This window comes from Actinomadura sp. NPDC048394 (assembly GCF_040651755.1).
In the GTDB taxonomy this organism is placed as follows: domain Bacteria; phylum Actinomycetota; class Actinomycetes; order Streptosporangiales; family Streptosporangiaceae; genus Spirillospora; species Spirillospora montaniterrae.
The window spans coordinates 1-90,686 of record NZ_JBEZJL010000040.1 but is presented as its reverse complement, the minus strand read 5'-3'; the positions used below and the strand labels follow the sequence as shown (position 1 = coordinate 90,686).

Sequence of the window (90,686 nt, the reverse complement as noted above, 5' to 3'; positions counted from 1 at the left end):
CCCACACCACACCCCCCCCCCCAAAAACCCAGGGGTCGTGGGGGCCCCCCCCCCCCCCACCCGACCTCACGAAAGATCGAGGTTAACTCCCTTGCAGGGGTGAAGGACGATGACGAGGTCGTTGAGCGCCGTGGTGAAGATGGCGCTGAGGATGGTCATGCAGAAGCGGATTGTCGGTGGATTGACGCCTTCGCTCTGCAGATGTGTGACCCATTCGCGGACATCGATCGGGAGGACATCGATCATGCGCATGCCGCCGAACCAGGGCATGATGTATCGCTGGATCTCGTAGTCGTAGTTCTCCCTCGTCCGGAGTTCGATGACGTGGTTGGGGAACCAGACGTCTTCGACGTAGCGTCTGAAGCGTTGTCTGCCCTTCCCCGGATCGGGAAGGCGTTCTAAAGACAGCTTCGCCAGGGCTTTTTGCCATGCTTTGTCGGCCTGTGCCTCTGTTGCGAAGGTTCCGGCGTGCCTGATGTTCCCGCGGATATCGCGGTACACGGCCGCGTAGCGGACCTGGCCGTCCTTGCCGACTCGCGGGCGGGAGAATCCCATGCTGGCTCCTCAGGTGATCGTTCTTGCCACCGAAATGCCACCAAGGACCACGTGAGCGATCTTGATACGCGGTGGCACGAGGCGGCATTGATACCACCTCTCACCTGGGAATTTACCCTTAAGTTGTTGAACCGCCGAACACATTGTGTTCGATTTATCCGGTTCGCATCGAGGGGGTCAGGGGTTCAAATCCCCTCAGCTCCACCGAGAACTTGAAGGTCAAGGGCCTGATCGGAGTTTGCTCCGGTCAGGCCCTTGGTCGTTTGTCATTGAGGTGTCACCGGGCCCGTCCGCTACCGGCGGTGGGGCGGCTGGTCAGTTCAGGAGGAACTTGGTGAGGGCGTCTCGGCCGGTGTGGCCGGGTTCGCGGTTCTGGATGGAGTGGGCGGCGCCCTTGACGACGACGAAGCGGGTGCCGGCGGGGCTGACGGCGCGTTCCTGCTCGGCCCACTCCAGCGGGGTGCTGAGGTCGCGGTCGCCGGTGAGGATCATCGTGGGCAGGTCTGGCAGGCGGGCGGCGGGGTTGGAGCTCGGGGGCTCGGCCGGCCAGCGCAGGCAGGTCTGGACGCTGCTCTGCGCGAGCGCGACCGCCGAGGTGTACGGCCAGGTGGCCGATGCGGGCAGGGTGCGCGCGGTGCGGTCGAGGAACGGGCCGCGGAGCGCGGTCGGGGTCGCCGAGGTGCCCCACGGGAAGCGCAGGTCCTGGCAGAGGGTGGCCGCGTGCAGGCCCGCGCTCAGCTGGCTCGCGGGCGTGCCGTCGGCCGGCGTGAACACGGCCTCGATGGTGTCCAGCCGGCGGGTGTCGCCGGCGACGGCCTCGTGCATCGCGCCGATGATGTCGCCCGGCAGGCCGCTGCCGGGGATCGGGTCCGGGTCGCGGTAGGTCGGGTCGATGAACTCGTAGCCGACGACGTCGCCGAACAAGGCGAGCCCGCCGGCCGGGGTGCGCCGCCGGACGAGCGTGGCGAGGTCCTGCGCCGGGTCGAAACCGCAGGCGGGCGCGGTCTTGCAGGCGTCCCGGAGCACCCTCGGCTGGGCGGTGAGCCCGACCAGGTTCAGGTCTCCGGCGACCGTCCAGTGGTGCGGGACGACCGAGTCCATCACCAGCCGGGACACGTGCCGGGGATGGGCGATGGCGTACCGGGCGGCGGTGAGGGAGCCGTACGACACGCCGTCCACGACCATGGTGTCCACGCCGAGCGCGCGCCGGACGTCCTCGAAGTCGCCGACGCTCTGGTCGGTGCCGTAGAAGCGCGCCCGGTCGCCGAGGAGGCGGCTGCACTCGTCCACCGCGTCGGGGGTGGCCGGGGCGCTGTCGGAGCCGCTGACCTGGGCCTGCATCTTCGGGCAGTCGACGGCGCCGAGCGGGCCGGTGCCGCGCTGGTCGAGCATGACGAGGCGGTACTGCGCGAACACCTCGGGCATGCGCCCGGCGATGCGCCGGAGGAGGGCGACGCCCTCCTGGCCGGGGCCGCCGGTGAGGAACAGCAGCGTGCCCTTGGGCTTGGCCGGGCCGTCGGCGGCGCCGACCTGGAGGTCGAGCGTGCCGGGCGTCCGGCCGGAATGGTCGAGCGGGACGGTCAGCGTCCAGCAGGTGAAGCCCGGTTGCACGGCGCCGTCGTCGTCGCGGCACGGGTGCGGGGCGTGGAGCCCTGGGGCGGTGGCACGCGGGGTGGCGTGCGCGGCGGGCGCCACGGCCGCGACGGCGAGGCCGCAGCCGAGGACGGCGAGGGTACGGCGGACATTTCTCATCGCGAACTCCCGCGCGGTGGGGAAGGACCGGCACCCATGCCCCCGAGGACGGATGCCGGCCACGGCTCTGCCGGGTGACGGAACGCGCCCACCGTAGGAGCGGTCCGGGGGCGGCGGCCGGGTCCGTGCGGCGAACGGGAGCGGGGAAGGGGTGAACGGGAGCGGCGGTCAGGTCGGCAGGCCGAGCGCGGCCCGCACCTCGTCCCGGTAGGCGCGTCCGGAGATGAGGGCGGCGCCGGAGCACAGGGTCAGCCGCATCTCCCCGTGGCCGAGGACCTCCAGTTCGCGGATCCGGTCGAGCCGGACGATGACCGAGCGGTGGATCCGCAGGAACTCCGCGGAGCCGAGCCGCTCGTGGAGCTTGGCCAGCGTGCCGCGGACCAGGTGCGAGCGGGCGCCGGCGTGGATGCGCAGGTAGCCGTCCTCGGCCCGGACGTAGTCGATCGCGTCCAGGTCCAGCAGCCGGATCCGGCCGCCCATCTCGACGGGCAGCCGGTTCAGCGCCGGGGCGGCGGTCCGCCGGGCCAGCCGGTCGCGGACGCGGTCGAGCGCGAGGTCGAGCCGGTCCCGGCCGTACGGCTTGAGCAGGTAGTCGACCGCGTCGACCTCGAAGGCGCGGACGGCGTGGTCGCTGAAGGCCGTCACGAACACGACGGCCGGGTCGTGCCGGCCCCAGATCGCGTCGAGGATGCCGAACCCGTCGCCCTCGGGGAGCTGGATGTCGAGGAAGACCAGGTCGGGCCGGTGCCGCTGGAGGGCGGCGAGCGCGGTGGCGGGCGAGCCGCACCCGGCGAGCAGGTGGACGTCCTCGTGGGCGGCCAGCATGCGCTGGAGCCGCCGCCGGGCCGGGGGCTCGTCGTCGACGATCAGGGTCTTGATCATGTCCGCGCCGTCCGCAGCGGCAGCCGGACGGTCGCGGCGACCCCGCCGCCCGGCTGCGGCTCGACGCTGAACCGGTGCTCCGCGCCGTACATCTGGGCGAGCCGGGCGCGGGCGTTGGCCAGCCCGATCCCCGTGCGCGGCCGGCCGGGCGGCAGCCCGACGCCGTCGTCCGCGACGACCAGCCGCAGCCAGGACCCCTCCGGCCGGGCCGTGATGGTCACCGTGCCCGGCGCGTCGCGGGGGGAGATCCCGTGCCGGACCGCGTTCTCCACCAGCGGCTGGAGGAGCAGCGGCGGGACGAGCGCGTCCAGCGCTCCGGGGTGGAGCCGCCAGTCCACCGCGAGCCGGTCCTCGAACCGGGCCTGCTCGATGTCCACGTAGGCCGACAGGACCTCCAGGTCCTCGCGCAGCGTCACCTCCAGCGAGCCGTCATGCTCCAGCGACCGCCGCAGCAGGGCGCTCAGCCGCACGACCATCTCCTCCGCGCGCGACGGGTCGTCATGGACGAACGAGGCGATGGTGTTCATCGCGTTGAACAGGAAATGCGGCCGCACCTGCGCCCGCAGCGCCTGCAGCTCGGATCGGGTCAGCTGCTCGCGGGCCCGCGCCAGCTGCTCGCGCCGCCGCCGGTGCTGGACGAAGTAGTAGACCCCGTGGGCCACTCCGACCCATTCGAAGTACATCGCCAGATAGGCCCCGAGGTTGCGGAGGTACTCATCGCCGAACCCCCGCCCGGGAGGCAGCCAGTGCAGCACCGGATCGAACAGGAACATCCGTCCGCTGAGCCAGCAGAGCGCGACCAGGTAGCCCGCCAGGTGGATCAGGACCGCGCGCACCATGTGCGGACGCCTGACCGGGAACCACATGGTGAGCAGGTACACGCTGATGTTCACCGGGAGCCACGTCAGCGAGGACGCCATGGTCTGCGCGAGGCCCAGCCCGACGCTGTTCGCCCCGTCCGCGTAGTCCTTCCACCAGCCCAGCGCGTCCACCAGCGCGAGCAGCGACACGATCGCGGTCCAGATGCCGAACACGCGTCGATCCACGCCCGTACCGTAACGATCCCGACCCGCCGCCGCCAGGCCACTATCGGCCGCGCCTCCGGCGTCCGGGACATCACCGCGCGCCGCCGGAATCCCGCAGTTCAAGCGTGAGGTGGGGGGGGCGGCTTTAGGTGTCCCTTTTGTTGAGGAGGGTGGTGGCTGTGGCCAGGCTTACGGCGGTGTAGACGGCTAGGACGGTTAATCCCGCCCATGGGGGCAGCGGGTAGTAGCCGTTGTAGGGGGTGTAGTGGCTTGTCACCTGGTCGTATTCCACGAGCGTTTGCTGGACGGCGAAGGCCGCTTCCGGTGTCAGCCGGGCCAGCCAGTTCGCTGCGCTCGCGGGCATGAACGGGAGGGTGGTCAGGACGTAGGGGAGCACGACGGCCACGATGACGGTGGCGACTGCGCCGGCGCTGTGGCGGAGGACGGCGCCGACGGAGAGGGCCAGGACCGCGGCGGTCGCGAGCAGGGTCGCGGTGCCGAGCGCCACTCGCATTTCGGTCGAGGACGGCACCGGGAAGACGTAGACCTCGTTGTCCCGGGCGAGACGCTCGCCGAGCGGCGCCGCGATGACCGTTCCCAGCAGTCCGGCGACGAAGGTGGCGGCCCACAACACGATCGCCTTGGCGAGCAGCACGTGGCTCCGTCTCGGGGTGGCGGCGACGGTGAGGCGGATCATCTTGGTCCGGTATTCGGCGGTGATGAACAGCGCCCCGACGACGATCACCGCGGCCAGCGCGGCGAACGTGCCGGTGAGGATGTCGTGCAGGGTGCCGCCGGTCGGCAGGGTCTCGCGGACGGCGGGCGCTATGTCGCCGGCGCCGGTCACCGTGAAGCGGCCGCCGGTTTCCGTGAACGAACCCCGCGTGTTGTCCGGGTAGCCGGCGAAAGTGGGTGAGGCGGGTCCGAGTTGCTCACCCGTCCATTCGCCAGGGGGCCGGCGCATATGGAGGTCGCGGAAGACGGCCGTCGACACGCTGCCGGCCGTTCCCATGCCGTCCAGGACGGGCGGTGACGCGACGAACAGTCCGACCTGCGCGGTCGGTCCGAGACCGCTCAGCCGCGCGGTGCCCACCTTGGTCCAATGGGCGCCGTCGGTGGAGGCGTAGCCGGTGATGAGGTCGCCTGAGCGGTCCAGCCGCAGCCGGCCGGAGGCCGGGCCGGGCGTGTCGTGGACGTACGTGTCCTGCATCCGCACGCCGTGCGCGCCGGTGAGCATGATCGCCGCGTAGGGCGATCCCCGGCGGGTGCCCTGCTTGATGATGAGACCGGCCTTCGCCCAGGGTACGGTGCCGGGACGCAGGTCTCCGGGTCCCTTGGGAATGCTGCTCTTGAGTTCGGACACCGAGACGGTGATGCTGCCGTTTCCGGCCAGCGGCTGGTGGACGAAATAGAAGCTGTCGGTGACCGGCTCACCGCCCGGGCCGATCGGAACGGGCGGCGCGCCTTTCTGGCTGCTGCTGAGCCCGGCGAGCACCGCGAACAGCACCAGCAGCAGCGCGGCGGCCATCATGCCGATCAGCCAGCCGCGGACGGTCCTGAATTTGGTCCATTCCGCGTGCAGCACTTGGAGAAAGCCGTTCCGCGCGACCGATTGTTGAGACGTCACGGCGGGAGTCACCGTGAAATCTCCGCAAGCAAAGCCGACGCGAGTGCGGTGAGTAATGCAGTCATGCCGACGGTTGTACGCAGTACCGGGTTCCGGCCCGGTCGCGGCGGCTGCGACCGGGCTGCGACCGGGGATCTGGCATCGTCGGAGCATGGCCCCTCGACCCGGCAGCCGCCCAGCACGCACGACGACCGGCGGTACGCGGCGGTGAGGATTCTCGTCGTCGAGGACTTCGAGGTCCTCGCCCGCTCGATCGGAACCGGTCTGCGTCACGAGGGGATGGCCGTCGACGTCGTCCTGGACGGGACGGCCGCGCTCGACCGCCTGGCCGTCACCCGCTACGACGTGGTGGTCCTCGACCGCGACCTGCCCGGCGTCCACGGCGACGACATCTGCCGGCGGCTCGCCCACGGCCGCTGCGAGACCCGCGTCCTGATGCTCACCGCCTCCGGCACGATCGAGGACCGCGTCGACGGGCTCGGTCTCGGCGCCGACGACTACCTGCCCAAACCGTTCGCGTTCGCCGAACTGGTCGCCCGCGTCCGCGCGCTGGCCCGCCGCGCCGCGCCGCCGCTGCCGCCCGTCCTGGAATGCGGGGACATCACCCTCGATCCGGCCCGCCGCACCGCGTTCCGGGCGGGGCTGCGCCTCGAGCTGAGCCCCAAGGAGTTCGCCCTGCTCGAATGCCTGCTCGGCGCGCCCGGCGTGGTCCTCTCCGCCGAGGAGCTGCTCGAACGCGTCTGGGACGAGGCCGCCGACCCCTTCACCACCGCCGTCAAGCACACCATGCACCGGCTGCGGGCGAAGCTCGGCGAGCCGCCCGTGATCGAGACCGTCCGCGAAGGCGGCTACCGCATCGGACCGCCATGACCTCCCGGCAGCCGGCCATGACCTCCCGGCAGCCCGCCAGGAGGTCCTTGCAGACGCGGCTCGCGCTCGCCTACGCGGCGGGGATCTACACCGCCGGGGTCTTCGTGCTGGTGCTCGTCGTCGTGCCGCTCGCCAGCGTCGACGCGGGCACGCCCGTAGACCGCCCCTCGTCGAGCGTGACCACCGGAGCCGGGCGCGGGATCAGCCTGGCCCAGGTCCTCACCGGATCCGCCGCCGCCTTGATCGTTCTGGTTCCGGTCGCCCTGGCCGGCGGCTGGTTCGTCGCCGGCCGGTTCCTGCGCCCGCTGCGCACGATCACCGCCACGGCCAGGAGCATCTCCGCCGGTGACCTCGGCCGGCGCCTCGGCCTCGGCGAGCCCGCGGACGAGCTGACCGAGCTCGGCCAGACCCTCGACGACCTCTTCGCCCGCCTGCAGGCCTCCTTCGACGCCCAGCGCCACTTCGTCGCGAACGCCTCCCACGAGCTGCGGACTCCCCTCGCCGGTCTGCGCACCCTCCTCGAAGTCGCCCTCGCCGACCCCGGCGCCGACGCCGACAGCCTGCGCGCGGCCTGCCGGGAGGCCCTCGCCCTCGGCGAGCACCAAGAGCGGCTCGTCCGGGCCCTGCTCGCCCTCGCCACCAGCGAGCGCGGCGTCACCCGCCGGGAGCCCCTCGACCTCGCCCGGGTCGTCGAAGGGACGCTCGCCTCCCGCCGCGACCAAGCCGCGGAAAGCCGCATCGACCTCGCCGAAAATCTGACGCCCGCGATGATGGAAGGGGACCCGAAATTGGTCGAGAGCCTCGTCGCCAACCTCGTCGACAACGCCATCCGCCACAACCACGCGGGCGGGCATGTGAACGTCACGACCCGGACCGCCGGGACGCGGGCGGTCCTCGAAGTCACCAATAGCGGGCCGGTCATCCCCGGCGACCAGATCCAGCGCCTCTTCCAGCCTTTCCAGAAGCTGGCGGCGGATCGTCATGGCCGTGACGGCTACGGTCTCGGCCTCGCCATCGTCAATGCCGTCGCCCGAGCCCACCACGCCGCCCTCATCGCGGACGCACGCGCCGATGGCGGCCTGAACGTCGCCGTTCAATTCCCGGCACCGGAGGACGCATTCGGGGCATCGACGGGGTTCGAACAGCTGCGCTGAGGGCCCTTCGCAGGTTTCGGCGATCTTGAAGTCGCGCGTCCGGCGCACGGCGGGGCGCGACTTTCGGCAGGATGGCCGGATGGCCGGAGAATCGTCCTTCGTGGAGCGGGCGCCCGCGCCGGCGCTCGCGGCGGTGGCGTCGCTGGTGTGGATCCAGCAGGTCGGTGACCGGCCGCTCGCGCAGCGGCTCGTGCCGCACGGCGGCGGCGAGCTGCGGTGCGTGCTCGGCGAGGCGCCGCGGCTGCTCGGGCCCCTCACCACGGCCACGTACCACGACATCCCGGCGGGAGGCACGGTCATCGGGGTGCGGCTGCGGCCCGGCGTGCTCGGCGGCCTCGCCGGAATGCCGGCCGACGAGCTCACCGACCAGGACGTCGCGGGCACCGACCTCTGGCGCGACCTGAACCGCCTGACGGACCTGCTCGGCGACGCCGCGACGCCTCAGGCCGCGCTCGGTCACCTCCAGGCGTTCGCCGCGCGGTCCGCCCGCGTCCGGGACCCGCTGGTGGACGAGGCCGTCCGGCACCTCATGCCGTGGCGCGGCGGGGGGCCGGCGGCCCTGCCCGCGCTGCTGTCCATCTCCGAGCGCCAGCTGCGGCGGCGGTGCCGGGCGGCGGCCGGCGTCGGTGTGAAGGAGCTGCACCGCATCCTGCGCCTGCAGGGCTTCATCGCCCGCGTGCAGGCGTCGGTCGACCGGCAGGACGAAGCGGACGTCGACCTCGCGCGGTGGGCGATCGAGACGGGCTACACCGACCAGGCGCACCTCGGCCGCGAATGCCGCCGGCTCGTCGGCGTGACGCCCGGCGTGCTGCTCGCGCAGACGGGTGCGGCCTGCGCGTGCGGGCATGATCACGCCGCGTCGTACCGGCCGATGCTCCGGCAGGGGGATGGCCGTTTTGTACTAGAGCGGCGGCCGGTGCCCGCCTAGCGTCGAGCCCGTGAAACGCGCCGTTCGCGTGCCTGGTCAACGGATGCTCCGAGGAGCCGGGGGTACGTGCGCGTCCCGACGTTCGGACGAGTGAAGGAGCTGGTGAGATGGCCAGGGTCATCATGCAGGCCGTGGTTTCGGTGGACGGCTACATCGCCTATCCCGACGACACGGTCGGGCCGTTGTTCGACTGGTACGGCAATGGCGACGTGACGGTCCGGGCGAACGACGAGTGGCAGTTCCGCGTCAGCCGCGCCTCCGCCGATTACGTCCAGCCGTTCTGGGACGAAGTCAAGGTCACGGTGATCGGCCGCCACCTGTTCGACACCACGGACGGCTGGTCGGGCGTGCCCGCCGCGGGCGAGCAGCTCGTCGTCGTCACCCACCGGCCGCTGCCCGAGGAGTGGCGCGCCAGGTTCCCCGACGCGCCTTTCCACACGGCCGGTTCGGTCGAGGAGGCCATCGAGCGCGCCAAGGATCTCGCCGGTGACGGCCTGGTCTGTGTGTGCGCGGGCGACGTCGGCGGGCAGGCGTTCTCGGCAGGGCTCGTCGACGAGGTGGCGATGGACGTCGCCCCCGTGGTCCTGGGCGAGGGGGTGCGGTTCTTCGGTGACCACACCGGGACCGTCCTGCTCGGGGACCCCGACGCGGTGGTCCAGGGCGACCGCGTGCTGCACCTGCACTACACCGTCAAGCACTGACCGCCCCCGACCAGGAAGAACACGCTAATGATCCTCGTTACCGGCGGCCTCGGATCCATCGGGTCGCACACCGCGCGGGCCCTGCTCGACCTGGGCGAGTCCGTCGTGCTCACCGCCCACCGGTCCACGCGGCCGCCCGAGCACCTCGCCGGCGAGCCCGCCGGCCGGGTCGCCGTCGAGCCGCTGGACGCCACGGACGAGACCGCGTTCCTCGACATCGGGAAGCGGCACGAGATCACCGGCATCGTGCACCTCGCGGCGGGCCGGTTCGACCTGCCCGATCCCGTCGAGTACCTGCGCGCCGAGTCCGCCGCCCTGCTCAACGCGCTCAAGGCGGCGCGCGAGTGGGGCGTGCGGCGGTTCTCCGTCGCCAGCTCCATCGGCGTGTACGTGGGCGTGGACGAGACCCCGTGGCGCGAGGACGCCCCGCTGCCGGCAGTGGCGCCGCACCAGATCCACGCGTTCAAGAAGACCGCCGAGCTGTTCACCGCGCTGGCGGGCGACAGCGCCGGGTTCGAGACCGTGAGCCTGCGGATCGGCACGATCTGGGGACCGCTCGGCCTGCCCGACTCGCCGTTCTTCGCGCTTCCCCGCCTGCTCAGCGCGGCGGTCCGGGGCGAGGACCCCGACCTCACCCCGCCCCGCCCGCCCGCGTACGCCGACGACGTCACGGACCTCTGCTACGTGAAGGACTGCGGCCGGGCCATCGCGCTGCTCATGGTCGCCGAGCGGCTGAACCACCGCGTCTACAACGTCTCGTCCGGACGGCCGGTGCGCTACGGCGACGCGGTCGCCGCGATCAACGCCGCCATCCCGGGCGCGGACATCACCCTCCCGGAGGGCCGCAACCCCGACCAACCCCAGGGCAACTACCTCGACATCACCCGGCTCACGGAGGACACCGGCTTCCAGCCGGAGTACGACGTCGAGCGCGCCGTGTCGGACTACGCCGGCTGGCTGCGGAGGCACGACAGCTGAACGGGCCGCCTCCGGATCGGCCGACGGGCGGTGTCGCCGCAGGTCAGCGAGCAACTCCGGGGCGACCGATGAGTTCTCGCGGCCTGGCCGGTCTGCCCCTACGACACTTCGCCCCCACGAAGACGAAAGGGCATGCCATGAGCATCTCCGGCTACACCACCACCGCGCCCGTCACCACCGCGCCCGCCACCGCCGCGACCTCGCCCCGCACCGTTCCGCTGTGGCGCACCGGCGGGTTCGCCGCCATCGCCGCCGCCCTGGCCACCACCGGCATCGCCGCCGTCGCGAGGAGCGCGGGGGTGTCCCTGGACATCGACGGCGAGCCGATCCCGCTGCTCGGCTTCGCCCAGATGACGCTCCTGTGCAGCGCGATCGGCCTGGCGCTGGCCGTGGCGCTGCGGCGCTGGGCCGCGAAGCCCAAGCGCACATTCGTGGCGGTCACCGCCGTGCTCACGGTGCTGTCGGTCGTCCCCGACGTCCTCGTTCCGATGGCGCCGTCGACCAGGGCCCTCCTCATGCTGACGCACCTGGTGGCCGCGGCGATCGTCGTCCCGCTCGTCGCCGGCCGCCTGCCCGCCCGCACCCGCTGACCCGCGGTGGGCCGGCGGAGCCGCCGGCGGCGGACCGCGCCCGGAGCCGGTCAGGCTTCGATCGTGATGCCGGCGTCGGCGGCCAGGGCGTCCAGCAGGCCCATCGCGTCCTGCGCCGCGACGATCGCCCCGTCGAACGACCTGATGCCCGCGACCCCCGACAGCTCGCAGTCCCGGAACCGGGTGCCGCTCATGGTCGCCCCCGAGAACTGGGTGCCGCTGAGCCGGCAGCCCTCGAACCGGACGTCGTGCAGCTCCGCCGACTGGAAGCTCGCCTCGCTGAGATTGCAGTCGACGAACGCCACCGTCCGGAGGCGCGCGAACCGGAAGCCCGCCATGTCCGCCCGGCAGCCGTCGAACCGCACGTCGCGCAGGCCCCCCTCGGTGACCTGCAGGCCGGTCATCCGGCAGTTGCGGACCTCCGCGTTGAACATCCGCGAGTTGAACATCCGCAGGTTGGCCAGGTCGCAGCCCTCGAAGACGACGTCGGCGAACCCGGCGCGCTGCAGCCGCACCCCGGCCAGGCTGCTGCGCGCGAACCGGCACCGCTCGAACTCCACGTCCTCGACGTCCTCGGCGTCCCCGACGGTGAGCCGGTTCTCGCCGTAGGCCAGCGACAGGTACGTCCCGTCGTCGCGCAGCTCCAGGTCGGCGGCGCCGGCCGCGGTCAGGCTCTCGGGGAGTACCGGGGGCCGCGGTTCGCGCGGCGGTCGGACGCGCTGAGCGGCGTGCGGGGTCGCGGACATGACGGCGACCCTACTGCCCCCGCGTCGAGCGCGGGCATCTACGGAACCCCCCACCGCGGCTCAGCCCGGGTCGCCGGGGTCGCCGGATTCGAGGGCCGCGGCGACGAAGGACGCCACCAGCGGCCGGCGGTCGTGCTCGTTCCAGGCGAGGACGAGGCGGCTCGGCGGCGCGTCGGTCACCGGGACGCAGGCCACCCCGGGCGGGACGGGTTCGACCAGGGAGCGGGGCAGGACCCCGACCATCCGCCCCAGCGTGATCATGTGGAGCAGCTGGACCGCGTCGGCGACCTCGGGGCCGGTGCCGTCGCCGCCGGGGACCCCCTTCCAGCGCGGCAGCGTCTCGCCGTCCAGGTCCGCCATGCGCGCCGAGGCGCGTCCGGCCAGGCGGTGCCCGGACGGGACGATGGCGACGCGGTCCTCGATGTGCAGCGTCTCGTGGGCCAGGCCGCCGAGGTCGTCGAACGGCGCGTAGAGCAGCCCGACGTCGGCGCGGCCGCCGCGCAGGAAGTCGGTGCGGTCGGCGGGGCCGCTGAACAGGATGTCGACGCGGCGGGCGTCGGGCCGGCGCGCGTACGCCGCGAGGATCCCCGACAGCAGGCCGGCGTCCCCGCCGGGCTTGAGCACGAGCCGCAGGTGGGCGTGCGGGTCGGCGGCGCGGCGCGCGCTGCGGGCGGCGGCGCCGACCGCGTTGAGCGCGTGCCGGCCGTGCTCCTGCAGCGCCCGCCCGGACGGGGTGAGCGCGACGTGCCGGCTGGAGCGGGCGAACAGCGGGACGCCGAGCCGGGCCTCCATCCGGCGGATCGCCTTCGACAGCGCCGGCTGGGCGATCGACAGGCGGGCGGCGGCGCGGCCGAAGTGGAGTTCGTCGGCGACCGCCAGGAAGTACTCGAGCTCGCGGGTCTCCAGTTCGGCCATGCCTCCAGGTTATCGCCGGAGATCGAACCGGTCTTGGACTTGACCCGCGTGCGCGGCCGAGAATGGCCGCATGATCCAGCACACGATGATCGTTTCCTTTGACCGTCCGCTGCCCGACGCCGAGCTCGATCAATATCTCTCGGACATCGAAAGGGCGATGCTCGACACCGGCCTCGTCGCGTCCTTCGCGGCCCGGCGGCACCTGCCCGTCCCGGGCGAGGAGGCCATTCCGGCGCTGATCGCGACCGCGGTCGTGCAGGTCGGCGTCGCCGACACGGAGGCGCTGGCGAAGGCGTTCAGCGCGCCGGGCATCCACGAGGTCATCGAGCACTGGCAGTCGCGGCACCCGTACAAGGTCGCCTGGGCGAACCACGAGCCCCTGGCCTGAGCCGCGGGGCCGCCGGTCCGAGCGTGGCCGCCCGGCTGCTGTAGCTTCGGCTGGTGACGATCGGTCTGATATCCGCCCCCACCAATCTGGGCTTGCGCCCGCCCGCGCCGACCAGCGTGCCCGGTACGGCGAAGGCGCCGGAGGCGCTGCGTGAAGCCGGGCTGTACCGGCGCCTCGCCGAGCGCGGCGCGCGGGAGCGGGGCGTGGTGCTGCCCGGACGGTACGCCGACGACGCCGAGCCGGGCGTGCTCCGCAACCAGGCGGCGATCGTGGAGCACGCCCGGCGGCTCGCCGGGCGCATCGAGGCGGTCCGCGCCGGCGGCCTCGCCCCGCTGGTGATCGGCGGGGACTGCAGCCTGCTGGTCGGGGCGGGGGTCGCGCTGCGGCGGGCGCCGGGACGGTACGGGCTGGTGCATCTCGACGGGCACACCGACTTCCGGCATCCCGGCAACTCCGACCAGTGCGCCAGCCTGGCCGGGGAGGACCTCGCCGCCGCGGTGGGCCTGCACTGGCCCGCCGTCGCCGACATCGACGGCCTGAGCCCCTACTTCGACCCGGCCGACACCGCCCATGCCGGCTGCCGCGACGACGACGCGGCGCTCGCGGAGACCACCGCGCTCCTCGGGACGGTCGTCACCGCGGCGCGGATCCGGCGGCAGGGCGTCGCGGAGGCCGCGCGCCGGATCCTCGACGTCGTCGACCGCGACGGCCTCGACGGCTACTGGCTCCACCTCGACGTCGACATCCTCGACCCGAGCGTGATGCCCGCCGTCGACTCCCCGGACCCCGGCGGGCTCGACGCCGCCGAGCTCGCCGGCCTCCTCGCGGCCCTCGCGCCGCGGGCGATCGGGGCGCAGGTGACCGTCTTCGACCCCGATCTCGACCCGGACGGGAGCCGCGCCCGGCTGCTGGCGGACGTCCTCGTCCCCGGTCTCGAAGCGCTGGGCGAGCGGCGCTGAACCCGTCCGTCCCGCCGGTCATTTGGGCGCGCTGAGCAGCTCCTTCGAGTTGGGACGGGACGGGTGGCCGCGGCCGAGCGGCCCGGCGGCCATGGCCCGCACGAGCGTCCCGGTGACCTGGGTGGTGAACGCGCGGCCCGCGTCGTCGACGCCGTGCCCGCAGGCGCGCCCGCGCATCGCGCAGACCCAGCGCATGGTGCCGGTGGCGAACACGCCCGCGCCGCTGCGGACGGTGTAGTAGGACGCGTTCGCGACCGCTGGGCTGTTCCCGCAGGTGATGGGGGAGTGCGCGACGATCTCCAGGGTCGGCGGCGTCGGTCCGGCGCGGTTCAGCGCGTCCGCCTCGGGGCCGACCACGCCGGGGAAGCGGGTGCCGGCGCGGACGCCGGTGCCGCGGAACAGCCAGAATCCGGGCTCGGAGACGGTGAACGCGCCCTCGGCCGGAAAGCACATGTACTGGATGCCGATGATGTCGCTCTCCGGGCGCGGCTTCGGGGGCAGCCGCCAGTCCTGCGTCGTCTCGGCCGGGTCCGTCCTGGACATGGGGTCGGCCGTGGCGTCCTTGTAGCAGATGACGAGCCGGTCGGCGCCGAGGGGCGTGCCGCCGAACCGGATGTGCCGGTTGACCGCGTTGGCGCCGAGGAAGGCGATGTTCACGCCGCGGTCGCGGGCCTGCGTCGCGCGCTGCCGCATGGTCGACGACCAGTACTCGTCATGCCCGAGGCTGAGCAGCCCGCGCGCCCCCTCCAGCAGGCGAGGGTCGGCGTGCAGGTCGTTGTCCGTCGCGTACGCCAGCGGGACGCCGACCTTCTCGGCGAGCGCGATGGCGGGCTGCTCGTAGAGCATGAACTTGTCGGCGCCGTCCTTGTCGTAAGGACGGTCGAAGCTGACCGCGTAGGCCCGGTCGGAGTCGCCGCCGGACGGACCCTTGTACAGGTCGTAGCCGCCCCACATGTTGTACGCCTGCCAGGTGGTGGTCGCGTTGAGCACCACGACGCGTCCGGCGCCGTTCGGCGACCGGACGGTCACCGGCACGTACCGCTGCGCGCCCGACGCGGCGGTCAGCCTGATCAGGTAGCTGCCCGCGGGCCACCCGGAGGTGGGGACGGTCAGGGACGGCCGCCACGGCGCCGACACGGTGCGGGTCGTCCGGTCGATCCGCGGCGCGGCCTGCCGGGTCCCGGCGACCTGCCCGGACCGCCAAACGCGGCGTGCCTGCGCGCCGCCGTACCAGCCCATCCGGAACGCCTCGGCGGTGAACCCGGACGTCGTGGTCGAGACGAACAGCCGGAACGATCCGCCGGGCTGCACGCTCACATGATCGGCGTAGCCCTCGATCTCGTGCTCGGCTCCCTGGCGGCGGATCCGCCAGTCGGGCGTGCCGGGCTTGGCGTTCTCGGCGGCCTGCGCGGCGGCTGCTCCGGACCGTCCGGTGGCTGAATGGCGGGACGCCGTGCAAGCGCCGGCCAGGACGACCACCGGGAGCACCACCAGCACGACCGTCGCCCAGAGCGCGCGCGGGAACGACCCTCCGCGCGGAGGACGCCCCTTTTTCGCATCGGACACGCCGCACCCACCCCTCCCATGCCTTCCTCGCGGGTGTCCCGTCCGCCGCCACGCACCAACGATCGCTTCCCCCGCTCAGCGGTCTTGTAACCGGCGGTGGCATCCTGGTCGACGGATTGCCGGGAACGACCCGAAAGGTGCCGAACATGCTGGTGGAGGGCGGTGCCGTCGCGCTCGACGACCCGGTCGGCGAGTCGCTGCGCGGCCACCACGCGCACCTCGCCCGCCGGCGGGGCCGGGCCGTCTCCTACCTGCCCGAAGTCGCGACCTTCTCCGCGGTGTCCGCCGATCCGGACGCGGCGGAATGGGCCGACCTCGCCCGGCTGCTGGGCCGCGGCGAATTCGCCGACCTGTTCAGCAGCCCGGCGACCCCGCCGCCGGACTGGGAGCCGGTCTTCACCCTCGACGGCCTCCAGATGCTCTGGCCCGCAGGCGGCGACGCTGGCCGTCCCGACGGCGGCGTGGTCGAGCTGGGTGCGGACAGCGTGCCCGAGATGCTCGACCTCGTCGGACGCGCCCGGCCGGGACCGTTCTGGTCTCGCACGCGCGAAATGGGGACCTATGTCGGCATCCGTGAGAACGGCCGGCTGGTGGCGATGGCCGGCGAACGGCTCCGCCCGCCCGGCTGGACGGAGATCAGCGCCGTCTGCACCGCGCCGGAGGCCCGCGGCCGCGGCCACGCCGCCCGCCTGGTGCGGGCACTCGCGGCGCGCATCGAGGCGCGCGGCGAGCGCCCGTTCCTGCACGTCGCCGAGGAGAACACCGGGGCCGTCGCGCTCTACGAGCGGCTCGGCTTCGAGGTCCGCAAGCGGGTGACGTTCCGCGGGTTCCGCACCCCGTGACGCCCGCGTCCCGGGGGCCGGCGAACAGGTGCCGCCACCGGTGATGCCTATACGGCGCTGATCCGGATAAGTATCGGCTCATGGGCGACCCGGAGAAGGCGACCGGCACGGCGCCGTCCGAGGCCGGCGCCTCCTCGTCCGAAGCGCGGGGGCGCGCGGCGCTGATGCTGGGCGCGCTGGGCGTCGTCTACGGGGACATCGGCACCAGCCCGCTGTACTCCCTGCAGACCGTGTTCTCGATCGACCACGGGACCGTCCACCCCACCCACGGCGACGTCCACGGCGTCATCTCCCTGGTGTTCTGGACGATCACGGTGATCGTGTCGGTGAAGTACGTGACGCTCATCCTGCGGGCCGACAACGACGGCGAGGGCGGCGTGATGGCGCTGGCCGCGCTGGTCCGGCGGGTGCTCGGCGACGTGCGGGGCAGGGCCGCCGTCGCGATGGCGCTCGGGGTGCTCGGGGCCTCGCTGTTCTACGGCGACAGCGTGATCACCCCGGCGATCTCGGTGCTGTCCGCCGTCGAGGGCCTGAAGGTGAGCACGCCGGGCCTGTCTCACGTGGTCGTGCCCGTCGCCGCGACGATCCTGGCGCTGCTGTTCCTGGTGCAGCGCTGGGGCACGCACCGGGTCGGCAGCCTGTTTGGGCCCGTCATGCTGGTCTGGTTCGCGGCCTTGGCGGCGGCGGGCCTGGTCGAGGTCGTCGAACGGCCGGCCATCGTGCGGTCGCTCTCGCCCACCTATGCCGTCGAGTTCATCGCGGACCGCCCCTACACCGCGTTCATCGCGATGGGCGCGATCGTCCTGGTGATCACCGGCGCGGAGGCGCTGTACGCCGACATGGGCCACTTCGGGAAGGGACCCATCCGGCGGGTCTGGTTCGCGGTCGTGTTCCCCGCGCTGACGCTGAACTACCTCGGCCAGGGCGCGCTGATCCTCGACGACCCGCGCAACATCCGGAGCCCCTTCTTCCTGCTGTTCCCGCACTGGGCGCGGCTGCCGATGGTCGTGCTCGCGACCGCCGCGACCGTCATCGCCTCACAGGCGGTGATCTCCGGCGCGTTCTCGGTGTCGCGGCAGGCCGTCCGGCTCGGCTACCTGCCGCCGCTGCGCATCCAGCACACCTCGTCACGCGAGATCGGCCAGGTCTACCTGCCGGCCATCAACGGGGTCCTGTTCGTCGGCGTGCTGGTCCTGATGCTCGGGTTCCGCTCGTCCGGCCGCCTCGCGACCGCCTACGGCATGGCCGTCACCGGCACCTTCCTGATCACCACCGCGCTGTTCCTCGTCATCGCGCGGGTGGCCTGGCGGTGGGCGGCCTGGAAGCTCGTGCTGACCGGGGTCGTCGTCGGCGGCGCGGAGATCACCTACTTCTCCGCGAACCTCACCAAGGTCACGCACGGCGGCTGGCTGCCGCTGCTCATCGCGCTCGCGGTGTTCACGCTGATGACGACCTGGGAGCGCGGGCGCGAGATCGTCACCGAGAACCGGACGGCCAAGGAGGGCCCGCTGCCGGACTTCATCGAGATGCTGCACCGCGACGGCTTCCGGCGGGTGCCGGGCACCGCGGTGTTCCCGCATCCGACCAAGATGACGACGCCGATCGCGCTGCGCGCCAACTTCGAGCACAACCACGTCGTCCACGAGCACGTCGTGATCGTCTCGATGGTGTCGGAGAACGTCCCGTACGTCCCGGCGGCGCAGCGGCTCAGCATCGACGACCTCGGATACAGCGACGACGGGATCGTCCACGTCACCGTCCGGCACGGCTTCCAGGACCACCAGGACCTCCCGGCGGAGCTGCGCCGCGCGGCCCGGCTCCCGCACGCCGAGATGCGCTTCGACCCCGACCACGCCTCCTACTTCCTGTCCCGCGGGGTGCTGCGGCTGACCCGCGCGCCCGGCATGCGCCGGTGGCGCAAGCGGCTGTTCCTGGCGCTGGCCCGCAACGCCGCGAACCCCGCCGAGTACTTCGCCCTGCCCGAGACGCGCACCGTCCACATGGGGTCGCAGATCGACGTGTGAAGAGGGGCCTGGCCGTACCCCGTACCGCGAGGGGTCATCGCGCTGGAGCCGGTCGGCCGCATGGGCAGGCCCGAGGAGATCGCCTCCGCGGTGCTGTGGCTGTGCTCGGACGCGGGCGCCTTCACCGTCGGGCACGCCCTGGTCGTCGACGGCGGCCGGACCGCCTGACCGGGGTCCGTGGCGTGGCGCCGGGGCCGGCCGGCCTCACCCGGTTACCTTGTCCGCACATGTCCTGGCATATGAGGCGGGGGGCCGGATGTACCCACGACGGTTCGGGCGCTACGAGCTGCTGGCCGAGCTCGGCGCGGGCGGGATGGGCACCGTCCACCTCGGACGGGCGCCGGACGGGCGGATCGTCGCGCTGAAGACGATGAACGGGTTCACGATCGGCAGCGAGAGCGGCCGCCACCGGTTCGAGCGGGAGGCGGCCGCGCTGCGGAAGGTCGACGACCCGCACGTCGCCGCGTTCGTCGACGCCGACCTGGCGGGCCCGGAGCCGTACCTGGTCACCGAGTACGTCCAGGGGCTCCCCCTGGAGGCGATCCTGGCGGAGGGCCCGCTGGCACCGGACGGCCTCGTCCGCCTCGGGCTCGGCCTCGCGCGCGCTCTGGACGCCCTCCACGGGGCGGGCCTCGTCCACCGGGACGTCAAGCCGGCCAACATCATCATGCCGGACGGGGAACCGGTCCTCATCGACCTCGGTATCGCCCACCACATCGACCGGACCCGGATCACGACGATGCCGATCGGCACGCTCCGCTACATGGCGCCGGAGCTCCTGGCCGAGCGGCGCCCGACCGGGAAGGCGGACGTGTTCGGGTGGGGCGCGGTGATGGCCCACGCGGCGACCGGCCGGCCCTGCTTCCCGGCGGACTCGATCCCGGCGCTCGTCAACCAGATCCTCACCATGGAACCGGACTTGTCCGGCCTGCCCGGCTGGCTGCGGGACGTCGTCGGGCGGGCGCTCGCCAAGGAGCCGGAGGACCGCCCGTCCGTCCGGTCGCTGCAGGAGGCGATGACCCGGCGCCCGCAGGTGGAGCTGCTGCAGGCCGCGTACGCCGGGGCGCGCGCGGGGCACGAACACGCCCGCGCCGAGGGCATCGCGTTCGGCCTGCATGCCATCGCCGCCGCGGCGGGGGACCGGGTGCTGGTGGCGAGCAGCCTGCTCGACCAGGCGGACGCCGCCCGGTATTCGGGCGCCATGGACCGCGCGGAGACGCTGTTCGAGCAGGCCCGGGCCGCGTCCGCCGCCGCCGGGTCCCGACGCGACGAGGGCTGGGCGTGGGACGGCCTCGGCGTCTGCCGCCGCCACCGCAAGGACGACGACTTGGCGGGGAAGGCGTTCAAGGAGGCGCTCGCCATCGGCGAGGAGGTCGGGGACGCCGCGCTGCGCGGCTGGAACCTGTGCAACCTCGCCGACCTCGACCTGCGCCGCGGGGACTTCGCCGCCGCGACGGCCGGCTATGACGCCGCGCTCGCCGTGTCCGCAGAGCATCCGGCCATCGAGCTCGACGCTCTGAAGGGCACGGCGCGGTGCGCGCGCGAACAGGGCGATCTCGAGTTCGCGGCGTCGCTCCTCGAACGCGCGGCCCGGCGTGCCGAGGAGGTCGAGGACCTGCCGACGGCGGGCTGGGCCTGGTACGACGCGGCCGAGGACGCGCGCGGGGCGCGCGACAACGAGCGGGCGAAGAGCGATCTGGAGAACGCGCTGCGGATCGCCGGCCGGCTCGGCGACCGCCTCATGGAGGGCTGGACGCTGTGCAAGCTCGGCAGCCGCCTCCGCGACGCCGGCGCCACCCGGGAGGCAGCCGCCGCGTACGAGGCGGCGCGCGATGTCGCCGACGCGCTGCACGACAAGAAGATGAGGGAGTACGCCACCGTGCGGCTGGACGCTCTGTCCCTTTCCTGACGTGACGCCCGTACGATCGGCGGCGTGGCGGACGGCGACGGCAGCGGCGACGGCGACGGCGGCAGCGGCAGCGGCGGCGGTGAGCAGGCCTTCCTGGAGCACCGGGACCTGCTCATGGGCGTGGCCTACCGCGTCCTCGGACGGGTCGCGGACGCCGAGGACGTCGTGCAGGAGGCCTGGCTGCGGTGGTCGAAGGCCGACGCCGCCGCCGTGGCCGACCCCAAGGGCTACCTGATCACCGTCACGACCCGGCTCGCCATCGACCGGCTCCGGCGCGCGCAGGCGCGGCGCGAGTCGTACGTGGGGGAATGGCTGCCCGACCCGGTGCTGACCGTCCCGGACGCCGCCGCCCCCGTGCTGCGCGCCGAGTCGGTGTCGCTGGGGCTGCTGGTCGTCCTGGAGAGCCTGTCGCCGCTGGAACGGGCCGTGTTCGTGCTGCGGGAGGTCTTCGAGTTCTCCTACGCCGAGGTCGCCGCCGTCCTGGACCGGAACGAACCGGCCGTGCGGCAGCTCGCGGCGCGGGCGCGCGCGCACGTGCGGGAGCGGCGGCCCCGGTTCGAGGTGGACCCGGTCGTCTGGCGGGAGGTGACCGACCGGTTCATCGGCGCCTGCCTGAACGGCAGCGTCGAGGAGCTGATGGGGGTGCTCGCGCCCGGTGTCCGGCTGATCGCCGACAGCGGCGGCAACGCGGTGGCCCCGCGCCGCGCGATCACCGGCCCGGAGCAGGTCGCGCGGTTCGTGCTGAGCATCATGCAGCTGAAACGCTCCTTCACCGACTCGGCCGGCGTCGACCCGGACGCGCGGATCGAGTACCGCATCGTCGACGCCAACGGCGGGCCCGCGCTCCAGGTCACGGCGGACGGCCGCCCGTTCGTCCACTTCCAGCTGCAGGTCGAGGACGGCCGGGTCGGCGCGTGCCATCTCATCGTCAACCCGGAGAAGTTCGGGGCCGTGATGTCACAGGACGGGTCCGCGCTGCGTCCTTGACGGCATGAGGTCCCACACCGGCACGATCACGATCATCGGGGGCGGCCTGGCCGGGCTGACCGCCGCCATCGCCTGCGCGGAGGCCGGCGCCTCCGCCGTCCTGTACGAGGCGCACCGCACGCTCGGCGGGCGCGGCCGGGCGACGCCCGCACCGCACGTGGCCCATGAGGGCGCGCACGTGTTCTACGCCGACGGCCCCCACTACCGGTGGCTGGCGGAGCGCGGCTTCGTCAAGGGCCTGGGCTGGCCGTCGCCGTCCGCGCTCACGGGGGTGCGGTTCCGCGCCGGCGGGCGCCTGCGCCGGACGCCGCCGCTGCCGATGCTGCGCGCCCAGGCCCGCTTCCGGCTGGACGCCCCGGTCGACGAGGACTTCCGCACGTGGGCGTCCCGCCGCTGGGGCGAGAACACCGCGCGGCACATGGCCAACGCGATCAGCGTCGTGACCTACGACGCCGACACCGGACGGCTGTCCGCCTCGTTCGTCTGGGAGCTGTTCCAGCGGGTCCTCGGCCCGCGCCCGCCCGCCGTGCGGTGGGTGCGCGGCGGCTGGCAGGCGGTGCTGGACCGGATGGCCGCCCGCGCCGCCGCCCTCGGCGTGCGGATCGAGACCGGCGCCCGCGTCGACGCCCTCCCCGAGGACCGTCCGGTCATCATCGCCACCGACCTGGCGTCCGCGGGCCGGCTGCTCGGCGAGGACGGCCTGTCGTGGACGAGCGGCCACTGCGCCCTGCTCGACATCGCCGTCCGGTCGGACCGCGCCGACCGCACCCTCGCGTTCGACCTCGACGAGGGCGGCTTCCACGAGAGCTACACGATGCAGGACGACTCGATCGCGCCGCCCGGCGAATCTCTGTACCAGCTCCAGATGCCCGTCCGGGACGGCGAACCGCATCGGCTCGCGCATGAGCGGCTCCGCGCGTTCGCCGACCAACTCCTGCCCGACTGGCCGGACCGCGTCACCTTCCAGCGCCGCGCCATCGCCCGCGGACGCACCGGCGCCCTCGACCTGCCCGGCGAGACGTGGCGGGACCGGCCCGCCATCGACCGCGGCGACGGCGTCTACCTGGCCGGAGACATGGTCGCCGCGCCGGGGATGCGCGGCGAGATCGCGATCAACAGCGCCGTCGCCGCGGCCCGCCTCGCCACGGCCACGGCGGCCCCTCATGCGGCGCGGGTGCGGTAGACGTGGGGCATGAGGCTGCGCGACGAGACCGAACGCGTCCTGCGGGCGTGGAACGCCCACGAGGTGAACCGCGGCGGGTCCCCGATCATCGACTTCGACTGCCGTCCGGGAGGGCCCGAGCCCGAACCGGCCCCCGACCGGCTGGCCGTCCACCGGCGGCTCGCGGACCTGCGCGCGGACGCCGCCGGGCCGGTCGCGGCGCGCCTGGACGCCGACCTCGCCCACCTCGGCGCGCTGCTCGGCGAGCGCCCGCCGCTCGGCGACTACGTCCGCAGGACGCAGGGCTGCGGCACCGCCGGGTGGCCGGAGGAGTACGTGGCGGAGCGCCGCGACCGGGCCCGCGCGGCGCTGTCCGGCCTCGGGATCGGGTGGGGGCCCGGCGCCAACGCCGAGCTGCGGGAGGTGGAGGGGCGCCTCGACGTCCGGGACGCCCCGGACGCGATCCGGCAGGCCGCCGCCGAGCTGGAGCCCGCCGTCCGGGAGGCGACCGGCAGCACCGCCCGATACACCCTCACCATCGAGACCGCCGAGGTGGACGCCTACTGGGCCTACTGGCTGGACGGCGCGGGCCACGACGTCCGGCTCCGCCTCAACCTCCCCAACGTCGAGTTCACCGAGTCCGGCGCACGGCAGTTCGCGCTGCACGAGGTGCTCGGGCACGGCCTGCAGAGCGCGAGCTTCACCGAGCGGGCGGCGGCCGAGGACGTCCCGTGGGTGCGGCTGCTCAGCGTCCACGCGCCGCATCAGGTGCTGCTCGAAGGGCTCGCCCAGGCGTGGCCGCTGTTCCTCCTGCCCGACGACCCGGTGCTGACGGCGCGGGTCCGGCTCGGCCACTATGTGCAGCTCGTCCTCGCCCAGGTCCATCGCGCGATCAACGACGGGACGCCCGCGGCCGAGTGCGCCGCCCATCTGCGCGCCGCGGTTCCGTGGATGGCGGACAAGACCATCGCGGGCTATCTCGCCGACCGGGGGACGAGCCCTGTGCACCGCTCCTACATGTGGACGTATCCGGCCGGGATGGACTGGTTCGCGGCCCTCGCCGAGGCCGGCGGCGAGACGGCCCGGGAGGTGCTCCGGGCCGCGTACCGGGCCCCGCTCACCCCGTCCGACCTCGCCGCGCTCTGGCCGGACGGGCCTGCCATCGGTGGTCCGGGCGCCCCGGCCGCCCTGCCGAGGTGAGCGCGGCCCGCGGCTAGCCGCCGTGCGGGTCGCGGGACGCGGCGCGGTGGAAGCGGTCCGCCCAGTCGCGGAGCCGGTCGACCAGCTCGGGCGGGTGCAGGACGCGGAAGTCGGCGCCGAGCGCCCCGAGCGCGATCGTCGGCCAGTCCAGCGAGTCGGACGTGAGGTGCACGCGGCAGTGGTCCGCGTCGACCTCGTCGATGGCGGCCCAGCGCCCGATCCGCTCGCGGATCGTCGCGGCCGGCGCGTCCGCCAGCACCTCGACGCGGTAGGGGCGGGGCGCGGTGTCCAGCCGGGTGCGGACGAACTCGGCGGCGTCGGCGGCGGGCAGCTCGCGGGGGCGGAAGCGGGCGCCGGTGCCGTCCGGGCCGGAGATCCGGTCGACGCGGAGGTTGCGCCAGTCGGCGCGGTCGAGGTCGTAGGCGACGAGGTACCAGCGGCGGCCCAGCGAGACGAGCCGGTGCGGTTCGACGTGCCGGTCGGTGCGGCGCCCGTCGGCCGCGGTGTAGGCGAACCGGAGCCGCTCGCCGTCGCGGCAGGCCAGCGCGACGGTCGTGAGGACGTCCGGGTCGACGTCGCTGCGCGCGGGCCCGCCCCAGCCGCCGGTGACGGTCATGGCGCGCAGCGCCTCGACGCGGCGCCGCAGCCGGCCCGGCATCACCTGGACGATCTTGGCGAGGACGCGCAGCGACGGCTCGGCGATCCCGTCCACCGGGCCCTGCGCGGCGGCCTGCAGGCCGACGGCCAGCGCGACGGCCTCCTCGTCGTCGATGACGAGCGGCGGCAGGGCGGCGCCCGCGGCGAGCTGGTAGCCGCCGTCGACGCCGCGCCGGGCCTCGACCGGGTAGCCGAGCTCGCGGAGCCGGTCGACGTCGCGGCGCAGGGTGCGGGGCGAGACGTCGAGGCGCTCGGCCAGCTCGGCGCCCGGCCAGTAGCGGTGGCTCTGCAGCAGCGAGAGGAGCCGCAGGGTCCGGGTGCTGGTGTTCGCCATGCTTCCGAGTCTCCCGCAATTCAGGTCAGGAAGTGGCCGCTATCGCCCGTAGCGTGGGTCTTGTCCAGGGGAAAGACCAGACCAGGAGGTACGGACCATGAACGAGCACGCGATCGCCGGCGGGACCCGCGAGGACGTCGCCGAGGCGACCGGCGAGCGCGCCGACCTGCTGGCGCTGCTGGCCAAGGCCCGCCATTTCCTGCGGTTCCCGGCCCGCGACCTCACCGACGAGCAGGCCGGGCGGCGGACGACCGCGAGCGAGCTGTGCCTGGGCGGGCTGATCAAGCACGTCGCCTCGGTGGAGCGGGGCTGGGCGGAGTTCATCGTGCGGGGCCCGTCCGCCATGCCGGACTTCGCCGCGATGACCGAGGAGGACTTCCAGCGCCGCGCCGACGAGTTCCGGATGCTGCCGGGCGAGACCCTGGCGGGCGTCCTCGCCGACTACGAGGAGGTCGCGCGCCGGACCGACGAGCTGGTCGTCTCGCTGCCCGACCTCGGCGCAGCGCAGCCGCTGCCGAAGGCGCCGTGGTTCGAGGCGGACGCGGAGTGGTCGGCCCGCATGGTGCTGATGCACATCGCCGCCGAGACGTTCCAGCACGCCGGGCACGCCGACATCATCCGCGAGGCCCTGGACGGCGCCAAGAGCATGGGCTGAGCATCGGCCCGCCCCGCCAGCGGCGCTGGTCAGCAGGCGGGCTCGGGTGCGGGCGCGGCGGACGGCAGCAGCCGCGGCGCCAGCGCCGCGGCGAGCGTCGCCGCCACGGCCGACGCCGTGACGATCGCCCACGCGCCCGGCCCGAGCGGCGTGCAGCCGAAGAACCCGCTGACGCCCGGCGTCTCGATCACCGCGACCAGCGCGGCGGCCGAGACGGCGCAGGTCGCCATGACGAGCGGGCTGCGCCAGCGCGAGATGAGCGTCTGCCCCAGCTGCGCGCCGACCAGCGCGGCGAGCGCCATCGTCGAGGCGCGGCGGCGGCCGCCCGGGACGAGCCGGGTCAGCCGTCCGAGCTGCCAGGACGCGAGGGCCGCCGCGGCGGTCGCGGTCCCGCGGACGGCGAGCGCGCGCCGCATGTCCCGGCCGGTGAAGCCGCGGACCGGCTCCCCGCCGAGCGGCGCCGCCGCGTCCCCGCCGGGGTCGGCCGGGGTGATCGCGACGGCGAGCGCCGGGAGCATGTCGGTGAGCATGTTCACCACGAGCAGCTGCCGGGTGCTGAGCGGCGCGTCGCCGCTGAGCGCGGTGCCGAGGACGGTGAAGGAGACCTCGCCGGCGTTGCCGCCGACGAGGATCGCGACGGCGTCGCGGACGCTGTTCCACAGCGCGCGGCCCTCGCGCAGCGCGTCCAGGATGAGCGCGGTGTCGGGGGCGGTGAGGACGAGGTCGGCGGCGATGCGGGCGGCGCCGGAGCCGCGGCCGACGACCGCGATGCCGACGTCGGCGCGGCGGATGGCGGCGGCGTCGTTGGCGCCGTCGCCGGTCATCGCGACGACCCGGCCGGCGCGGCGCAGGTCCTTGACGATCCGGACCTTCTGCGCGGGCGAGACGCGGGCGAACACCGCGGCCCGCTGGACGGCGGCGATCCGGTCGGCGGCGGGCATCGCGTCGAGCTCCGCGCCGGTGAGGACGCGGTCCGCGTCGGGGATGCCGAGCTCGGCGGCGACGGCCGCGGCGGTGTCCGGATGGTCGCCGGTGATCATGGTGGTGCGGACGCCCGCCGCGCAGAGCCGCTGCACGGCCTCCTCGGCGGTGGGGCGCGGGGTGTCGGCGATGCCGATGAAGCCGAGCAGCGCCAGGTCCTCGACGTGGTCGGCGACCTGCCCGCGCACCGCCCCGGGGTCGGCGACGGACCGCTCGGCGATGGCGAGCACGCGGAGGCCCTGCCCGGCGAGCCGCCGCACCGTCCCGGCGGCGGCGCGCCGCCGGGACGCGGTGAGCGGCTCGTCGTGGTGGGCGGAGGTGTGGACGCGGGTGCAGCGCTCCAGCAGCACCTCGGGCGCGCCCTTGACGGCGAGGACCGTCCGGTAGCCGTCGTGGCCGAGCGACGCCGAGAACCCGCGGGTGGTCTCGAACGGCAGCTCCTCCTCCAGCGACCAGCGGTCGTCGGGCGGCAGGTCGCCGACGCGGTCCAGGACGGCCCGGTCGGTGGCGTGCGGGACCTGCCGGCTCCCGGGCGGCGGGCAGGCGCGCGCCGCGACGCGCAGGATCCGCCGCTCGCCCGCCCCGGCGAGCGGGTGCGGGCGGGTCGGGCCCGTCGCGCGGACGAGCCGGAGCCGGCCCTCGGTCAGCGTGCCGGTCTTGTCGAAGCACAGCGTGTCGACCCGGCCGAGCGCTTCGAGCGCGCGGGTCGAGCGGACCAGCACGCCGAGCCGCGACAGCCGCCGCGCCGCCGCGAGCTGGGAGATCGTCGCGACCAGCGGCAGCCCCTCCGGGACGGCGGCGACCGCGACCGCGACACCGGAGCCGAGGGCGCGCCGCAGCGGCAGGCCGCGCAGCGTGCCGAGCACGGTGACGGCCGCGCCGCCGAGCAGCGTCGCGGGCAGCGCCTGGTGGGTCAGCTCCGCCAGCCGCGCCTGCATGCTGGACGAGGCGTCGGCCGTCCCGGCGAGCGCGGCGGCGCGTCCGGCCTCGGTGGTCTCGGCGGTGGCGACGACCAGGGCGACCGCGCTGCCCGCGACGACGGTCGTGCCCTCGTACAGCATGCAGTGCCGGTCGGCGGGGTCGGCGCCGGGCGACGGCTCGACGCTCTTCGCGACGGGCACCGACTCGCCGGTGAGCGTCGCCTCGTCCACCTCGAGGGACTCGGCCCACAGCAGCCGGGCGTCGGCCGGGACGAGGTCCTCCGAGCGGAGCTGGATGAGGTCGCCGACGCGCAGCCGGCCGGCGGTGATCTGGTCGGTGGCGGCGGTCCGCAGGTGCGCGAACGGCTCGTCGGCCGACGGGTCCGGCTCGGCGGCGGCCCGCAGCCGGCGGGCGCGGGTCTGCTGGCCGAGCATCAGCTCGCCGAGCGCCTTCTCCGCGCGCATCCGCTGCGCGCCGCCGATCAGCGCGTTGCCCGCCATCACGCTGCTGACCAGCAGCGCGTCCACGCTGGAGCCGACGACGGCGGACGCGGCGGCACCGAGCGCGAGCACCGGGGTCAGCGGGTCGTCCAGCTCCTGCCGGACGGCCGCGGCGAGCCGCAGGACGGCCTTGCCCGGCCGGACCGCCGTCCGCTCCACCAGCGGCCCGGCCGTCCGCGGCTCCCGGTCCTCGCCGGGCGCGGCGGTGCGCGACAGCCGCCGGACGGCCTCCTCGGCGGTGAGGGCGTGCCAGGCGTCCCGGACGACCGGGGGCGGCAGCGGCCGGTGCTCCAGCCGCCGCGCGCTCAGCCCGTTCGCCAGCATCGCCATCAGCGACGCCGCGTGCACGGGCGGCAGCTCCGGCAGGGCCGCGGCGGCGCGGCGCGGCAGCGGCCCGCCGCGGCGCCGCCGGGGCCGGCGTCCCGCGATCAGCAGCGCGCCCAGCGCGGACGCGCTCAGCGACAGCTCCGCGGCCCGGTCGCTGGCGCGCCGCGCGGGCCGGACGGCGGTCAGCAGCCGCCACGCGCCGGCGAGCCCGGGCCCGGTGACGAGGTCGGCGCGCCAGTCGGTGAGGCCGCGGCCGCGCAGCACGCTCACGCCGACGTCGGCGGCGTCCAGCGCCTCGTCCCGGCCGCTGGAGATCGCCAGCACGACGTGGCCGTCGCGCTGCAGCGACCGCACGGACTCGGCCAGCCCGCCGACGTCGACGGGGGAGTCGTCGCCCCAGGCGACCAGCTCCTGGATGCTGGCGTGCTCGGTGAGGACGACCACGTCGGCGGCCTCGTGCGCCGCCGACAGCAGCGCCTCCGCCAGGGGGTCGAGCGAGGAGCCGACCCGTACCCGGCCGCAGCGCCGGTCGCGTTCGTCGAGAAGGTCGAGGGTGACGCCCTGCGGGTCGGCGGGGGCGCCGTACGGGGCGTCCGGCGCCCGCGCCAGGCGCCACGCGCCCGAGTGGCCGTCCGCGGGCCAGGGGCCGGGACCCGCCAGGTCGCCGGTGTCGCAGCCGGCCAGCACGGTGCCGGCGGCGCGCCAGACGTCCGCGTCGTCCATGTCGCCGACGAGGGCGACGGCGGACAGCAGCCGCAGCTCCCCGTTGCACAGCACGCCCGAGTCGATGACGACGGCGCCGACCCGGTCGAGCCGGCGCAGCGCGACGGGGTCGAGGACGACCGTGCCGCGGACCGCGAGGTCGTGCGCCAGGACCGCGGCGAACGCCTCCCGGCCGTGCCGCGCCGCCTTCGGGACGGTCGCCAGCAGCAGGTCGGCGGCGGCCGACGGGTCGCGGGTGCCCGCGAGGACCCCGGCCCCGCCGAGCAGGTGCCCGAGCGCGGTCCGGTTCCCGGCCTTCTCGACCGGGCCGTCCGGCAGCGGGCACGGCCGCTCGGCGCGGGCGGCGCTGGTCTGCGGCTGCTCCCCGGGGACCGCGAGGTCGGGTTCGCGGCGCCGCCACGCGTCGCGGCGCGCCCCGATCTCGTACAGCTGGAAGGCGCGGTGCGCGGCGTCGGCGGCGAGCGGGGCGAGGCCCTGCCCGGCCCCCTGGACGACCGCGTTCGCGGTGCCGAGCAGGGCGTCGGCGCGGAGCCTGCCGAGCCGCCCCTCCAGCACGGACCGGATGTGCGGCAGCGCGTCCGCCACGGACACGGCCGCCCGCACGGGGCTCGGCATCGGCGGGAGGTTGAGCAGCCTTCCGGCCACGGCGCCGACCGCGCCGGCGCAGTCGGCGACGAGGGCGGACGTGGCGGCGGCCCAGGCCGCGTCGTCGTCGGGCGGCATCGCGTGGGCGTTGTGGTCGAACTCGTCCGCGTTGTGGGCCTCTTCGACGTCCTCGATGGCCGCGACGAGGTCGCCCGGGTCCACCGAGCCCTCCGCGTAGGTGACCATGACGCGGCCGGTGACCGCGTTGACCTCCGCCCAGTTCACGCCTTCGAGGCGGCGCAGCGACTCGGTCAGCGCCTGCACGTAGCGGCGGTGGTGCTCGTCGCTGCCCGCCAGCCCGTTGGCCTGGATGTGGGCCCGGCCGCCGTGCGCCCAGACGCGCCGCCTGCGTCCGCCGGACGCCAGGGACGCGAAGGCCCCGAGAGCGTGGGACGTGTGGCGCGCCCCCGTCCGGACGCCGGTGGCGGTGGCCTGCGCGCCGAGCTCCGCGCCCTTGGCCGCGAGGCTCGACGCCGCGTCCGCCGCGGCGGCCGGCACGCTCAGCACCGCCCTGGCCAGGGACGCTCCCGGAAACGCCACCGCCCGCCCCTCCCGCCCCGCGGAGATCGACCTGCCACCGACGATCGCCGGGTACCCGCGACCGCGGTGCGTAAACAGGCGGTGAACGCAGCGGAGCCGTCAGCCCGGGCCGGGCGCGGCGCCCGCGGGGGACGCCTGCCGGAGCGCCGCGTTCTCCACGCGGAGGCGCACGGCCAGCATCCCGAGATTCGCGACGGTGAAGACCGACGCCGTGAGCCACGCGGTGTGGACGAGCGGCAGCGCGACGCCCTCCGCGACCACGGCGACGTAGTTCGGATGGTGCAGGAAGCGGTACGGGCCGCGGTCGACGAGCGGGAGCCCCGGGACGGTGACGACCCGGGTGTTCCACCGCTCGCGCAGCGACGCGATGCACCACCAGCGCAGCGCCTGGGCGAGGACGGCGACGGTCAGCATCGGCCATCCGAGCGCCGGGACGAACGGCCGGCCCAGCAGCCAGACCTCCAGCGGCGCGCCCGCCAGCAGGACGAACTGGACGACGATGAACCCCGGGTAGTGCCGCCGCCCGTGCTCGACGCCGCCGCGCCGCCGCGCCCACGCCAGATGGCGCCGCGACAGGGCCAGCTCGGCGACCCGCTCGGCGGCGACGAGCAGGATCAGCAGCGCGTACGCGATCAGGGGGTCACCACCGCAGCAGCACCATCTCGGCGGAGAAGCCCGGGCCGAGGGCCATGAGCAGGCCGGGCGCGCCGGGCGGACGGGGCCGCCGCGCGATCGTCTCCTCCAGCACGTTGAGCACCGACACCGACGACAGGTTCCCCGCCTTGCGGAGCGACTCCCAGGTCAGGTCGAGCTCGCCGTGGTCGAGGCCGAACGCCTCGCCGATCGTCTCGATCACCTTCGGGCCGCCGGGGTGGCAGACCCACGAGGCGATCTCGCCGGGGGACAGGCCGTGCCGGTGGAGGAACGCGGCGGCGTCGTCCGCCAGGGTCGCCTTCACGTGGTCGACGAGGTCGGCGGCCAGCACGATGCGGAAGCCGTGCTCGCCGACGTTCCAGCCCATCAGCCGGGCCGTGTCCGGGTAGAGGCGGCTGGCGGTCGCGACGACGCGCGGGCCCCGGCCCGGGCCGCCGGGGCGCCGCACGCGGACGCTCCGCCGGTCGCCCGCCGCGACCACGGCGGCGGCGCCGTCGCCGAACAGGCCGCTGCCCACCAGGTTCGCCATCGACGCGTCGTCGCGCTGGGCGGTCAGCGAGCACAGCTCGACGCAGACGAGCACCGCGATCTGCCCGGGCCAGGCGCGCAGGTAGTCGTGGACGCGCGACAGCCCGGCCGCGCCGGCGGCGCATCCGAGCCCGAACACCGGCAGCCGCCTGATGTCCTCGCGCAGCCCGACCCGCTGCGCCAGCGCGGCGTCCAGCGACGGGGTGGCCACCCCGGTCGAGGAGCAGAACACCAGGTGGTCGACCTCCCCGGGCTCGACGGCGGCGCCGTCCAGGGCCTCCCGGACGGCGCGTTCCGCCAGGTCCAGCGCGGTGGCGATGTAGGTGTCGTTCGCGGCGGTGAAGTCGGTGAGCCCGGCGTAGTCCTCGATCGGCAGCGCGAGGTTCCGGCCGCTCACCTGCGTCGCGGAGTGCAGCCGCTCGACGAGCCGCCGGTCGGTCCCCACCGACGCGGCGACGGCGTCGGTGATCTGCCGCTGGTCATAGCGATGTTCCGGAAGAGCGGTCCGTACCGCCAGCACGCGCATGAGACCTCCAGCCCTCAGGCTCCCCATGCCCGCCTCGACGCCCCTGATGCCGGTCCGGCGGCGGGACCGCTGCGGAGCCTCGGCGGACGGCTTCCGCCGGGTGATCGTCGTCGCGACAATGGGGGCGTGCTGCGGCTGGCGATCGTCGACGACCATCCGGTGGCCCGGCGGGGCCTCGCGGCGATCCTCGCCGAGGACGCGGACATGGAGGTGGCCGCCTCGGTCGCGGAGCCCGGCGCGCTGCCCGATCCCGCCGGCTGCGACGTGGTGCTGTGCGACCTGTACCTGGACGGGGACCGCCCGTCGGTCGGGGCGGTGCGGGAGCTGAGCCTCGTCACGCGGGTGCTGGTGGTGTCGGCGGCGAGCCGCCCGGCGGACGTGCTGGCCTGCATGGCGGCGGGCGCGGCCGGCTACGCCACCAAGGACATGGAGGAGGACGCGCTGCGGGCGGCGGTCCGCGAGGTGGCGGCCGGCGGGTTCCACCTGTCGCCGCAGCTCGCCGCGATCGTCGGGGCGGCGGAGCGGAGCAGGCCCGGCAGCGGCGGCGGGACGGCGCTGACGGCCCGCGAGCGGGAGGCGCTCGACTGGATCGCGCGCGGCATGACGCACGCGCAGGCCGCGCGGCGGATGGGCGTCGCGCCGTCCACGGTCGACACGTACGTGAAGCGGATCCGGGCCAGGCTCCGGCTGGGCAACAAGGCGGAGCTGGCCTGGTTCGCGCGCAACCTCGCCGAAGGGGACGCCGGTGGACGCGGCGGCCCGCCCGGCTGACGCGCCGCCCGCGCGTCCCGGCGGCGCGGCGCTTCCCGGCGGCGCGGCGTCTCCGGGTGAGGCGGCGCTTCCGGGTGAGGCGGCGTCTCCCGGTGAGGCGGCGGCGCGGGTGGTGCGGATGGAGGCGTGGTCGCTGCTCGCCACCCGGTCGGCGGCGCTGCTCAACGTCGCGGTGGCGTTCGGCACCGGTGCGGGCGGCGGGCAGCTGTTCGGCCTGGCGGTCCTCCTGGCGTCCGCGATGCTCGCGGAGTCGGCGCTGCTGGCCGGGTGGGCGCTGCGGCGCGGCAGGCTCGGCCCGTGGGCGGGGTGGGCGGACCTCGCGGCGGGCTGCGCCGCGCTCGCGGCCGACGCGGCGCTGGTCGCCGGCGCCGACGTCCACACCTGGGGGTTCTTCGCCTACCCGTACACGCTCGTCGGGTCGTGCGCGCTCGGCCTGCTGTTCCCGCGCGGGTGGCAGGTCGCGGCGGGCGCGGCGACGCTGGCGCTGGTCTACGGGGCCGCCGACCACCTGTCCAGCGGGCAGCCGCTGTGGAACGCCGTGCCGAACGCCGCCAGCTACCTCGGCATCGCGCCCGTCGTCTGGGTCGTCGCGCGGTGGCTGCGGCGGATGGCCGCCGAGCTGGACGCCTCCCGCGCGGCCGCCCTGGAGCTGGCGCGGCGGCGGGCCGTCGAGGCGGAACGGGCGCGGCAGTCGCGGATGCTGCACGACCGCGTCCTGCAGACGCTGGAGACCCTCGGCCGCGGGACGTGGGTGGCCGACGCCTGGATGCGCGACCAGGTGCGGGCCGAGGCGGCCTGGCTGCGCTGGCTCGTGGAGCGGGGCGGTGCCGTGCCGGACGGCGACGTGCCCGACCTGGCGTCGGGCCTGCAGGCCCTCGCGCGCGACCGCGCCCGCGACGGGCTGCGGGTGGCGGTGCGGTTCCCGCCGCCCCCGCACGACGACCTGTCGGGCGTGCCGGACGCGGTGGTGGACGCGCTGCTCGGCGCCTGCCACGAGGCCCTGACCAACGTGATCAAGCACGCCGGGACGGACCGGGCCGTGCTGGGGGCCGCCGTGGAGGACGGCACGGTCGTGGTGACCGTCGTCGACCAGGGCCGCGGATTCGACCCCGCCATCCGGCCCCGCGGACTCGGGTTGTCGCGCTCGGTCGAGGGCCGCGTCGCGGACGTCGGCGGCACCGTCCGGGTGGACGCGGCGCCCGGCGCGGGCACCTGCGTGGAGCTGCGCGTCCCGCTGCCGGAGCCCGCCCGCGACCCCGCTGACCTGCGCTGACCTGCGCTGACGTGTCCTGTCCCCGAAACTGGGGACAGCGCGGGCCTGGCCCGGTGATCGTCCCGGACCGTACAACGTGACCATGCGCGATATCGATCTCCAGGCGGGCGCGGGCGGCGCCGGGCGGGGCGGGACGCGGGGGCCCCGCCTGGCCCTGCTCGCCGGGGCCGCGGTGCTCGTGACGGCGGCGGCCGGGCTCGGCGCGGTCGCGATGGCGTCCTCCGGAGGGGACGGCGCGACCACGCGGACCCACGCGTTCGCGCTGCCCGCCGAGGGCGAGAAGGACCCGGTGCACGCCCGCGTGACGATGACCATCGGCAAGCCGGCGAAGCATCGCGAATGCGGTCGGCTGGGCGCCGCCACCGTGTACCCGATCACGCTGACCGTCCGCAACGACGACCCGACCGGCTGGCAGTACGGCTCGGACCGCCGGACCACGCCGGACCTGGCGCTCGGCCTGGGCCGCGCCGACGGGAAGCAGGACCCGAGCGCCTCGCCCACCGACCCGTTCATCGTGACCGACGCCAACTGCCGGCCGTTCGAGGACGTCGCGGACAAGGTCATGGAGATCCCGGCGCACCGGGAGGCGACCGTCCACCTGGAGCTGCAGGCGTCGGCCGCGCCGGCGCACGAGCAGGTGGTGATGGCGGTGATGAGCGCCGACGACACGACCGGCGGCCTCGCCGAGACGACGGCCTCCTGGGCGGTGCGGCTCGACGGCGCCGAGTTCCCGCTCCCCGCCCGGCCCTGACCCCGCCGGAGCCCAAGACCGACATATCCCCCGTGAATTGGGTAGACGTGGAGTAAGGGGAAAACGACCTGATGGCTGGGTGTGTGACATGTTCGCCATAGAGGACATTCGGGAATGGCGGGGGTACGACGTGGTCGACCCCTCGGGGAGCAGGATCGGGGAACTGGAGGCGGTCTACGTCGACACCGCCACCGATCAGCCCTCCTTCGCCACCGTCAAGGTGGGGCTGCCGACCCGGCAGCGGCTGGTGTTCGCGCCGCTCGCCGGCGCCGCCGTGGGGCCCGACCACCTGCGGCTCGCCCACGACAAGAAGCAGGTGAAGGGCGCCCCCTCGATCGGCACCGATGGCGAGCTGCCCGCGACCGAGGAGCAGGCCGTCTTCGACTACTACGACATGCCGTACGGGGCGGCCCCGAACGAGCGCCGGCTGGGCCGCCGCTGACGCCTCCGGCCCGGGGACGCGCGTCGGGGAGGGAGAACGCCATGGCCTTGTTCCTGTTCATTCTCATCGTCGCGATCGCGCTCGGGATCGTCGGCGTCGTCGTGAAGGGCCTGTTCTACCTGCTGATCATCGGTGTGGTCGTGTTCCTCATCGATCTTGTGCTGAGCGGCGTCCGGATGGGCCGCCGGCGGGGGTCCCGCCCCGCCCGCTGACGGCCCGGCGCGGCGCGCCCGACAGGCGGGGCCGTCAGGAACGCGTTAGGATCCGCCGCCCCCGCGTCAACATCGCGTAGAGGAACCCGCCGTTCCCCGTCCCCGGACCTAGCGTGGGCCTTGCCGGCGGGATTCCGGGCAGGCGCCCGGACGGACGCTCCGGAACCCCGCCGGAACAGCGAGGCCCGAAGGGCCGGGACGCGATCCGGGGAGGCACGCGATGGACCGGCTGGAATCCGCCGCCTGGCCGCTCGCAGGCGGCGTGCTCTGCGCGTTCGTGCTGGCGGTGGTCTGCAAGGACGCCGGCTGGCAGGTCGGGTTCGGGTTCGTCACCGCGGCGGTGATCGTCTGGTCCGCGCTGGCGCCCCTGACGGCCGGCGCCATCGCGGGCGCGGCGGGCTGGGCGTTCGTGACGGCTTTCGACGTCGGCAAGGCCGGCGAGCTGGCGGTCACCGGGACGGGCGACGCGGTGCGCGCGGCCGTCCTGGTCGGCGCCGGGATCGCGGCGGCCGCCGCCGGACGGCGGGCCGCCCGCGTCAGCCGAGCCGCGCGGGAGGGCAGGGCCGCGCGCGACAGCCGGGTGGGCGTCACCGGCTCCGGCGTCCGGCTGCCTCGTCCGCGTCCCGCCGAGGCTCCCGATCGCGGCCGGACGGCCGGAACCGCTGCCACAGCCAGCGGCCCGCCTCCACGAGGATCGACACCCCGATCGCGATCCCGAGACCGAGCAGCAGGCCCTTGAACGGGTCGTTCTGGAACGCCGCGCCGCCCAGGTAGCCGATCATCGTGGAGTACGTCGCCCACAGGCCGGTGGCGAGCGCGTCGAACAGCGAGAACGAGTGCAGCGGGTAGTCGACGGCGCCCATCACGAGCGTCGCGGCCGTCCGCCCGCCGGGGATGTAGCGGGCGATGAGCAGGACGAGCCCGCCGCGCTTGTCGAGGAGCCGCCCGGCCTGGTCGTAGGCCTTGCGGCGGCGGCTGCCGGGCCGCAGCCACACCTTCTCCAGCCAGTCGCCCGCGTAGCGGCCGATGAAGTAGGAGACGTGGTCGCCGCAGAACGCGCCGGCCCACGCGGTCACGATCACCAGCGGGAGCAGGGGCTTCCCGTGGTGGGCGAAGACGCCCGCGGTCACCACCAGCGACTCGCTGGGGAAGATCGGGATGAACGCGTCGACCATCGACAGGCCGAACAGCGCCGCGTAGATCCACGGCGACGACATCAGGCCCCGCAGGTACTCCAGGATGGCGTCGCTCACGACCGGGAACCGTTCCCGGTGCCGCCGAACTGATGCACCCCGCCCCGGACCGCCATGATCCGATCCTAGGAACCGCAGGTCAAAGCGCCGGTCAGGCGAGCCCGTCCCGGAGGGCGAAGATCAGGCGAGCCCGTGCCGCAGGGCGAAGATCACGGCGGCGGCGCGGTCGCGGAGCCCGAGCTTGGCGAACACGCCGCCGACATGGGTCTTGACGGTGCCCTCCGCGATGCCGAGCCGCCGCGCGATCTCCGGGTTGGTGGCGCCCTCGCCGATCAGCGCGAGGACCTCGCGCTCGCGCGGCGACAGGCCGTCCAGCGCGGCGGGCGGCGGCGTGCGGCCGAGCCGCGACCGGTAGACCGCGAGCACCTGCGGCGCGATCGCCGGGTCCAGCCAGCCGCGGCCCGCCGCGACCGCCCGCGTCGCCTGGATGATCTCCTCGCAGGGCGCGTCCTTCAGCACGAACCCGGCCGCGCCCGCGGCGAGCGCGGCGGCGACGACCTGCGGATCGTCGAACATGGTGAGCACCAGGACGGGCGGCGCGCCCGGCACCTCGCGCAGCCGCCGGGTGGCCTCGGCGCCGTCGGTCCGCTTCATCCGGACGTCCATCAGCACGACGTCGACGCGCGCGCGGGCGAGCGCGCCCGCCACCTCGTCGCCGTCGGAGCACTCCCCGGCGACCTCCAGGCCGGGTTCGCCCTCGAAGATCCGGACGAGCCCGGCGCGGACGAGGGGCTGGTCGTCCACCAGCAGCAGCCGGGTCACCGGGCGCCGCCCGCCGGGATCGCGGCCTCGACCCGCCAGCCGGTGCCGTCCAGCCCGGCGTGCAGGGTGCCGCCCAGGGCGGTGACGCGCTCGCGCATCCCGACGAGCCCGAGCCCGCCGCCCGCCGGGCGTCCGGCGCCGTGAAGGGGGCCGCGGTCGGCGACGGTGACGAGCGCGAGCGGGCCGTCCACGCTGACGGCGACGGTGGCGCGGGAACCGGGCGCGTGCCGGGCCGCGTTGGACAGCGCCTCCTGCACGACCCGGTACAGCGCCAGTCCCACCGCAGGGTCGACGGACGCGAGGTCGCCAGACGTGCTGAGTTCCACCCGCAGCCCGCCCGCGCGCAGCTCCTCGACGAGCGCGCCGATGTCGTCGGCGGTGGGCGGCACGGGCGCGATCGGCGGGGCCGCCGGCACGGGGTCCCGCAGCAGCACGAGGCCCTGGTGGACGTCCCGGACGCCGCGCCGCCCGACCCGTTCGGCCTCCTCCAGCGCCGCGATCACGGCGGGTCCGTCGCCCCGCGCGCCGGCACGCCGGGCCGCGCCGATGTTCAGCAGCATGACGCCGAGCCCGTGCCCGACCAGGTCGTGCACCTCGCGGGCGATCTTGCGGCGCTCCTCCGCGACGGCCTCCCGGTCGAGCCGCAGCCGCGCCTCGTACAGCGCGGCGTGCAGCCGGAACGCCAGCCCGAGCAGCAGGAAGCCGGCGCCCCAGACGAGCCAGGTGGGCCAGAGGGGCAGGCCGCCGGCGGCGAAATGCCGGACGGGCCCGACCGCCAGCGCGGTCGGGACGGACCAGGCGAGATCGCGGGTCCGCGCGAGGATCGCCAGGTGCGCCCAGGCGGGGGCGGTCGCGACGGCGAGGGCGCCGTCGGCGTACGAGCCTTCGGCGAACGGGAACGGCCGGAACCCGCCCGCATCGGCGGCGGACGGCGCCGCTGCGAGCACCACCAGCACTATCAGGACCGTCCACGGCACGAGCGCGGGCGGCACCCGCCACGGGCGCGCCGCCTGCCAGCCCCACAACCCGATGTAGACGGCGACCAGGACCGTCCGGGCTCCCAGGGACGGCGACAGCGCCATCGCGAGAGCCGCCCACGCGACGCCCACGCAGCAGAAGAAGCGGAGCACGGGCCACGGAGGCGGGTTCCGGAGGAAGAACGCCCTGACCCGTCGCATGGCGCCGATCCTAAAGAGCGCGGCGCGGCCCGTCATCGGCCCGTGGTCGCAGTGCCGCCACGACCGTGGTCATAGCCGCATCGGCGACCGCGGGGCGATGCGGCGGCGGGCCCCGCGCGGCGACGCTGGCGCCATGAGGATGCGATCGCTTTCCCGGATGGCGCGGCTGTCGGCGGTTCCGCTCGGCGCGGCCCGCCGGCTCGCCTGGGCGGGCGGGCTGCGGGCCTTCGGCCGGCTGACCGACGAGTCCGCGCTCGACCTGCACGAACGCACCGCCGACCAGCTCGTGGAGGTGCTCGGCGGGCTGCGCGGCGGGGTGCTGAAGTTCGGCCAGGTGCTGTCGGTGTACGAGGCGGTGATGCCGCCGGCGGTGTCGGCGGTGTACCGGGGGCGGCTCGCGGCGCTGCAGGAGGCCGTCCGGCCGGAGCCCGCCGAGACGGTGGAACGGGTGATGGGGGACGACGTCGGCCCGGACTGGCGCGACCTGTTCGCCTCGTTCGAGACCGGCGTGGCCGCCGCCGCGTCGCTGGGCCAGGTGCACCGGGCGCGATGGGCCGCGGACGGCCGGGACGTCGCGGTGAAGATCCAGTACCCGGACGCCCGCGACGAGCTGCTCGGCGACCGCGACGCCGTCGTCCTCGCGATGCGCATGTTCACCTCGCTCATGGCCCCGCAACTGGACGGCAAGGCCCTCGCCACCGAGCTGATGGACCGGCTCGCCGAGGAGCTCGACTACGCGCGCGAGGCGGAGGCGCAGCGGGCCTTCCGCGCCGCGTACGCGGACGATCCCGACTTCCTGGTCCCGGACGTCCTGCTGCAACAGGGCCGGGTGCTGGTCTCCGACTGGGTCGGCGGGACGCCCCTCGCCCGCGTCATCGAGGCCGGTGACCAGCGCGAACGCGACCGCGCCGGCCTCCTGCTGACCCGGCTGATGCTCTCCGCCACCGCCCGCTGCGGGATGATGCACGGCGACCCGCACCCGGGGAACTTCCGGCTCCTCGACGGCGGGCGCCTCGGCGTCCTCGACTTCGGCGCCGTGTACCGGCACGAACCCGGCACGCCGACGCCGCTGGAGCGGTGGATGGACGTCCACCTCGCCGCCCTCGACCCCGGTGCCGGGATGGCCGACGCCCTACGCCGCGCGGGGTTCCTGCGACCCGGCGTCCAAGCCGACGAGGCAAGGCTGCGGGAACTGCTCCTGCGCTCCGGGGCGCCCGCGTTCACCGAGACGTTCCGGTTCGACGGCGCCTACCTGCGCGACGCGCTGGACGGCATCACCGCGTCGATGCCGGTCGGGCTCAGCATGGCGTTCCCGCCCGGCGCCGTCCACGCGCAGCGCGCGCTCGGCGTCGGGATCGGCGTCCTCTGCCAGCTCGAAGCCGAGGTCCCGTTCCAGGCCGAAGCCCTGCACCGGCTCGCGGACGACCGACCCGGGCCGCCCGGCCCGGACCGGCGCGCCCTCACGCCTCCAGGCGCTTGATGATCCGGTCCTTGCCGCTCATCCAGTTCGCCTTCAGCGCCACGACGGCCCCGGGCACGTCGCCCGCGACCAGCCGCTCGGCGATCCGCTCGTGCTCCTGCGCGGACCGTTCGAGGACCTCGCGGTCGCCCACGACGACCCGCTCGTACCGGTGCATCGTCAGCTTCAGCGAGGTGATGAGGTCCATGAGCCGCTCGTTCGGGCAGCCCGACAGCATCAGGTCGTGCCAGGCGTCGTCGTAGCGCTCTATCACCTCGTACTCCGCCTCCGGCACCGAGAACGCCCGCGCCTCCTCCAGTAAGCGCGGCGCCACGGACCGCAGATGGCCGGGATCGGTCAGCTCCAGCGCCAGCGACTCCAGCGCCGCGACGATCGTGGTCAGGTCGTGGAACTCGCCGGGGCTCATCGGCGCGAACCGGAACCCCTTCCCCCGCTCGCTGACGATGATCCCCTCGCGCTCCAGCCCGATCAGCGCCTCGCGCAGCGGGGTGCGGCTCACCCCGAGCTCCGCGGCCAGCGACATCTCGTTGATCGGCTGGTCGGGCGCGAACTCGCCGCGGCCGAGCCGCTCCAGGATCTCGTCCTTGATCTGCTCGCGCAGCGGGCGCCGTTCGATCGCCATGCTCGCGTCACCCTCTCCCGACGGCCGGCGGCCGCATCCTCGTCACGCCGTCCCGGCGCCGTCGACCGGGATCACCGCGCCGCTCACGAACGCGGCCGCGTCGCTGGCCAGGAACGCCGCCGTCCGCGCGATGTCGGAGGGCTGCCCGATCCGGCCGAGCGGCCGGTCGGCCGCCTCGGCGTAGAACGCCTCGGCCGGCTCCCCGAGCTGGCGGGCCTCCTCGGCGAGCATGCCGGTGGCGGTGTCCCCCGGGCACACGCAGTTGACCCTGATCCCGCTCGCGCCGTGGTCGATCGCCATCGCCCGGGTCATGTTCACCACCGCGCCCTTGGACGCGCAGTACGACACCGCCCGCGCGCCGCCCTGGATGCCCCAGCCCGAGCCGGTGTTGATGATACTGCCGCCGCCCGCCGCCTCCAGCAGCGGAACGGCGTACCGGCTCATCAGCATCACCGACCGGACGTTGACCGCCATCACGAGGTCCCAGTCGTCCTCGGTGATCTCCGTGACGGTGGACCGGCGGATGATCCCGGCGTTGTTGAACAGGACGTCGAGGCCGCCGAACCGGTCCCTCGCGGCCCCGACGGCGCGGGCGCAGTCGTCCGCGCGGGACACGTCCGCGCGGACGAACGCGGCGCGCCCGCCCGCCTTCTCGATGCCCGCCGCGACCTCGGCGCCCGCCTCGTCGACGTCCGCGAGCACGACGGCGGCGCCGAGCTCGGCCATCAGCTCGGCGGTCGCCCGCCCGATACCGGACGCGGCGCCGGTCACGACCGCGCGCTTGCCCTCCAGAGTGATCAACCGCTCGTCCTTCCGTGGATGGTCCGTGGGATCCGTGCGTTCGGATCCGTGCGTTCGGATCCGTGCGTTCAGTGGACGGGGTACATGGCGACGCGGCCGCGCCCCGTCAGCACGGGCACGTGCCCGCGCAGCTCATCGTCGAGGTCCTCGTCGCCGGTGTCGACGAGCAGCGGGCGGCCGCCGAGGCCCGCGAGCTTCGCCTCCGTCGCGACGACGGCCAGCCGGCCGCGCCCGACGGCGCGCACGACCGCGGGGGAGATCTGCTGGTTGCCGCGGCCGAGCAGGAACCCCTGCCCGCCGATCGGCGTCACCGCCAGCCACGCCGGCGCCGACCCGGCCAGCTTCTCCAGCGGCCCGGACGCGACGTCGAGCGCGACGGGCCGCCGGTCGCGCAGCACGTTGACGCCCATGACGGGGACGTCGGCGCCGAGCGCGGCGGCCACCGCCCGCATGGTGCCGCCCGGCCCGAGGACGAGCAGCCCGGACGGCCCGGCCCGGTCCGCCAGCTCGGCGGCGATGCCCGCGACCGACGACGGGGACGTGACCGAACTGCCCATCTTCCGCTGCTGCACGCGGACGGGGACGTCCGGCACCATCAGGTGGCCGTAGAGGCGGGCCGAGACGCGGCCGTCGCGCACGGCGTCCTCGTCCAGGTCCATGACCTCGGCGGGGCGCGTCCCGGCCGCCCCGGCGGCGAACAGCGCGGCGACCTCGCCGGCGGCGCGCGGATGGACGGCGAACACGGCCGAGTGCATCTTCACCCCGGTCGGAACGCCGAGCACCGGCACCGCGCCCCCGCCGCCTCCGCTTCCGTCGCCGATCGCGTCGAGCACGTCGCGGGCGGTGCCGTCGCCGCCCGCGAACAGCAGCAGGTCCACGCGCGGGGCGAGCGCGGCGGCGGCCGCCCGCGTGTCGGCGGCGGTGGTCGGGTCGCCGGGCTCGTAGACGACCGCGGGAGCCAGCCCGGCCGCCCGCACCGCGTCGGCGCCCATCGGACCGGCGGCGGTCAGCACCTCCGCCGCCGTCCCGAGCCGCGACCGCAGCTCGGCCAGCGCGAGCGCGGCCCGCTCGCCCGCGCGCGGCACCGCGCCCAGCGCGCGCGCCCGCGCCTGCACGTCCGCGCCGTCGCTGCCCTTCAGCCCGGCCCGGCCGCCGATCCCGGCGACCGGGTTGACCACCAGCCCGAACCTCATCCGCCGAGGACCTTGCGGCGGTAGGCGCGCCAGGTCACCGACCACGTAGCGGGGTCGTCCAGGACGTCCTCGCGCGCGCGGTGCACGGTCGAGCGGTGCGGCGCCGTCCGCACGGTCTCCGGCTCCTCGCGTGCCTCGCGCGCCACCTCGGCGAGGATCGCGGCGTACTCGTCCAGATCCGCCTTGGAGTACGACTCGGTCGGCTCCAGCGTCATCGGCTCCGGGACGAGGAACGGGTGGTGGCTCGTCCAGTAGTGGGTGCCGAAGTCGGCGGCGCGGAGCCCGATGTCCTCGGTGTGCACGCCGGTCTCCTCGGCCAGCCCCTCCCAGCTGTAGCGGACCTGCTCGATCCGGCGCCGCCCCGCCGCGTACGGCGCGGACACGCCGGGGATCTCCAGCACCTTCTTCATCAGGTAGTTGTTGTTCAGCACCGCGACCTCGGCGGCCTCGCGGAGCCCGTCGGCGCCGAGCGACATGATCCACGCGTACGCGCGGACGAGGTTCGGCACGACCCCGTGGAACGGGCGGATCTTCCCGACCGACTGCGGGCGGTCGTCGTCCAGGTAGTACCGCTCGCCGTCGAACTCGACGGTCGGCGTCGGCAGGAACGGCGCCAGCTCGGCGGTGACGCCGCACGCCCCGGCCGCGGGCCCGCCGCACGCGTGCGGGGTGGAGAACGTCTTGTGCAGGTTGAAGTGGCACAGGTCGAAGCCCGCGTCGCGGGCCCGGGTGATGCCGAGGATGCCGTTGGCGTTCGCCTGATCGTAGGCGCACAGCCCGCCCGCCTCGTGGACGATCCGGACGAACTCCTCGATCCGCGGGTTGAAGATCCCGGTGTCCTCCGGGTTGGTGATGAAGAGCGCCGCCGTGCGCGGGCCGACGGCGGCCTTGAGCGCCTCGATGTCGGGGTAGCCGTCCGCGTCCGGGTACAGCGTGATGACCTTGAACCCGGCGGTCTTCGCGCAGGCGGCGTTGGACGGGTGCGAGAAGATCGTCGTGATGACCTCGTCCCGCTCGGTCTCGCCGCGGGCGGCGAAGTACGCGCGGATCATCGACACGTTCGCGTAGATCGCGGCGGACCCGGCGCCCGGCTGGAGCGAGAACCGGTCCATCCCGGAGATCTCCTTGAGCAGCCCCTCCAGCCGGTGGACGATCTCCAGCACGCCCTGCACCGTCCGCTCGTCCTGCAGCGGGTGCAGGTCGGCGATGCGCGGGTCCCGGACGAACCGGTCGTTGACCTTCGGGCTGTACTTCATCGTGCAGGTGCCCTGCCCGACGTCGATGTTGAGGTCGACGCCGAGGTTCTCCTGCGACAGCCGCAGGTAGTGCCGCAGGACGTGCAGCTGCGACAGCTCCGGCAGCGCGGGCGGCGCGGCGCGGCGCAGCCCGTCCGGGAGGGTGTCGTCGAGCGGCACCTCCGGCTCGGGCACGAGGACGCCGCGCTCGCCGGGGGAGCCCAGCTCGAACAGCAGCGGCTCGTCCCAGCTGGCCTGGTGGAACCGGCGCAGCGGCGGCTTCGGCCCGATGGCGGCGTCGGCGGGGGAGACGGGGGAGCGGTCGGTCTTCACTTCACGATCTCCTGGAGGGTGTCGGCGAGGCGGTCGATCTCGTCCTTGGTGTGCACCTCGGTGACGCAGTACAGGGCGTCGGTGTCCGACAGCGGGGCGCCGCCGAAGATCCCGTGCTCCAGCAGCGCGTCGCCGACCTCGGCGGACGTGCGGGAGCCGGTGAAGCGGAGGGTGAAGTCGGCGAAGTGCGGCGCGGCGGCGTACGGCGCCTCGACGCCGGGCACCGCGCCGAGCCGGTCCAGCGCGTACCGGGTGTTCGCCATGATCGTCTCGCCGATCTCGCGCATGCCCTGCGGGCCCATGAGCGCGAGGTAGACGCCGGCGGTGATGCCGTTGAGGGCGGCGGCGGTGCCGACCCACTCCTTGCCCTCCTCGCGCAGCGCGAACGAGGTGCGGTCGTAGGCGACGTCGCCGAACCCGTACTCGCCCTCGACGCTCGTCGGCGCGAGCCCGAACAGCCGGGACGGGAACTCCGCGACGAACCGCTCCTCGTCGCGGGTGGCGATGAACCCGCCGTTCAGCCCGCCGTAGGCCATGTGCACGCCGAGCGGCTGGACGTCGCCGCACACGATGTCGGCACCGTACGCGGCCGGCGGCGCCACGACACCGAGCGAGATCGGGTTGCAGCCGGCGACGAGCAGCGCCCCCGCGCCGTGCGCGAGGTCCGCCAGCGACGTCAGCGCCGGGTCGATGATGCCGGACGCCGACGGCGCCTCCGCGTAGACGGCGGCGACGTCGCCGGCGGCGAGCTCCGCCCGCACGGCGGCGAGGTCGACCAGCCCGGTGGACGCGTCGACCGGCACGACGACCACGTCGTGCACCGGCCGCACGTAGTCGTCGATCTTGGAGAGCTTGTCCGCGGCGACGGCGGTGACCAGCAGCAACCGCCGGGCGCCGGTGATCCGCCCGGCCATCCGCAGCGCGGTCGCGGACGCCTGGTAGCCGTCGTAGACCGGGACGTTCACCACGTCCATCTCCAGCAGCTCGCCCATGAGCGACTGGTACTCCCACAGCGCCTGGAAGCGGCCGTGGTCCTCGTAGGGCTCGCCCGCGTAGGCGGTGAGGAACTCGCTGCGGTCGATCACCTCGTCGACCACCGCCGGGACGTGGTGCCGGTAGCAGCCCGCGCCGAGGAAGCTGAGCGCGTCGCGGGTGCTGGTGTTGCGGGCCAGCAGCCCGCCGACGTGCCGGACGAGCGCGGCCTCCGAGCGCAGCGGCGGCGGCATGTCGAGCGGGCGGCCGAGCCGGATGGCCTCGGGCACGTCCGCGTAGAACTCCGCGACGTCGGCGGCGCCGACGGCGGCCAGCATCTCCGCCTTCACCGCGGGCACGGAGTTCGGGATGTACGGGTGAACGCCCACGCGCTCCCTCACTTTCGTCGCTTTCTCGCCGGACCTCTTGACGAGAACACATGATGCAGTGTGCTGTATACAGCATTATCCCTGCATCCACTGGGAGGCAAGATGGCGACGGGCATCCAGCGGCGGACGGTGCTGACCGCCGGTGTCGTCTCGACGCTGTTCGCGGCCGCCGGCTGCGCGACCGGCGGCGCCCGCAAGGCCGGGCCGGCGCTGACGTCGGCCGCGTCCGGCCAGATCAAGGGAACCGTCAGCGTCTGGTCGTGGGACGTGGCGGCCAAGGCGCTCAAGCGGCTCGCGCCCGCGTTCGAGCAGCGGCACCCCGGCGTCCGGATCGAGGTCGTCGACATCGGCTACGACAACGCCTACGACAAGATCACCGTCGGGCTGAAGTCGGGCAAGGGACTGCCCGACGTCCTCACCGTCGAGGGCGGCCGGCTGCCCGGCTACATCGGCGTCTTCCCCGGCGGGCTCTACGACGTCACGGCGCTCGCCGGGCGGTACCGGCCGAGCTTCGCGCCGGCCGCCTGGAAGTACGTCACCGACGAGAAGGGCAAGGTCTTCGCGCTGCCCTGGGACAGCGGCCCCTGCGCCCTCTTCTACCGCACCGACATGCTCAAGGACGCCGGCGTCGACCCGGCCTCCATCCGCACCTGGGACGACTACGTCGCCGCAGGAGAACGCATCAGGGCGAAGACCGGCAAGAAGCTCCTCGTCATGGACCCCGAGGAGGACAGCACGTTCCCGATGCTGCTCCAGCAGCAGGGGCAGCACTACGTGAAGAACGGCCTCATCGCCGTCAACGACCAGCAGGGCATCCGCGCCGCGACGCTGCTGAAGACGCTCGCGGACAAGGGGCTCGTCCAGTTCGAGAAGGGCTGGGACGGGCTCGTCGCCGCGACCAAGGCCGGCAAGGTCGCCACCACCCCGTACGCGGTGTGGTGGTCGGGCACTTTCACCGACGAGATGAAGGAGCTCAAAGGGAAGTTCGGCGTCGTGCCGCTGCCCGCGTTCGACCCCGGCGGCGTGCGGACGTCCAACGACGGCGGCTCCGCCCTCGCCATCACCGGCCAGACCAAAAATGCCGCCGCGGCGTGGGCGTTCGTCGAGTTCATGCTCGCGGACACCGCGAACCAGGTGTCCATGCTCAGGACCGAGGGGCTGTTCCCCGCCTACCTGCCCGCGCTCAAGGACCCGTACGTCACCGCGCCGCAGGCGTACTACGGCGGACAGCCGGTCTTCAAGACGTTCGCCGACCTGGAGAGCAGCGTCCCGCCCGTCGAGGACACCAAGGACATGCCGAAGGCCCGCGACATCGTCAACGGCACGATCTCCGGGATCGTCCTGCACGGCAAGGACCCGAAGAAGGAGCTGGACTCGGCCGCCAAGCAGATCGCCGCCGCCACCGGCCGGCGGATCGCCGGCTGACATGGCGCAGCAGACGACGGCCCGGAAACCGGTCGCGGCCGCACGGGCGAAGGCGGGCCCCGCACGCGGGCGCCGCCGGACGTCGCGGACCGCCCCGTGGATGTTCGCCGGCCCCGCCGCGGCGCTGTTCGGGGTGTTCTTCGCCTATCCGCTGCTCGCCGGGCTGTACCAGAGCTTCACCGCCGACCGCGACGGCGTCACCACCTGGGTCGGGCTCGCCCAGTACCGGCGGATGATGCACGACCCGATCTTCTGGACGTCGCTGCGGAACATCGCGCTCATCCTCGTCGTCCAGGTGCCGCTGATGATCGCGCTGGCGCTCGTCATGGCGTACGGGCTGAACCAGTCGTGGCTGCGGTTCCGCGCGACGTACCGGATCGCCTGCTTCCTGCCGGCCGTGACGATGCTGGTCGCCTACTCGGTGGTGTTCCGCGTGCTGCTGAAGACCGACGACGGCCTGGTCGACCAGGCGCTCACCGCCGTCGGGCTGCCGAGCGTCGACTGGCTGAACAGCCCCGGCTGGGCGCGCGTCGCGCTGATCGGGTCGATCACCTGGCGGTGGACGGGCTACAACGCGGTGATCCTGCTCGCCGGGCTGCAGGGCATCGCCCGCGAGCAGTACGAGGCCGCCGCGATCGACGGCGCCGGGCCGGCGACCACGTTCCTGCGGGTCGTGCTGCCGCAGCTGCGGCCGGTCATCCTGTTCTGCCTCGTCACCTCGACGATCGGCACGCTGCAGCTGTTCGACGAGAACTACGTGCTCACCAAGGGCGGGCCGGGCAACGCCACCATGTCCCCGGTCCTCTACCTGTACAAGGTCGGCTTCGAGCAGCTGGACTTCGGCTACGCCGCGGCCATCGCCTGGGTCGTCGTCCTGATCATCGGGCTGATCTCGTACGCGCAGTTCCGCTTCCTCGGGAAGGACGCGACGCGATGACCCTCCTGCCCGCGCGGGCGCCCGCGCCGCCGCGCACGCCGCCGGCCCGGCGGCCGTCCGCCCCGCGCCGCGTCCGGCTCCTCGGCCGTGCCGCCGCGGTGCTCGTGCTCACCGCCACGGCGCTGGTCAGCGCCGTGCCGTTCTACTGGATGGTGGTCGCCTCCACCCGCGACAACGCCGAGCTGTTCGCGTCGCCGCCGCCGTTCCTGCCGGGCGGGCGGCTGCTGCACAACCTCGTCGCGCTGCAGGACTCGATCGGCTTCGGCCGGGTGCTGCTGAACAGCGTCGGCGTCTCCGTCGTCTACACGATGCTCAGCTCGCTGATCTCCGCGATGTGCGGGTACGGGCTCGCGAAGTACCGGTTCCGGGGCCGCGGGCTGCTGCTCGGCCTGGTGCTGGCGACGATGATGATCCCGTTCCAGGTGCTGCTCGTCCCGCTGTTCCAGATGATGGCGAGCCTCGGCTGGGTCGACACCTACCAGGCGGTGATCCTGCCGTTCCTCGCCAACTCGTTCGGCATCTTCCTGATGCGGCAGGCGTTCCTCGGCTTCCCGGACGAGCTGATCGAGTCGGCCCGCATGGACGGCGCCGGCGACCTGCGGATCTTCTACCGGATCGTGCTGCCGGTGGTGCGGCCGCAGCTCGGCGCGCTGGTCATCTTCTCGTTCATGACGCAGTGGAACGCGTTCCTGTGGCCGCTGCTGATGCTGAACACCGAGGACAAGTACACCGCGCCCGTCGCGCTGTACACGCTCATCGGGCAGAGCCACGTCGACTACGCCGGGCTGATCCTCGGCTCGTTCCTCGCGACGCTGCCGGTGATGCTGCTCTTCTTCCTGTTCCAGAAGCAGTTCGTGTCGGGTCTGCTGGGAGGGGCCGTCAAGGGATGACTGGACTCACGCGGGTGCCGGGGCTGCTGTACGGCGGCGACTACAACCCGGAGCAGTGGCCCGAGGAGGTGTGGGCGGAGGACGTCCGGCTGATGCGGGAGGCCGGGGTCAACTTCGTGACCGTCGGGGTGTTCTCCTGGGCGCGGCTGCAACCCGGGCCGGACGCATGGGACTTCGGCTGGTTCGACCGCGTCCTCGGCCTGCTCGCCGAGCACGGCGTCGCCGCCGACATCGCGACCGCGACCGCGTCCCCGCCGGCGTGGCTGGTGCGGGCGCACCCGGAGGTCCTGCCGGTCACGGCGGACGGTGTCCGGCTGGAGTTCGGGTCCCGGCAGCACTACTGCCCCTCGTCGACGGTGTACCGGGACGCGGCGGCGCGGCTGGCGCGGACGATCGCCGCCCGGTACCGCGACCATCCGGCGCTGGCGATGTGGCACGTCCACAACGAGTACGGCGACCACGTCACCGAATGCTTCTGCGAGGCGTCCGCCGCGGACTTCCGGCGCTGGCTGCGCGACCGGTACGGGGACGTCGCTGCGCTGAACGCCGCGTGGGCGACCGACTTCTGGTCGCAGCGGTACGGGACGTTCGACGAGATCGAGCCGCCGCGCGCCGCGCCGGGCCCGGTGAACCCGACGCAGGCGCTGGACTGGCGGCGGTTCTGCTCGGACGCGCTGCTCGCCTGCTACCTGGGCGAGAAGGCGCAGCTCGACGAGGTCGCCCCGGGCGTGCCGGTGACGACGAACTTCATGTCGATGTTCAAGCCGCTCGACTACTGGACGTGGGCCGCGCACGAGGACGTGGTGTCCGACGACGCCTACCCGGACCCGGCGGATCCGGACGCGCACGTCGGAGCCGCGATGAACTACGACCTGATGCGCTCGCTGAAGGGCGGCCGTCCGTGGCTGCTGATGGAGCAGGCGCCGTCGGCGGTGAGCTGGCGTCCGGTGAACGCGCCGAAGCCGCCCGCGCTGGCGCGGCTGTGGTCGCTGCAGACGGTGGCGCACGGCGCGGACGGCGTCCTGCACTTCCAGTGGCGGGCGTCGCGGGCCGGTGCGGAGAAGTTCCACAGCGCGCTGCTGCCGCATCGCGGGACCGCCGGACGGCAGTGGGCGTCGACGGTCGCGCTGGGCGGCGACCTCGCGCGGCTCGCCGAGGTCGCGGGCACCCGGATCGCGTCGGATGTCGCGATCGTCCTGGACTGGACCTCGTGGTGGGCGCTGGAGTTGGAGGACCACCCGTCCGCCCGGCTCCGGCTCCGCGACCTCGTCGCGTCCTGGTACGGGGCCTTGGCGGGACGCAACGTCGGCGTCGACTTCGTGCCGCCGGACGGCGACCTCGCGGGATACCGGCTCGTCCTCGCCCCGAACCTGTACCTCATGTCGGACGCGACGGCCGCGCGCTTCACCTCGTACGTCGACGGCGGCGGGCGGCTCGTGTGCGGCTTCTTCAGCGGCATCGTCGACGAGCACGACCACATCCACCTCGGCGGATACCCGGCGCCGCTGCGCGACGTGCTCGGGGTCGTGGTCGACGAGTTCTGGCCCGTCCCCGACGGCGCGTCCGTTCCGGTGTCGCTCGGCGGGCGGTCGGTCACCGCGACGATGTGGAGCGAGTGGCTGGAAGCCCTGACGGCCGAGGTCGTGGGCACCTACACGTCCGGCGAGCTGGACGGCCGTCCGGCGGTCACCCGCAACGCCTACGGCGAGGGCCGCGCCTGGTACGTCGGCTGCCACCTCGGCTACGGGATCGGGCTGGTGCTGGACGAGGCGCTCGCCGACGCCGGAGTGCGCCCGGTGCTCGACGCCGCGCCGGACGTCGAGGTCACGCGCCGCGACGGGCCCGAGAACTCCTACTACTTCCTGCTCAACCAGGCCGCCCGGGAATGCGAGACGCCCGCGCCGGACGGCGTCGACCTGCTGACCGGCGCCGCCGTCCGCCGGACCCTGCACCTCCCCCCGTACGGAGCCGCGGTCGTCAAGACCGCGCGCCCCTGAACCCACCCCCTCGAAGAGGTCGTCATGCGTCGATCGCTGCATGTCCTGGCCGGGCTGACGCTCGGCTCCGCACTCGTCCTCCCGGTGGACGCCGCCGTCGCGGCGCCGCCACCACGGCCATCGGGCCCCGCCGGCTACGCCGATGTGCTCGACCTGCACGGCGTCCCCGCGAAGGCCCTGCCGCCCGAGGTCAGCGACATCAACGTGTTCGCCGACCAGGGCGCCTGGCACGCCTACGCCCTGCCGAAGCCCGGCGACACGTCCGCCTACGGCGGCTTCACCGGCCCGCTGTACATCGCGCAGGAGTATCCGTGGTGGCTGAGCAAGGCGTTCAGCCGCCTCACGCTCAGCGAGAACGGTGAGGAGATCGACCTCGCGTCCGCGAAGAACCCGCGCTTCACGTCGCTGCCCGGCGTGCTCCGCCAGACCTACGACCTGCCGGGGCTGCGGCTCATGCTGGAGCTGCGGTTCGCGTCCGACCGCACCGCGCTCGTCCGGGCGTCCGTGGCGAACACCGGCGGCACCGCGCGGACCCTGCACGTCGGCTGGACGGGCGAGCTGCTGCGCCCCGACGCCGAGCCGATGCGGAGCGCGCCGTCCCTGCACGCCACCGCGGACGGCGTCGCGGTCGCGTTCGCGAAGGTCAGGAAGCAGTGGGACTACCTCACCGGCGGCGGCGAGCGGTTCGAGGTCCGGCACGACGGGCCCGTCCGCACGACCGTCACCGGCGACGCCTACCGCACCGACCTCGCCCGCCCGCTGACCCTCGCGCCGCACCGCTCGTCCGCGCTGACCTGGACGGAGAGCTACACCTTCACCGCCGCCGAGCGCAGCCGCGAGGACACCGCCGCGCCGCTGCGCGATCCCGGCCGGGTGATCGCGCGGACGGACGAGCGCTGGCGCGGCTACGTCGCCGCCGTGACCCGCGGCGTCCCGGCGGACCGCCGCCGCCTCGCCGTGAAGTCGCTGGAGACGCTGGTCACGAACTGGCGCGGCCCGGCCGGGATGCTCAAGCACGGCGGGATGACCCCGTCCATCAGCTACAAGTGGTTCACCGGCGGGTTCTGGGCGTGGGACACCTGGAAGCAGGCCGTCGGCACCGCCCGCTTCGCGCCCGGGCTCGCGGAGTCGCAGATCAGGTCGATGTTCGACTACCAGGTCGAGCCCGGTTCCAAGACCCGCCCGCAGGACGCCGGCATGATCCCGGACTGCGTCTTCTACAACGACCCGGCGCAGGGCGGCGGCAACTGGAACGAGCGCAACAGCAAGCCGCCGCTCGCCGCGTGGGCGGTGTGGGAGGTCTACCAGCGCAACGGGGACGAGGCGTTCCTTCGTGAGATGTACCCGAAGCTCGTCGCGTACCACGACTGGTGGTACCGCGACCGGGACCACGACCACGACGGGCTCGCCGAGTACGGCGCCACCGTCGACCCGGCGAACGCGACGCCGGAGGACGCCCGGCAGGCCGCCGCGTGGGAGAGCGGCATGGACAACGCGCCGCGGTTCGACGCCGCGCTCGGCACGTCCGTCGTCGAGAACCGCGACGCGGGCGGCCGCCTCGTGGGGTACTCGCTAAACCAGGAGTCCGTCGACCTCAACTCCTACCTCGCCGCCGAGGACGGCTACCTCGCCGCGATCGCCCGGCGGCTCGGCCACCGCGCCGACGCCGAGCGCTGGACGGCCCGGCAGCGCACGGTCGCCGCCGCGGTCCGCAAGGCCATGTACGACCCGGCGACCGGCTACTTCTACGACATCGACCTCGCGTCCGGGAAGCGCCTCACCGAGCGGGGCCGGGGCATCGAGGGCGCGATCCCGCTGTGGGCGGGCGTCGCGGGAGGCGCCGAGGCCGCCGCCGTCCGCGGCAGGCTGACCGACCCGGGGGAGTTCGCGACGAAGGTTCCGTTCGCGACGGTCGCGAAGAGCTCCCCGTACTTCGCGCCCGAGGAGTACTGGCGCGGTCCGGTCTGGCTCGACCAGGCGTACTTCGCGCTGGCCGGGCTCCAGCGGTACGGCTACCGGCGGGACGCGGCGTCCCTCGCGGACCGGCTGCGCGGCTCGGCGGCGGGCCTGCTCGGCGACGCTCCGATCGCGGAGAACTACGACCCGCTGACCGGCGCGGCGCTGAACTCCACCAATTTCAGCTGGTCGGCGGCGCTGCTGCTGGAACTCGGCTGACCCGCCCCCGCCCGGCCGCCCTCGCCCGGGGTGGCCGTGCGGCGGCGCCGGGCGGCCGGGCGGCGGCGCCCGGCCGGGTGGATTTTGCCTTTCCTGTGAGCCCGGCGCGCATTAGTGCGCTTTCCGCCCGGGCAATTCCCCAGCGATCATCGCGTGACGCGCGCTACCGGGGAAAGGGCAGGAATGCGAATAAAAGGCGCAGAACGGTCGCGAGGCGGGCGGGCGGCACTGGCGTTCGGCGGTGCCGCCGGCCTGGCGCTCATGGCGACGGCCCCGGCGGCGCCGGCGGCATCGGCCGGAGCCGGTCCGGCCGCGTCGCGCACCGTCACCTACCAGGCCCGGCTGCGGCCGCTGAACCACCAGACCGGGTCGGGACTGCTGACGCTGCGGCTCCGCGAGAGCACCGCGACGATCACCGAGCGGTACTCCGGGCTCGCGGCGCGGCTCAACGGCGCGCCGTATCCGCACCTTCAGCACATCCACGGCGGCGCCCGCGGCATGTGCCCGCCGGCGTCCGCCGACCGGAACGGCGACGGCGTCGTCAGCACCACGGAAGGGACGCCCTACTACGGCCCGATCCAGACGACCCTCTCGGTGAGGGGCAACGTCACGCCGCAGGCGGGCACCGACCTGAAGATCGCGCCGAAGGGGCCGAGCGTGCGCTACGCGCGGACCATCACGCTGAGCCCGGCGGCCGTCGCCTCCCTGCGCAAGGGCATCGCGGTCGTCGTCGTCCACGGCGACGACCCGCGGACCCTCGGCCGCAAGGCGCGGAGCGAGAAGAGCGACGTGGTCCCGTCGCTGCCGCTCGCCGTGACGTCGCCCGCGCTCTGCGGCGTGCTCCAGCCGATGCCGGCGGGCGGCGCCGCGACCGGCACCGGCTCCACCGCCGCCACCGGCTCCACCGTCGGCACCGGCCACGCCAAGGTCGCCTGGCTGTTCGGCGCGGGCGCCGGGCTCGCGGGCGCCGGAGCGCTGGCCCGCGCCCTGCACGTCCGGCGGCGGAACCGGACAGCGTTCCGGCCCGCATGAGGACCGCCCCGCCGCGCGGCGACCGCCCGACCCTCGGCCTGAGCCTGGCAGCGGCCGCGTGCGGCGCCGCCGCCGTCACCACGGTGATCGCCGGGCACCAAGAGGCCGCGCCGCAGGCACCGGCCGCGCCGCGCACCTGGGCGCCGCCCCGGGATTCGAGCCCGGCGGACGGTCTCGCGCTGCCCGCCGCGCCGCCGACCCGGCTCACCATCCCCGCGCTCGGCGTCCGCGCCCGCGTCGCGCGGGCCGGACTCCTCCGGGACGGGACACTCCAGCCGCCGCGGCCGCCGCACGAGGACCAGCCCGCCTGGTACACCGGCTCCGTCACGCCGGGCGAGGCGGGCACCGCCGTCATCGAAGGGCACCTCGACTCGTCCGCGGGGCCGTCGGTGTTCTTCCGGCTGGGCCGGCTCCGCCCCGGCCAGGACGTCCGGGTCCGCCGCGCGGACGGGGCGACGGCCGTGTTCACCGTCGACGCCGTCCGCCGCTTCCCCAAGGACGGCTTCCCCGCGCGGGCCGTGTACGCCGACACGCCGGGGCCGTCCCTCCGCCTCATCACCTGCGGCGGCCGGTTCGACCCCGCCGCCCGCCACTACCGGGGCAACACCGTCGCCTTCGCCCACCTGACCGCCACCGCGCGTTGACATGCGGCGGGCCGCCGCCATGGCACCGCTCATGACGACGGCCCGCCGCAGGCCAACGGATCGTGAAGGCGTCAGTGCTTGCGGCCGGGGAGGCTCTCGTAGAGGTCGGTGAGCTTCTGCCGGAAGCCGCGCTCGGCGATCCCGAACTTCTGCGGGTCCTTGATGCCGGCCTTGACGGTCTTCTTGGCCTGGTCGCTCATGATGTGCGGCGGGATCGGCGGGATCTCGTTGTCCACCACGAACTCCAGCACCACCGGGCGGTCGCTCGACAGCGCCTGCTTCCACGCGTCGGTGACCTTCTTCGGCTCGTCGCAGTAGATGCCCTTCAGCCCCGCCAGCTCCGCGTACTTGGCGTAGGGGAAGTCGGGGATCGTCTGCGAGCCCGGGTACTTCGGGTCGCCGCCCATCGCGCGCTGCTCCCAGGTGACCTGGTTGAGGTCCTGGTTGTTGAACACGCAGAAGATCAGCGGCGGGGAGCCCGCCAGCCGGTTCGCGTACCGCTTGACGGTCAGCATCTCGTTCATGCCGTTCATCTGGAACGCGCCGTCACCGACGAAGCAGATCACCGGACGGTCCGGGAACGCGAACCGCGCCGCGATCGCGTACGGGACGCCGGGCCCCATCGTCGCGAGCGTCCCGGACAGCGAGGCCTTCATGTCGTCGCGGAGCTTGATGTGCCGCGCCCACCAGTTGGTGGCCGAGCCGGAGTCGGCGGTGAGGATCGCGCCGTCCGGCAGCAGCGGCGACAGCTCGTGCGCCACCGCCTGCGGGTTGATCTTGCCGCCGAACGACTGCCCCGCGCGCTTTTCCATCACCGTGTTCCAGGCGCGCACGTTCTCCTCGATCTTCTCCCGCCAGGACCGGTCCTTCTTGCGCTTGAGGAGCGGGATCAGCTCCTTGAGCGTCTCCTTCGCGTCGCCGACGACGTGCGCGTCCATCGGGTAGCGGATGCCGATCATCCGGCCGTCGATGTCGATCTCGACGCCCTTGCAGCTGCCCTCGTCCGGCAGCCACTCGGCGTAGGGGAAGCTGGACCCGATCATGAACAGCACGTCGCAGTTCATGATCATCTCGTCGCTGGCCTTGGAGCCGAGCAGCCCGATCGGGCCGGTGACGAACGGCAGGTCGTCCGGGACGACCTCGCGGCCGAGCAGCGCCTTGGCGATCCCGGCGCCGAGCAGCTCGGCGACCTCGATGACCTCCGCCTCCGCGTTCGCCGCGCCCTGCCCGATCAGCATCGCGACCTTCTTGCCCTCGTTGAGGATGTCCGCGGCCTTCCGCAGCTCCTCCGGGTTCGGCAGGATCCGCGGCCGGCTCCACCCCACGCTGGAGTACACCGAGCCGTGCTCCTTCGGCGGCGACGGGACCGCGTCGCTCTCCTGGACGTCCTCCGGGATGATGATCGTCGCCACGCCGCGGGTGGTGAGCGCGGTCTTGAACGCGCGGTCGATGATGTGCCGCATCTGCCCCGGGTCCATGCAGATCTGCACGAACTCCGACACGTCCGCGAACAGGTTCTCCAGCGCCACTTCCTGCTGGTAGTGGGTGCCCTGGGAGAGCCGCTTCTGCTGCCCGATGATCGCCACGACCGGCTGGTGGTCCAGCTTGGCGTCGTAGAGGCCGTTCAGCAGGTGGATCGCGCCCGGCCCGGACGTCGCGGTGCACACCCCGACCTCACCGGTGAACTTGGCGTGGGCGCAGGCCATGAACGCGGCCATCTCCTCGTGCCGCGTCTGGATGAACTCCGGATGCCCCTTCGCGCGGTCGAACGCGCCCAGCATCCCGTTGATGCCGTCGCCCGGGTAGCCGTAGACCCGGTCGATGCCCCATTCGCGCAGCCTCTCGAGCACGTAGTCGGCTACCTGCTGGCCCATGATCTCTCCCGATGTCCGTCGATGCGCGTGTCGTCCCTTCGCCACGTCCCCGAGGAAGGGCGATGCAAACGAAGGGCAGGGCGGGCCGGGGGACCGCCGCCGCGGCCGCCCGCACCGTTTCGCCGCCCCTCCCAGCGGTAGTTAGAGGCAGGACGAGAGGGGGAGCGGCCGATGGGCACGGGAAGCGGGATCCCCGTCGACGGCATCGCGGTGCACGCGTTCACGCTGCCGACGGACGGCCCGGACGGCGCGGAGGAGGACGGCACCCTGCGCTGGGACTCGACGACGATGGTGCTCGTCGAGGCGAGCGCGGGCGGCCGGACCGGGATCGGCTACACCTACGGGAGCCTCGCCGTCGCGACGCTCGTCGAGTCGAAGCTCGCCTCGCTCGTGGAGGGCGCGGACGCGCTCGCACCGGCCGCCGCCTGGCGCCGGATGTTCGCCGCGATCCGCAACGCGGGCCGTCCCGGCGCCGGGTCCATGGCCGTGTCCGCCGTCGACATCGCGCTGTGGGACCTGAAGGCCCGGCTGCTCGACCGGCCCCTGTTCCAGGTGCTGCCGAGCTTCCACGACCACGTCCCCGTGTACGGCAGCGGCGGCTTCACCAACTACCCGCTCGACCGGCTCGCCGGGCAGCTCGCCGGCTGGGTCGAGCAGGGGATCCCGCGCGTCAAGCTGAAGATCTCCCGGTCCCCGGACGACGATCCGCGCCGGCTGACCGCCGTCCGCGAGGCGATCGGCCCGGAGCCCGACCTGTTCGTCGACGCCAACGGGGCGCTGACCCGCAAGGCGGCGCTGTACTGGGCGCGGCGCCTCGCCGGCGAGTGGGACGTGCGCTGGTTCGAGGAGCCGGTCAGCTCCGACGACACCGAGGGGCTGCGGCTCGTCCGCGAGCACGGCCCGGGCCGTCTGGAGGTGGCCGCCGGCGAGTACGGGTTCGTGCTGAAGGACTTCGCCGACCTGCTGGACGGCCCGTCCGTGGACTGCCTGCAGGCCGACGTGACCCGCTGCGGCGGCATCACCGGACTGCTGCAGGTCGCGGGCCTGTCGGCGGCCCGGCAGATCGGGCTGTCCGCGCACTGCGCCCCGGCCGCGTCGGCGCACGCGTTCTGCGCCGTCGAACGGCTCCGGCACCTGGAGTACTTCCACGACCACGTCCGCTTCGAGCAGCTCGTCTTCGACGGCACGCTCAGCCCGGAGGGCGGCGCGCTGCGGCCCGCCCCCGACCGTCCCGGCCTCGGCCTCGACGTCAAATGGTCCGACGCCGCCAAATACCGGGTCCACGGCCCCACCTGACCCCACCACCACCACGCCCCGGGCGGCGGGCGGGGGCGGGGTCAGCGGGGGCGGATCAGGCCGCGGCGGGTGGCGGTCGCGACGGCGGCGGTGCGGGAGTCGACCTCCAGCTTGGCGTAGATGTGCACCAGGTGCGTCTTCACGGTCGTCTCGCTGAGGAACAGGCGCTTGCTGATCTGCCGGTTCGACAGGCCCTCGGCGACGAGGCCGAGCACCTCCAGCTCCCGCCCGGTCAGCGTCGCGGACGGTGCTCGCATCCGGCCCAGCAGCCGGGACGCGACGGACGGCGCGAGCGTGCTGTCCCCGGCGGCGGCCGACCGGATCGCGGCGTGCAGCTTCTCCGGCGGCGCGTCCTTGAGCAGGTAGCCGGTGGCGCCCGCCTCGATCGCGGCGAGGATGTCGGAGTCGGAGTCGAACGTCGTCAGCACGAGGACGCGCGGCGCGCGCGGCCCGGCCGCGGTGATCCGCCGGGTCGCCTCGCTGCCGTGGATGCCGGCGCCGAGCTGCAGGTCCATGAGGACGACGTCCGGGTGCAGCCGGGACGCCTCGGCGACGCCCTCCTCACCGGTCGCGGCCTCGCCGACCAGCGCGAAGCCGGGCTGCCCGACCAGCATGGCGCGCAGGCCGGAGCGGACCACGGGATGGTCGTCGACCAGCAGGATGCGGATCGGCGCGGTCACCGGCCCGGCTTTCCTTCGAGGTCGCCGGGTGCGGCGGGCAGCGGCAGGCTCGCCACCACGGCCGTCCCCTCGCCCGGCGACGACTCGACGGTCAGCGTCCCGCCCAGCGCGCGGGCTCGTTCCCGCATGGCGCGCAGCCCGTATCCGGTGCCCCCGGCGGGCTCGCCGGGGTCGGTCCGGGTGGGGGACGGGTCGAAGCCGCGGCCGTCGTCGAACACGTCCAGCACCACCATGTCGTCGAGGTAGGTCAGCGTCACGCCGACGGTCCCGGCGGCCGCGTGCCGGCTCGCGTTGCCGAGCGCGCCCTGCGCGATCCGCAGCAGCGCCACCTCGTACTCGGTCGGCAGCTCGGCGGGCGTCCCGGACACCTCGAACCGCATCCGGACGGGCGACCGCGCGCTCGCCGACTCGGTGACGCGGCGCAGCGCGTCCGGCAGCGACGACCGCCGCAGGACGGGCGGGGCGAGCGCGCGCACGAAGCTGCGGGCCTCCTCCAAGTTCTCGGCGGCGGCCTTCTCCGCCTCGTCGAGCCGGCCGCGCGCCGCGCCGGGCGCGTGGTCGAGGTCGCGGCGCGCCGCCCGCAGCAGCAGGATGATGCTCGACATACCCTGCGCGAGCGTGTCGTGGATCTCCCGGGCGAGCCGCTCCCGCTCGGCGAGCCGCGCGGCGCCCGCCTCCGCGCGGACGAGCCGCTCCCGGGTGCGCACCAGCTCCTCGATCAGCCGCCGGCGCTGCTCGCTCTCCCGGTAGAGCGCCGCGTACGCCAGCGCCATCATCGTCGCGACGGCCGCGCCGATGCAGGGCCCGAGCACCTCGGCGAGCGTCAGGCCGCCGCCGTGCCACGCGGACGCGGCGATCGCCGCGCCGGTCAGCGCGGCCACCCCGGGCAGCGCCGCCGGCGGCGGCAGCAGGTGCAGGTAGGCGAAGAACAGCGGGAACGCCAGCCACACGAAGTCGGGGGAGGACAGCGCCAGCGCCACCCACCCCGCGCTGATCACCCCCAGCCACGCGCGCGCGAGCGCCGGACGGGTGCGGTGCTCGCGCAGTCGCGGGACGACCGCCGCCGCGTACAGCAGGCCGAGCAGCACGCCGCCCGCGGCGGCCCAGGCCAGGCCGTCGTGCACCACGCGGACCAGGGCGATCGCGAGCAGCACCAGGAAGGTGCCGTGCACGGCCCAGCCGAGCAGCCGCACCGCCGGCGAGAACGGATCGTCCCTCATTTCTCACCCAGCGTAGGCGACCGGCCGGGTCCCGGAATCGATCGAAAGGTGGATCCGGGGCCGTCCGGAGTAAGGCCGCCCGGCGGTGCGCCCGCACGATGTGCCGGGGGCGCGCGCGGCAGAGGGTGGAAAACGTCCGGATCGACGAGGGAACGGGAGACGCACGGTGTTCGTGGCGCTCAGGGACCTGCGCTTCGCCAAGGGGCGGTTCGCGCTCATGGGCGCGGTCGTGCTGCTCATCACGCTGCTGGTGACGATGCTGTCCGGGCTCACCGCGGGCCTCGCCAGGGACAGCGGGTCCGCCGTCGAGGGGCTGCCCGCCGACCGCGTCGCGTTCGGCACCGCCGCGTCCGCCGACGGGAAGCCGTCGTTCTCCGACAGCCGGATCGACCAGCGGACGGTCCAGGGCTGGCGGGACGTCCCGGGCGTGACGGCCGAGCCGCTCGGCATCGCCATGGGCCGCCTGTCCTACGGGTCCGGCGGGGAGCGCGGCGCGCCCGCCGCCTTCTTCGGCGTGGCGCCCGGCGGGAGGGCCGGCGGCGGTGCCCCGGCCGCGGGCCAGGTCGTCCTTTCGAAGGGGCTGGCGAGCAAGACCGGCCTCGCGGCGGGCGCGAAGATCCGCATCGCCGGGCATGCCTTCGCGGTCGCCGGGGTCCGCGGCGACGCGTCCTACAGCCACACCCCGGTCGCCTGGCTCGGGCTCGCCGACTGGCGGGCGGTGAACCCGCAGGGCGGCGGCGAGGCCGCGACGGTCCTGCTCCTGCGCACGCACGGGAGCCCGGACCTGCGGGCCGCCGACGCGCGGCTCGGCACCACCACCGTCCCGCTCGCCGACGCCCGGGCGGCCATCCCGTCGTTCAGCGCCGAGAACGGGTCGCTGCAGCTCATGCGCGGCTTCCTGTTCGCGATATCGGCGCTGGTCATCGGCGCGTTCTTCACCGTCTGGACGATCCAGCGGCGCGGCGACGTCGCCGTCCTGAAGGCGCTCGGCGCGAGCACCGGCTACCTGCTGCGCGACGCGCTCGCGCAGGCCGTGCTGGTGCTGCTGGGAGGTGCCGGGCTCGGCGGCGCGATCGGCGGGCTGGCCGGCGCCGCCGTCGCGGGACGCGTCCCGTTCGTCGTCTCCGCCGGCACCACCGTCCTGCCGGTCGCCGTCATGATCGTGCTCGGTGCCGGCGGGGCCGCGCTCGCCGTCCGGAAGATCACCTCCGTCGACCCGCTGACCGCGCTGGGAGCCGCCCGATGAGCCTCGTCCTGCACGACGTCGTGCTGACCTACCCCGACGGGGACCGCACGCTGACCGCCCTCGACCGGGTGAGTCTCACGGTCGCGGCGGGCGAGTTCGCGGCCGTCGCGGGCCCGTCCGGCTCCGGGAAGTCGAGCCTGCTCGCGGTCGCCGCGCTGCTGATCGCCCCCGCGTCCGGCAGCGTCGAGGTCGCCGGGCGGGACGCCGCCGGGCTGGACCCCGCCGAGCGCACCCGGCTGCGCCGCGACCGCGTCGGCGTCGTGTTCCAGCAGCCCAACCTGCTGCCCTCGCTGACCGCGCTCGACCAGCTGACCGTGATGGCGCACCTGGCGGGCCGTCCCGCCCGCGCGGCCGCCGGCCGGGCCCGCGAGCTGCTCGCCGCGGTCGGGCTGGCCGGGCTGGAGCACAAGCGGCCGTACCAGCTGTCCGGCGGCGAGCGGCAGCGCGTCGCCATCGCCCGCGCGCTGATGAACGACCCGCGCGTGCTGCTCACGGACGAGCCGACCAGCGCGCTCGATCACGAGCGGGGCGCCTCGATCGTCGCCCTGCTCGGCCGCCTCACCCGCGAGCGCGGCGTCGCGGCCGTCATGGTCACCCACGACCTCGCCCAGCTGGACGCGGTGGACCGGGTCTGGACGATGCGCGACGGCCGGCTCTCAGAAGGCCCCGCCGCCGGTCAGCGAGGCCCCGGCGCCGGTCAGCGGGGCGGCCACGGCGGGCCGCCCTGCGTCGACGCCCACACCCACACGTAGATGAGGAAACCGGTCGCGATCAGTCCCAGCAGCAGCGGCCAGTTCAGCCCCGCCGCCCTGCGCCCACGCCTCGCGCGCACGTTCACCACCCGTTCCGTCCGAGAGTGCGTCACTGGCGATGTGTCCGCACGGACGGGCCCTATGCCCCGGAACAGGCAAACTCGACGAGCGGACTCGGTCCGGAGACCCCCAGGTCAGACGGCATCACGGCCGCGCGTCACGGCGGCGCGTCACGGGCGCGTGTCACGGATGCCGTGGTCGCCCTTTACGTCTGACGGCCCGGTTCCACCGGTGTCGCCGGTGGGGCGTCGACGGGCCGGCCGCGCTGCGACTCCCAGCCGTGCGCGTCCAGGGCGCGCAGGAACGCCTCCACCATCACCGGGTCGAACTGCGTGCCCGCGCAGCGCCGCAGCTCCCGCTTGGCGTCGCCGACCGGCATCGGCTGCTTGTAGGGGCGCGCGGAGGTCATCACGTCGAAGGCGTCCGCCACCCCGATCACCCGCGCGAACTCGGGGATCTCGTCGCCGACCAGGCCCATCGGGTAGCCGCGGCCGTTCACCTTCTCGTGGTGGTGCATGATGCCGGCGAGCGCCTCGTCCAGGAACCCGATCTCCCGGACGATCTCCAGCCCGCGCATCGGGTGCAGCCGGACCGCGGCGAACTCCTCGTCGGTGAGGTCGCCGCCCTTGCGCAGGATCTTCGTCGGCACGCCGATCTTGCCGATGTCGTGCAGCATGCCCGCGTACCGGATGGCCTCGACCCGCTCCGGGCGCATCCCGATCTGCCGGGCGATCATCACCGCGCCGCGCGACACCCGCTCGGAGTGCCCGCGGGTCGCCGGGTCCTTGGTCTCGACGGCCTGGCACAGCGCGGCGAGCGTCGCGTCGTAGGCGCGGCGCTGCCCGAACGTCTGCTCCAGCGCCCACCGGGCGACGAACAGCGGCAGCAGCACCAGCACCGCGACGAGCGGCCCGAGGTCCGGCCACAGGCCCGCGATCAGCAGCCCGTACATCCCGTACCCGACGCACACCCCGGCGAGCTGGCCGCTGTCGCGCACCAGCTCGCCGGGCTCGGACTCGCCGCTGAGCAGCAGCGCGCCCGAGGTGAGGACGAGGTTGACCAGCACGAACGTCAGTAGCGCGCCGACGAACGGGCCGAGCGCGTCCCAGACCCAGCCGGCCCGCCCGGGCTCGAACCGGGCGCCGCCGAGCGCGCCGAACACGACCCCGGCCGCGTAGCCGCCGACGGCGAACTGCGCGCCGTTGAACAGCCGCTTGACCAGCGCGACGTTGCGCTGCCCGGTCGCGACGGCGCTGAGCCCGACGAGCGCGGCGCCGGCCGGGCCGAGGAGCACCACCGACGCCAGGCTCACCGCGAAGCCGAGCGACATCCGGGCCCGCTCGACGTTCAGCCGGGCGGGCAGCGAGTCGCAGAGGACGAACAGCGCGACGAGGGCGACCAGCACGTGCGGGTCGACGTCCCCGGGGGACGAGGAGCCGATCAGGACCGCCGCCAGGGCGATGACGACGCAGACGTAAAGCCAGGCGGCGCGGGGCAGTCCAGGCATGCCGTCTCCCGGGGAGTCGACTCGCGATCACTCTAGGTGTCCGAGCGATCACCGAAAGCATACGCCTCCTTGGCCCTCCCATGGGGGTGTTGCGCGGAACGGATGGGTGCTCCTTTCGCGCGGCGGGTGCGGAGGCCGCGACGGCGATGCCGCACGGCGGCGCCGACCTGAACGTTTGCGGCACGTTCGGGGGCAATCGGGGTAATGCCTGGATGCGGCCCCGGCAGCCGGGGCATGTAGTACTACGTAATCAGTAGTAGGTCGATCGGGGCGAGGCCTGGGCGCTTCGCTCCGCTGGGGGGAGGATGCCGTGACCGGGGCGGGTGGCCGCGAGCGCCGGAGGGTCCTGCGGCGCGCGGTGCGATGGGGCGGCAGGACGGCCGTACGGGCGCTGTCGGCGATGCTGGAACCGCTCGCGCTGCTGCTGCTGAGGCCGGCGAACCGGCGCCGGGCGCGCCGCGCGCCCGCCGCGACGGCCCGGAAGGTGATCTTCCTGGTGCAGCACGCCTACGGCGCGGGCGGCACGGTCCGGACCGTGCTGAACACCGCGGGGCAGCTCGCCCGGCAGCGCGAGGTCGAGGTCGTCGGGCTGATCCGGGAGCTGCGCCGGCCGAGCTTCCCGATCCCCGACGGCGTCCGGGTGTCCAGCCTGGACGACCGGGTCGACCCGCCCGGCGGGGCGCGCGGCCTCGCCCGCCGGGTGCTGTCGCGGCTGCCGAGCCTGCTCGTCCCGGTCGGCGAGCCGTCCTACCGGCGCTGCTCGCTCTGGACGGACCTGCTGCTCATCCGGTTCCTGCGGTCGCTGCGCACCGGCCTGCTGATCACGACCCGGCCGAGCCTGAACCTCGCGGCGGCGGTGTTCGCGCCGCCGGAGGTCCGCACGGTCGGCCAGGAGCACATGAACCTCGGCAGCCACCGGCCCGCCGTCCGCGACCGCGTCCTGCGCCGGTACGGGCGGCTCGACGCGGTCGTCACGCTGACCGCGACCGACCTCGCCGGATACCGCCGCGAGCTGCCGGACGCGCGGCGGCTCGTGTGCATCCCGAACGCGCTGCCCGAGCTGAACGGCGGGCCCGCCGACCCGGCCGCGCGGACGGTCCTCGCCGCCGGGCGGCTCGTCCGGCAGAAGGGCTTCGACCTGCTGCTGGACGCCTGGGAGCAGGTCGCGGCGGACCATCCGGGCTGGACGCTGCGGATCTACGGCGGCGGGCCGTGGCGGCAGCGGCTGCAGCGCCGGATCGACCGCCGGGGCCTGGCGTCCAGCGCGTTCCTGATGGGCCGGACGGGCGACATGGGCACGGCCATGTCCGAGGCGTCGATCTTCGTGCTCAGCTCCCGGTACGAGGGGCTGCCGCTGGTGCTGATGGAGGCGATGAGCAAGGGCCTCGGCGTGGTGTCGTTCGACTGCCCGACGGGCCCGCGCGAGCTGCTCACCGACGGCGTCGACGGGCTGCTCGTCAAGGGCGGGGACGTGGCGGCGCTCGCGGCGGCGATCGGCCGGATGATCGACGACCGGCGGCTGCGCGAGGGGCTCGGGGAGCAGGCCGCCGGCGCGATGGCGCGCTACACCCCGGAGGCGGTCGGCGCCGAATGGGACGCGCTGCTCGACGACCTGGTCAGGCCCGCCCCGGCGCGCCGTCCCGCGAGACGGCGCGTCCCGGAGAAGGAGGCCGGCCTGCTGTAGAGCGGCCGCTGGAGAAAGGCCGGGCTGCTGTTGAACGGCCGGGCTGCTGGAAAACGGCCGCCCGGCGCGAAACGGCCGCCCGGCGCGGAACGGCCGCCCGGCGCGGAACGGCCGCCCGGCGGGAAACGGCCGTGCGCCGTTCAGGACGGCTGGTCGCGGGGGTCGCCGCCGAGGAGCCGGAGCAGGACGTCCTCGTCCTCGGGGGAGAGCTCGCTGACGAAGTGGGCCAGGACGTCGGCGTGCTGGTCCTCGCCGCCGAGGAGCCGCTTCATCTGGACGGCTCTGCGGCCCGCCTCGTCGCGCTGGTACGTGTACGCGTAGCCGCGGCCCGCGCGCTCCCGCCCGGCCTGGCCCTTCTCGTGCAGCCGCGCCAGGACGGTCATCACCGTCGTGTAGGCGAGCGACCGTGCCAGCCGTTCCCCGACCTGCCGGGGAGTGAGCGGCTCGCCGGCCTCCTTCAGGACCGCCAGGACCTCGGCCTCCAGGCCGCCCTTCGCGCGCCGGTCGCCTGCGGGGCTGGGCATGGGCTGGTCCCTTCTCTGCAGTTCGCGACGGTGCGGCACGGCCGCCTCCAACCTACCCGGTCGGCGCCCCGGGCCCGCTGCTCAGGACGCGCCGGACGTCCCGGGCGCGGCGGGCAGCAGCGCGAGGCGCTCGAAGCCCGGCGTCCACCAGCGGGTCCGGTCGGGCGCGACGGCGAACGCCTCGACGCCGGGACGCGCGGACGCCCACTCGCGCGCTCCGTCGCCCATGACGAACGCGGCGGTGGCGAGCGCGTCGACCTCGGTGAGGTGCCGTCCGACGAGGGTGAGGGAGGCGAGCGCGGTGGCGGGCCGTCCGGTGCGCGGGTCGATGATGTGGTGGCCGCGTTCGGCGGTGCCGGACGTCGCGACGGCGAGGTCGGTGCCGGTCACCACGGCGGCGAGCGCGGCGGGGTCCGCGGGGTCGGCGAGGCCGATCCGCCAGGGCTCGCCGGGGGCGGCCTCGCCGCGCAGCTGGATGTCGCCGCCGCCGTTGACGCAGTGGTCGCGGGCCCCGGCGTCGTGCAGGATCGCGGACGCCCGCTCGATCGCCCAGCCCTTCACCAGGCCGCTCGGGTCGAGGCGTCCGGCCGCCGTCGCGCTGAACGCGCCGCCGGTCTCGCGCTCCAGCTCGTCGCAGCGCCGCAGCACGTCGGCCACGTCGGGGTCGCAGCCGGCCAGGCCGATCTCGCCGCGCGCGAGGCGGGAGATCTGGCTGTCGTCGCGGTAGGGGGAGAAGACGCGGTCGACGCGGTGCAGCCACGCGACCGCCCGCGCGAGCGCCACGGTGATCTCGGGGGTGCGGGGCGAGCGGATGTCGAAGGAGAACACCGTCCCCATGACGTGCTCGACGTGATGGACCGACTCAGGCATGGGCGGCGTCCAACGCGCTCTGCAGCGACTGGATGTAGCCCTCGCTGGTGTAGGTGGCGCCGGACACCGAGTCGATGCGCGCGCTGCCCGCCGCGAGCGCCTCCTGCGTCAGCTGCGGCACCGCGAACTGGTTGATCTCCTGGTCGCGGGGGTTCTCCGACGGCACCTGGAGCACCTTCACCGCGGTGAGGCGGCCCTTGGCCATCGTGATCTCGACCTGCACCGGCCCCCACCGGGTGTCGATCACGTCGCCCTTGTAGGTGCCGCTCGACCCTCCGGAGGCCGCGGACGACGACGGGGACGCCGACGGGCCGGGCGCGGCGGCCGCCCCGGTGCTCGTCCCGGCGGCGGACGGCGCCGCCGCCTTCACGGCCGCGCTCTGGTGCGGCTTGAACGACAGCAGCAGGGCGACGCCCGCCACGGTCGACCCGGTGGTGATCAAGGCTCTGCGCATGGACGGCCCCCTCAGAACTCGAACGACTCGTGGCGGATGTGGCGGCGCCGCACCCCCGCCTGCTTCAGCGCCGCGAGCGCGGCGCCGGTCATCCCGGGCGGCCCGCACAGGTACACGTCCCGGTGCCGGACGTCGGGCACCAGGCTGCGCAGGGCCTCCCCGGTGAGCGGCAGCGCGTAGCCCGCCGGTTCGCTCACGAAGTAGTGCACCCGGGCGCCCCGCGCGGTGGCGATCGCGTCCAGCTCGTCCCGCAGCGCCAGGTCCTCGGGGCGCCGCGCCTTGTAGAGCAGGACGACGTCGCCGGGCAGCGTCTCGAACAGCGTCCGCAGCGGCGTGATGCCGACGCCGCCCGCCAGCAGCAGCGCCCGGTCGTGGTGCGGGCGCGCGCCGGTGAACCCGCCGTACGGGCCCTCCGCCCACACCCGCGTCCCGGGACGCAGCCGGAACAGCGCCGCGCTGTGGTCGCCGGCGGCCTTCACGGTGATCCGCAGCCGGCCGCCCCGGACGGGCTCCGACAGCGAGTACGGGTTCGCCGCCCACCACAGCCCGGGCGCGAGGAACCGCCACCGGAAGAACTGGCCGGGGCGCGCGTGCAGCTCGTCCAGGTGCCGCCCCGTCATGTAGATCGACACGACGCCGGGCGCCTCGGCGTGGACGGCGGCGACCCGCAGGTCGTGCCGCAGCCCCCGCACCACCGGCATCACGAACCGGAACCACACCAGCACCAGGCCGGTGCCGCCGTACAGCGCGTACCAGGCCGCCTTCGCCCAGGTCGTGCCGGCGAACTGGGCGCCGTCCGCGAGCTGGTGCCAGAACGCCAGGTAGATCGCCAGGTAGGTGGCGAAATGCAGGTAGTACCAGGTCTCGTAGCGCAGCCGCCGCCGCGCGGCCCGCGCCGAGGTGATCCCGACGCCGACCAGCAGCAGGAAGCCGAGCGTCCCCTTGATCATCTCGGGGTAGTCGAACACGATCGAGACCGTCTGGTGGACGACGTCGGTCCGCGACGTCACCGCGTATCCCCAGATGATCAGCAGCGCGTGCGCGCACGCAAGGCAGACCGTGTACCGGCCGCCCATCGCGTGCCAGCGGGCTAGCCGGTCGGTGCCGACGCCGCGCTCCAGCGCGGGGATCCGCGCCATCAGCGCGAGCAGCACCGCGCAGCCGTAGCCCGCCATCAGCCCGGTGACGCGGCCCGCCTCGGTCAGCCAGCCGTCCAGGCCGGTGACCGACCGGGTGCCGTGCCACCACAGCAGCAGCACCGCCACCGCGCCCGCGTAGATCAGCGCCTGCGGCCACGAGGACGGGACGCGCCACGCCGCGCGGGGCGCCGCCGGCGCGGGCCGCCTGAGGTCATGCCTGGTCGTGGTCATGGCGGCCACCCTGCCAACGGAGTTTCTGAGTTCCTTCTGATCCGCGGGGGAACAGGCGGGTTGAGAGGTTTCTCTGAGGAAACGCAGAGGTTGGAGGGGGAGGCTGGGCCCCATCATGAGCACTCCCGAACCCGCCGGCGCCGGACTGCGCCGTGCCGACGGCACGCCCGTCCGCGTCCTGGTCGTCGACGACGAGCCCGACCTCGCCGAGGTGCTGTCGCGGGTGCTGGCGTCCGAGGGCTGGTCGGTCCGCACCGCCGGGGACGGCGCGGGCGCCCTCGCCGCCGCCCGCGAGTTCCGCCCCGACGCCGTCGTGCTGGACGTGATGCTGCCCGACATCGGCGGCCTGGAGGTGCTGCGGCGGCTGCGCGCCGACGCCCCCGACGTCTGCGTGCTGTTCCTGACCGCGCGGGACGCCGTCGAGGACCGCATCGCCGGGATCACCGCGGGCGGCGACGACTACGTCACCAAGCCGTTCAGCCTGGAGGAGGTCCTCGCCCGGCTGCGCGGGCTGCTGCGCCGCGCCGGGATGACCCGGCAGGCCGGCACGGCGGGGCTGCTGACCGTCGGCGGCCTGGCGATGGACGAGGAGGCCCGCGAGGTGACCCGGGACGGCGAGCTCGTCGAGCTGACCCCGACCGAGTTCGAGCTGCTGCGGTTCCTGATGCGCAACCCGCGCCGGGTGCTGTCGAAGGCGCAGATCCTCGACCGCGTCTGGGACTACGACTTCGGCGGGCAGGCGCACGTCGTCGAGCTTTACATCAGCTACCTGCGCAAGAAGATCGACGCGGGCCGGACGCCGATGATCCACACCGTGCGGGGCGTCGGGTACGTGCTGAAGCCGGAGTCCGCGTGAAGGTGCCGCACGTCCGGACGCTCCGGGCCCGGCTCACGGCGGGGCTCGTCGTCCTGCTGGCGCTCAGCTGCCTCGCGGTCGGCGTCGCCACCACCACGGCGCTGGACCGGTTCCTGGTGAGCCGGATCGACCAGCAGCTCACCCTGGTCGGCGGGCGCTTCGCGGCCAGCCTGGAGCACGAGCACCACCCCGACGCCGACAACCGCCCCGACTCGCGCGGCCAGGCGTCCGGCACGTTCGGCGCCCGGCTCTACCAAGGGCGGGTCACCACGGCTGCGGTCGTGCGCGGGCAGTCCGTCGCGCCGGTGCCGCTGACCGGCGACGACGCCCGCGCCATGGCGGCGCTGCCGGCCGACGGGAACGGCCACGACCTCGACCTGGCCGCGCTCGGCGACTACCGGGTCATGACCGTCCGCGGCGACGACGGCGACGTGCTGCTCACCGGGCTGCCGCTGCGGCCCGTCCACGACACCGTGCACCGGCTGGAGCTGGTCGAGCTCACCGTGTTCGCCGCCGTGCTGCTCGCGGCCGGGATCGCCGCGGCCGCCTGGGTGCGGCTCGCGCTGCGGCCGCTGCGCCGCGTCGCCGCGACCGCGTCCCGCGTCACCGAGCTGCCGCTGGCCAGCGGCGAGGTCGCGATGCCCGAGCGCGTCCCCGACACCGACCCGCGCACCGAGGTCGGGCAGGTCGGCGCCGCGCTCAACCGGATGCTCGGGCACGTCGAGGGCGCGCTGGCCCGCCGGCACGCGAGCGAGGAGCGCCTGCGCCGGTTCGCCGCCGACGCCAGCCACGAGCTGCGCACCCCGGTCGCCGCCATCCGCGGCCACGCCGAGCTGGCGCTGCGCACCCGCGACGGCGTCCCGCCCGACGTCCGGCACGCGCTCGGCCGGATCGAGGCCGAGTCCGTCCGGATGACCGACCTGGTCGACGACCTGCTGCTCCTCGCGCGGCTCGACGCGGGCCGGCCGCTGGAGTCCGAGCCGGTCGACCTGACCCGGCTCGTCCTGGACGCCACCAGCGACGCCCGCGCCGCGGGCCCCGACCACCGCTGGGAGATGGTGCTGCCCGAGGAGCCGGTCACGATCACCGGGGACGCCCGCCGGCTGCACCAGCTGCTGGCGAACCTGCTCGCCAACGCCCGCACCCACACCCCGCCCGGCACCCACGTCACGGTCCGGCTCTCCCAGCCGGAACCGCCGGGCGCCGTGCTGGAGGTGGAGGACGACGGGCCGGGCGTCCCGGCGGAGGCCCGCGACGAGATCTTCCACCGGTTCGTGCGGGCCGACCACGGCCGGTCCCGCGCGGCCGGGGGCACCGGCCTCGGCCTCGCCATCGTCCAGGCGGTCGCCGCCGCGCACGGCGGCACGGCGGAGCTCGCGGGACGGTCGACGTTCCGCATCACCCTGCCGGGCGGGTGATCAGGTCCCCGTCGCGCAGATGTCGCCGTCGGCGTGGATCTCGCCCTCCAGCGTCGGGATCCCGGCCTTCTTCTTCGCCTTCACCGCGGTGAACGACGTGCCGAGGACCAGGTTCACCACCCCCGGGCCGGCCTTCGGGTACAGCGCCTTCTTCGCGCCCGGGATCACCGCGGCGAGCGCGGCGGCCTGCGCCTGCGAGCCCTGCGCGTAGTACACGCCGGTCGTCTGACGGGTCTTCATGGTGGCCGTCCCGAGGACCACGAAGCCCTGCGCCTTGAGCTGCTTCGCGACCTTCGCGGCCGTGCTGGAGCTGCCGGTGGCGTTGTAGAGCCGCACCTGCACCGGCCCGGTCGTCTTCTTCGCCGCGGCCTCGACGGCCTGGTCCTGCCGGATCGCGGTGAAGAACTGCCCGGCGGCCGGCTGGCTGAGCGCCACCCGGTTCGGGTCGGGCGCGTACGCGGCGACGGGCACCGTGACGAAGTCGAGCTTGCCGGCGGTCAGCCCGTGCATGCTCCGCGCGATCTTCACCATCGTGCCGAGGTCCAGGCCCTTGTCGGTGGTCAGCGACTTCGTGCCGGCCTCGGCCAGGTCGTACACCTTCTTCGGGTCGGTCAGCGTCCCGGCGCTCAGCACCTTGTTCGCCAGCGACCCCATGAACTGCTGCTGCCGCTTGATCCGCTGCAGGTCGGACTCGTCGCCGAGGCCGTGCCGGTCGCGGACGTACGCCAGCGCCGTCTCGCCCTTGATGGTGTGCTTGCCCTTGCTCAGGTGGAGCTTGGAGTCCTTGTCGTTCACGTCCTGCGGCAGGCAGACCTCGACGCCGCCGACCGCCTCGGTCACGCTCTTGAAGCTGGTGAAGTCGACCTGCATGAAGTGGTCGATCTTGATGTGGGTGAGGTCCTCGATCGTCTTGACCGTGCAGGACGCGCCGCCGTTGGTGAACGAGCTGTTGATCATCCCGATGGTCACGGCGGCCGAGGCGGTGCCGTCCGCCCGCCGGCACGCCGGGATCGGCACCATCAGGTCGCGCGGGAAGCTGATGCCCATCGCCTGCTTCCCGCCCGGCGACAGGTGCAGCAGGATCATCGTGTCGGAGCGCGGCGGGTCGTTCTTCATGCCGCGCCCGTACTTGGCGTTGGCGCCCGCGCGGCTGTCGGTGCCGAGCATCAGGATGTTCAGCGCGCTGTTCAGCTTCGGCGGCCGGTTCCCGCCGATCAGCTTGTCGGTGTCCTCGTGGTCGATGTTGTGCTGGAGCTGCCAGTAGAACCCGTAGCCGGCGGCGCCGGCCGCGACGACCAGCACGGCGGTGACGATCGCGACCCACTTCAGCACCCGCCGCCCGCGCCGCCGCGGCGGCGCGGGATCGGGGTCGGGGTCCACCCCGTCCGCGTAGTCGATGTAAGTGGGGTTGCTGCTCATCGGCTCCAGCGACTCCGTCTGAATCGTGAGCACCGGTCAGCGGCCACCGCGCTCAGTCGAACCTTGTTCAAACACGTGACTCAGACGACAGTATCCTCTACCGTTCGCCCTTCAGGAACGATGGTCACGGGGTCGGCTGGGACGACTCCAGCGGGTCACCGGACGGGTCGTTCCGGCCGTTCTAGTCGTCGAGGAGGCCGTCGCGGCGGGCCTCGCGGTAGAGCGCGATCCGGTTGGAGGCGTCGCGTCCCGCCCGGGCGTACTTCTCCCGTGCGCGCGCGAGGTACTGCTTGACCGTGTGCTCGCTGATGCCCATCTGGCGGGCGACGGCGGCGCGGGTGAGGCCGCCGAGCCACAGCCGCATCGTCCGCAGTTCCTGCTCGGAGAAGCGCGGACGGCACGGGCCCGGCTCGCAGGGCGCGGGCGCCTCGCCGGCCACCGCGAGGATCGCCTCGACCAGCCGGCGCTGCCCCTCGGCGGACTCCTTGCGGACGAACGCGCGGGCGCCCGCCAGCTCGGCCCGGCGGGCGAGGTCGGCCTCGGCGCGCTCGGAGAAGACGACGATGCGGTGCCCGGCCGCGGCGAGCGCGGCGATCCGCTCGAACGCCGGCTCGCCGCCCGTCCGCGGGTCGATGACCAGGACGTCGGCGGCGAGGCGCGGGTCCAGCCCGTCGATGCTGGTGGCGGTGTCCACGATCTCGACGGGGCGCGGGTCGCCGTCGATCCAGGCGCGGACGCCGGACAGCACCACATCATGATCGTCGACGACGGCGACGGTGACTCGGCGGGTGGGAGCCATCGGGGAGCGGGTTCGACCTTTGTTCGGGCGGGGAGCGTGCGTGCGGGGAGTGTGCGTGCGAGCGGGGGCGAGGCGGGGGCGTGCGCGTACGCGCGGGTCAGTGCGGGTCAGTGCGGGGAGCGACAACCCCTCGATCTTACTGAGCGAGACCGTCCCGTCATAGAGAGTTTTGATTGGCCCGCCGGTGACGCCGCGCGCCCCCGGCGGTGCGGGAGCCATGACCCCCGAACGACCGTCATGACAGACGCCTCGACTCTGCGCAAACTGAGCCGTACTGCCGAAGCAGGCGTACCGACGCAGGGGGGAACCACATGTACGGGGTCGGTCTCAAGGTGCTCGGGCCGCTGGAGGCGGCCGTGGACGGCCGGCGGGCGGAGCTGCCGAAGGGCGGGCAGCGGGTGCTGCTCGCCGCGCTGGCGCTGAACGCGGGGCAGGTCGTCCCGCTCGATCAGTTGCTGGACCACCTGTGGGGCGACCGGCTGCCCGACCGGCCGCGCGGCGCGCTGTACTCCTGCGTGTCCCGGCTGCGGCAGTGGCTCGACCGGCACGCGCCCGGCTCGGCCGGGCTGCTCACCACCTCCTCCGGCGGGTACGTCCTGGAGCTCGGGCCCGGCGAGCTGGATCTGCTGCGCTTCCGCACGCTGATGCGCGAGGCCGCCGCGGCGGGGGAGCGCCGCGACCTCGCCGCCCAGTCGGCGCGGCTGCGGGAGGCGCTGGCGCTGTGGCGCGGGCCCGTCCTGGCGAACGTCCGGTCCGACACGCTCCAGCAGACGGAGGTGCCGCGGCTGACCGAGGAGTACCTGCGGGCGGTGGAGTGGCGGTGCGAGGTCGGGCTGGCGCTCGGCGAGCACGACGGGATGGTCGGGGAGCTGCGCGCGCTGACCGACCGGTACCCGTTCCGGGAGCGGTTCTGGTGGCAGCTGATGCTGGCGCTGTCGCGGTCGGGCCGCCGCGTGGAGGCGCTGGCCGCGTACCGGAAGGTCAGCTCGCAGCTGCGCGCCGAGTTCGGCGTCGACCCCGACCTCGAACTCCGCCGCCTGCAGATGGCGATCCTGCGCGACGACCATTCGGTCCTTTCACTGTGATCCGTCAGAGATTTCCGGCGGACATCGTCTTCGCGAGCAGTTCGTAGGAGCGCAGCCGCTCGTCCAGGTCGTGGACGAGCGTCAGCACCATGAGTTCGTCGGCGTCCGTGCCGGCGAGCAGTTCGCCGAGGCGTTTCCGGACGCTTTCCGGGTCGCCGATCACGTGGTGCGCCATGCGTTCGCGGAGAACCGCGTCCTCCTCCGCCGTCCAACGGATTTTCGCGGCGTCGCCGGGAGTGACGTTCGGGCCGTTCCGGACGCCCCTCAAGGACTGGGCCACGATCACTTTGGACGGTCCGGCGAGCCATTCCGCGCGCTCGGCGGAATCGGCGACGATGACCGACGCGGCGAGCAGCGTCCGCGGTTCCGGGAACGCCGCGGACGGCCGGAAGGCGTCGCGGTAGGCGCGGAGCGCCGGCTCGGCGTTCTGCGGCCGGATGTGGTGCGCGAACGCGAACGGCAGCCCCAGCTCGCCGGCGAAGCGGCCGTTCTCGACGCTCGATCCGAGCAGCCACACGTCCGGCGCGCCGTCCGCCGCCGGGACCGCGACGACCGGGTCGCCGGGCCGCGGCGCCAGCAGCCCGACCAGCTCGCGGACCTGCTCGCGGTACGCCTCCGACCCGGGCGGGCTGCTCACCCGGCGCAGCGCCTTCGCCGTGCTCATGTCGGTGCCGGGGGACCGGCCGACGCCGAGGTCGATGCGGCCCGGGTTCAGCGCCTCCAGCGTCCCGAACTGCTCGGCGACGACCAGCGGCGGATGGTTCGGCAGCATCACCCCGCCGGAGCCGACCCGGATCCGGGACGTGGCGGCGGCGAGCTGCGCGACCAGCACCGGCGGCGCGCAGCTGGCGATGAACGGGGCGTTGTGGTGCTCGGCGACCCAGTACCGGTGGTACCCCATCCGCTCGGCCTCCGGCGCCGTCCGCAGGGACTCCCGCAGCGCCCGCGCCGGCGACGAGCCCTGCCACACGGGCACGGTGTCGAGGATGGAGAGGATCGTCATCGCCGGCTCCTTCGATCGGTTCTGCCGTCCTGCCGATATTCGCGCCGGGAACAGGCGATCTCAATACCGCGCGGCTTCGCTGAAAGGCAACTGCAAGGTAAGTGAAATGACCTTCCTCCTAATGTGGTAGCGCAACGGGGAGGCCCATCCGGGGCCGTCCCGGTTCGCAAGGAGGGTGTGTTTCATGCAGCAGAAGGTCGCGGCTTACGAGCCGCCCGCGCTGATGGAGGTCGGCGGCTTCGCCGAGCTGACCCTCGGCCGGCCGAGCTGGGGATTCGAGAACGACTGGTCGTGCGTCATGCTCTGCTGACGGCCCGCGCGGCCCGTCGGCTCGGAACGGCTGTGCCGGCGCCGGTTCGCCCCGGCGCCGGCACGCTCCGCGAAAGGGAAAGGGAAATGGTCGAGTTCCGCGTCCTTCCGGACACCGCCGCGGCCGCCGCGCTGGCGGGCCCGGCCGACTCGCGGTTCGAGCACGCGTCGGGCCGCCCCTGGATCGCCGGACGCTGGGACCGGGAGAACGTCGTGTCCGCCGCGTGCGGGCGCGACCGCGTCGTGCTGTTCGGGCCGGCCGACACGACCCCGGACGAGCTGGAACGCGTCCTCGCCCGGGTCCGCTCCGTGCGGGACCTGGACGCGCTGTGCGGGCGGCTCGCCGGGAGCTTCCATCTGGTCGCCTCCATCGACGGGCGCGTCCGGGTGCAGGGCAGCGTGTCCGCCGCGCGGCAGGTCTTCCACACCTCGCTCGGCGGGGTGACCGTCGCCGGGGACGCGCCGGCGTCCCTGCCGGGCGACCACCGGGTGGACGAGGAGCTGCTCGCGGCGCGGCTCGTCGCGCCGTGGCCGCCGTGGCCGATCGCCGAGACGCCGCTGTGGACGGGCGTCGAGGCGGTCCCCGCCGGCTGCTACCTGGAGATCGGCGCCGACGGGCGGGGACGGCCCGTCCGGTGGTGGACGCCGCCGGAACCGCACCTGCCGCTCGCGGACGGGGCGCGCCGCGTCCGGCGGGCGCTGCACGACGCGGTCGCCGTGCGCGCGCGGGACGTCAAGACGGTCAGCGCCGACCTGTCCGGCGGGATGGACTCCACCAGCCTGTGCTTCCTCGCCGCCGACGAGGCGGACCGGCTCGTCACGACCCGCTGGGAGGCCGTCGACCGCGCCGACGAGGACCGGCACTGGGCGCGGCTCGCCGCCGAGGACCTGCCCGCCGCCGAGCACCTGGTGCTGGCCCGCGACACCGCCCCCACCTGGTTCGACGGGATCGCCGAGCCCGATCCGGACCCGGACGTCGAGGGGCCGTTCGCGTGGATCCGGACCCGGGCCCGGCTCACCCACCTGGCCCGCCGCGTCGCCGCCGCCGGCTCCGCGTCCCACCTGACCGGCCACGGCGGCGACGAGCTGTTCCTCGGCAACCCGCTCAACCTGCACACGCTGGCGCGGACGCGGGGCGGCGGCGCCGTCCGGCACCTGCGCGCCTACCGGGCGATGTACCGGTGGCGGCTGCTGCCCGCCGCGCGGGCGCTGCTGAACCGCGACACGTTCGGCGGGTGGCTCGCCGCATCGGCGGACACGCTCACCGACCCGGTCCGCGACGTCGGCGGCGCGCCCGCGTTCGGCTGGGGCATCGCCTACCGGCTGCCGCCGTGGGCGACCCCCGACGCCGCCGACGCGGCGCGGACGCTGTTCCGGCGGGTCGGCGCGTCCGGCGTCGAGCCGCTCGCACCGCTGCGCGGGCAGCACGCCGCGCTGCAGGACGCCCGGCTCTGCGGCGACACGATCCGCCGCGTCGACCGCCTCACCTCCCGCGAGGGCGTGGCCTGGCACGCGCCGTTCGTCGACGACCGGGTGATCGAGGCCGCGCTCGCCGTCCGCCTCCAGGACACGACGATGCCCGACCGCTACAAGCCCGCCCTGTCCGCCGCGATGGCCGGGATCGTCCCGGCCCGGATCCTCGGGCGCGCGACCAAGTCGGAGTACAGCGCGGAGGCCTACGACAGCCTGCGCCGGCACCGCGCCGACCTGCTCGGCCTGTGCGGCGACGGCATGCGCCTCGCGCGGCTCGGGCTCGTCGACGCCGCCGCGCTGCGCGCCGTGCTGGAGGCGCTGCCGCCCTCGTCCCTGACCCTGATGCCGCTGATCAGCACGTTCGCCTGCGAGACGTGGCTGCGCGCCGTCGAGCGCGACCGCGTCCCGAACCCATGAACCGGAGGCCCGAGATGCCCGTGACTCCCGGGGCGTCGCTGTCGCCCCACGTGACCATGACCGAGACCGAGCACGGCACGGTGCTGCTGGACGAGCGCACCGGCCGCTACTGGGCGCTGAACGCGACCGGCACCACCGTGATCCGGCTGCTGCTGGACGGCGGGACCGTCGACGACGCCGTCCGGGAGCTGCGGGAACGGCACCCGGACGCGGCGGAGCGGGTCACCGCCGACGTCGCCGCGTTCGTCCGGACGCTCCGCGACGCCGAGGTGATGACCCCGTGACGATGCCGGTCGCGCTGGAGCCGTCCGTCCCGCTGACGCGGCGGCGCAGGGCCGGGGCCCGCGCCGCGGTGGGCGCCGCCCGGCTGATCGCGGCGCTGCCGCCGCGCCGGCTGCGCCGCGTCCTCGCCGTCCTGCGGCGCGGCGCGCGTCCCGCGACGGGGGAGGAGGCGCTCGCGGCGCGGCAGGCGGTGGTGACGGTGAGCGTCCAGTGCGCCGGGCAGGGCTGCCTGCAGCGGTCCCTCGCGACGGCGCTGCTGTGCCGCGCGGGCGGGACGTGGCCGGACTGGTGCACCGGCGTCCGCCTGGAGCCGTTCCGGGCGCACGCGTGGGTGGAGGCGGACGGGGAGCCGGTCGGCGAGCGCGCCGAGGTGCTCGCGTTCGCCAAGACGATGGTCGTCGCGGCGCCCGGCAGCGCGCAGGCGGACCGATGACGGGCCTGGTCCTGCTCGGCTGCCGGGCGCTGATCCTCACCGTGTTCGCCGCCGCGTTCGTCGGGAAGGCGCGCAGCGCGGCCCGGTTCCACGGGTTCGTGCGGTCGGTCCGGCAGTTGGCGATCCTGCCGGAGCGGGTCGCGGCCCCGGCGGGCGCGCTGGTCGTCGCGGGCGAGGGCACGGCGGTGGTCTTGCTCGCGGTGCCGGCCGCGGCCCGCGCCGGATTCGCGCTGGCGTCCGTCCTGCTCGCCCTGTTCATCGGCATCGCGGTGCGCGCCGTCCGCGGCGGCGTCTTCGCCGAATGCCGCTGCTTCGGCTCGAAGGGCTCGGTGATGGGGCAGGCGATGATCGTCCGGAACCTGCTGCTGCTCGCCGCCGCGCTGCCGGGCGCCGTCGCGGGCGCGCCCGTCCCGGCCGGGCGGCCCGCCGCGGCGCTGGCCGCGGTCGCCGCCGGGGCGTTCGGCGCGTGGGCCTTCACCCGCTGGTACGACCGGCTCGTCGCGGCGCTGATGAAGCGGCTGCTCGCCCCGGCGCGGAACGCGGGATGACCGCCGTGTCCGGCCGGGCGGCGGAGTACGCGATCGAGGCCGCGGGCGTCAGCAAGTGGTTCGGGCCCGTCCAGGCGCTGGACGGGGTGACGGTCGCCGCGCCGCCCGGCTCCGTGCTCGGGCTCCTCGGCCACAACGGCGCCGGGAAGACCACCCTCGTCAACGTGCTCGCCACGCTGTGCCGGCCCACCGCCGGCACCGCCCGCGTCGCCGGGTACGACGTCGTCCGGCAGTCCCGCGAGGTGCGCCGCCGGATCGCGCTGACCGGGCAGTTCGCGGCCGTCGACGAGCAGATCTCCGGCCGCGACAACCTGGTGCTGGTCGCCCGGCTCCGCGGGACCGGGCGGCGCGCCGCGCTCCGCCGCGCCGCCGAGCTGCTGGAGACGTTCGACCTGACCGGCGCGGCCGACCGGCCGGTGCGCGGCTACTCCGGCGGGATGCGGCGCCGCCTCGACCTCGCCGCCAGCCTGACGGGCCGCCCCGAGGTGCTGTTCCTCGACGAGCCCACCACCGGCCTCGACCCCGCCGCCCGCCTCGCCACCTGGGCGGCCGTCGAGGGCCTCGTCCGCGACGGCACGACCGTCGTGCTCACCACCCAGTACCTCGACGAGGCGGACCGGCTCGCCGACACCATCACCGTGCTCGCCGACGGCCGGGTCGTCGCGTCCGGCGCGCCCGCCGACCTGAAGGCCCGCGTCGGCGGGCGCACCGCCACCGCGCGGCTCGCCGGGCCGGACGCCGTGCGGGCCGCCGCCCGCGCGCTGCGCACCGAGGGCCTCGGCCCCGAGTACGACCCGCGCCGCGACGTCCTCGCCGTCCCGCTGACCGGCCCCCGCGACCTCGCGGTGGTCGCGCGGACGCTGGACGCCGAGGTCGCGGGCGACTACGAGCTGGCCGTGACGGCGCCGACCCTCGACGACGTGTACCTGTCGCTGATCGGCCCCGCCCGCCCGGGCGCGCCGGTGAGGCGGGCGCCGTGACCGTCGACGCGCCCGCCGAGGAGGCCGCCGCCACCGCGGCGGCGCCCCCGCAGGACGCCGGGGTCTGGACGCAGCTGCGCGTCCTCACCGGACGGTCGCTGCGCGCGCTCGTCCTCGACCCGCGGCTCGTCGTCGCGAGCATGCTCGGGCCGCTGCTGATGCTCGGCATGTTCAGCCAGCTGTTCGGCAGCGTCGCGCGGGCGCCCGGCTTCCCGCCCGGCGTCCGCTACGTCGACTTCCTCGTCCCGGCGATCATGGTGACGTCGGCGATGCAGGCCGCGCTGAACACCGCGGTCGGGCTCACCCAGGAGATGCGGAACGGGATCATCGCCCGGTTCCGGTCGATGCCGATCTGGCCCGGGTCGGTGCTGCTCGCCCGCAGCGCCGCCGACACCGTCCGCTGCGCGCTCCAGCAGCTGCTGCTCCTCGTCCTCGCGGCGGCGCTGCTCGGGTTCCGCCCGGCGGGCGGGCCGCTCGGCGCGCTCGGCGCCGCCGCGCTCGCGCTCGCCGTCGGCTGCTGCCTCGGCTGGATCTTCATCGCCATCGCCTGCTGGATCCGCAACACCGAGCTGGTGCAGAGCGTCGCGGGCCTCGCGACGTTCCCGCTGATCTTCGCGTCCAACGCGTTCGTCCCGGCGAGCGCCCTGCCCGGCTGGCTGCGCGCGGTCGCCGCCGCCAACCCCGCCACCTACGGGATCCGGGCGGCACGCTCCGCCGCGCTCGGCGAGCCGGCGCTCGCCGACGCCGCCACCGCCCTCGCCGTCAGCGCCGCCGTCGGCGCCGCCGCGGCCGCGCTCGCGATCAAGGGCTTCCGGCGCGGTCTGTGAGCGGGTCCGGCGCATAGAGTTCCAGGAGTGGGGGAGAAGACCGGCGTCCCGGCGGAGGGACGCGGATGAACGACGATCGACACCGGCGGTCCGCGGCGTCGGCCTCGCCACCGGCGCCGCCCCTGCTCAGAGCGGCCGCGGCCTGGTCCTGGCGGCTGATCGCCATCGGCGCGGTCGGCTACGGCATCGTGTGGATCATCGGCACGCTGAAGATCGTCTTCCTGCCGTGCGCGATCGCGCTGTTCCTGTGCGCGCTGCTGCGCCCCCTCACCGCCCGGCTCGAACGGGCCGGGCTGCCGTCCCTCGCCGCCACCTGGATCACCATGCTGCTCGCCCTCGCCGTGCTCGGCGGGATCGGCACGTTCGTCGGCATCCAGGCGAACCAGGAGTTCCCCAAGCTCGCCACCGAGGTGCAGTCCACCGCCCGCTCCCTGCAGCACTGGCTGGAGACCGGCCCGCTGCACGTCAAGCACTCCCAGATCCAGAACTCCATCGACCAGGGCATCGACTACCTGGAGAAGCGGCGCGGCAAGATCGCGAACACCGCGGTGCAGGCGGGCGCGGTCACCGTCGAGGTGCTCGCCGCCATCGTGCTGCTGCTGTTCATCACGTTCTTCCTGCTCAAGGACGGCGCGCGGATCTGGGACTGGACGATCGCCGGGACGGGCCGCTACCGCCCCCGCATCGACCGGGCCGGCCGCGCCGCCTGGGAGACGTTGTCGCAGTACGTGCACGGCACCGTCATGGTCGCCGCGATCCACGCCGTGGTGCTGGCGATCGTGCTGGCCGTCCTCGGCGTCCCGCTGGTCGCGCCGCTCGCCGTGGTGATCTTCCTGGGGAGCTTCATCCCGATCGTCGGGATCCTGGTCGGCGGCGCGCTCGCGGTCGCCGTCGCGTTCGCCGCCAAGGGCGGCGTCATCGCGCTGATCTTCCTCGGTGTGCTGATCATCGAGCACCAGGCCGAGAGCCACCTGCTGCAGCCGCTGCTGGTCGGCCGGCTCGTCCGGCTGCACCCGCTCGCCATCATCCTGGCGATCAGCATCGGCGGGATCGTCGGCGGCATCCCCGGCGCGGCCGTCGCGGTGCCGATCGCCGCGGTCGTCTACCGGGCCTGGCCCGCCCTCCGCGACCCGCCCGAGGACCTGCCCCCCGAAGTGGCCGCCGCCACCGAGAAGCCCGCAGACGACGGGCGGTCCGAGAAGTCCGAGGGGGGAGACGGCGGCCCGCGAGGGGACCGGGACGACGGCGAGTCCGGCGGGAAGGCAGGCCCGGAGAAGCCCGGCGGCTGACCGCGCGTGCCCCTCCGCCCGTCGGCCCGTCCGCCCGTCCGGAATGGCGCGGCGGCCCCGGGTAGCGGGCGCGATGATTTCAGGCGGCGGCGGAGGTCTGTCCCGCCATGGAAATGAAACTGGAAGTCGTGCCGGTGCCCGTCTCCGACGTGGACCGCGCCAAGGAGTTCTACGGCGAGCGGGCCGGGTTCGCCGTCGACCTCGACCGGACCGTCCCGGGCGGGATGCGGATCGTCCAGCTGACCCCGCCCGGCTCCGGCTGCTCGATCCACCTGGTCACCGGCGGTTCCCCCGGCGGCCTCAGCGGCCTGACGCTGGTCGTCTCCGACGTCGTCGCGGCGCGGAAGGAACTCGCCGGACGCGGCGTCCCCGTCGGCGACGTCGTGCACTTCGAGAACGGCGTGCAGGTCAAGGGGCCGGGTACGGAGCCGTGGAGCACGATGGCGTTCTTCGCCGACCCGGACGGCAACGCGTGGGTGGTCCAGGAGCGTCCGCGGGGGGCCGGTGGACAGGACGGGGTGTAAGCGAGCAATTATTAGCTGAGCGGCACACCACCCGACATGCGCCGCAGGCGCGGAACACCCTGGGAGGATCCATGGCGATCGCCATCGGCGAGGAGCATCGCGAACTTGCGCGGACGGCGCGCGCGTTCCTGCGCGACCACGACGCGCGCGCCGCGAACCGGGCGCTGCTGGAGGCCGGCGAGGAGACGCTCCCAGCGTTCTGGAAGGAGTTCGCCGGTCTCGGCCTGCTCGGCCTGCACCTGCCCGAGGAGCACGGCGGCGGCGGGTACGGGCTCCCGGAGCTCGTGGTCGTCGCGGAGGAGATCGGCCGGGCGGTCGCCCCGGGGCCGCTCGTCCCGACCATGGCGGCGTCCGCGGTGATCGCCGCGCGCGGGGACGACGACCAGCGCGCGCGGCTGCTGCCCGGCCTCGCGTCCGGCGAGGTCCCGGCCGCGCTCGGCCTGGACGGCTCGGTGACCGTGCGGGACGGCGCCGCGTCCGGCGAGGCGGTCGTGCTCGGCGGCGGCCTCGCCGGCCTGCTGCTCCTCACCGCCGGCGACGACGTGGTGATCGTCCAGGCGGACGCGGCGGGCGTGACCGCCGAGGTTCCGGCGAACCTCGACCCGTCCCGCCGCGCCGCCCGCGTCCGGCTCGACGGGGCGCCGGCCGAGGTCATCGCGGGCGCCGCCGGCCACGCGACCGCGATCGCCCGCACCCTCTACTCCGCCGAGGCGGTCGGCGGCGCGCTCGAATGCGTCGAGTCCGCCACCGAGTACGCGAAGGTCCGGCAGCAGTTCGGCCGCACGATCGGCACGTTCCAGGCCGTCAAGCACCACTGCGCGAACATGCTGGTGGCCGCCGAGCTCGGCACCGCCGCCGTGTGGGACGCGGCCCGCGCCGCGTCCGGGCCGTCCGACCAGTTCGAGCTGGCCGCCGCGGTCGCCGCCGCGCTCGCCGTCCCGGCCTTCCTCGACGACTCCGGGCTGAACATCCAGGTGCACGGCGGCATCGGCTTCACCTGGGAGCACGACGCGCACCTGCTGATGCGCCGCGCCGCCGCGATCGAGGCCGTCGTCGACCCGGAGGCCGCCGCCCGCGACGTCACCCGGCTGCTCGCCGCCGGCGTCGTCCGCGCCACCACCCTCGACCTGCCGCCGGAGGCGGAGGCCAAGCGCGCCGAGGTCCGCGGGCTGGCCCGCGAGATCGCCGCGCTGTCCCCCGACGAGCAGCGCCGCAGGCTGATCGAGACCGGCTACGTCCAGCCGCACTGGCCGAAGCCGTGGGGCCTGGAGGCCCCGGCCGGGCTCCAGCTCGTCATCGACGAGGAGTTCAAGGCCGCCGGCGTGAAGCGCCCGCAGTACGGCATCACCAGCTGGAACATCCTCACCATCATCCAGCACGGCTCCCCGGAGCAGATCGACCGCTGGGTGCGGCCCGCGCTGCTCGGCGAGGAGATCTGGTGCCAGCTGTTCAGCGAGCCCGAGGCCGGGTCGGACGCCGCCTCGGTGAAGACCCGCGCCGTGAAGACCGACGGCGGCTGGATCGTCAACGGCCAGAAGGTGTGGACGAGCGGCGCCCACTACTGCCGCTGGGGCTTCGCGACCGTCCGCACCGACCCCGACGCGCCCAAGCACGCCGGCGTCACCATGATGGTGATCGACATGGAGCACCCGGGCGTCGAGGTCCGCCCGCTCCGCCAGATCACCGGCGACTCCGACTTCAACGAGGTGTTCTTCTCCGACGTCTTCGTGCCCGACGCCGACGTCGTCGGCACCCCCAACCAGGGCTGGACGGTCGCGCGCGCCACGCTCGGCAACGAGCGCGTCAGCATCGGCGGCGGCGCCGGCGGCTCCTACCAGCTGCCCGACCTGGTGAAGCTGTGCACCGAGCACCCGGACCGCGTCCCGGCCGGCGCCGAGCGCGTCGGCGCCCACGAGGCCGAGGGGCAGGCGCTGCGGCTGCTCAACCTGCGCAGCGCGGAGCGCGCCGTCGCGGGCGGCGAGCCCGGCCCCGAGGGCAACATCACCAAGCTCGTCCTCGCCGAGCACGGCCACGCCGCCGCCGCCCTGCTGTCGGCCTACGCCGGTCCAGAGCTGGTCTTCTCCGAGGGCCTCGGCGCGTTCGCGGGCCGGATGCGGCTCGGCTCCCGCGGCATGTCCATCGCGGGCGGCACGTCCGAGATCACCCGCAACCAGATCGCCGAGCGCATCCTCCGCCTCCCCCGCGACCCCCTCATCAAGTAACCCGGGCCCCGGGGTTCCAGCGGGCCCCCTGGAACCCCGGCCCCCGGGCTCACGAACGCCGGCGGGAGGCTCACCCGCCGGCGATCACCCGGTCGAGCCACTCGGTCAGGAGCCGCCGCTCGCCCTCGGTCAAGGCGGTGAGGCCGGGGGCGATGGCGCGGAAGGCGACCGCCGTCGCGGTCGATCCGCCCGCCGTGCCGCCGGGCGCGTCGACGAGGATCTGCCGGAGCACGGCCTCGAACATGGTCTCGGCCAGGGCGGGATCGCGGTCCTCGGGCGGTGTCGCCAGCAGTGTCTGGATGGTGCCGATCCCGGCGGCTTGTATGAGGTCGACGGCGCGGCGTTCGCTGACCCGCAGCCGTCCGGACTCGGCGACGCGGTGGACCCGTGACTCCAGGACGCGCCGGCCCGACCGCGCCGCCGGGGACCGCAGCACCCGGTCGGGGTCGCTGAAGAGGCGGAAGAGCGCCGGGTTCGCGACGCCGAACTCGATCTGCGTCTGCCATCCCGCGCGCAGATCGTCGAGCGGGTCGACCTCATCTTCCGACGCCGCCCGCACGATGGCCGCCTTCGCGAAGACGTGCGTCGCCATCACGTGCTCGGCCACGGCTTCCAGCAGGCCGTCCTTGTCGCCGAAGAGGCGGTAGATCGCCGGGGCCTGCACGCCCGCGGCCTCGGCGACCCCGCGGGTGGTCACCGCCGCCGGCCCGTCCTCCTGGAGAAGGCGGGCCGCGGCGTCGATGATCCGCGCTCGCGTGTCGGCACGGCGGCTCGGCGCTTCGGTCATGTTCCAACGATATCGCCCTCTTGCTATCACTGATTTATCACTGTTACCGTCATGTTGATAACAGCGATAACAAATCAGGGGATGTCGCATGATCGTCATTACCGGCGCGACCGGCGCGCTCAACGGCGCCACCACCGACCACCTGCTCGAGCGGCTGCCGGCCGGCGAGATCGCGGTCGTGGTGCGCGACCCGGCCAAGGCCCGGCGGTTCGCCGACCGCGGGGTCGAGGTGCGCCACGGCGACTACGCCGACCCGGCCTCGCTCCCGGCCGCGTTCGCCGGGGCCGACCGGCTGCTGCTCGTCTCGTCCAACGACCCCGAGGCCGACGCGGTCGCGCTGCATCGCAACGCGATCGAGGCGGCCGTCGCCGCCGGGGCGGGGCGCATCTACTACACGAGTCACCAAGGCGCGGCTCCGAACACCCCGTTCGGCCCGGGACGCGACCACGCGGCCACCGAGCGGCTCCTCGCCGACTCCGGCGTCCCGTGGACCTCCCTGCGCAACGGCTTCTACACGCACAGCCTCGCCTGGCTACTGGGGCCGTGGCGGCAGACCGGCCGCATCACCGTCCCGGCCGACGGACCGGTGTCCTGGACGGCGCGCGAGGACGCGGCCGAGGCCGCCGCGGTCATCCTCGCCGCCGAGGACGGCTATGACGGACCGGTCACCCTGACCGCGAAGGCCGCACCGACGTTCACCGAGATCGCCGAGATCGCGTCCGAGCTCACCGGACGCGCCATCAGCGCCGAGGTGCTTCCCACGGACGCGTGGGTCGCCGACCGCGTCGCCGCCGGCCAGCCCGAGCCCATGGCCCGGTTCACCCTCGGCATGTACGAGGCCGCCTCCCAAGGCTTCTTCGCCGGAGTCGACCCCCGGCTCGGCACCCTTCTCGGGCGCGAGCCGCGGACCGTCCGCGACGTCCTCAGCGAACTGCCGCCTCAATGAACCGGCGATGACCCTGGCCAACGCGCCGAACGAGCCGACGCGACACCCGGCCGCGTTCAGGTGCGGTTGAGGAAGATGGGGTTGGTGAGGGCGGCCATCGGGCCCCAGACGAGGGACGGGCCCATCGTGTTGCCCTTGCCGGGGCCGCCGTCGGCCATCGGGTGCCGGACCTCCGCCCGCACGTACGCCGCGAGCGACGTCGTCGTCCGCCAGACCACGGTGCCCGTCCCGGAGGCCGGAAGCGACTCCTGGTGCATCTGGCCCTCGTCCGTGATGAACCGGACGGTCCCGTTCGGCACGCCGGACACCTCCAGCCGCACGTCGACGGGCGCGTCGGCCTTCGCGGTCAGCGTGTCCGCGATCCCCGCCTTCCGTCCCCCGGCGGTGGCGGTGAACGCCAGGTTCACCGCGGACGACTCGGCGATCCAGCTCCGTCCGGCGCGGATCCCGTCCAGGACGGCGCCGGTGCTCAGCTCGTCGGCGTACACGACGTTGTGCGGCAGCCCGATGACCTGCGGTTCGCTGTGCGCGTCGCTGTTGCCCATCGCGGGCAGCCAGCCCTTGCCCGACCGCACCGCCTCCCCGAGCCGGGCGTCCCACGTGTCGACGGCGGACTCGTCGTCATAGGTCCACGGGCCGTTCCACACCTCGACCGCGTCCGCGTCGTCGTAGCCGAACTTCCACTGGCACGCGACGTAGGGGCAGTACGGGTGAGCCGGCACCACCACGCCGCCGGACCGGCGCACCTGGCGGGCGAACCGGCCGAAGTCGTCGTCGCGCGAGCGGTACCGCCAGTCGACCCACTCGCCGGCGGGCAGGCCGAGCGCCAGCCAGTGCCCGTTGCGGGTGGTGACCTCCTCGCCGGTGATGATGAGCAGGTCGTCACCGGCGAACTCGCCCCAGACACTGTGGGACGACGACGTGTTGTGGTCGGTGGACACCATGAAGTCGAGCCCCGCCGCCCGCGCCCCGGCCGCCACCTCCGACGGGAGCCGCCGGCCGTCGGAGTGGACGGTGTGCAGGTGGCCGTCGCCCCGGTACCAGGCCCGGCCGCGCCCCTTCGCCCTGGTGGGCGGGTAGTTCGGCGTGAACGGGGCGCCGCCCCTCCCGTACGTCAGGGTGATCTTGACCTGGTAGTCCATGCCCTGCGGCGCGACCTGGTACGGGCCGAGGACGATGTTCCAGGTCCCGGCGCCGATCGGCCCCGGGAGGTAGCCGGGCGTGGCCTCCGCGGCGCTGATCTCGAACGAGGTGCGGAAGCCCCCGGACCAGCCGCGGAACCCCTTCCCGCCCAGCTTGACGCCGCGCTGGTCGAAGACGCCGATGTCGCACGAGTTGCCGGGCGTGCCCGCCGGAACGGCCGGCCGGTCGTAGGAGTACTCGACCGCGATCTTCTGGACGCCCTTCGGCACCTCGACGGGCAGGTACACGAAGTCCGCGGCGCCGGTCTCCAGGTGCCCGGTGACGGTGCGGCTGGCCTCCTCACCCCCGCCGGGCGCCGCCGCGGGTCCGGTGGCGGCGCGCGCCCGCGGGAAGGAGACGGGGACGAGGGTCAGCGCCGCACCGGTCGCCGCCGCCATCAGCAGCCGCCGCCGGTCCAGCGTGTGGGCGCCGTCGTCGTCCGGTAGCGCGGCGGCGTGACGCTCGCAGTGTCCATCAAGGCACATGGCCATCCTCACCGAGAAGGGAGAAACCCCTGCATGCTCGGCCGCCCCGCCGAAGCCCAGATGATCTTCCGATTGCCCGCAGCCGTCGCCGACATGACGAGTAGGGCGCGCGCTCAGGGATCGAGGACCGCGAAGACGACCTTGCCCGGGCTCCCGGCGACCGGCCGGACTCCCCAGCAGCGGGTGAGCCGGTCGACGATGAACAGTCCCCGCCCCGCCTCGCTGACGGTGTCGGCCCGCTGGACGCACGGCAGCTCGCACGACGCGTCCTGCACCTCCATCCACAGCGCGCCGTCCTCGGCCCGCCCGATCCGGAACGTCACATCGTCGTCGGACGCCGAGGCGTACCGCAGCGCATTGGTAACGAGCTCGCTGGCCACCAGGCACGGCACGAAGTCGTCCACACCCCACTGACCCGTGACCAGCCGCACGAACCCCCGCACCTCCGCCACGACCGCGAGATCCTGCTTCACCGCCATCTCGTTCTCACGCCCCGCCGCCTCGCCCATGATCCCTCTCCTCACTGTGTGTGTTCTCATGCACACAGTGAGCCATTTTCGGACTACGATGCGCCTACCGCTTCGAGGTGGCAGACAGCGGTAGACGTGTGACGCGGCTCGACAGATTTCCCGGAGAGGTAGGAGCCAATGCCCCCGCGACGCCAACGCCCCCGTGAGTCCCCCGCCCTTGTCGCCTTCGGCCGTCAGATGCGACGGTTGCGGGAGGCCAAGGGCGTCAAGCAGGAGACCATCGCTCACCTGACCAAGGTGAGCGGCCCTCAGGTCAGCCGAATCGAGAACGGAAAGAAGCGTGCTACACGCTCGTTCGTGGTCACAGTGGACGACTATCTGGAGGCGGACGGCTCTCTCATCAGCCTGTGGGAGGACCTGAACAAGGACGGCCATCCGGTACCGATCTGGTTTGACTGGCCACAGGTCGAGTCGGACGCAGTGATGCTGGTGAGCTGGGAGAACTCGGTGATCCCGGGACTGGCTCAAACGCCTGCCTACGCTCTGGCCATGCTGCGCGGCAACCAGGATGCCGCCGACGCTCGCATCAGCCGCCAGGCTGTCCTCGCCAAGGACGATGACTCAGCCTCACCGACGATCCTGTTCCTGCTCGACGAACACGTGCTTCACAACCTGGTCGGGACGGCGGAGACGATGCGGGAACAGCTCGAGCACCTCCTCGAGCTGAGTTCGTTGCCGAACGTCACGATTCAAGTAGTGTTGGGAAGCGGTGAACACGAGGGTGTCCTGGGCTCATTCGTGGTCGCGACGATGGAGGATCGAAGCGAGGTCGCATATATCGAGACAGCGGTTCGAGGCATCACTACCGACAGTCCAGCAGATCTGTCCATCCTGGCGCGAACCCTGGTCGAGCTCCGTTCACGGGCGCTCACACAAGCGATGTCTCGTGAACTGATCCGAAAGGTCATCCAGGAGAAATGGACCTGACGAACGCCAAGTGGCGCAGGAGCAGCTACAGCGGCCCCAATGGCGGGAACTGCGTCGAGCTGGCGGGGGTTTCGTGGCGAAAGAGCAGCTACAGCGGTTCCAACGGCGGCAACTGTATCGAGCTGGCGGACGCGGTGGATGCGGTGGCGGTGCGGGATAGCAAGGACCCGGACGGGCCCGTTCTGCTGGTCACCCGCGCGGCTCTGCGGAGCGCCGTGAACGCCGCCCGCGCGACCCGCTGACCGTCCCATCGCCTTCCGCGAGGCTGAGTCGCGGCGGGCCGTCCGCCTAACCCCCTGGTCGGCCCGCTGCGCACCACGGAGGGCGTCCGTCACCTCGCCGTGACGGTCTGGATCCTTCCTTCGGACGCTGGACGCCTTGAACCGCCACCGGCGATGCATCGGCGTTGGCGGGTGCCGGGGTGGCGTCGGATGTGATCGTTATGCGGCCCAGCCGAGGGGCGAATCGGGTGGGCCGATACTTCCCGGTGGCCCGGTCCCGGTCGCGGATCCTCGGGCGTCGGGTGGTGGCAGCAGCCGGTAGACGTAGCGCCCGTCGCGATCCTTGGTGATCTGGATCTGGTCTGGGTTGGTGTGCTTGAAGCGGTTGTGCCATCCGCAGGTGAGGGCGAGCTGATCAATGTCGGTGGGGCTCTTGCCGAGTGCCCATCCGTTGACATGGTCGACTTCGCACAGCGTGCCTGGGGTCTCGCATTCCCTTACCGCGCATGTGGGGTAGAGGGTTTCGAGGACCTGGCGTTGGGCTGCGCTGGCGAACCGTTCTCGGTGGCCCAAGTAGAGCGGGGTGTTCCCGCGTCCGAGCAGGAGGGGTGAGACTCCGGCTGAGAGGGCGATGCGGCGGGCCTGGGCTGCGGGGATCGGCGTGCCGTCAGTGAGGCGGGCCGGGGCGTTGCCTCCGGTGAGCGTCTCAAGGTCGCAGATGACCGTCACCTTGGTGGCCTTGTGTCCGCCGGACAGGACGTTGGACAGGGCCGCTGCTGTCCGCTCGGGGAGGTCGCGGCGGTCGTCGGGTCCGGCCGGCTTGGCCAGCGGAGCCAGGGTGCCGTCCCAGATCGCGGCGTCTTCGGGGTTCAGCCAGCCTTTGACGTACCGGCCGCCGTCCAGGGAACGGGTGGTGGTGAGCCAGGACTTGGCGTAGCCACGTTTGGTGTCCTCGTCGGGGGCGTCTTCGGTGTCGTCGCGTTCGGCGATGAGGTCGCGGATGCGGCGGCCGAACGCGGCGACCTTCCCGGCGGAGAAGCCCTGGTCGACGAACCCGAGGAGGGTTGTCTCGGCTTCGGCGCAGTCGGTGTCGTCCAGGCGGGCGATCGAGTCGGCCACTGTGGTGGCGTAGCCGAAGGGCATCTCCCCGGCCGCCAGCCGCTCAGTTACTTGCGGAAGGCGGTGGCGCTGCCGGGCGAGGGTGAGGCGTTCCTTGGCGCGGTTGTCGCGCATGCCGAGGCGTGACCGCAGCCACGCCTGGGTGGAGGGATAGCCCCACCGCTGCTGCTCCCCGGTGGCGTCGACCCGGCCGATGAATCCGGCCAGCGCGCTTTCCTGCATATCTGCTGCGGCCGCAAGGGTTTCGGTGAGTTCCAGGCAGGCGGCGGCTGATTCGGGGGCGTCTCTGGTGGCGAGTTCAGTGGCGATGGCGGAGAGCGCGTTCACCAATTCCATGGTGGACGCGGCCCCGAGCTCGACCGTCACTGATTGCATACGTAAATAGTACCCTGTGTGACTGACATTCGAGGCCGTTCGAGGCACATTCTTCTCGGTATTTTTGGCGGGAAAGGCTGCCGGGCCTCGCGGCTCCTGGGCGCTCTTGGCGTCACATACGCAGTCGAGTCTCGGCCCTTACGGAAGGGGGTGGTGGGGTGGCGCGACCCGGGGG

The 90,686-nt window shown here is 74.2% G+C and carries 84 protein-coding genes; 49 read left to right on the top strand and 35 right to left on the bottom strand.

What is annotated here, in order from left to right; all coding sequences use genetic code 11:
• Positions 1-66: 66 nt before the first annotated feature.
• The 5 genes from AB0C78_RS28125 to AB0C78_RS28105 form a co-directional block, all read right to left on the bottom strand.
• The gene (locus AB0C78_RS28125; RefSeq protein ID WP_360753378.1) at positions 67-555 is read right to left on the bottom strand and encodes an N-terminal phage integrase SAM-like domain-containing protein; all 489 of its coding nucleotides are present in this window, start codon (positions 553-555) and stop codon (positions 67-69) included.
• A gap of 315 nt (positions 556-870) precedes the next feature.
• On the bottom strand, positions 871-2,307 hold the full coding sequence (locus tag AB0C78_RS28120) for an alpha/beta fold hydrolase (protein WP_360753375.1): 1,437 nt from the start codon (positions 2,305-2,307) through the stop codon (positions 871-873).
• Positions 2,308-2,475: 168 nt separating this feature from the next.
• Positions 2,476-3,189, bottom strand: coding sequence for a LytTR family DNA-binding domain-containing protein (locus tag AB0C78_RS28115; RefSeq protein WP_360753372.1), 714 nt, complete (start codon positions 3,187-3,189; stop codon positions 2,476-2,478).
• On the bottom strand, positions 3,186-4,235 hold the full coding sequence (locus AB0C78_RS28110) for a histidine kinase (protein ID WP_360753369.1): 1,050 nt from the start codon (positions 4,233-4,235) through the stop codon (positions 3,186-3,188). The genes AB0C78_RS28115 and AB0C78_RS28110 overlap by 4 nt, the downstream gene beginning before the upstream one ends.
• Positions 4,236-4,359: 124 nt before the next feature.
• Entirely contained in the window at positions 4,360-5,853 is a 1,494-nt protein-coding gene (locus tag AB0C78_RS28105; RefSeq protein ID WP_360753367.1) for an ABC transporter permease subunit, read from the bottom strand.
• 195 nt (positions 5,854-6,048) lie between these two features.
• Here AB0C78_RS28105 and AB0C78_RS28100 point away from each other — a divergent pair, with 195 nt between their 5' ends.
• The 6 genes from AB0C78_RS28100 (at position 6,049) to AB0C78_RS28075 (ending at position 11,062) form a co-directional block, all read left to right on the top strand.
• Positions 6,049-6,711 (top strand): response regulator transcription factor, encoded by a 663-nt coding sequence (locus AB0C78_RS28100; RefSeq protein WP_360753364.1) that lies wholly within the window; start codon positions 6,049-6,051, stop codon positions 6,709-6,711.
• Between the two features lie 47 nt (positions 6,712-6,758).
• A complete protein-coding gene (locus AB0C78_RS28095) occupies positions 6,759-7,865 on the top strand; it encodes a HAMP domain-containing sensor histidine kinase (RefSeq protein WP_360753362.1) in 1,107 nt (368 codons plus the stop codon).
• A 79-nt stretch (positions 7,866-7,944) separates the two neighbouring features.
• Positions 7,945-8,793: a helix-turn-helix domain-containing protein gene (locus tag AB0C78_RS28090; protein ID WP_360753359.1), complete on the top strand. Its 849-nt coding sequence runs from the start codon at positions 7,945-7,947 to the stop codon at positions 8,791-8,793.
• Positions 8,794-8,900: 107 nt separating this feature from the next.
• A complete protein-coding gene (locus AB0C78_RS28085) occupies positions 8,901-9,494 on the top strand; it encodes a dihydrofolate reductase family protein (protein WP_360753356.1) in 594 nt (197 codons plus the stop codon).
• A 27-nt stretch (positions 9,495-9,521) separates the two neighbouring features.
• Positions 9,522-10,472 carry an NAD(P)-dependent oxidoreductase gene (locus tag AB0C78_RS28080; protein WP_360753353.1) on the top strand — a complete coding sequence of 317 codons (951 nt, stop codon included), beginning with the start codon at positions 9,522-9,524 and terminating at the stop codon, positions 10,470-10,472.
• Positions 10,473-10,609: 137 nt separating this feature from the next.
• Positions 10,610-11,062 (top strand): DUF6069 family protein, encoded by a 453-nt coding sequence (locus AB0C78_RS28075; protein WP_360753350.1) that lies wholly within the window; start codon positions 10,610-10,612, stop codon positions 11,060-11,062.
• A gap of 50 nt (positions 11,063-11,112) precedes the next feature.
• On the opposite strand, the gene AB0C78_RS28070 is transcribed toward AB0C78_RS28075, so the two are convergent.
• Positions 11,113-11,808, bottom strand: a complete 696-nt coding sequence (locus AB0C78_RS28070; protein ID WP_360753348.1) for a pentapeptide repeat-containing protein — start codon at positions 11,806-11,808, stop codon at positions 11,113-11,115.
• A 60-nt stretch (positions 11,809-11,868) separates the two neighbouring features.
• Positions 11,869-12,723, bottom strand: coding sequence for a LysR family transcriptional regulator (locus AB0C78_RS28065; protein WP_360753345.1), 855 nt, complete (start codon positions 12,721-12,723; stop codon positions 11,869-11,871).
• Between the two features lie 70 nt (positions 12,724-12,793).
• Between AB0C78_RS28065 and AB0C78_RS28060 the strand changes: the two genes are divergently transcribed.
• Together AB0C78_RS28060 and AB0C78_RS28055 are read left to right on the top strand one after the other, a co-directional pair.
• Positions 12,794-13,111 (top strand): hypothetical protein, encoded by a 318-nt coding sequence (locus AB0C78_RS28060; protein WP_360753342.1) that lies wholly within the window; start codon positions 12,794-12,796, stop codon positions 13,109-13,111.
• Between the two features lie 53 nt (positions 13,112-13,164).
• On the top strand, positions 13,165-14,070 hold the full coding sequence (locus tag AB0C78_RS28055) for an arginase family protein (protein ID WP_360753339.1): 906 nt from the start codon (positions 13,165-13,167) through the stop codon (positions 14,068-14,070).
• An 18-nt stretch (positions 14,071-14,088) separates the two neighbouring features.
• Here AB0C78_RS28055 and AB0C78_RS28050 read toward each other — a convergent pair whose 3' ends face one another.
• Entirely contained in the window at positions 14,089-15,636 is a 1,548-nt protein-coding gene (locus AB0C78_RS28050; RefSeq protein WP_360753337.1) for a N,N-dimethylformamidase beta subunit family domain-containing protein, read from the bottom strand.
• Between the two features lie 146 nt (positions 15,637-15,782).
• Here AB0C78_RS28050 and AB0C78_RS28045 point away from each other — a divergent pair, with 146 nt between their 5' ends.
• The 7 genes from AB0C78_RS28045 (at position 15,783) to AB0C78_RS28015 (ending at position 23,760) form a co-directional block, all read left to right on the top strand.
• Complete coding sequence (locus AB0C78_RS28045; protein WP_360753334.1) at positions 15,783-16,478, top strand: GNAT family N-acetyltransferase; 696 nt, start codon at positions 15,783-15,785, stop codon at positions 16,476-16,478.
• Between the two features lie 80 nt (positions 16,479-16,558).
• Positions 16,559-18,502 (top strand): potassium transporter Kup, encoded by a 1,944-nt coding sequence (locus AB0C78_RS28040; protein WP_360753332.1) that lies wholly within the window; start codon positions 16,559-16,561, stop codon positions 18,500-18,502.
• A gap of 36 nt (positions 18,503-18,538) precedes the next feature.
• A complete protein-coding gene (locus AB0C78_RS28035) occupies positions 18,539-18,670 on the top strand; it encodes an SDR family oxidoreductase (protein WP_360753386.1) in 132 nt (43 codons plus the stop codon).
• 88 nt (positions 18,671-18,758) lie between these two features.
• Positions 18,759-20,411, top strand: coding sequence for a serine/threonine-protein kinase (locus tag AB0C78_RS28030; RefSeq protein ID WP_360753329.1), 1,653 nt, complete (start codon positions 18,759-18,761; stop codon positions 20,409-20,411).
• 24 nt (positions 20,412-20,435) lie between these two features.
• Positions 20,436-21,398: an RNA polymerase sigma factor SigJ gene (sigJ, locus tag AB0C78_RS28025; protein WP_360753326.1), complete on the top strand. Its 963-nt coding sequence runs from the start codon at positions 20,436-20,438 to the stop codon at positions 21,396-21,398.
• Positions 21,399-21,402: 4 nt separating this feature from the next.
• Positions 21,403-22,581 carry an FAD-dependent oxidoreductase gene (locus AB0C78_RS28020; RefSeq protein WP_360753323.1) on the top strand — a complete coding sequence of 393 codons (1,179 nt, stop codon included), beginning with the start codon at positions 21,403-21,405 and terminating at the stop codon, positions 22,579-22,581.
• A gap of 9 nt (positions 22,582-22,590) precedes the next feature.
• Complete coding sequence (locus tag AB0C78_RS28015; protein WP_360753320.1) at positions 22,591-23,760, top strand: hypothetical protein; 1,170 nt, start codon at positions 22,591-22,593, stop codon at positions 23,758-23,760.
• A 13-nt stretch (positions 23,761-23,773) separates the two neighbouring features.
• Here AB0C78_RS28015 and AB0C78_RS28010 read toward each other — a convergent pair whose 3' ends face one another.
• Positions 23,774-24,751: a YafY family protein gene (locus tag AB0C78_RS28010; RefSeq protein ID WP_360753317.1), complete on the bottom strand. Its 978-nt coding sequence runs from the start codon at positions 24,749-24,751 to the stop codon at positions 23,774-23,776.
• 97 nt (positions 24,752-24,848) lie between these two features.
• On the opposite strand from AB0C78_RS28010, the gene AB0C78_RS28005 reads away from it, so the two are divergent.
• Positions 24,849-25,406, top strand: coding sequence for a DinB family protein (locus AB0C78_RS28005; RefSeq protein WP_360753314.1), 558 nt, complete (start codon positions 24,849-24,851; stop codon positions 25,404-25,406).
• A gap of 29 nt (positions 25,407-25,435) precedes the next feature.
• Here the strand turns inward: AB0C78_RS28005 and AB0C78_RS28000 are convergent, their stop codons facing one another.
• The 3 genes from AB0C78_RS28000 to AB0C78_RS27990 form a co-directional block, all read right to left on the bottom strand.
• Entirely contained in the window at positions 25,436-30,043 is a 4,608-nt protein-coding gene (locus AB0C78_RS28000) for a cation-translocating P-type ATPase (protein WP_360753311.1), read from the bottom strand.
• Between the two features lie 99 nt (positions 30,044-30,142).
• On the bottom strand, positions 30,143-30,457 hold the full coding sequence (locus AB0C78_RS27995; RefSeq protein WP_225992445.1) for an isoprenylcysteine carboxylmethyltransferase family protein: 315 nt from the start codon (positions 30,455-30,457) through the stop codon (positions 30,143-30,145).
• Positions 30,458-30,683: 226 nt separating this feature from the next.
• A complete protein-coding gene (locus tag AB0C78_RS27990; RefSeq protein WP_360753383.1) occupies positions 30,684-31,778 on the bottom strand; it encodes a 3-oxoacyl-[acyl-carrier-protein] synthase III C-terminal domain-containing protein in 1,095 nt (364 codons plus the stop codon).
• Positions 31,779-31,877: 99 nt separating this feature from the next.
• On the opposite strand from AB0C78_RS27990, the gene AB0C78_RS27985 reads away from it, so the two are divergent.
• From AB0C78_RS27985 to AB0C78_RS27965, 5 genes are all read left to right on the top strand, one after another.
• The gene (locus AB0C78_RS27985) at positions 31,878-32,522 is read left to right on the top strand and encodes a response regulator transcription factor (protein WP_360753308.1); all 645 of its coding nucleotides are present in this window, start codon (positions 31,878-31,880) and stop codon (positions 32,520-32,522) included.
• Positions 32,497-33,795 (top strand): ATP-binding protein, encoded by a 1,299-nt coding sequence (locus tag AB0C78_RS27980; RefSeq protein WP_360753306.1) that lies wholly within the window; start codon positions 32,497-32,499, stop codon positions 33,793-33,795. The genes AB0C78_RS27985 and AB0C78_RS27980 overlap by 26 nt, the downstream gene beginning before the upstream one ends.
• 82 nt (positions 33,796-33,877) lie before the next feature.
• A complete protein-coding gene (locus tag AB0C78_RS27975) occupies positions 33,878-34,546 on the top strand; it encodes a hypothetical protein (protein ID WP_360753303.1) in 669 nt (222 codons plus the stop codon).
• Positions 34,547-34,634: 88 nt separating this feature from the next.
• Complete coding sequence (locus tag AB0C78_RS27970; protein ID WP_151545999.1) at positions 34,635-34,988, top strand: PRC-barrel domain-containing protein; 354 nt, start codon at positions 34,635-34,637, stop codon at positions 34,986-34,988.
• Positions 34,989-35,029: 41 nt separating this feature from the next.
• On the top strand, positions 35,030-35,200 hold the full coding sequence (locus AB0C78_RS27965) for a hypothetical protein (protein WP_360753299.1): 171 nt from the start codon (positions 35,030-35,032) through the stop codon (positions 35,198-35,200).
• Positions 35,201-35,787: 587 nt separating this feature from the next.
• Here the strand turns inward: AB0C78_RS27965 and AB0C78_RS27960 are convergent.
• The 3 genes from AB0C78_RS27960 to AB0C78_RS27950 form a co-directional block, all read right to left on the bottom strand.
• Positions 35,788-36,453: a DedA family protein gene (locus AB0C78_RS27960; protein WP_360753297.1), complete on the bottom strand. Its 666-nt coding sequence runs from the start codon at positions 36,451-36,453 to the stop codon at positions 35,788-35,790.
• 120 nt (positions 36,454-36,573) lie between these two features.
• Positions 36,574-37,215: a response regulator transcription factor gene (locus AB0C78_RS27955; RefSeq protein WP_360753294.1), complete on the bottom strand. Its 642-nt coding sequence runs from the start codon at positions 37,213-37,215 to the stop codon at positions 36,574-36,576.
• Positions 37,212-38,393 (bottom strand): histidine kinase, encoded by a 1,182-nt coding sequence (locus AB0C78_RS27950; protein ID WP_360753292.1) that lies wholly within the window; start codon positions 38,391-38,393, stop codon positions 37,212-37,214. The genes AB0C78_RS27955 and AB0C78_RS27950 overlap by 4 nt, the downstream gene beginning before the upstream one ends.
• A 133-nt stretch (positions 38,394-38,526) precedes the next feature.
• Between AB0C78_RS27950 and AB0C78_RS27945 the strand changes: the two genes are divergently transcribed.
• The gene (locus AB0C78_RS27945) at positions 38,527-39,873 is read left to right on the top strand and encodes an AarF/ABC1/UbiB kinase family protein (protein WP_360753289.1); all 1,347 of its coding nucleotides are present in this window, start codon (positions 38,527-38,529) and stop codon (positions 39,871-39,873) included.
• Here the strand turns inward: AB0C78_RS27945 and AB0C78_RS27940 are convergent.
• The 5 genes from AB0C78_RS27940 to gcvPA all read right to left on the bottom strand — a co-directional run bounded on the left by AB0C78_RS27940 (position 39,854) and on the right by gcvPA (position 45,418).
• The gene (locus tag AB0C78_RS27940) at positions 39,854-40,495 is read right to left on the bottom strand and encodes a GntR family transcriptional regulator (protein ID WP_151545995.1); all 642 of its coding nucleotides are present in this window, start codon (positions 40,493-40,495) and stop codon (positions 39,854-39,856) included. The two genes, AB0C78_RS27945 and AB0C78_RS27940, sit on opposite strands and share 20 nt — an antisense overlap.
• A 42-nt stretch (positions 40,496-40,537) precedes the next feature.
• A complete protein-coding gene (locus AB0C78_RS27935; protein WP_360753285.1) occupies positions 40,538-41,296 on the bottom strand; it encodes an SDR family oxidoreductase in 759 nt (252 codons plus the stop codon).
• Positions 41,297-41,364: 68 nt separating this feature from the next.
• Positions 41,365-42,489 carry an NAD(+)/NADH kinase gene (locus AB0C78_RS27930; protein ID WP_360753283.1) on the bottom strand — a complete coding sequence of 375 codons (1,125 nt, stop codon included), beginning with the start codon at positions 42,487-42,489 and terminating at the stop codon, positions 41,365-41,367.
• Positions 42,486-44,057 carry an aminomethyl-transferring glycine dehydrogenase subunit GcvPB gene (gcvPB, locus tag AB0C78_RS27925; protein WP_360753280.1) on the bottom strand — a complete coding sequence of 524 codons (1,572 nt, stop codon included), beginning with the start codon at positions 44,055-44,057 and terminating at the stop codon, positions 42,486-42,488. The genes AB0C78_RS27930 and gcvPB overlap by 4 nt, the downstream gene beginning before the upstream one ends.
• Positions 44,054-45,418, bottom strand: coding sequence for an aminomethyl-transferring glycine dehydrogenase subunit GcvPA (gene gcvPA, locus AB0C78_RS27920; RefSeq protein ID WP_360753278.1), 1,365 nt, complete (start codon positions 45,416-45,418; stop codon positions 44,054-44,056). The genes gcvPB and gcvPA overlap by 4 nt, the downstream gene beginning before the upstream one ends.
• A 102-nt stretch (positions 45,419-45,520) precedes the next feature.
• Between gcvPA and AB0C78_RS27915 the strand changes: the two genes are divergently transcribed.
• The 7 genes from AB0C78_RS27915 (at position 45,521) to AB0C78_RS27885 (ending at position 54,518) form a co-directional block, all read left to right on the top strand.
• Positions 45,521-46,843, top strand: coding sequence for a sugar ABC transporter substrate-binding protein (locus tag AB0C78_RS27915; protein ID WP_360753276.1), 1,323 nt, complete (start codon positions 45,521-45,523; stop codon positions 46,841-46,843).
• A gap of 1 nt (position 46,844) precedes the next feature.
• Positions 46,845-47,780 (top strand): sugar ABC transporter permease, encoded by a 936-nt coding sequence (locus AB0C78_RS27910; RefSeq protein WP_360753274.1) that lies wholly within the window; start codon positions 46,845-46,847, stop codon positions 47,778-47,780.
• Complete coding sequence (locus AB0C78_RS27905; protein ID WP_360753272.1) at positions 47,777-48,670, top strand: carbohydrate ABC transporter permease; 894 nt, start codon at positions 47,777-47,779, stop codon at positions 48,668-48,670. Before AB0C78_RS27910 ends, AB0C78_RS27905 begins: the two co-directional genes overlap by 4 nt.
• Positions 48,667-50,667: a beta-galactosidase gene (locus AB0C78_RS27900; RefSeq protein ID WP_360753269.1), complete on the top strand. Its 2,001-nt coding sequence runs from the start codon at positions 48,667-48,669 to the stop codon at positions 50,665-50,667. The genes AB0C78_RS27905 and AB0C78_RS27900 overlap by 4 nt, the downstream gene beginning before the upstream one ends.
• 24 nt (positions 50,668-50,691) lie before the next feature.
• Entirely contained in the window at positions 50,692-52,842 is a 2,151-nt protein-coding gene (locus tag AB0C78_RS27895) for a trehalase family glycosidase (RefSeq protein ID WP_360753266.1), read from the top strand.
• Between the two features lie 261 nt (positions 52,843-53,103).
• Positions 53,104-53,874 (top strand): hypothetical protein, encoded by a 771-nt coding sequence (locus AB0C78_RS27890; RefSeq protein WP_360753263.1) that lies wholly within the window; start codon positions 53,104-53,106, stop codon positions 53,872-53,874.
• Positions 53,871-54,518 carry a class F sortase gene (locus AB0C78_RS27885; protein ID WP_360753261.1) on the top strand — a complete coding sequence of 216 codons (648 nt, stop codon included), beginning with the start codon at positions 53,871-53,873 and terminating at the stop codon, positions 54,516-54,518. Before AB0C78_RS27890 ends, AB0C78_RS27885 begins: the two co-directional genes overlap by 4 nt.
• 71 nt (positions 54,519-54,589) lie before the next feature.
• Here AB0C78_RS27885 and AB0C78_RS27880 read toward each other — a convergent pair whose 3' ends face one another.
• Positions 54,590-56,392 carry a thiamine pyrophosphate-requiring protein gene (locus AB0C78_RS27880; protein WP_360753258.1) on the bottom strand — a complete coding sequence of 601 codons (1,803 nt, stop codon included), beginning with the start codon at positions 56,390-56,392 and terminating at the stop codon, positions 54,590-54,592.
• 171 nt (positions 56,393-56,563) lie between these two features.
• On the opposite strand from AB0C78_RS27880, the gene AB0C78_RS27875 reads away from it, so the two are divergent.
• Positions 56,564-57,688 carry an enolase C-terminal domain-like protein gene (locus AB0C78_RS27875; protein WP_360753256.1) on the top strand — a complete coding sequence of 375 codons (1,125 nt, stop codon included), beginning with the start codon at positions 56,564-56,566 and terminating at the stop codon, positions 57,686-57,688.
• A 41-nt stretch (positions 57,689-57,729) separates the two neighbouring features.
• On the opposite strand, the gene AB0C78_RS27870 is transcribed toward AB0C78_RS27875, so the two are convergent.
• Positions 57,730-58,368 (bottom strand): response regulator transcription factor, encoded by a 639-nt coding sequence (locus AB0C78_RS27870; protein WP_360753254.1) that lies wholly within the window; start codon positions 58,366-58,368, stop codon positions 57,730-57,732.
• Entirely contained in the window at positions 58,365-59,588 is a 1,224-nt protein-coding gene (locus AB0C78_RS27865; protein WP_360753252.1) for a sensor histidine kinase, read from the bottom strand. Before AB0C78_RS27865 ends, AB0C78_RS27870 begins: the two co-directional genes overlap by 4 nt.
• Positions 59,589-59,754: 166 nt before the next feature.
• On the opposite strand from AB0C78_RS27865, the gene AB0C78_RS27860 reads away from it, so the two are divergent.
• Positions 59,755-60,834, top strand: coding sequence for an ABC transporter permease (locus tag AB0C78_RS27860; RefSeq protein ID WP_360753250.1), 1,080 nt, complete (start codon positions 59,755-59,757; stop codon positions 60,832-60,834).
• Positions 60,831-61,586, top strand: coding sequence for an ABC transporter ATP-binding protein (locus AB0C78_RS27855; protein WP_360753247.1), 756 nt, complete (start codon positions 60,831-60,833; stop codon positions 61,584-61,586). The genes AB0C78_RS27860 and AB0C78_RS27855 overlap by 4 nt, the downstream gene beginning before the upstream one ends.
• 265 nt (positions 61,587-61,851) lie before the next feature.
• Here the strand turns inward: AB0C78_RS27855 and AB0C78_RS27850 are convergent, their stop codons facing one another.
• Positions 61,852-63,153: an HD-GYP domain-containing protein gene (locus AB0C78_RS27850; RefSeq protein ID WP_360753244.1), complete on the bottom strand. Its 1,302-nt coding sequence runs from the start codon at positions 63,151-63,153 to the stop codon at positions 61,852-61,854.
• A 310-nt stretch (positions 63,154-63,463) separates the two neighbouring features.
• Here AB0C78_RS27850 and AB0C78_RS27845 point away from each other — a divergent pair, with 310 nt between their 5' ends.
• Positions 63,464-64,837 (top strand): glycosyltransferase family 4 protein, encoded by a 1,374-nt coding sequence (locus AB0C78_RS27845; RefSeq protein WP_360753243.1) that lies wholly within the window; start codon positions 63,464-63,466, stop codon positions 64,835-64,837.
• Positions 64,838-64,977: 140 nt separating this feature from the next.
• Here the strand turns inward: AB0C78_RS27845 and AB0C78_RS27840 are convergent, their stop codons facing one another.
• The 4 genes from AB0C78_RS27840 to AB0C78_RS27825 form a co-directional block, all read right to left on the bottom strand.
• Positions 64,978-65,361 (bottom strand): BlaI/MecI/CopY family transcriptional regulator, encoded by a 384-nt coding sequence (locus AB0C78_RS27840; RefSeq protein ID WP_360753240.1) that lies wholly within the window; start codon positions 65,359-65,361, stop codon positions 64,978-64,980.
• A gap of 81 nt (positions 65,362-65,442) precedes the next feature.
• Positions 65,443-66,231: an FAD:protein FMN transferase gene (locus tag AB0C78_RS27835; protein ID WP_360753238.1), complete on the bottom strand. Its 789-nt coding sequence runs from the start codon at positions 66,229-66,231 to the stop codon at positions 65,443-65,445.
• A complete protein-coding gene (locus AB0C78_RS27830; protein WP_360753235.1) occupies positions 66,224-66,685 on the bottom strand; it encodes an FMN-binding protein in 462 nt (153 codons plus the stop codon). Before AB0C78_RS27830 ends, AB0C78_RS27835 begins: the two co-directional genes overlap by 8 nt.
• 11 nt (positions 66,686-66,696) lie before the next feature.
• Positions 66,697-68,055, bottom strand: coding sequence for a ferredoxin reductase family protein (locus AB0C78_RS27825; RefSeq protein ID WP_360753233.1), 1,359 nt, complete (start codon positions 68,053-68,055; stop codon positions 66,697-66,699).
• 115 nt (positions 68,056-68,170) lie between these two features.
• Between AB0C78_RS27825 and AB0C78_RS27820 the strand changes: the two genes are divergently transcribed.
• Together AB0C78_RS27820 and AB0C78_RS27815 are read left to right on the top strand one after the other, a co-directional pair.
• A complete protein-coding gene (locus tag AB0C78_RS27820; protein WP_360753230.1) occupies positions 68,171-68,911 on the top strand; it encodes a response regulator transcription factor in 741 nt (246 codons plus the stop codon).
• Positions 68,908-70,329 carry a HAMP domain-containing sensor histidine kinase gene (locus AB0C78_RS27815; RefSeq protein WP_360753228.1) on the top strand — a complete coding sequence of 474 codons (1,422 nt, stop codon included), beginning with the start codon at positions 68,908-68,910 and terminating at the stop codon, positions 70,327-70,329. Before AB0C78_RS27820 ends, AB0C78_RS27815 begins: the two co-directional genes overlap by 4 nt.
• Here AB0C78_RS27815 and AB0C78_RS27810 read toward each other — a convergent pair whose 3' ends face one another.
• Together AB0C78_RS27810 and AB0C78_RS27805 are read right to left on the bottom strand one after the other, a co-directional pair.
• Positions 70,330-71,781 carry an LCP family protein gene (locus tag AB0C78_RS27810; RefSeq protein WP_360753226.1) on the bottom strand — a complete coding sequence of 484 codons (1,452 nt, stop codon included), beginning with the start codon at positions 71,779-71,781 and terminating at the stop codon, positions 70,330-70,332. It lies immediately after the preceding gene.
• A gap of 148 nt (positions 71,782-71,929) precedes the next feature.
• Positions 71,930-72,547, bottom strand: coding sequence for a LuxR C-terminal-related transcriptional regulator (locus AB0C78_RS27805; protein WP_151544402.1), 618 nt, complete (start codon positions 72,545-72,547; stop codon positions 71,930-71,932).
• Between the two features lie 311 nt (positions 72,548-72,858).
• Here AB0C78_RS27805 and AB0C78_RS27800 point away from each other — a divergent pair, with 311 nt between their 5' ends.
• The gene (locus tag AB0C78_RS27800; protein WP_360753223.1) at positions 72,859-73,632 is read left to right on the top strand and encodes an AfsR/SARP family transcriptional regulator; all 774 of its coding nucleotides are present in this window, start codon (positions 72,859-72,861) and stop codon (positions 73,630-73,632) included.
• A 4-nt stretch (positions 73,633-73,636) separates the two neighbouring features.
• Here the strand turns inward: AB0C78_RS27800 and AB0C78_RS27795 are convergent, their stop codons facing one another.
• Positions 73,637-74,635: an LLM class flavin-dependent oxidoreductase gene (locus AB0C78_RS27795; protein WP_360753220.1), complete on the bottom strand. Its 999-nt coding sequence runs from the start codon at positions 74,633-74,635 to the stop codon at positions 73,637-73,639.
• A 184-nt stretch (positions 74,636-74,819) separates the two neighbouring features.
• Between AB0C78_RS27795 and AB0C78_RS27790 the strand changes: the two genes are divergently transcribed.
• From AB0C78_RS27790 to AB0C78_RS27745, 10 genes are all read left to right on the top strand, one after another.
• On the top strand, positions 74,820-74,945 hold the full coding sequence (locus AB0C78_RS27790; RefSeq protein ID WP_151544399.1) for a lasso RiPP family leader peptide-containing protein: 126 nt from the start codon (positions 74,820-74,822) through the stop codon (positions 74,943-74,945).
• Positions 74,946-75,031: 86 nt separating this feature from the next.
• On the top strand, positions 75,032-76,834 hold the full coding sequence (locus AB0C78_RS27785; RefSeq protein ID WP_360753218.1) for an asparagine synthase-related protein: 1,803 nt from the start codon (positions 75,032-75,034) through the stop codon (positions 76,832-76,834).
• Positions 76,835-76,848: 14 nt separating this feature from the next.
• A complete protein-coding gene (locus AB0C78_RS27780) occupies positions 76,849-77,118 on the top strand; it encodes a lasso peptide biosynthesis PqqD family chaperone (RefSeq protein ID WP_151544397.1) in 270 nt (89 codons plus the stop codon).
• Positions 77,119-77,120: 2 nt separating this feature from the next.
• Complete coding sequence (locus AB0C78_RS27775; protein WP_360753380.1) at positions 77,121-77,549, top strand: lasso peptide biosynthesis B2 protein; 429 nt, start codon at positions 77,121-77,123, stop codon at positions 77,547-77,549.
• Positions 77,546-78,097 (top strand): MauE/DoxX family redox-associated membrane protein, encoded by a 552-nt coding sequence (locus tag AB0C78_RS27770; protein ID WP_360753216.1) that lies wholly within the window; start codon positions 77,546-77,548, stop codon positions 78,095-78,097. The genes AB0C78_RS27775 and AB0C78_RS27770 overlap by 4 nt, the downstream gene beginning before the upstream one ends.
• Positions 78,094-79,077: an ATP-binding cassette domain-containing protein gene (locus AB0C78_RS27765; RefSeq protein WP_360753213.1), complete on the top strand. Its 984-nt coding sequence runs from the start codon at positions 78,094-78,096 to the stop codon at positions 79,075-79,077. Before AB0C78_RS27770 ends, AB0C78_RS27765 begins: the two co-directional genes overlap by 4 nt.
• The gene (locus AB0C78_RS27760; protein WP_360753210.1) at positions 79,074-79,904 is read left to right on the top strand and encodes an ABC transporter permease; all 831 of its coding nucleotides are present in this window, start codon (positions 79,074-79,076) and stop codon (positions 79,902-79,904) included. The genes AB0C78_RS27765 and AB0C78_RS27760 overlap by 4 nt, the downstream gene beginning before the upstream one ends.
• 65 nt (positions 79,905-79,969) lie before the next feature.
• Positions 79,970-81,193: an AI-2E family transporter gene (locus tag AB0C78_RS27755; protein ID WP_360753208.1), complete on the top strand. Its 1,224-nt coding sequence runs from the start codon at positions 79,970-79,972 to the stop codon at positions 81,191-81,193.
• Between the two features lie 113 nt (positions 81,194-81,306).
• Positions 81,307-81,717: a VOC family protein gene (locus tag AB0C78_RS27750; protein ID WP_360753205.1), complete on the top strand. Its 411-nt coding sequence runs from the start codon at positions 81,307-81,309 to the stop codon at positions 81,715-81,717.
• Positions 81,718-81,788: 71 nt separating this feature from the next.
• On the top strand, positions 81,789-83,939 hold the full coding sequence (locus tag AB0C78_RS27745; protein ID WP_360753203.1) for an acyl-CoA dehydrogenase: 2,151 nt from the start codon (positions 81,789-81,791) through the stop codon (positions 83,937-83,939).
• Between the two features lie 70 nt (positions 83,940-84,009).
• Here AB0C78_RS27745 and AB0C78_RS27740 read toward each other — a convergent pair whose 3' ends face one another.
• On the bottom strand, positions 84,010-84,726 hold the full coding sequence (locus tag AB0C78_RS27740; protein ID WP_360753200.1) for a helix-turn-helix domain-containing protein: 717 nt from the start codon (positions 84,724-84,726) through the stop codon (positions 84,010-84,012).
• 88 nt (positions 84,727-84,814) lie between these two features.
• Here AB0C78_RS27740 and AB0C78_RS27735 point away from each other — a divergent pair, with 88 nt between their 5' ends.
• Positions 84,815-85,672 (top strand): NAD(P)H-binding protein, encoded by an 858-nt coding sequence (locus AB0C78_RS27735; protein WP_360753198.1) that lies wholly within the window; start codon positions 84,815-84,817, stop codon positions 85,670-85,672.
• Between the two features lie 56 nt (positions 85,673-85,728).
• On the opposite strand, the gene AB0C78_RS27730 is transcribed toward AB0C78_RS27735, so the two are convergent.
• Positions 85,729-87,339 carry a CehA/McbA family metallohydrolase gene (locus tag AB0C78_RS27730; RefSeq protein WP_360753195.1) on the bottom strand — a complete coding sequence of 537 codons (1,611 nt, stop codon included), beginning with the start codon at positions 87,337-87,339 and terminating at the stop codon, positions 85,729-85,731.
• A gap of 113 nt (positions 87,340-87,452) precedes the next feature.
• A complete protein-coding gene (locus AB0C78_RS27725; protein WP_360753192.1) occupies positions 87,453-87,848 on the bottom strand; it encodes an ATP-binding protein in 396 nt (131 codons plus the stop codon).
• A 138-nt stretch (positions 87,849-87,986) separates the two neighbouring features.
• Here AB0C78_RS27725 and AB0C78_RS27720 point away from each other — a divergent pair, with 138 nt between their 5' ends.
• Together AB0C78_RS27720 and AB0C78_RS27715 are read left to right on the top strand one after the other, a co-directional pair.
• The gene (locus AB0C78_RS27720; protein ID WP_360753189.1) at positions 87,987-88,796 is read left to right on the top strand and encodes a helix-turn-helix transcriptional regulator; all 810 of its coding nucleotides are present in this window, start codon (positions 87,987-87,989) and stop codon (positions 88,794-88,796) included.
• Positions 88,787-89,038 (top strand): DUF397 domain-containing protein, encoded by a 252-nt coding sequence (locus AB0C78_RS27715; RefSeq protein WP_360753186.1) that lies wholly within the window; start codon positions 88,787-88,789, stop codon positions 89,036-89,038. The genes AB0C78_RS27720 and AB0C78_RS27715 overlap by 10 nt, the downstream gene beginning before the upstream one ends.
• Positions 89,039-89,236: 198 nt before the next feature.
• Here AB0C78_RS27715 and AB0C78_RS27710 read toward each other — a convergent pair whose 3' ends face one another.
• Positions 89,237-90,511, bottom strand: coding sequence for a DUF222 domain-containing protein (locus AB0C78_RS27710; RefSeq protein ID WP_360753183.1), 1,275 nt, complete (start codon positions 90,509-90,511; stop codon positions 89,237-89,239).
• Positions 90,512-90,686: the final 175 nt, after the last annotated feature.

What these genes read in the sequence shown, in the direction of transcription:
- AB0C78_RS28090 (WP_360753359.1), top strand. Translation starts at nt 7,945, where the DNA reads ATGGCCGGAGAATCGTCCTTCGTGGAGCGGGCGCCCGCGCCGGCGCTC.
- AB0C78_RS27895 (WP_360753266.1), top strand. Translation starts at nt 50,692, where the DNA reads ATGCGTCGATCGCTGCATGTCCTGGCCGGGCTGACGCTCGGCTCCGCA.
- AB0C78_RS27995 (WP_225992445.1), bottom strand. Translation starts at nt 30,457, where the DNA reads ATGCTGACCGTCGCCGTCCTCGCCCAGGCGCTGCGCTGGTGGTGCATC.
- AB0C78_RS28015 (WP_360753320.1), top strand. Translation starts at nt 22,591, where the DNA reads ATGAGGCTGCGCGACGAGACCGAACGCGTCCTGCGGGCGTGGAACGCC.
- AB0C78_RS27745 (WP_360753203.1), top strand. Translation starts at nt 81,789, where the DNA reads ATGGCGATCGCCATCGGCGAGGAGCATCGCGAACTTGCGCGGACGGCG.
- AB0C78_RS27885 (WP_360753261.1), top strand. Translation starts at nt 53,871, where the DNA reads ATGAGGACCGCCCCGCCGCGCGGCGACCGCCCGACCCTCGGCCTGAGC.
- AB0C78_RS27855 (WP_360753247.1), top strand. Translation starts at nt 60,831, where the DNA reads ATGAGCCTCGTCCTGCACGACGTCGTGCTGACCTACCCCGACGGGGAC.
- AB0C78_RS27780 (WP_151544397.1), top strand. Translation starts at nt 76,849, where the DNA reads ATGCCCGTGACTCCCGGGGCGTCGCTGTCGCCCCACGTGACCATGACC.
- AB0C78_RS27710 (WP_360753183.1), bottom strand. Translation starts at nt 90,511, where the DNA reads ATGCAATCAGTGACGGTCGAGCTCGGGGCCGCGTCCACCATGGAATTG.
- AB0C78_RS27835 (WP_360753238.1), bottom strand. Translation starts at nt 66,231, where the DNA reads ATGCCTGAGTCGGTCCATCACGTCGAGCACGTCATGGGGACGGTGTTC.
- AB0C78_RS28085 (WP_360753356.1), top strand. Translation starts at nt 8,901, where the DNA reads ATGGCCAGGGTCATCATGCAGGCCGTGGTTTCGGTGGACGGCTACATC.
- AB0C78_RS27990 (WP_360753383.1), bottom strand. Translation starts at nt 31,778, where the DNA reads ATGGGGAGCCTGAGGGCTGGAGGTCTCATGCGCGTGCTGGCGGTACGG.
- AB0C78_RS28120 (WP_360753375.1), bottom strand. Translation starts at nt 2,307, where the DNA reads ATGAGAAATGTCCGCCGTACCCTCGCCGTCCTCGGCTGCGGCCTCGCC.
- AB0C78_RS27890 (WP_360753263.1), top strand. Translation starts at nt 53,104, where the DNA reads ATGGCGACGGCCCCGGCGGCGCCGGCGGCATCGGCCGGAGCCGGTCCG.
- AB0C78_RS27970 (WP_151545999.1), top strand. Translation starts at nt 34,635, where the DNA reads ATGTTCGCCATAGAGGACATTCGGGAATGGCGGGGGTACGACGTGGTC.
- AB0C78_RS27740 (WP_360753200.1), bottom strand. Translation starts at nt 84,726, where the DNA reads ATGACCGAAGCGCCGAGCCGCCGTGCCGACACGCGAGCGCGGATCATC.
- AB0C78_RS27975 (WP_360753303.1), top strand. Translation starts at nt 33,878, where the DNA reads ATGCGCGATATCGATCTCCAGGCGGGCGCGGGCGGCGCCGGGCGGGGC.
- AB0C78_RS28125 (WP_360753378.1), bottom strand. Translation starts at nt 555, where the DNA reads ATGGGATTCTCCCGCCCGCGAGTCGGCAAGGACGGCCAGGTCCGCTAC.
- AB0C78_RS27785 (WP_360753218.1), top strand. Translation starts at nt 75,032, where the DNA reads ATGGTCGAGTTCCGCGTCCTTCCGGACACCGCCGCGGCCGCCGCGCTG.
- AB0C78_RS28115 (WP_360753372.1), bottom strand. Translation starts at nt 3,189, where the DNA reads ATGATCAAGACCCTGATCGTCGACGACGAGCCCCCGGCCCGGCGGCGG.
- AB0C78_RS27830 (WP_360753235.1), bottom strand. Translation starts at nt 66,685, where the DNA reads ATGCGCAGAGCCTTGATCACCACCGGGTCGACCGTGGCGGGCGTCGCC.
- AB0C78_RS28005 (WP_360753314.1), top strand. Translation starts at nt 24,849, where the DNA reads ATGAACGAGCACGCGATCGCCGGCGGGACCCGCGAGGACGTCGCCGAG.
- AB0C78_RS27945 (WP_360753289.1), top strand. Translation starts at nt 38,527, where the DNA reads ATGAGGATGCGATCGCTTTCCCGGATGGCGCGGCTGTCGGCGGTTCCG.
- AB0C78_RS27805 (WP_151544402.1), bottom strand. Translation starts at nt 72,547, where the DNA reads ATGGCTCCCACCCGCCGAGTCACCGTCGCCGTCGTCGACGATCATGAT.
- AB0C78_RS27940 (WP_151545995.1), bottom strand. Translation starts at nt 40,495, where the DNA reads ATGGCGATCGAACGGCGCCCGCTGCGCGAGCAGATCAAGGACGAGATC.
- AB0C78_RS27930 (WP_360753283.1), bottom strand. Translation starts at nt 42,489, where the DNA reads ATGAGGTTCGGGCTGGTGGTCAACCCGGTCGCCGGGATCGGCGGCCGG.
- AB0C78_RS27915 (WP_360753276.1), top strand. Translation starts at nt 45,521, where the DNA reads ATGGCGACGGGCATCCAGCGGCGGACGGTGCTGACCGCCGGTGTCGTC.
- AB0C78_RS28070 (WP_360753348.1), bottom strand. Translation starts at nt 11,808, where the DNA reads ATGTCCGCGACCCCGCACGCCGCTCAGCGCGTCCGACCGCCGCGCGAA.
- AB0C78_RS27765 (WP_360753213.1), top strand. Translation starts at nt 78,094, where the DNA reads ATGACCGCCGTGTCCGGCCGGGCGGCGGAGTACGCGATCGAGGCCGCG.
- AB0C78_RS27950 (WP_360753292.1), bottom strand. Translation starts at nt 38,393, where the DNA reads ATGCGACGGGTCAGGGCGTTCTTCCTCCGGAACCCGCCTCCGTGGCCC.
- AB0C78_RS28040 (WP_360753332.1), top strand. Translation starts at nt 16,559, where the DNA reads ATGGGCGACCCGGAGAAGGCGACCGGCACGGCGCCGTCCGAGGCCGGC.
- AB0C78_RS27770 (WP_360753216.1), top strand. Translation starts at nt 77,546, where the DNA reads ATGACGGGCCTGGTCCTGCTCGGCTGCCGGGCGCTGATCCTCACCGTG.
- AB0C78_RS28045 (WP_360753334.1), top strand. Translation starts at nt 15,783, where the DNA reads ATGCTGGTGGAGGGCGGTGCCGTCGCGCTCGACGACCCGGTCGGCGAG.
- AB0C78_RS28030 (WP_360753329.1), top strand. Translation starts at nt 18,759, where the DNA reads ATGTACCCACGACGGTTCGGGCGCTACGAGCTGCTGGCCGAGCTCGGC.
- AB0C78_RS28020 (WP_360753323.1), top strand. Translation starts at nt 21,403, where the DNA reads ATGAGGTCCCACACCGGCACGATCACGATCATCGGGGGCGGCCTGGCC.
- AB0C78_RS27800 (WP_360753223.1), top strand. Translation starts at nt 72,859, where the DNA reads ATGTACGGGGTCGGTCTCAAGGTGCTCGGGCCGCTGGAGGCGGCCGTG.
- AB0C78_RS27775 (WP_360753380.1), top strand. Translation starts at nt 77,121, where the DNA reads ATGCCGGTCGCGCTGGAGCCGTCCGTCCCGCTGACGCGGCGGCGCAGG.
- AB0C78_RS27730 (WP_360753195.1), bottom strand. Translation starts at nt 87,339, where the DNA reads ATGTGCCTTGATGGACACTGCGAGCGTCACGCCGCCGCGCTACCGGAC.
- AB0C78_RS28065 (WP_360753345.1), bottom strand. Translation starts at nt 12,723, where the DNA reads ATGGCCGAACTGGAGACCCGCGAGCTCGAGTACTTCCTGGCGGTCGCC.
- AB0C78_RS27735 (WP_360753198.1), top strand. Translation starts at nt 84,815, where the DNA reads ATGATCGTCATTACCGGCGCGACCGGCGCGCTCAACGGCGCCACCACC.
- AB0C78_RS27875 (WP_360753256.1), top strand. Translation starts at nt 56,564, where the DNA reads ATGGGCACGGGAAGCGGGATCCCCGTCGACGGCATCGCGGTGCACGCG.
- AB0C78_RS27825 (WP_360753233.1), bottom strand. Translation starts at nt 68,055, where the DNA reads ATGACCACGACCAGGCATGACCTCAGGCGGCCCGCGCCGGCGGCGCCC.
- AB0C78_RS27965 (WP_360753299.1), top strand. Translation starts at nt 35,030, where the DNA reads ATGGCCTTGTTCCTGTTCATTCTCATCGTCGCGATCGCGCTCGGGATC.
- AB0C78_RS27910 (WP_360753274.1), top strand. Translation starts at nt 46,845, where the DNA reads ATGGCGCAGCAGACGACGGCCCGGAAACCGGTCGCGGCCGCACGGGCG.
- AB0C78_RS27790 (WP_151544399.1), top strand. Translation starts at nt 74,820, where the DNA reads ATGCAGCAGAAGGTCGCGGCTTACGAGCCGCCCGCGCTGATGGAGGTC.
- AB0C78_RS27900 (WP_360753269.1), top strand. Translation starts at nt 48,667, where the DNA reads ATGACTGGACTCACGCGGGTGCCGGGGCTGCTGTACGGCGGCGACTAC.
- AB0C78_RS28075 (WP_360753350.1), top strand. Translation starts at nt 10,610, where the DNA reads ATGAGCATCTCCGGCTACACCACCACCGCGCCCGTCACCACCGCGCCC.
- AB0C78_RS27905 (WP_360753272.1), top strand. Translation starts at nt 47,777, where the DNA reads ATGACCCTCCTGCCCGCGCGGGCGCCCGCGCCGCCGCGCACGCCGCCG.
- AB0C78_RS27715 (WP_360753186.1), top strand. Translation starts at nt 88,787, where the DNA reads ATGGACCTGACGAACGCCAAGTGGCGCAGGAGCAGCTACAGCGGCCCC.
- AB0C78_RS27850 (WP_360753244.1), bottom strand. Translation starts at nt 63,153, where the DNA reads ATGCCTGGACTGCCCCGCGCCGCCTGGCTTTACGTCTGCGTCGTCATC.
- AB0C78_RS27725 (WP_360753192.1), bottom strand. Translation starts at nt 87,848, where the DNA reads ATGGGCGAGGCGGCGGGGCGTGAGAACGAGATGGCGGTGAAGCAGGAT.
- AB0C78_RS27880 (WP_360753258.1), bottom strand. Translation starts at nt 56,392, where the DNA reads ATGGGCCAGCAGGTAGCCGACTACGTGCTCGAGAGGCTGCGCGAATGG.
- AB0C78_RS28060 (WP_360753342.1), top strand. Translation starts at nt 12,794, where the DNA reads ATGATCCAGCACACGATGATCGTTTCCTTTGACCGTCCGCTGCCCGAC.
- AB0C78_RS27755 (WP_360753208.1), top strand. Translation starts at nt 79,970, where the DNA reads ATGAACGACGATCGACACCGGCGGTCCGCGGCGTCGGCCTCGCCACCG.
- AB0C78_RS27820 (WP_360753230.1), top strand. Translation starts at nt 68,171, where the DNA reads ATGAGCACTCCCGAACCCGCCGGCGCCGGACTGCGCCGTGCCGACGGC.
- AB0C78_RS27720 (WP_360753189.1), top strand. Translation starts at nt 87,987, where the DNA reads ATGCCCCCGCGACGCCAACGCCCCCGTGAGTCCCCCGCCCTTGTCGCC.
- AB0C78_RS28080 (WP_360753353.1), top strand. Translation starts at nt 9,522, where the DNA reads ATGATCCTCGTTACCGGCGGCCTCGGATCCATCGGGTCGCACACCGCG.
- AB0C78_RS27865 (WP_360753252.1), bottom strand. Translation starts at nt 59,588, where the DNA reads ATGAGGGACGATCCGTTCTCGCCGGCGGTGCGGCTGCTCGGCTGGGCC.
- AB0C78_RS28010 (WP_360753317.1), bottom strand. Translation starts at nt 24,751, where the DNA reads ATGGCGAACACCAGCACCCGGACCCTGCGGCTCCTCTCGCTGCTGCAG.
- AB0C78_RS27795 (WP_360753220.1), bottom strand. Translation starts at nt 74,635, where the DNA reads ATGACGATCCTCTCCATCCTCGACACCGTGCCCGTGTGGCAGGGCTCG.
- AB0C78_RS27840 (WP_360753240.1), bottom strand. Translation starts at nt 65,361, where the DNA reads ATGCCCAGCCCCGCAGGCGACCGGCGCGCGAAGGGCGGCCTGGAGGCC.
- AB0C78_RS27750 (WP_360753205.1), top strand. Translation starts at nt 81,307, where the DNA reads ATGAAACTGGAAGTCGTGCCGGTGCCCGTCTCCGACGTGGACCGCGCC.